Below are 112,081 nucleotides of genomic sequence, written 5' to 3'. Positions count from 1 at the left end.
CCGCTACGCGATCGTCTATCCGGCACTCATGCGACACCTCGAACGAACCTGGTCGCAACAGCACTGACGAGCGAGGACAACAGCGGCTCGGGCTCGGGCAAGTCCACCGAAGACAGTTCCGGCATCGCTGACTACTTGCCAGCTTGGGCGTCACCGGTCGTACTGTCGAATGGGTAGGCGTTCTCGCTGGGAGGGGTCGGGCGATGGTCGAGTCAGTGGCGCCGCACGGGCTGCATCATGTGACCGCGATTGCGGAGGATCCGCAGCGGAACGTGGACTTCTACACCAAGGTGCTGGGGTTGCGCCTGGTGAAGCGGACGGTCAACTTCGACGCCCCGGACACGTACCACCTGTACTACGGCGACTCCTCGGGGCAACCCTCGACCTTGCTGACGTTCTTCCCCTGGCCGGGAGCGCCGTACGGCCGGCAAGGCGTCGGCCTGACGACGGCCACTGCGTTCAGCGTCCCGCCGGAGTCGCTCGGTTGGTGGCAGAAGCGGCTGCGGGCGCTCGACGTCGACGCGGACGAGCCGATTGCCCGCTCCGACGAAGAGGTACTGCGACTCCGTGATCCCGACGGCCTGGTGATCGAGTTGGTCGCGTCCGAGGGGGACAGCCGGTCCGGGTGGGACGGTGTCGCCTCGATCCCGTTCGACAGCGCGATCCGCGGCCTGTTCTCGGTCACGATGACGGAGCGGCTGCTCGACCCGACGGCGGACATGCTGGCCGGCATGCTCGGGATGCAGCACGGCCAGGACACCGCCGACGGATCACGCTTCGTGATGTCGGGAGGAACGGAGGGTACGGCGGTCGACGTACAGCCGCGTAACATCTCGCGCGGACTCCAGGCAGCCGGGACCGTCCACCACATCGCCTTCCGGGCGCCCGACAGCGAGACCCAGGCGAAGTGGCGCCTGGAGCTGCTCGAGGCCGGCGTCCAGGTCACCGAGATCATCGATCGGCGCTACTTCACCTCGATCTACTTCCGCGAACCGGGCGGAGTCCTGCTCGAGATCGCCACCGACCAGCCCGGATTCACCGTCGACGAGCCGCTGCTCGAGCTCGGCCAGCACCTGAAACTCCCGCCGTGGCTCGAACCGAACCGCGAGCAGATCCAGGCCTCGCTGCCGCCGCTGCGGGTGCCGCCCGCCCCGCGGCCGGACGAAGTCGACGGATGAGCGAGGACCTGCTCCGGCGCCCGCACGTCTGGCAACCCGGCACCTCCATGCCGCCGCTCCTGCTGCTGCACGGGACGGGTGGCGACGAGCATGACCTCCTCGTTCTGCGGCAGCACCTGGCGCCGGACGCCCCGGTTCTGTCGCCTCGGGGAATGGTGTCGGAGCAAGGCATGTCCCGCTTCTTCCGCAGGATCCGGGAAGGCGTGTTCGACGAGGACGACCTCCGATTTCGTGCCGACGAGCTCGCCGCCTTCCTGACCGCCGCCGAGCAGAAGTACGACGTCCCCGCCGGCTCCTGGCTGGCCGTCGGCTTCTCCAACGGCGCCAACATGGCCTCTGCGCTCCTGCTCCGCCACCCGGAGTCGCTCGCGGGCGCCGTACTGCTCGCCGCGATGGTCCCCTTCGCCGCCGACGAACCCGAGGACCACGCCCTGGCCGGCAAACGCGTCCTCATCGTCAACGGCGACCGCGACCCGATGGCCACCCCCGACCAAACCCGCCGCCTCACCGAACAACTCCGCCGCCACTCCGCCGATGTCCAGCTCCAGCCGTTCCCAGGCGGACACACCATCGCCCCCGACCAGGTACCCGCCATCAGGGAGTGGATCAGGTAGGGCGGTGGTGGGTGGCGAGGGCGGCGCCTACCTGGTCGGCTAGGGCTACTGCTACTTGGCGTTGGGCGCGGGAGGGGCGGGCGAGGCGGGTGGAGGCGACCAGGACGAAGCGGCCGCGGGTGATGCCGTCGTGGTGGACGCGGAGCTCGATCTCGCAGTCGGTGGGGAGGCCGACGCGTTCGACGTCGAGTTCGCGGCCCCGCCGTACGACGGCGCCGTCGCGGACGACGGCGGTCGGGGCCTCGTCTCGGGTGTCGCTGTCGAAGTAGCAGTCGTCCACGCCGAGCAGGTCGACGAGCTGGTCGGCGACGTGCTCGATGACGCCCTCGGTGTGTGAGCTGCCGGCGGCGACGATGCCCGCCGTACGGAGGATGCCGTCGAGGTACGCCTGCTGCTGATCGGCGCGGACCTGTCGCCGTCGTCCCCAGAGGATCTCCGCGGCCGCGATGCCGACGACGGACAGCAGGACGGCGGTTGCGATGTCCGCCTGGTCCGTCATGGTGAACTGCTGGTACGGCTGAGCGAGGAAGAAGGCCCAGCACACCGTTCCGGACAGCGCGGCGATGATCCCGGCGCGCCGGAGGCCGGTCGCCGCGGCGGCGATCACGACCAGGACGAGCACCAGCGCCGCGTTGGTGTTCTCGATTCGGGCCCGGAACGGCACCGTCGCTGCACAGACCAGCGCGGGAACTGCTGCCGCTCCCGCGACCACGGCGGCATTGGCGCGCGTGGGGAGGTGGACTCGCATCCCCCAATGATGGCGAGTGGCGGGCCGTCCGGGTGGGCCGGGTCGGAGCGGCGGGTGGTTAGGGTGCGGGTATGGGCAGCAGCGTGTACGTCGCGTCGGTCGAGGGGTTCACCGGTAAGTCCACGGTGGCGCTCGGGGTGCTCGAGCAGTTCTCGCGACGGGTCGGGCGGGTGGCCGTGTTCCGGCCGATCGTCCGCGCGGACACCGCCGGGCACGGCGGTCGCGACTATGTGCTCGACCTGCTCACGTCCCACGACGCCGTCGCCGTGCCGTACGACGACAGCGTCGGCGTCACGTACGACGAGGTGCACGCCGACCCGGATGCCGCGCTGGACACGATCGTGCGCCGCTTCCACGCGGTGGCCGAGCGCGCCGACGCGGTCGTGGTGGTGGGCAGCGACTACACCGATGTGGGCAATCCGACCGAGTTCTCGTACAACGCGAAGATCGCGGCGAACCTCGGCGTACCGGTGCTGCTGGTGCTGAACGGGTACGACCGGACGCCACGGGATGTGCGAACCATCGCCGACATCGCGCTCGCGGAACTGCACGCGAACCACGGCTCGCTGTTCGCTGTGATCGCGAACCGGGTAGGCAAGGAGCTGCTGACTCCGGTGGTCGACGCATTGGCCGGCGCCGGCGCTCCGGCGTTCGCGATCCCGGAGGAGCCGGTGCTGAATCAGCCCTCGGTCGCGGACCTGCTGACTCCGATCGACGGCCGCCTGCTCAGCGGTGATCCGCAGCTGCTGTCGCGCGAGGTGACCGGGCTGGTGGTCGCCGCGATGACGATGCCGAACGTGCTGGACCGGCTGGCCGAGGGCGCCGCCGTGGTGACGGCCGGGGACCGTCCCGAGGTCGTCCTCGGGGTCCTCATGGCGCACGCGTCCCGGAACTTCCCGCAGATCTCGGCCATCGTCCTGAACGGCGGATTCGAGCTGCCGGACCAGGTCCAGCGTCTGATCGGCGGACTCGGCGTGACCTTGCCGATCCTCGAGACCCGGCTCGGCACTCAGGCGACCTCGGCGGCGCTGACCGCCGTACGGGGTCGGTTGACCAAGGATTCGCCACGGAAGGTGGACGTGGCGCTCGCGCTGTTCGCGCAGTACGTCGACGGCCGGGCGCTCCTGGATCAGCTTGCGGTCGCGCGCACAAGCGTGGTGACGCCGCTGATGTTCGAGCACCGGTTGCTCGACCGGGCAGTTGCCGACCGCAAGCACATCGTCCTGCCGGAGGGCTCGGAAGAGCGGATCTTGCGGGCCGCCGACGTACTCCTGCGGCGCGGGGTCGCGGACCTGACCCTGCTCGGTGACCCGATCGCGATCAGCGCGAAGGCCGCCGCGATCGGCGTGGACGTGGCGTCGGCCCGAGTCGTCAACCCCGAGGACGACCCGCTGGCCGAACGGTTCGCCGCGGAGTACCACCGGCTCCGGCAGCACCGCGGGATCGACCTCGAGCGGGCGCGTGAACTGGTGAAGGACGTGTCGTACTTCGGCACGATGATGGTCCAGCTCGGACTGGCGGACGGGATGGTGTCGGGCGCCGTACACACCACCGCGCACACGATCCGGCCGGCGCTCGAGGTCGTCAAGACGGTGCCGGACGTGTCCGCCGTCTCGTCGGTGTTCTTCATGTGCCTGCAACACCAGGTGCTGGTGTACGGCGACTGCGCGATCATCCCGGATCCGACGGCCGAGCAGCTCGCCGACATCGCGACCTCCTCCGCGGCGACCGCGGCAGCCTTCGGCATCGAACCGCGCGTCGCGATGCTGTCGTACTCGACCGGCATGTCAGGCGCCGGGACAGACGTGGAGAAGGTGTCAAAGGCAACCACCATCGTCCGGGAACGGGCACCGGGCCTGCTGGTCGAGGGCCCGATCCAGTACGACGCGGCCATCGACGCCGCTGTCGCCCGGACGAAGCTGCCGGACTCGCCGGTCGCCGGGAAGGCCACGGTCTTCGTGTTCCCCGACCTGAACACCGGCAACAACACGTACAAGGCGGTGCAGCGCTCGGCGAATGCGGTCGCGGTCGGACCGGTTCTGCAAGGTCTGCGGAAACCGGTGAACGACCTGTCGCGTGGGGCGACGGTACGGGACATCGTCAACACGGTCGCGATCACCGCGATCCAGGCGCAGCAGGGCGGCGAGTAGATGAGCGACCACGTCCTGGTGATCAACGCGGGGTCGTCCTCGCTCAAGTACAGCCTCGTCGACGGGTCGTCGGGGGAGAGCGTGGCCGGTGGCATCGTCGAGCGGATCGGGGAGGCGGGCGGCAGTCAGACCCATCGCGGGCCTGGCGGCGAGTCGGCCGGCGATGAGTCGATCGGGTCGCATGAGGAGGCGCTGCGTTGGGTGGTCGATGCGTTCTCGTCGTACGGACCGTCGCTCGATGAGTCGGATCTGGCGGCCGTTGGGCATCGCGTCGTACACGGTGGGTCCCGGTTCGCGGCGCCGGCGTTGATCGACGACGAGCTGATCGCCGAGGTGAAGGATCTGGTTCCGCTGGCGCCGTTGCACAATCCGGCGAACCTCGAGGGGATCTCGGTCGCGCGGCGATTGCTGCCGGACGTGCCTCATGTGGCGGTGTTTGACACGGCGTTCCATCAGACGTTGCCGGCGTACGCGTACACGTACGCGGTGCCGCACGAGTGGGCGGAGTCGCACGGGATCCGGCGTTACGGGTTTCATGGCACTTCGCATTCGTTCGTTTCGTCGGAGGCGGCGCGGTTGCTTGGTCGCGAGCCGGCTGACGTGAATGTGATCGTGCTGCATCTGGGGAACGGGTGCTCGGCCACCGCCGTACGGGGTGGTGAGTCGGTGGACACGTCCATGGGGCTGACGCCGTTGGAGGGGCTCGTGATGGGGACGCGCTCGGGGGATGTGGACCCGGCGATCCTGGGGCACTTGGCGCGGGAGCTGGGGTGGTCGGTCGACGAGATCGACCGGGCGCTGAATTCGGAGTCGGGGCTGAAGGGGTTGAGTGGAGAGAACGACTTCCGCGAGTTGTCGCGGCGGCGGGCTGGTGGTGATGCGCGGGCTGAGTTGGCGTTCGACGTGTATTGCTACCGGATCAAGAAGTACGTCGGCGCGTACTACGCCGTACTCGGGACCGTCGACGCGATCGTCTTCACCGCCGGGGTAGGCCAACACTCCGCCGAGGCCCGCGCCGCCTCACTCGCGAACCTCGAGTCCCTAGGCATCCACCTCGACCCCGCCCGCAACACGTCCGAGTCGTCGACCGCCCGCTTCATCTCTCCCGACAACAGCCCCGTCGCAGTCCTCGTCATCCCCACCAACGAGGAATGGGAAATAGCCCGCCAAACCCTCACCACAACGCGCACCACCTAACCTCCCCACGCCCCCGGCCCGCGCGCTCCTGCGTCGCGTGCTCGGCCGCCGGCTCCCACCCACTCGTCGGGCGCGTGCTGCCGCCCGCTTGTCGACTGCCCCGGAGTGATACGTGCGCGTGGGCGAGTGGTGCGACTCGCGGGTGTCGGTGCGTTGTCGCGTTCGGCTTCGAACTGCTCGGGGTCAGGTTGCGGTGATGCCGTGCTTCGCGAAGAGGTGGAGCAGGAGGTCGTGGCCTTGGGTGAGGTCCCATTGTTCGGCGGGCATTGCAGCTGCCCGGGCGCCTGCGATGTTCCGTTCGGTGTCGTCGATGAACAGGATCGTTTCGGGATCGGCGCCGATTCGGTGTGCTGCCTGGGTGAAGAAGGCCGGATCGGGCTTGGCGACGCCGAGGTCGTAGGAGTAGCAGCTCACGTCGAACAGGTCGTCGTACCCGAGGACTGTTCGCATGTGGGCGCCTCGGTAGCGTTCCTGGTTGGTTCCCAGGTGGACGCCGTACCCGTTGCTCCTGAGCGCTCGCACGATTGCGATCGATTCCTCGATGACCACGATGTTCTTCCAGACCGCGGCGTACACCTCGGCTACCGGGGTGACCACGCCGTAGTTCTTGAGTGTCGCCTCGAGGACCGGCATGTAGTCGCCAGAGCCGGCGAGCATCGGGAGCTCGTCCTTCCATGTCTGGTGGAGGAACTGACGGACCTTGTCGCCGAGGTACGGCTCCATGGCCGCATACCAGCCGCCGGGCAGATCTTGGAGGACGCCGTCAGCATCCAGGAGCACGTGCCGAATCCTGGACTCGCCGACCACGTGCTTGAAGCCCTCCACTCGACGGATCCCATCAATCGACATCTAGGCATTCTCTCCAAGTCCTGCACCGATGGCACTCCTTCGAGGCGTTGCGGTGGCCGGATCGTCCAGGAGGCGCGTGAAGGGGAGGGTGGCCAGGGCACCGACCAGTGAGCCGTAGGCGGCGCCCAGTCTGCCCACGCGTCCCAGGAGGTTCTGCGGTGTGCGGCGATGGTGCCGGCGCTTGCCGCGCTGCCCGTGCGGGTCAGGACGAGCCACGGTACGACGAGCGCGATCACCTGGTTGGCATATGTGGACGTGGACTGCGCCGACAGCACGGTCAGCAACTGCCTGGCGCGAAAGAGTCGGTTCATGGCCCCAGTTCCGTTCGGGTCGGTGGACTGCCCTGGCAGGCGGTCGCTCACCTCTTCCACGAACACCGCTGCCCCGATCCGACAACCCGACGGAAACTCTCCGAAATGGCGACCACCCGGTTGCGGTTCGCCAGGCCATCACGAATGCCGGACCAGAGCACGGCCGAGCGGTCACACCGGCGAGCGCGAGTCAGAAGGTGGCTATCGGGTTGACCGGGCTGCCGGATGTGCCGGCGAAGCGGACCGGTGCGACTGCGAGGTGGAAGTCCCACTGGCCGAGCTCGGCAGCCGTCGTCGCGCACTCCTCCAGGTCGCAGTTGTCGAGCATCCACAGACCCATCGCAACGAGGCTCACGGCGTGCACCGGCATCAGCACGTCGTCGTACCCCGACGGTTGAACGTCCTGAGGGGTGTCGGCGCCGATCAGCGCGACCTCCCGTTCCTGCAACCACGGCAAGCAGGACGCGTGCCAGCCGGCCTGTGTGAAACCGCCGGCCGCACCGGCCTCGTGGCGGGCGCGGCCGTAGCCGGTCCGCAGGAGTACCGCATCGCCGGATTGAACCCGCACACCCTGGCGACGCTCGGCCTCCTCGAGGTCATCGGGAAACACACCCTGCCCCGGTTCCAACCACGGCACGTCGCGGACCCCAGCAATGTCCAGCAGGACACCACGCGTGATGATCCCGTTTGCCGCCGCCGTGACGGCCGCCCACGCCGATCCCGTGGCGGCGTCGACCATCGAGTGCGACCGCCCGTTGTACATCTTGCCGTCCCAGAAGAGGTGGCACGGCGAGTCGAGGTGGGTGATGGTGTTGCCGTGGAACATGATGCCGAGCCGCTCGTTCGAGAAGCCCCAGCGGCGGTCGGCGTGGAATGCGGCCGGCATGTTCTCGGCACCCGGCATGTCGACGGCGCGCGGGCACGTCGTCGTCGACCGCTCCATGTCTTCCGGTACGGCGACCTCCCACGCGCACGACACGCTTTTGCCATGGCGCACGGCCCGCGCCGCTGCCAGCCGGACGCCGTCGGTGATGTGGTTCAGAGTGCCGAGCTCGTCGTCGTCGCCCCACCGCCCCCAGTTGGACAGCGTGTCGAAGTACCCGAGTACTTCGTCTTGAGTGGGCATCGTCATCTCAGCATCGACTCCTCTAGTCAGGAGACAGGGTAGGGCTTAGGGGCCTACACCCACGCGTCGCGCGACGACTGTCGCCTCCAGTCGCTTCGCGCCCTGGCGGCTTTCCGTTGCTTCGACCTCAAAACCCGCTTCCCCGAGCCGCTTGGACATCTCCTCGAACGACCAGTAGTACGCAGTCGTCACGGCATGGTCGAACGGCTCGAGAGCCGGGCCCTCGAACATCCCGAGGACCAGACCACCACCGTCGCACAGACAGCGAGCGAACTCGGCGAGAATGCGCGGCACGTCGTCCGGATGGGTGTGGATGATCGAGTACCACGACAGGATCCCCGCCAGCGAGCGATCTGGTACGCCGAGGTCGTCCAGCTCACCCACGCGGTACGAGACGCCGGGAAACCGCGCTCGGGCGATGTCCACGAACCCCGGGACAAGGTCCACCCCCTCGACGTCACAGCCCTGGCGCTGCAGGAAGTCGGTCCACTGACCTGGCCCGCACCCCGCGTCGATGATGCGGCCGGTGAGCTCGCCGGCCCACTGAGACACCAGTTTGCGGTCCCGTTCGTCCATGGCCTCCGTCGAGGCGAACAGGTCGGCGTACTCCTCTGCCCGTCGGCCGTACGCGTCCCGCACATCATCCACTGACACAGGCAAACCCCTAGCGATGTCGATCGTCGGCACGCCATGCTCTCACCCCGGTGTCGGATTGCGGTCGAGGTGTTCGTAGAGGGATGAGAGGCTGCCCAGCCAGGGCGCCGTACCGGACTCGAGGAGAGCACCATGACCGCGATCTACACCTTCGACATCTTCGCCACCCTTGACGGCTTCGGCTCGTACGACGGCGGCGACTGGGGCGGCTACTGGGGCAAAGCAGGCAAGGAGTTCCTCGACCGTCTCCTGGAGATGTACGGCGAGGAGCAGCGGATGGTACTCGGGGCCAACACCTACCGGCAGTTCGTGCAGGCGCTCGGGCCGAGCGTCGAGGAGTCCACGGTGGACGACCCGGTCAACCGGCGGATGATGACCATGCCGACAACCGTGGTGTCGAGCACGCTCGAAGGGCCTCTCGAGTGGGCCAACGCGACCCTCGCGAGCGGCGACGCGGTCGACATCGTCACCCGGCTCAAGCAGGAGTCCGACGTGCCGTTGCGCTCCCATGGCAGCCTGACGCTGAACCGCGCACTGATGGCCGCCGGCCTGGTCGACCGCGTCCAGCTAACCATCTTCCCGGTCATCAGCGGCCAAACCGGAGTCGATCCAATCTTCCAGCACGCCGCCGACTTCGACCTCGAACTACTCGAAAGCCGAGTCCTCGACACCCACACCCAGGAACTCATCTACCACCCGACACTGCACGCTTGAGCCGACACGCTGAGCGTGTGGAGGTGGGTACTGGGGTGTCACAGCGGACGGACTCTGGAGGCGTGATGAGTATCGGGGCCGGGATCTTCTTGATGACGGCGGGCGCGATTCTCGCGTTCGGGATTCGTGATGACAGCGGGACGGTGGATCTCAACGTCGTCGGAGTGGTCATCATGCTCGGCGGGGCGGTCGGCATCTGGCTGTCGTACGCCATCACGAACCGCCGCCGCCGAGTCGAGACCGACGCCATCGACCCGGTCGTCGAAGAGGAGTACCGCACCGTCCAGAACAGCCTGGCCGAGCCGGATGCCGACCGGTCCACCAGCCCGGCCACCGTGCGGCACATCGACCTGGATCCCGCCGCGAGCGATCTCCACACACCCACCGCTGACCGCGCCGCACCTGAGCATGTGCCCGCCGCATCACCTGACCTCGATCAGCCGCGCCGAGCGTCCTGGCGCAAACAGCTCCGCGGCCGCTAAGAGTCGTTGGGGAAAGTTTGGGAAGAGGCTGACAGGGGGTGGGGTGGGGCCTAGGGTTGCGGGCGTGGCCGATGGGGAACGTGCTGAGTTGCCTGCTGATGTGGGGGATGTGCGGGCGGTTGGGTATGGGCCGGGGGATGTTGTGCAGGTGCCGGAGCGGTATGCCGGGCTGGCGGTGCACAAGGAGCGGTCGGGGCGGACGGAGCGGTGGAACGACCGGCTGATGGCGCCGGAGCCGTCGGCGGTGTACGTGGTCGACGATCGGTACCTGTACGCCACCGACAAGGCCGGCCGCGTCACGCATGCGGAGGGGTGGCTGGGATGGCTGCCCTCGAAGGAGAACGACGAGCGGCGGAATCTGAGCGCTCAGCGTGCGGCGGGGGAGCCGGATCGGCAGCGGAGTGACGACGGTGGGCATCTGTTCGGTACGGCGTTCGACGGCCCAGGCGAGGCGGTCAACCTCACGGCGCAGTCGCGCAACCAGAACCAAGCGGTGCAGGGGAGCGACAACTGGCGGCGGATGGAGGAGAGCTGGCAGGCGCTGCGGGCGGCCGGGATCCAGGTGCATGCCAGCATCGACGTGCGCTACCCGGACGGGACCACGCGCCGGCCGTCGTCCCGGGCGGTGGTCGACCGCCATGACGGCCGCCGATCGCCGCGGCGTATCTTCAAGGAGACCAAGCCCCAGTCGAACCGGGATCGTTGATGTCCGAGATGCCGAACGAGATGGCCACGATCGAGGCGATCGCGCGTGCGCTGACGTCCGAGTTGCCCGCCGGCTGGCACGAGGTCCGGGCGACCTATCGCGCGACGGCGCCGTACGCCGAGCTCGACGCGGATGTGGTCGACGCCTCGGGGACCGCGGCGCAGGTCGACCCGCTGGCCGAAGGGCTGGAGAGTTACTTCGAGACGCTGCGGCTGCAGATGTACCAGCCGGGCAAGGGCACGTGGCTGACGGCAAGTATCGCGATCACCTCCGACGGGCACTTTGCCACGGACTTCGACTACGAGAACGAACCCGCGTGGTCGATGCCGGTCGACGCCGAGATCTACGCGTCGGACCTGGCCGAGTTCCCGCGAGAGGACCAGTACATCCCCGACTGGCTCCGCGAGAAGACTCGGTGACGAACCTCGCCGGACGCGTCGCCCTGGGCGTCGCGGGCCTGTCATTCGCGCCCCGCGACCGATCAGGTGACCTGGCAACGATCCGGGCCGGTATCGCCGCGGGCGCGACCATCCTCGACACCGCGCGCGCGTACGCCCACGTCGACCAGCCCTTGTACGGCGAGCAGCTGGCCGCCGAAGCCGCACATGGTACGAGCGTCATCGTCGGCACGAAGGGCGGTCACTCGAGAACGAGCGAGACCACCTGGGACGCCGACATCAGCGCACCCCGCATCCGCGCGGACGTGGACACCAGCCTGCGCGTCTTCGGGGCCGAGCGCCTCGACCTGTACTACCTGCACCGCGTGGACCTTGCCGAACAGCCCGTGGAGGAAGGCGTCTCCACCCTCGCGGCTTTACGTGACGAGGGAAAGGTGGCGCGGATCGGCTTGTCCAACGTCAGCGTCGCGGAGCTCGAGCGGGCCACGGCCATCGCGCGCGTGGACGCCGTACAGAACAAGCACAGCGCCATGGGTCGCGAGTCGGCCGACGTACTCGCCTGGTGCGAAGTCAACCAGGTCCCGTTCTTCGCGTACTCACCGTTGCGATCCTCTACCGCACCCAACCTCGCCGCGGCGGGGAAGGAACGCGGCATCTCGGTCCAGCGCCTACAACTCCGGGCGCTCCTAGCCTCGTCGCCAGTCCTCTCGGTCATCTCAGGCGCAACCCGCCTGGAAACCGTCCTCGACTCGCTGGCCGCAGCAACCGAGCCCTGGGACGACACCCTCCAGACTGCGTACGCCGCCGATCTCGCTCTCGCCTAGGCGTCAGCGGACGCGTTTCACCGGGAGGATACGCCTGGTAGGTGGTCAGGAAGGCGTAGGCCAGCAGCAGCATGAACCGGCTTTCAGCGTGAGCACGAACAGCACGACGAAGAACCCACCGATCGCGCAGGGCACCAGGAACATCGCGAGCCGGTTGCCGGTGAACAGTTGGACCAGGTAGGTGGCGGCCACCGATGCCACCGGGAGACCGATCCCGAGGACACCGGCGACCACCCCGCGTTGAGCGACTGGGACCTGGTCCGGGAGCACCGCGACCTGCGCGGCGAGCAGAGCGTTCAGAGACAGCTGAGCGACGCACCATCCGATCAGGACGACCAGGACGCTCGGCGCCAGCGCGACGATCAGGATGCCGACACACCCACCTGCCAGTCCGGCGATCATCCAGGGCCGCCGCATGCCGTACGGCGACGACGTACGGTCGCTCAGCTTCCCGAAGAACGGGTTGCCGATCATCGCCACGACGGAGCCGACTCCGGCGACGAGGGCGAGGCTGTTCGGAGCCTGCTCGATCCCGACGAGCGAATTGACCTTCAGCGCCAGGGAGACGAGCAGGGGAGCCAGGAAGACCAGCGAGGTGCCCATCGACGCCAGCGCGTACAAGGTGATGAAGCGCCGGCCGACCCGGTCCATCTGGCTCTCCTTACGGTGGGCGACCCGGGTTGCCTCACGATAGCTGGCGCCTGAAGCCCTTGAACGTCATCCAGATGCCGAGCGAGAGCTCCCAGCACGCGACCGGCAGGGTGGCCAGCATGGTCACGCCAGAGGTCTGCTCGTTGTGGCCGAACAGGGTCGCGACGTTCGCGGCGATGAGCAGCGGGGCACCGATGAGCCCGAGCGTGGGGATGATCCGCGGGACCAGCCGCGACTGGTACATCAAGGTGCCGAGCAGTACGGCGTTGAAGCTGGCCATGAATCCAGGACCGAACAGGAACGTCCAGTCGCGGACCGCGACCAGCGCCTGAGTGCTGCCGGTCACGCCGGTGACCTCCTGGTTGAGTGTGACCACCGCGAGGAGGCTGACCACGCCGGTCATGATGATCGAGGCCTCGACGAGCCTCGACGTGACCAGGCCGAGAGCGAGCGACTGGTTCTGGCGCTTGAGGACCGGGTACAGCGCCACGGCGCTGCCGACGGCGGCGAGGGCGTTGACGAAGTCCAGCAGACCGGCCGTCAGGAGCTGGTTGTCGTGCCCGGCGGCGACGGTCAGGTCCGGGTTCACAGCCGCTTGGATCAGAGCGTAGGCGGGCAGGGAGGCTGCGAAGGTGATCAGGTAGAAGATGCCGGCGGCGCGGGCGTTGTTGCGCGTGGGATCGCCGGAACTGCGGGTGGTTGTGGTGGGTCGAGCTGTGGTGGTCATGGCTTGTCTCCAGTGTTCGGTTCGATCTGGGCGATCGAGATGAGTGGCAGACCGAGGTCGCGGAGTCGTTGCAGCACGCCGTACAAGGCGGCCTGGTCCGCGACGGGACCTCGGAGTGTGGTGGAGCCGTCGGCTCCGGCGGTGAGCGTGAGTCCGTCGAACCAGTCCGACCAGCGCGAGTCGAGGCGTCCGTGAAGGCGGATCTCGTACCAGGTGCTGCCGGATGCGGTGCTCATGCAACGCAAGCTAGGAGCCGATGTGGTGAGACGGCCTCACATCATCTGGTGAACTCGGTGATGATCACCGGGCACGGCTTCGGGACAGCAGGTTCAGCTGATGTGCCCGGCGGACCGCGGCGCGGCGGTTGTTGACGCCGAGCTTGGCGTAGATGTTCTTGGTGTGGGTTCGCACTGTGTTGAGTGACACGACCAACTGGCGAGCGATGGACGGGCCGTCCAACTCACTGGCCAGCAGTCGCAGCACGTCCAGTTCGCGCTCGGTCAGCGGATCGATGAGGTCAGCTTGAGCAGGTTTGGCCGCCGGTGCGCCGGGCGTGGCCAGGAGCTCGCGCAGATACGCCCAGCCAGGTCGGCGTCGGTCGAGGGACTCGAGCAGCGGCTGGACTTCGCGGGAGAAGACTCGGGCGTAGCCCTCGGGTTCGGCCAGCGTCAGTGCGCGCTCCAGCATCGCGTCGTCGCCTGTCGCGAGCGCCAGGAGCACCAGCACCTCGATGACGGTGCCCTGCCGGCCTCCCGCCTCCGCTGCCCGGAGAAGTCGCTCCAGCAAGCCGATGGCATCGTGCGAGCCATCAGCGAGAAGGACCCGGCCAAGAGTCACGTGCTCGTACTCGCGGAGGTAAAACAGTTCGTCCTGCGCGCTCACGCCGTACCGTCGCGCCCACTCCACTGCAGATCCCACGTCCCCGTGCGCTGCCTGCAGTCGCGCGCGCAGGGCCGGGATCGGTCGCACGTTCGGTGCGAAGTCGCCCACGTACACGCGTTCCGCCTCGGCGAGCAGCCCGAGTGCCGCGTCGAGATCGCCCTCGGCCTCCCGGAGCAGCGCCATCGCCACCCGCCACCGGTAGGGGTTCTGAGGCAGCCCGAACTGCTCCCCGAGTTCGTCGCTGCGCCGCAGGTACTCCGTGGCCGCCGCCAGATCGTTGCGCTCCAACGCGATCTGGCTCAGACCGACGTACATGTCCCGAGTGCCCCGCAATCCCTGGCCTGCTGAGAGTTCGAGGGCGCGCTCGTAGGTGCGCTGTGCTTGGCGCAGGCGGCCCTGCGTCAGCTCGAGGTCGGCGAGGGTGATGGAACACCCGAGTACGTCGGACACGTAGCCGAGCCGGTGCAATCCGTCGGTGGCCTCGGTGTAGCTGCGGTGCGCGGCATCGAGGTCGCCAGTCGTCCATGCGGCGAGCCCAGCCAAGGCCTCGGCCGAGGCCCGGGTCAGGTCGTCGTCTTCGCGAGCCTGGGCGACCGCGAGCCGGGAGTGCTCCAGAGTGCCGGCGGGGTCGCCCTCGATGAGGGCCAGGCCGGCCCGGTACAGCTCGATGCCACCAGGCAGCCTGGCCAGCTCACGCTCATCCACGACCACGATCTGGTCAGGATCCTGGTCGAGTAGCTGCTCGACGTTGCCCAACCGGCGCTCGACGTCGTCGAACTCGTTGCTGGCCATCAGCGCGCCGACGAACTCCATCGCGAGGACCGGCCGGCGATCGACCACGTCGTCGGGAAGCTCGTCGATCCACCGGCGCAAGGTGTGCTCCTGACGATTCCTGCGCAGCTCCGGAACGGCCCGCTCGACCAGGTCAGCAGCCCGTCCGATGTCGTGGGCCGCAAGTGCGTGCTGTACGGCGGGAACCGGCTCGCCGGCCTCGTCGTACCAGGTGCTGGCGCGTCGATGCAGATCCGCTTCGTCAGTGCGCTCGTCGCGTAGATGCGAGCGGAGGACGTCGCCGAAGAGGTGGTGATAGCGGTACCAGCGCCGTTGGTCGTCGAGCGGGACCAGGAAGAGGTTCGCGCGGTCGAGCCGCTCCAGCATCGCCTTGCCGTCGTGGCCGCCGGTCACGGCGTCGCACAGCGGTCCGGTGAGCCGGTCGAGGATCGATGTCTCGAGCAAGAACCGCCGGACCGGGTCGGGCTGGCGGTCCAGGACCTCTTCCACGAGGTAGTCGACGACGAATCGGTCGTCGCCGGCGAACCCGGCGATGAAGCCGCCCGGATCGCTACGACCGCGCAGCGACAACGCTGCGAGCTGCAGGGCCGCGACCCAGCCCTCGGTGCGTTCCTCCAGCGACGTGAGGTCCGCACTCGTCAGCTGCAGGCCGGTCAGCTTGTTGAGGTAGGTCTCTGTTTCGGCGAGGGTGAACCGGAGGTCGGCGGCGCGGAGCTCGACGAGCTCGCCGCGGGCGCGAAGGCGGGCCACCGGCAGGCCGGGGTCGGCTCGGGTGCTGATGATCAGCCGCACCTGCGGGGGCAGATGGTCGAGGAAGAAGGCCATCCCGGGCTGTACGCCGGGGCCGTCGACGAGGTGGTAATCGTCGAGGACCAAAGTGACCTCGCCTGGCAGCACGCTCAGCTCATTGAGGAGCACGGTCAGCACGGTCTCGATCGGTGTCCGCCCTGCCTGCAGCAGGGGAAGGGCACCGGCTCCGACGCCCGGGACGGCCCGGTCCAGCGCGGTGGCGACGTACGTCCAGAAGGTCGCGGCCTCACGGTCCCCGGCGTCGAGGGCGACCCACGCGACCGCGCCTCCGGCGTGCTCCAGCCACTGCACCAGCAGGGTGGTCTTTCCGAACCCGGCCGGCGCCGAGACCAGGACCAGGCGGCTGCCCTGCGAGAGGCGATCGTCGAAGCGCGGTCGCGCGACAATTCCGGCCCGTGGTGCGGGGACGAAGAGCTTGGTCTCGACGAGAGCGTCCGTCATGGCAGCCCCTGGGAATTGACGCTATGGGGACGAGCGTAGGTCACGCTTTGCCGCGGCACGGTGATTCGCTCTTTTCGAGCGGGCGGAGGCGCGGTGAAATAGGAGGAGGTGCGGAGGGGGCGGCATGATTGTTGTAGGGGTTGACGGATCGTCGGGTGGGCGGCGGGCGTTGCGGTTTGCGGTGGGGGAGGCTCAGCGGCGGGGTGCGCCGATGCGGGTGGTGCATGTCGTGCTGTCCGAGGCCGAGGTGGAGCAGGCCAGGAAGAACATTCGCGCCGAGGTTGACAGTGCGGGTGGCATGCCACTGCCGCCGACGGAGGTCGAGATCAGCGTCGGCGATCCGGTGCAGGTGCTGATCGAGGCGTCCGCACGCGCTGAACTGCTGGTCGTCGGCAGCCACGCCACGACGTCACTCATCCACTCGGCGCTGGGCAGCGTCAGTACGGCGTGTGCCCAGCTCGCACGCTGTCCGGTGGTGGTCGTCCCCGTGGGCGCCGAACCACGCGGCCGAAGCTGACCCTCGTCCTGACGAGGGGCGGCATCGACAGGCTCCGCCGAGGGCGCAACCGGTGGGGCCGAGGGCCCGTTCCCCCCAGGGCCCGGCTCCCACCCGGCGGTCCCCGCCGCCGGGTGGGACGCTCTCACGCGAGCGCCGACGCGTGGTCCGGAACCTGGGTCTGCATCTCCCGGGGTGTGCGTTCGTAGCCGCCGGACGGTGGCCGGGGTGGGAGCGCCAGCGGCGGGCGCTGAACCTCGTGATACGGGATGGTCGACAGCAGGTGCGCGATCATGTTGATCCGGGCGGCGCGTTTGTCCTCGCTCTCGACGACGTACCAGGGCGCCTCCGGGATGTCGGTGTGCACGAACATCTCGTCCTTGGCGCGCGAGTACTCCTCCCAGCGGGTGATCGACTCCAGGTCCATCGGCGACAGCTTCCAGCGCCGCATCGGGTCCTCGAGCCGGCTGCGGAAGCGGTTCTCCTGCTCGGTGTCGCTGACCGAGAACCAGTACTTGAGCAGCAGTACGCCGTCCTCGATGAGGAGGCGCTCGAAGATCGGGCACTGGTGCAGGAAGCGGGCGTACTCCTGGTTGGTGCAGAAGCCCATCACCCGCTCGACCCCGGCCCGGTTGTACCAGCTGCGGTCGAACAGGGCGATCTCACCGGCCGCCGGCAGGTGTTCGACGTACCGCTGGAAGTACCACTGGGTCCGCTCCCGTTCGGTCGGCGCGGGGAGCGCGACGATCCGGGCCATCCGGGGATTCAGGTATTGCGTCACCCGTTTGATCGTGCTGCCCTTGCCGGCCGCGTCCCGGCCCTCGAAGACGATCACGACCCGTTGGCCCTCGACCCGGACCCACTCCTGCACCTTGACCAGTTCCGCCTGCAACCGCAGTAGCTCGCGCTCGTAGACCTTCTTCGGCAACCGCGCGTTCTTCGCCATCTGACTGCCTCCCCTGATCTCGCCCTTGAAGAGACAGTACGAGATGTTCAGCAGCCGGCGCGGATGACCAGCTGCGGCCAGCCGGTCCGGCAGACGAGGTCGCGCAGCCGGGCGCGGTCGGTGCGGGCGGGCTCGAGGTACGACGCGGTGAGACCGTACGACGCTGCCGTCAGCAGCACACGCTGGAGCGCGAGGCCGGACCGGGTCCAGGCTCGTTCGTCCTCCTCACGGGTGGTGAGGATCGAGATCGCCGGCGCCGGCTCGAACGCGACGCGGTCCGGGACCAGGTCGAGCAGTAAGTCTCGCTGGTGCTGGTTGATCCAGTACAGGTCGGCGCACTCCGCCCGGGCCGCCTTGCCGAGCCGGTCGAGGACGAGGGGCGACATCGGTTGGTCGATCACGGGGCCGCGATACGTGTCCCTGCGGGTCAGGTCGCCGTACAGCGAGCTCAGTACGTGCACCGGCGCGCGGCGGTCGGCGAGGAAGATCCGGGCGACCACCTCGGGCACCGCGGGATCGGGATCGAGCGCGATCGTGGTCTCGTGCCCCAGCATCGCCGCCGCGACGCGAACGTTGAAGGCCGCGGCTCCCGCGCCGACCCGGGCCAGCCGACCGGCCGGGTCGTTCTCCGCCGGCGACGAGTCGAGCAGGATGTCGACCACCGATCCGTCGATCTCGAGCCGGCACGGCCGGGTGCCGTTGATCGATCGCGCCCGCATCGCCGCGGTGAGCAGGATGCCGACTTCGTCATGCGTCGGTGCACTGATCGTCGTCATGTCAGCCTGCCCGATCACGAGGCGCCGCCGTAGGCGAACTCGGCGAGCGGGCGGCGTGGTGTGGTGACGCTTGGCCGGGCGTGCCCGAAGCGGATGATCATGTCGGCGTGGCCCGGTCGTCCGGTCGCGCGCTGGACGGCCCGGCGGAGGTCGTCGTACTCGAGGGGCTGGTTGAGGAACGAGGCGGCGACGCCCTCGCGGGTCGCGGTGAGCAGGACCCGCTCGAGCGCGAGGCCGGCCGTCACGTGGTCGGCGGGTTCGTCCTGCTCGGTGGACAGTACGGCGATCGCCGGGCGCGCCTCGAAGACGGCCTGTGCCCGGATTCGGTCGGCCGGCCGGGTCCCGAGGTCGCGGAACGCGGTCCGGTAGGCGCCGGCTCGCGGCCCGAGTGCTGCCGACGGGATGCCGTCGAAGGTGCGGTCGCCGCCGATCCAGCGGGTGCGTTCGGCGGTGCGCCTCCAGTCGCCGAGTTCGCGCAGATCGGTGTCCAGGAACATGTCGACGAGCGAGTCCACCTGCTCGTCGGTCAGCCACGTGAGGGTGGCGCCTTCGTCGAGGGCGGCGCGGACCAGCCGGATCCGCGTGTCCTGCGACATCCCGGCGCCGTACAGCGGCTCACGGCTGGTGTGCCGGCGCCGGATCGCCGGATACAGGTCCCGAAGCTTCCGATCCGGAACGCCCGCTTCGAGGACGACCCGGGCGAGGAGATCATCTGGATCCAGGGCGAGCCCCAGCCAGGACCAATAGCCCAGGCGGGCCGCCGCGCAGCGCAGGTTGAAGGTGGCCGCCCCGGCGGCGATCCGCATCGCCCGCCGGCTCGGATCCGCAGCCGGCAGCGCGCGCGAGCCGTCCAGATGCACGTCGATCGTGCTCCCGTCGACCGCGAACCGCCACGGCTGCGTGTTGTGCATACTCGGCGCCGCAACAGCGGCTGTGAGCAGCACATCCAGCTGCTCGACTGACAACTGATCACCGGACATCGGCCACCCACCTCGGAATCAAGCGGCCCCACCGGTCCGCCATTTCAGCGTGCGGTGCGCGAGGTCCCCCAGGGCAGCGGCAATGGTCCCGGATGCCCGGGCCCTTCGGCAGGTTCGGCCTGACTGCGGCCCGAAGTGGGTCAGTCGCCGGATTCGCGGGCGCGTTGGGTGTAGGTCCCGGCGGTCAGGGATTGGTAGGAGCTGCGGACGATCGTTTCGAGGATGTCGAGGTCGATGTCGGTGAGGTCCTTGATGTAGACGCAGCCGACGCCGGTGGTGTGCGGCCCCAGCTTGCCGAGCAGGTCGGCGTGAGCGGCCACGCCGTCGTTCAGGTACACCGTGGTCGCGGCCGCGCGGGCTGCGAAGCCGGCGGCGGGCGCGTCGCCCTCACGGCCGCTGGCGTACTTGTAGTGGTATTGACCGTAGCCGATCACCGTGGCCCACATCCGCGGCTCCTCGCCGGTGACGCGGTGCATCAGCCCGAGCATCGTCTCGGCATCCCTGCGCCGCTTGGCGGAGCGCACTTTCGCCAGGTGGTCCGCGACGTCCGAAGTGGTCATGACGGCATCTTCGCACTCACCCGCAGCGGATGAGCACACCGAACGGTCCGCAGGCAACACTCGGGTACGTCGACCGAGGAGACTGCGATGAACCAAGGCTTGCTGAACTCGCTGACGGATGCAGAGCGCTTGCTGGTGGCCGAGACGGACAGGGACACCTTGAAGGGCCTGGACGAGGACGAGCTGCTGGAGCTGCACCAGCGGATTCGCCGCGCTCGGACGAAGTACGTGAAGAACTACCGGCGCGCCGCGAGCGCCGCCGTGGCGCCGGCTGGTGGCCGGGGGATGTCCTACGCCCGGAACCAGCGGGACCGCGACAAGGCCGAGTTGTTCGAGGCGGCCCTGGCGAGAGTCAGCCGCGAAGTTGCGATCGCTGCCAGCCGGGCGTCCAAGCAGTTGCGTAGTGAGCGCATCGAAGCGGCACGCTCGGTCAAGCCGGTTGTCGACGCGCCAGTCATTCCTGCTGTGGACTCGCCGAAGCCGACGGAATCGACCAAGCGGCGCGCGACCAAGACCACCGGCGGACTGAAGAAGGACGCTTCGACCCGCGCGACCGGCGCCCGTCGCCAAGCCAAACGCGACGCCCGCTGAGTGGGGTGGGGCGTCAGAGCGCGGCTGCGTGGGCGATGTTGCGTTGCATGCCGCCGAAGACGATGCCGTGGAACGGTTTGATCGCCCACCAGTAGAGGTGGCCGGGCAGACCGTGCGGATGGAACAGCGCGCGCTGGCGGAAGACCGTGTTGCCGTCACTGTCCTTGTCGATGACGAGTTCGAGCCAGGCAAGCCCAGGCAGCCGCATCTCGGCGCGGAGACGGAGCAGTCTCTGGTCCTCGATCTCCTCGACCCGCCACCAGTCGAGTGGATCGCCCACGGACAGGTCGTGCGGGTTGCGCCGACCGCGCCGAAGACCGGGTCCACCGAAGAGCCGGTCCAGCAGCCCGCGCGCCCACCAGCCGAGCCGCCACGAGTACCAGCCGGTGCCGCCGCCGATGCCCTCGATGACTGTCCACAGCCGTTCGGGACTCGCAGGTACGGCGCTTTCACGCTCGTCGACGTACAAGGAACCACCGGACCAGTCCGGGTCACTCGGCAGCGGGTCGCTCGGGGCACCGGGTGTCGACGCCGACGCCCAGGTCGTCGTCACGTCCAGGTCCTGCACCCGCTTGAGTGCAAGCTCGACGGCCCGGTCGAAGCCGATCAGGCCCGGCGCTGGGTCGGGGACGTACTGCGCGATGTCATGCTCCTTGCAGACAACCTCGTGGACCAGGCTGTCGACCAGCGGTCTGGCGATCCCGCTCGGCACTGGGGTGACCAGGCCGACCCAGTGGCTGGACAGCGACGGGGTGAGGAGCGGCAGCAGCAGGATGCGCCGTTGGTTGAGGTGAGCAACCTTCGCGTAGCGCTGCATCATGTCGCGGTACGTGAGGACGTCAGGCCCTCCGATGTCGAAGCCTCGACTGACCTCGTCCGGCATTGATGCACTGCCGACCAGGTAGTGCAGTACGTCGCGGACTGCGATCGGCTGGATCCGGGTGCTGAGCCAGCGCGGGGTGACCATCACCGGGAGGCGGTCGGTGAGATGCCGCAGCATCTCGAACGACGCCGAGCCCGAGCCGATGATCACAGCCGCGCGCAGCACGGTGACCGGTACGCCGGAGGCCAGCAGGATCTCACCGACCTCGCGGCGGGAGTCCAAGTGCGGCGAGAGCTCTTCGCCCTCGGGATACAGGCCGCCGAGGTAGACGACCCGCCGTACCCCGGCTTCCCGCGCGGCCGTCGCGAAGGTGAGTGCGTTGTGCCGATCACGTGCCTCGAACCGCCGCCCGGTCCCGAGGGAGTGGATCAGGTAGTAGGCAACATCGACACCCTCCATCGCCGCCCGCAGTTGCCCAGGATCCCCGGCGTCCGCCTCGGCGACCTCGACATCGCCGTACCAAGGCCGATCACGCAGCCGCCCCGGATTACGTGCCATCGCCCGTACCCGGAACCCGCCCTCGAGCAACTCCGGCACCAGCCGCCCACCGATATACCCCGTCACACCGGTCACGAGAGCAAGACGCTGAGTCATAGCTTCACCAGCGCATTCCGCAGGCCGGCCTCGGCCTCGTCGCCGAGTTTGGCGAACCGGCCGCGAAAGAGCGGTTCGATGAGTCGCGCGACGCCTTTGCGCTCCAGCGGGGTGTCCACGACGACGGTGCGCTCGATGATGATCACGCTCGAACGGTATCCGCAGCGTCCGGATTCACACCCGGGTTCGGGGCGCGGGGGAAGCCAGGCTGCTGCAACAGCGGGTCGTCGTGTACGTCGAAAGGCTGGGGTCCTGTTCTCTGTACCTCGGACCTGCTTCCCCCGCTTACGTCCAGTGGAGCGCGGGTTCCGGCCGGACAGCAGGGCCGAAGGTCACCTTTTGGTGGTCCGTACGTCCCCGGCTACTCTGCGGGAGTGGGGTTGACGGCCGGCGCATGGGCTGAGCAGCAGGTTGTGGCGGTTCGCGACGATCCGGCGGGGCGCCTCGCGCTGATGCAGCGGTGCTACTACGGGCCCTACGGGCATGCCCCTCGGCATCTGCCGTACCGGCGGGCCGCGGCGTCGGCGATGCGGTGGCAGCTGAAACGGGGTGTGCTGCAGCCACCGTTCAACCACCGGCCAGGGAGTCCCTGGTGGCGGGCGGTCAACGAGCGCGTCCTCCGCGACGGTTGCGAGGCGGTAGCGCTCAGCGGAGACCTCCCGGGTCCGGCATCATCGCGCACCGCCGAGTACTGGTTGGCCTTCGCATTGGAGCCCACCGCCCGGGCGTGGTGGCGCGCACACAACGGCAGCATCGTCGCCGGGTACGTCGAGCATCGCGGGCTGGCCGAGTCGGAGACGGCGCCCGAGCGCTTCTTCATGAATGTCGTCCTGTGCCGCGTGCTCTACGCCCACGCCCTGGTTGCCGCACCACGCCTGTCCCTCGGCTGGTTACGTCCGCTCGCACCCATCCTCGGCGACCCGCGCCTCGGGATGACCGGCATCTTCTTCCAACTGTCTCGCGTACTCCCCGACGAGTACCCACTACGCGACACCGTCGAGTTCTACCTCGGCGCCGAACAAGGCTTGGGCCGCCTGCTGGACTACGGCGTGATCGTCCCGCGCCTCCAACATCTCTACGAATGGTCGGCCGGCGAGCTCGAAGCCCCGGACCTGCTCGCCTGCATCCACGAGGGAGCATTGACCTACGCCTGGTCGATCGACGACCGGGACGTGTGGCAGGCACCGCCGTCCCTTGCGCTCCAGGCCGCGCGCCGGCTCCTCCCACCCCAGCAGGACGCCTCCAGTTGGGGCTAGGCGGGCTTGGACAGCAGGTAGTAGGCGTAGCGGTGGTCGAGCTCGTTGTGCGGCTCGAGGTTGAGGCCGACGGGGGAGAAGCCGCAATAGGTGGCGAGCTTCCAGAAGTCGGAGATGCGGTACGTCGTCATGTCGGCGAGCCGGGAGTGGTAGTCGCGGCGCAGCGGGCGGGTGCTGAAGCGACCCTCGTCGTACTTGGTTTGAATGAGGGCCACCCCACCCGGCCGGAGTAGCTCGAAGGCGATCCGCAGCAGGCGTTCGCCGTACTCCGGAGTGGGGATCAGCTCGAAGACGTAGAAGCTGAGGAAGATGTCGCAAGGACCGTTGACGGTCCGCAGCGCTCGCTCGGGTCCGTCCACGTGGATGAGGATCGGCTGGTACGGCGTGTCGCAGACCCGGGCGACCTGACGCCCGCACTCGTCGAGGCTCGCGGTCGACACGTCCACGCCGACGAACTCGTCCGCCCGCGGTGCGAAATGGACGGCGTTCATGCCGCCGCCACAGCCCCACTCGATCACGCGTCCCCAGTGCGGAGGCGTGTCCAGCATCGCGGAGTAGCGGTCGAACAGGTCGAGATGCCGGCGCCCGATCTGCGACCACAGGTCACCGTCCCCGTCGGAGAAGACGTCGGCGTCGCGCCAGTGCGAGTTGCCCTTCCAGGTGCTGTCGCCGTCGTCCTCCCAGTACAGCTGGGCGTCGGAGGCCAGGTGCCGGTCCGAATGGGTCAGGCCGACCGTGCTCAGCGTCCGCTGGATCAGCGGTTTCCCCCTCGCGCCGAGCCTGCGTACCCGTGCCTGAACCCCATGATGCAGCGCCATCCCCGGACCCCCCTTGGATCACAGCTCAATCTACTATCCGGGATAGTAGCAACTATCGCGGATAGTAGTAGGGGGAATCGGCGACCGGCCTCAGTCCGGACGGTCGGCCTGGTTCAGCAACTGCTGCAGTTTCGTGGCCTCTTCCGGCGGGATCTGCTGGACGAAGCGCAGTAGGGCGGCCGTCGGGTCGCCGCTCTGGGCGAGCGCGTCGTTCATGAGCTCCGCGGCGTAGTCGGCGCGGCTGCGCGTCGGCCAGTACTCATGCGCGCGGCCGCGGAGCTCGCGGGCCAGGACACCCTTCCGATGCAGGTTGTCCATGACCGTCAGGATGGTCGTGTAGGCCACCTTGCGACTCTCTTGGATCTCCTCGAGCACGCTGCGCACTGTTGCCGGCGTGGACCGGTTCCACAGGCACTCCATGACGACCGACTCCAGGTCACCGAATGTGCGCATACTGCATTGTCACACCATCGACGCGAAGAGTGCGCTAGGGAAGCCCGACGTTCTGCGGTCCGATGATCAGCGCGGGCGGCACCAGGGTGACCACGAGCACGAGGGCGCCGACAGCCAGGAGCAGCGGGCGTCCGGTCGGCCGCGCAGGCTGGAGGAGCCGGCGGATCCGTTCAGCGGTGAACGACGCCGCGATGCCGAGGAACGGCGAGGGGCCCGGCGCCGGGAATCTGGCGGCGGCGCCGACCCGGAGCAGTGCGGCGGCGACGGTCTGCGGTCCGCATTGACGGGCCGCCTGGTCGTCGGCTGCCATCTCGACCAGCCGACGGGTTTGGGTGGCGTAGTTGCGGAGAAGTCCGATCGGTGCGAGCAGGCCCGTGATCGCGTCAGCGAGCAGGATCTCTGCGTGATGGCGCTGATCGAGATGCGCCCGCTCGTGCGCGACAGTCGCGGCCATCTCGGCGTCGGTGAGGAGCCGGCGGCCCGCGGAGGTGACGATCACCCGGCCCGACCGGCGCGGTCCGGGGACGCAGTACGCGGCGACCTCCGGCGTGTCGAGCAGGTAGACGTCGCGATCTGCGGTCGGCCGGCCACAGATCCTGACCAGGCGACGGTGCCGTTCCCGGATTCGCGCAGCCACGATCTTTCGCCGTACGACGTCGAGGCTGAAGCCCGTGATCGGTACGGCGACCAGCAGGACGGCCGTGTCCCACCACGGCGACGCCCGGCGGTCATGCGTGAGGACGAGCGCGGCGCCGATCAACGCCGACGGTGTGGCGATACCGCAGGCCTGCCACAGTCGAAGCGCCAGCCTCGGGTGGTCCCGGCTCCAGGTGGACCGGGTGAGCCACGTGTCCACGCCCCGGCCGAGCGTGACGCCGTACGTGACGAGCAGGATCGCGAGGAGGGCGCTCATGTCGGCACTGCACGTTCAGCCGGCAAACACGTGCGGTAGGCAACCAGTTCGGCTGCGAGTTCGCGCATCCGTTCCCCCCGGGGCGACGCATCGGCGGACGACCCCAGGCCCGACACCTGTCAGTCCTTACCCTCGCATCCCGGCCCTCGTTCGCCAAGCGATTCGCCTTACAGACTTGAAGAAATGCGGCGGCTGAACCCGCGGGCCGGGCTCAGCCGCCAGGTGGTCAGCGATGGTGGCTGACGAGTTCGTGGGCTGCTGTGGAGTCGTGGGGGAGAGGCTCGGCGTGGATGGTGGCCGAGGTGAGGCGGCGTACGCCGTGGACCAGTTCGTGCTCGACCTGGTGGCTCAGGTGATGCGCGTCGACCAGCGAGGTGTCCGAGTCGACGGCGATGCGGGCCTCGGCGCGCAGGCTGTGGCCGAGCCAGCGGAGCTGGATGCCGGTCACGTCGACGACACCGGGGGTCGAGCGGATGACCTGCTCGGCCTGGTCGACCAGCGCCGGGTCGACCGCGTCCATCAGCCGGCGGTACACCTCGCGGGCGGCGTCGCGGAGGACGAACAGGATCGCGACGGTGATCAGGAGACCGATGATCGGGTCCGCCAACGGGAAGCCGAGCCAGGCGCCCGCTGCGCTGAGGACCACGGCGAGGCTGGTGAAACCGTCGGTACGCGCGTGCAGCCCGTCAGCAACCAACGCGGCCGAACCGATCCGGCGGCCGGTGCGGATCCGGTACTGCGCCACGACCTCGTTGCCCAGGAAGCCGACCACACCCGCCAACGCGAGCACACCGACATGGCGGACGTCGCCGGGGGTGATGAATCGCATGATGGCTTCGTAGCCGGCGTACGCAGCGGAGGCCGCGATCAGGACGACCACGACGATCCCGGCCAGGTCCTCGGCGCGCCCGTACCCGTAGGTGTAGCTGCGGGTCGCGACCCGGCGGCCGACGATGAACGCGATCGCCAGCGGGATCGCGGTGAGCGCGTCGGCGTAGTTGTGCAGGGTGTCGCCGAGCAGCGCGACCGAGTTCGTGTAGATGACGATCAGGGTCTGGATCAGCGCGGTGATCATCAGGCCGGCGAAGCTGATCTTCAGGCAGCGCATGCCCTCCCTGCTCGCCTCCAGCGCGGAGTCGACCTTGTCGGCGCTGTCGTGCGAGTGCGGGACGAAGATCTCCTTCACCTTGCCCAGCAACCCGGAGTGATGTTCGTGCCCATGGCCGTGACCGTGCCCATGTCCATGGCCGTGACCATGTCCATGGCCGTGACCATGTCCGTGCCCGTGACCGGAGGCGCTTTCGTGTTCGTGCTGGTGGCCCGTCGCGCTCATATGCGTTCTCGTCTCTGCTCAGTTCAGGTGCCGGTTGCCGGGTCGTCGTGAGGTACGGCGTCCGCGGACCGGTGGTGCTCGGGAAAGCCCCCGCTGGAGTGTTCGGCGTGGTAGATCGCGTCCTCGACCAGCTGACTGACGTGCGAGCTCTCGATCCGGTAGAAGATCTGGTTGCCCTGCCGCCGGGTCCGCACCAGGTGCGCCATCCGCAGCTTGGCCAGGTGTTGCGAGACCCCGGCCGGCGACTTGCCGACCGCCGCGGCCAGTTCGTTGACCGGCATCTCGCCGTCCAGCAGCGCCCACAGCAGCCGAACCCGGGTCGCGTCCGACAACATCTGGAAGACCCGGACCGCCAGCTCCACCTGCTCGTCGCCGGGAATCGGCCTGCGTGACTGCGTATCTACGCGCATACGTAGATACTAAGGTAGTGGCGCACATACCTGCAACGTCCGATCGGGGGAGAGGAAGCTGACGGCGCGGGTGGTCGAGCCGGTGGTGGCGAACTCGGCGGCGAGGTCGCCCATGACCGGCGCGAACTTGAAGCCGGAACCCGAGAAGCCACAGGCGACGACGATTCGAGGGTCATCCGGTGCTGGGCCGACGAGCGGTGTCTCGTCCGGGCTGTAGCCCTCGATCCCGGTCTGCAGGTTGACCGGGTCGGGATGCAGACCGGGAAAGAACTCCCGGACCACACCGGCCAGCCGGATCGCCAGGCCCGCATCGACCGATCGCTGCACGTTGCCGAGGTCCGCGATGACCGGATGCGGCTCCAGCTTGATCCCGATCTTCACCGTCGCGCCGTCGAGCGAAGGGAATCCATAGGCCAGTACGTCGCCAACGCGCTCGAAGACCCCGAACACGTCCGGCGCGAAGTCCGCCGGCCGCCGAGCCAGATACCAAGCCTGCACCAGCCTCCGCGGTACGACGTCGGCCGAAACCAGCTCGTGAGCCCAAGCTCCCGGCGCCAGCACCACCCGCTCGTACAGCTGCTCGCCATCCGCCGTGACAACAGCGACCCCATCCGCACGTGACTCCACGCGGAGCACCTCGGTATGCGGACGGACCATCGCACCCAGCCCAGCCGCTCGAGCGACCGCGGCAGCAACGCTCGCCTCCGGTCGCAGGTATCCCGCCAACGGATCGGTGACCCCGACATCGCCAGGCCGTACGACGTGTTGCGGAAACCGCGACCGCAGCGCGTCCTCGGTCAGGACCTCGTGCGGGAGCTCGTTGTCCTGCGCCGAAGCGATCGCCGACACGATGGCCGGCGTACCTTCGGGACCGAGAATCACGCCGCCGGTCTGACCGAACAGCTCGCGTCCGGACAGTTCCGCGAGTTCCCGCCACAAGTCGAGAGCCTCGACAGCGAGTGGTGTGAAGCGCGGCTCGCGCTGACTCTGGACCGAGAACCGCCGGGTCTGACCGGCTGACGCTCCGCGATCGTGTGCGATGCCGAACTGCTCGTACCCGTGGACGGCGATCCCGCGTTCGGCGAGCCGCCACAGGGCCATGGACCCGATCGCGCCCAGGCCGACGACGGCCACCCCGGCCCGGCTCATCGTGCGACTCCCGTCAGTTGCGCTGTGACGAATGCGGTGACGTCATTCGTCGACGCCGTACCGCCGAGGTCGGCTGTGCGGGTCCGCGGATCCTTGAGTGCTGCCTCGATAGCGGTCATCAAGTCAGTAGCGGGTTCGGGAAGTTGGAGGTGCTCGAGCATCAAGGCGACCGACCAGAGCATCCCGATCGGGTTGGCGAGTCCGCGGCCGGCGATGTCGGGTGCCGATCCGTGCACTGGCTCGAACATCGAGGGTCCCGGCCCGTCGGGGGCGAGGTTCGCCGACGGTGCGATCCCGATGCTGCCGCAGACCGCGGCGGCCAGGTCCGACAGGATGTCGCCGAACAGGTTCGACGCGACCACCACGTCGAAGTCGGTCGGCCGCATCACCATCCGCGCCGCCATCGCGTCGACGTGCTCGCGCAGCACTGTCACCGCGGGATGTCGTACGGCGACCTCGTCGACGACCTGATCCCAGAAGGTCATCGTGTGGATGATCCCGTTGGACTTCGTCGCCGAGTGGACGCGTCCCCGCCGGCTCTCCGCCACCGTCATCGCGTACTCGGCGATGCGCTCGATCCCGATCCGCGAGAACGTGCTCTCCTGCAGCGCGACCTCCGACGGACCCTGGCCGATCCGCCCGCCGACCTGGCTGTACTCGCCTTCGGAGTTCTCCCGGACGACCACGAAATCGGTGCCCTCGGCCACTTCCGGGCGGACCGGCGCCGGCACGCCCTCGAAGATCCGCATCGGGCGCAGGTTGACGTACTGGCCGAAGGCCCGCCGGATCGGGATCAGCAGTCCCCACAGCGAGACATGGTCGGGCACACCGGGCCAGCCGACCGCGCCGAGCAGGATCGCGTCGTGCTGCGCCAGTACGTCGAGGCCGTCGTCGGGCATCATCGCGCCGTCGCGGTGGTACCGCTCGCACGACCAGTCCAGCTCGGTGGTGGTGAACGAGACGCCGTACGTCCTACTCACGGTGTCGAGCACCCGCTTGGCGGAGTCCATCACCTCGAAGCCGATGCCGTCGCCGGGGATGAGCGCTAGCCGGATCACGTGAAAGGACCTCCTCGGTCGGTCAGAAAGCGGGGGACGACAGGTACTTGAACTGCAGGTACTCGTGCAGTCCCTCGGGACCGCCTTCGCGGCCGAGCCCGGACTGCTTCACGCCGCCGAACGGCGCCGCCACGTCCGAGACGAGACCGCGGTTGATGCCGACCATGCCGCTCTGCAGGCCGGCGGCAACCCGGCGGACGCGCTCGGCGTCCCGGCTGATCACGTACGCCGCCAGCCCGTGCTCGCTGTCGTTGCCAGCAGCAACCGCCTCGGCCTCGGTGCCGAACCGCCGGATCGCGGCGACCGGGCCGAACACCTCCTCGCGCAGGATGTCCGCGTCCGCGGGCACATGGTCGATCACGGTCGGGGCGACGTAGTGGCCGGGACCATCCGGGATTGGTGCTTGCGCAACCACGACGGCGCCCTTCGCGACGGCGTCGTCGACCAGGCGGTGTACCTTCTCGACCGCGCGGTGGTCCACCAGTGGCCCGAGTTCGGTGTCCTCGTGGCCGGGCGGACCCACGACGATGGCGGCCATCCGCTCGGCGAAGGCGCCGACGAACGCGTCCGCGATGCCGTCGGCAACCAGGAAGCGGTTGGCCGCGACGCACGACTGGCCGCCCAGCCGCATCTTGGCGATCATCGCCTCCCGGACCGCGACCTCGGCATCGGCGTCGTCGAAGACGAGGAATGGCGCGTTGCCGCCCAGCTCCATCGACGTCCTCAGGACCCGGCGGCCACTCTGCTCCAGCAGCATCCGGCCGACGTCGGTCGACCCGGTGAAGGAGACCTTGCGCAACCGTGGATCGGCCAGCAGCGGACCGCTCACCTCCGCGGGCCTGCTCGTGGTCACCACCGACAGCACGCCCGGGGGCGCGCCCGCACGCAGCAGCAACTCGCCGAACACCAATGAGGTCAGCGGCGTCAGCTCAGCCGGCTTGAGTACGGCGGTGCACCCGGCGGCTACCGCAGGAGCAACCTTCCGGGCTGCCATCGCCAGTGGGACGTTCCACGGTGTGATGAGCAGACACGGGCCGACGGGTTCCGCCACCGTCACGATGTGATGCTGGCCGTTCGGCGCGACAGTACTGCGACCGTGCGGGCGGACTGCTTCCTCGGCGTACCACCGGACGTAGTCGGCGGCGTAGAGGACCTCGCCGCGCGCCTCGGTGATCGTCTTGCCGACCTCGAGTGTGAGGAGCTGGGCCAGCCGTTCCTTGTCGGCCAGCATTGCGTCGTAGAGCCGATGCAACACATCAGCTCGTTCGCGCAGCGTCGTACGAGCCCAAACGGGCGCTGCCTCGGCGGCGGCGTCGAGCGCGGCGAGGGCGTCGGCGGGTCCGCAGTCGGGGACCGAGGCGATGGGTTCTTCGGTGGCGGGGTCGAAGACCTCGAAGGTCGCGCCGGTCGACGCCGGACGCCAGTCGGTGGTCAGGAAGCCGGCGGGGACGGACTGCAGCGCATCGGTGCCCCAGGCGATCGTGGTCACGGATACCACCTTCAGCGCGCGCCGGCTGGAGCCGGCTCGGTGCTGAACTCGTCCGCCACGCCGGCGTGGATGTGCAGCATCCGCGCGAGCAAGCCGTTCCCGCGAGTGAACTTCAGCGGACTGCCGGCGCCGTCGAAGAACGCGGTGCCCTGGTCGGGCGACTTGTCGCTCTTGTCGTCCGGGTAGAGCGGGTTGATCGTGTTCTCGATCTTCGGCCACAGGGCTCGCGCCGCCTCGGTCGATTCGAACTCCAGCAGCATCACGAGGGTGTCCGGGAGCAGCTCGCCGGCCACCTCCTCGAGGACGGAACCGCCCAGGTAGCCGGGGTGTCCGCCCAGGGAGCGCAGCCAGTCGGCCAGGTACTCCTTGGCTTCGGCGGCCTTGCCGGGCTGGGGAACGAAGATGAAGATGTCACGTCGTTTCACAGCGAAGTCCTTTCGGATAAGGGGAGTTCGAAGAACGCGGCTCTGGTCACGCCGTCGACGTCGTCCTCGACGAGCTCGCAGCCGAGGGACAGCCAGAACGGCAGTGCGCCGGGGGAGTGCGGGTAGGTGTGCAGGGCGATGGTGTCGTAGTGGCCTTCGGCCCGAGCCCGGGCGAGAGTGGCCTCGACGAGTGCTCGGGCGATGTGCCGCCGCCGGTGCTCTTTGAGCACGTACACCCGGACCAGCTGACCGGTCCGGCCGTCGCGGTAGCGCTCGACCAGGTGCTGCGGGCTCAGGCCCTCTTTGAGCGCACCGCCGCGGATGCCGCAAGTGGCGATGACCTCGCCGGTGGCGGCGTCCTCCGCGACCAGCATGAAGGGGCCTTCCGGCCCGAGGTACCAGCCGGCCAGGTCGTCGATGTCGGCGTGGATCACCGGGTGGTAGGGCTCGCCGAAGTCCTCGGTGACCGAGCGCATCATGACCGCGCGAGCGGCGGGGATGTCGGACTCGGTCAGCTCCCGGACGACTGTGCCGTGGGCGGTTTCGGGGTTGGTCGTCATGTCCGGTCCTCTCGTGGACGGACCTTCATCATGACCCCGCGATCAGATTGTTGACAACCCTTCATTGCGTCATTTTGCCGTCATCAGGACGACATGTGCGCTCCGTAACCGGCGACGGACCGGAAGCTCGAAAGGCCTGTAAAACAAGGCGCTAGCAGCGTCACCGCGCACGGTTTCGGTTGTTACACAGACGCTGCGTTTTGGTCGACAGGCGATTCATCAGCGTCGAGTTGTTGACAATCTGAAGCGGGCGCTCCTACCGTCCTGGACAACGCACCGAGCCGATCCGACGGCTCTCCTACCGATCAGGTGGTGACATGCGACCGATACGTCCCCTGTCAGGCGCTGCGCTCTGCATCGCCGCACTACTCCCGGTCACGGCCTGCGGAAGCTTCACGAGCTCCGGAACGTCCGCGAGCGCCGCGGACCGCAGCCTGACCATCGCCCTCCAGTTCACGCCGAAGGCCGGCTACGCGCTCGAGACCGACGACGCCTTCGTGCTCTCCCAGGTCGGCTGCCTGGAGACCCTGCTCAAGTACGACTTCACCTCTGGCGAGCTGCAGCCGCTGCTCGCGACCAAGTGGACGCACACGAGCCCGACCACGTGGGACTTCACCCTCCGCCAGGGCGTGAAGTTCCAGGACGGCACGGCGCTCGACGCCGAAGGTGTCGCCTTCGCCCTGAACAAGCTGCTCAAGTCCGCCACGCCGCCGCGCGCCTTCACCCCGAAGGTGGTCAGCGGCGTGCAGGCGGTCGACCCGACGACCGTGCGGATCACGACGCCGAAGCCGAGCGCGTTGCTGCCGTACCGTGTCGCCAGCGTGAACACCGGCGTCCTAGCGAAGGCGGCGTACGGCGGTCGCGGCACGGACGTGGTCAAGCACTGCACCGGACCGTTCACCATCACCGCCCAGAAGCCACAGCAGTCGATCTCGCTCGAGCGCAACGACGCCTACTGGGGCACGAAAGCGACGCTGGCCAAGGCCGAGGCGAAGTTCCTGCCCGACGGCAACGCGAGGGCCACCCAGGTCCGCACCGGTGAGTCGCAAGTCGGGCTCGGTGTGCCGTCGGCGAGTATCAAGGAGCTGTCCGGCGACAAGAGCGTCGTGGTGTCCGAGGCCGCGACACCGCGGACGACGGGCCTCTACCTGAACTACAGCAAAGCGCCGTTCGACAACGCCGATGTCCGCAAGGCCATCCAGCAGACCGTCGATCTGGACGCGATCGCGAAGACGATCTACTCCGGCACAGTCGAGCCCGCGTTCGGCCCGTTCGCGGCCAACGAGCCCTGGGCGCCGAAGGGTGTCCAGCCGGCCGCCAAGAACCTCGAGGAAGCGAAAGCCCTGCTGCAGAAGGCCGGCTACGGCCCGGGCAAGCTGACGGTCTCGCTGCGGGCGTACACCGAGCGGCCGGAGTTCGCCGACCTCGCCGCGGTGGTGCAGGAGCAGCTGAAGCAGATCGGCATCACCGTGAAGATCTCGATGTCCGACTACGCGGGCCTGGAGCCGTCGCTGCTGGGCGGCACCTACGACCTGACGCTGTTGTCGCGCAACCACCTCACCGACATCGCCGACCCGATCGGGTTCCTCGAAGCCGACTACACCTGCAAGGGCACGTTCAACATCAGCCACTACTGCGATCCGGCCTTCGACGCGAAGCTCGCCGAAGCCAACGGCGAGAAGGATCCGGCCGCGCGCTACGTGATCTACGCCGAGCTGGCCAAACAGCTGCAGGAACAGGCGATCACCGTGTTCCTGGTCAGCGACAAGACCATCGCCGCCCGCCGCGCCGGGGTCCAGAACTTCGTCGACGACCCGTTGGCGCGGTACGCGCTGACTCCGCAGCTCTCACTGACCGACTGATCTCAGCAGAAGGAGAACGACGCGATGGAACTGCTCGGGTTCAAACCGAAGTACATCACCTTCGACTGCTACGGAACGCTGACGAACTTCCGGATGAACGACACGGTGCGGCCCCTGATCGAGGGGGTCGTGCCGCCGGAGCGGACCGAGGAGTTCCTGAAGGACTTCCGCGCGTACCGGATCGACGAGGTGCTCGGGGAGTTCAAGCTCTACCCGGTGCTGCTGCGCGACGCCTGGCAGCGGGTCTGCAACCGGTGGCGGATCCAGTTCAGGCCCTCGGACGTGGACGCGATCGTCGCCGACCTCGGGACCTGGGGCCCGCATCCCGACGTCCCCGAGCCGCTGGCGAAGCTGGCGGCGCACTACCCGCTGGTGATCCTGTCGAACGCGGTCGACGACATCCTGGCCGGCAACGTCGCCAAGCTCGGGGTCGACTTCCACCGGGTGTTCACCGCCGAGCAGGCGCGGGCCTACAAGCCGCGGTTCCAGGCGTTCGAGTACATGCTCGACCAGCTCGACGTGGCCCGGGACCAGATCCTGCACGTGTCGTCGCACGTCTGGTACGACCTGATCCCGGCCCACGAGCTGCGGATCAAGCACAAGGTCTACGTCAACCGCGGCTACGACCCGTCGACGCCGTTCTACGAGTACGCCGAGACGAGTGATCTGACCGGCGTCCCCGGGCTGCTGGGGCTGTGATTTCGTGAAGCTGACCTCTTACTGGCTCGACACCGCCAAGCCGGCGGGCGACTTCCGGCACCAGGAGCTGCCGGCGTCGGTCGACGTGGCCGTCGTCGGCGGTGGACTGACCGGCCTGTCGACCGCGCTGCACCTGGCCAAGCAGGGCGCGAGCGTCGCCGTACTCGAGGCCCGCACCCTGGGCTGGGGCGCGTCGGGTCGCAACGGTGGGATGGCGACGACCGGGCTGGCGATCTCGTTCCCGAAGGCAGTCAAGCGGTACGGGCTGGACGCCGCGACCCGGATGTTCACCGTCTACAACGACGCGATCGACACCATCGAGGACGTGGTCGCGACCGAAGGCATCGACTGCGACTTCGAGCGGGTCGGCAAGCTGAACCTGGCCAGCAAACCGGCCCACTACGACGACTTCCAGCGCGCGGCCGAGTTGCTCGAACGGCACGCGGGTCACCAGACCACGCTGCTGCCGAGCCACCGGATGCGGGAGGAGATCGGCAGCGACTTCTTCCACGGCGCGATGGTCGACCCACTCGCCGCGGGCGTGCACGTCGGCAAACTGTGCAGCGGCCTCGCGATGGCGGCCTCGCACTACGGCGCTTCGCTGCACGAGGACTGTGAGGTCGTGTCCTTCGAGCGGCTCGGTGAGCGCCGGCAGCGGGTCGTGACCTCGCAGGGATCGCTCGTCGCCGAGGATGTGGTGGTCGGCACCAGCGGCTACTCCGGCAAGCTGCTGCCCTGGCTGCGCCGCCGGATCGTGCCGATCGGCAGCTTCATCGTGGTCACGAAGCCGCTGGACAAGGCGGTGCTCGACGAGTTGCTGCCGCTGCGCCGCGTCGCGTCGGACAGCAAGAACTTGATCTACTACTTCCGGATCACGCCCGACGACCGGCTGCTGTTCGGAGGCCGGGCCCGGTTCGCGATGTCCAACCCGGGCTCCGACCTGCGGTCCGGGGACATCCTGCGGCGGGCGATGACGAAGGTCTTCCCGCAGCTACGCGGTGTCGGCATCGACTATTGCTGGGGCGGTCTGGTCGACATGTCCCTCGACCAGATGGTGCACGCCGGCCGCCGGGACGGCGTGTTCTACTCGGTCGGCTACAGCGGTCACGGCGTCCAGATGGCCACCCACATGGGCAAGGTCGTCGCCCAGGTGCTGGGCGGCGACGACCGCGCCAACCCGTGGCGCGACCTGTCCTTCCGCGCGGTTCCCGGCCATGTCGGGCCGCCGTGGTTCCTGCCGCCGGTGGGGGCCTACTACCGCTTCCTGGATCTCGTGAAGTAGGTCTGCGGAGAGGATCGGAGGTACGGCATGCGATTCCTGCTCAGGCGACTGTCGGTACTGGCCGCCGCGTTGCTGGTGGTCTCGTTCCTGGTGTTCCTGATTCCCTACCTGACGCCGGGGGACCCGACCCGCAAGATCCTGCGCGGCCGGGTGAACGCGATGGAGATCGACCCGGCGCAGTTGGCGTCGCTGAGTGCGCAGTACGGCCTCGACCGGCCGGTGCTCGTGCAGTACGCCGACTGGCTCGGCGCAGTGTTCCGGGGCGACTTCGGCTACTCGTACACGAGTCAGGCGGCGGTCATGCCGCAGATCGGTGCGGCCGCGATGGTGACGCTGGTGCTGGCCATCGGGGCGCTCGGTCTCGCGGTTCTCGTGGCGCTGCCGTCGGGCATCCTGGCGGCGATGCGGCGCGGTGGTCCGATCGACACCGCGATTACCACGGTGACACAGGCGTTCGTCGCCGTACCGGAGTACTGGCTGGCGCCGCTGCTGATCCTGGTGTTCGCGGTCAAGCTGGGCACGCTGCCGTCCGCGGGGTGGGCCGGACCGGCCTGGATGATCCTTCCCTGCGTGACGCTCGCGCTGCGGCCGATCAGCTACTTCACCCAGATCACCCGGGCGTCGATGACCGAGGTGCTGGAGTCGCCGTACATCGTGGGTGCCCGGGCGCGGGGCCTGAGCTACTACCGGACGATCCTGCGGCACGGGATCCGGAACGCGCTGATTCCGGTGCTGACCCTGTTCTCCGTCTGGCTCGGTGGACTGCTCGGTGGATCCGTGGTGGTCGAGGTGATCTTCGGCATTCCGGGGATGGGCCGGCTGGTCTACAACGCCGTCCACAACGGGGACATCCCGATGATCCAGGCATCGATGGTCACCATCGTCACGATCACCGTGCTGCTGGCGACCCTGACCGACGTTCTCTACACCGTGATCAACCCGACCGTGAGGGGAAGCCATGTCGGTTCTTGACGGTCCCAAGACGGTGGCAATCGCCCCCGCCGCAGCCACGGCTGTGAAGCGGGCGAAGCGACCGGCCCGCCGGCCGTGGCCGCTCGTCGCAGGCAGCGTGATCCTCGGTCTCATCGTGGTCGTGCTACTGCTGACGCCGTGGATCGCACCAGCGGATCCAACGCAGCAGGACCTCACCCAACGGCTGGCGGGTCCCAGCGCGGAGCACTGGCTGGGGACCGACCAGCTCGGACGGGACCTGCTGAGCCGGCTGATGTACGGCGGCCGGTTCTCGGTGACGATCGCGGGGATCACCGTCGCGATCTGCGCCGTACTGGGGACGCTGGTCGGGATCCTGTGCGCTCGGGTCCGGGGTGCTTTCGACGAACTGGTCATGCGGGTCTGCGACGTACTGCTGGCCTTCCCTGAGATGATCGTGGCGATGTTCGTCGTGTCGATCCTGGGCGCGAGCAAGACGACGCTGATCCTCGCGCTGGTCGTCGGCGGCTGGACGCCGTTCGCGAAGCTGGCGCGCGGGGTCGCGATCGAGGTCGACGCGCGCGGGTTCATCGAGGCCGCGCGGGCGCTCGGCTGTTCGCGGCAGTTCATCGTGCTGCGGCACCTGCTGCCGAACTCGCTGAACCCGCTGATGGCTCATGCCGCGCTGCGTTTCGGGCACAAGCTGATCACGGTCGGGGCGTTGTCCTACCTCGGGCTCGGCGTGCAGCCACCGGCGGCCGACTGGGGCTCGATGCTGGCCGCGGCGCAGCCGTTCCTGAGCCAGGCGCCGCATCTGGTCGTCTACCCGGGCCTGGCGATCTTCGTGACCGCACTGAGTGTGACGATGATCGGCCAGGGCATCAACGCGCGGCGGGGGAGCAGGTCATGACCGAGCGAAGCGAGGGCATCATCCAGCACAGCGCGACTTGTGCCTCATCCGCGCCCGGAGCGAAGCGAGGACGTGGATGAGCCCGCCGGCCGCAGTTCGGAGAGAGGAACGAATGGCCAACAACTCAGAGGTGCGCAAGCGTCCGACCCGGGTGCCCAAGCCGACGCTGGCGGCGGTCGTCACCGCGGAGCTCCGCGAGGCGATCATCAGCGGCCGGATCCCACCGGGCGCACAGATGAACGAGGTCGAGCTGGCGGCCCGGTTCTCGACCAGCCGCGGGCCGATCCGGGAGGGGATGCAGCGGCTGGTGCAGGAGGGCTTGCTGATCAGCAGTCCACACCGCGGTGTCTTCGTACCGGTGCTGTCCGCGGACGACGTACTCGATCTCTACTTCGCGCGTGCGTCACTCGAGCGGGGTGCGATGTTGCGGATCGCCGAGCGCGGTCTGCCCGCGGCGACGATCGCCACGCTCGAGCAGGTCCTGGGGGAGATGGAGCTCGCGCTCGCGGACAACGACACCGCGGCTGCCGCGGCGGCTGACCTGCGCTTCCACGAGGCGGTGGTTGCGGCGGCGGGGAGTCCGCGGCTGCAGCAGATGTACGAAGCGCTCCTCGGGCAGATGCGACTCGGCCTGAACCTGGTGATCGGGACCTACGCCCAGCGCTCCGATCTGGTCGCGCAGCACGCGGACCTGCTCCGGCACCTGAAGACCGGTGACCGGGACGCGCTGATGCGGACCATCGACTTCCATTTCGACATCGCCATCGAAGACCTGGCCACCGAGTGAGGAACGAGCCATGGAACCCCTTCTCGAGATCGACGGCTTGACCGTCAGCACCCGGGAGGCGTCGCCCAAGCGCCTGCTGGACGGGATCAGCCTGCGGGTCTGTCCCGGCGAGGTGCTCGCAGTTGTGGGTGAGTCCGGCTCGGGCAAGAGCCTGACCGCACTCTCGATCATGCAGATGCTGCCCGCCGCGCTGAGCATGCAGGCAGAGCGGATGACGCTGGACGGTGACGATCTGCTGTCGCTGCGCCGTAAGGAGATCGACGGTCTGCACGGCGGGCGGATCGGCATGCTGTTCCAGCAGCCGCGGCGGATGCTCGACCCGACCGCGACTGTCGGGAGCCAGGTGGCCGAGCCGCTGGTGAAGCATCTGCGGATGAGCCATCGGGACGCGCGCCGTCGCGTCCTCGAGCTGCTCGCCGACGTGGGTATCGACGAGCCCGCGCGTCGGGCACAGGCGTACCCGCATCAGCTGTCGGGCGGGTTGGCCCAGCGGGTGATGATCGCGATCGCTCTCGCGGCCTCGCCACCGCTGCTGATCGCCGACGAACCGACCACCGCGCTGGACGTGACAGTCGAGGCGCAGATCCTGCACCTGCTGAAGCAGAAGAAGCACGCACTCGGCATGAGCATGCTGTTCATCTCGCATGACCTCAACGTGGTCGCGTCGATCGCGGACCGGATCGCGGTGATGTACGCCGGCCGGGTCGTCGAGAGCGGGACCGCGGACGAGATCCTGACCCAGCCCGAGCATCCGTACACGCGAGCGCTGATCGAATGTGCCTCGCTGCAACCGGATGCGAGCGGGCAGCTCTACGTGATTCCAGGTGGCAGCGACACCGCTCGCGACCTGGACCGCGGCTGCCGGTTCCGCCCGCGCTGCGGACTCACCCAGGAGGCCCACCTGGAACAGAAGTGCGACTCCAACGAGCCCGTCCTGCTGTCGCTCGGCCGGACGCCGGCAGAGCACGAGTGCCGCTGCTGGGGTACGGCGGAACACCAGGAGGGAGCATGAGCGCCTTGGTCCACCTGGAGAACGTGGTGAAGCATTTCCCGCTTCGTCGGCGTGGTTTCGGCCGGCGCGAGTACGTGCACTCCGTCGACGACGTGACGATCACGCTGGACAGCGGCCGGTCGCTCGGGATCGTCGGCGAGTCGGGCTCCGGGAAGAGCACGCTGGCGCGGATCATGCTCGGGCTGCAGGCGCCGGACTCGGGCCGGGTGGACGTGGCCGGCGTCCGTGTCACCGGTCTGAAACGCAAGGACGACAAGGCGTTCCGGCGCAAGGCGCAGATCGTTTTCCAGGACCCGCACTCGGTGATGGATCCGCGGATGACGGTTCGGCAGAGTCTGGTCACCGTACTGGCGCAGCATCGGATCGGCGACGGACCGGACCGGGAGGCGCGGGTGATCCAGGCACTACGGGAGGTCGGCCTGGAGGCGTCGTACCTCGACCGGTATCCGGCTGACTGCTCGGGTGGTCAGCTGCAGCGCATCGTGATCGCTCGGGCGTTGCTGTTGGAGCCGGCGGTGCTGGTGTGTGATGAGCCGACGTCCGCCTTGGACGCGTCTGTTCAGGCCAAGGTGCTCAACTTGATCGGGCAGCTTCGGCGGGACCGTGAGCTGACCATGGTGCTGATCTCACACGACCTGCGCGTTGTCCGGCTGACCAGCGACCGGGTCGCGGTGATGTACCTCGGGCAGATCGTCGAGACCGCCGATCGCGAGGAGCTCTTCACCGGCGCCCGGCATCCCTACACCCTCGCGCTGCTCGCGGCCGCGACTCACGCCACAGGCGAGGAGCGGATCGTCGCCCAGGGCGAGCCCCCGTCGCCGGTGCATCCGCCGGCCGGCTGCCGCTTCAACACCCGCTGCCCGCTGGCAACCGACCGCTGCCGCGACGAGGCCCCGCCCCTGACCGAGGTAGCCCCCGGCCACGAAACCCGCTGCCACCGCTCAACCGAATCCCGTCAACTGCTCGCCTCATGACCTCCGCAGGGCTTTGAGGGCTGCGACGTAGATTTCGGAGAACGTCGGGAACGGCTGGATGGTGTCGCGGAGGACGGTGAGCGGGATGCGGGCGCGGATCGCGAGCGTGGCCTGCTGCAGCCATTCGCCTGCCTCCGGACCCAGGGCGTAGGCGCCGGTGAGCCGCTCGCCGTCGCTGAGCAGGGTGAGGAATCCGGGGCTGTTGGCGTACTCGTGCGTGTAGGTCGCAGTCTTCGCCACGTCCCGCAGCGCGATGGTTGCGCTGTACGGCGCTTCCGTCGCGCCAACCGCCGCAGCCTGCTGATCGGTGAAGACGACCCTAGGTACGGCGTCGTAGTTGGCTTCCCGTGGTTCGCCGAGGATGTTGGCCGCGACGACGCGAGCTTGGTACTTGCCGACGTGAGTCAGCTTCCAGAGGCCCGTCACGTCGCCCACCGCCCAGACCCGGTCCGCCACCCGCAGGCGAGCGTCGACCGGCACGCCGCGGGCGTCAGCCGTGACACCGATCGTGTCCAGCCCGATACCGTCGACCCGCGGCCGGCGACCCGTAGCTACCAACAGCCGGTCGCCACGAACCTCACGACCGTCATCCAGCACGAGCACGTAGTCGTCACCGTCGCGTCGGGCTGCGGTCGCCCGCGCGCTGAGGATCAGTTCGACGCCGTCCCGGCGCAGCACCTCGCCGAGTGCCTCACCGAGCGGTGCCGCCTCGCGTGACAGCAGGTGCGTGTCGGACTCGACCAGGACGACCTCGCCGCCGAAGCGCCGTACCGCTTGCGCCAACTCGACGCCGACCGGGCCGCCGCCGAGCACCACGAGTCGGCGGGGGACCGCCTTCATGCTCGTTGCCTCGCGGCTGGTCCAGACGCCGTCGAGCTCAGTGAGGCCCGGGATGGGCGGCACGACCGCGTCCGATCCGTTCGCGAGTACGATGTGCTCCGCTGTGTATTGGCGTCCGTCAACCTCGACGACGCCCGTGCCGGCCAGCCGGCCGCTGCCGCGGATCAGGTCGATGTTGTTGTCGGCGAGCCACTTCTCCTGACCGGCGTCGGTGTGGTCGGACACCATGTAATCGCGGTAGGCGAGCGCTGCCTCGACGTCGACCGTCGCCGGAGCGGCAGCCTCGTTCGCGGCCTGCGCGGCCTCGCCCGGACGGAGCAGGGTCTTCGACGGGATGCAGGCCCAGTAGGAGCACTCGCCGCCGACCAGCTCGCGCTCCACGACTGCGACCCGCAGGCCGCCCTCGGCGAGTGCCCCGGCGGCGTGCTCACCGGGGGAGCCGCCGCCGATCACGATGACGTCGTAGTCGCTCATTGCGGGAGCTCCTGACCGGTCCGCTCGGCGACCATGTAGGTGGCATACCACTCGGGCCAAGCCTCGTCGTACTTGCCGCCGTTGCGCTTCTCGTGCTCACCGTGGGCCATCGCTGCGCGCTGGAGGGCCTGCCGCAGGTCGTCGACCGAGGTGTACGTCGTTTCCGCCGGGTCGATGCGCCCCGGGAGCCGCTTGGTGACCTCCTGCAGCAGCCACGCGTTGCCGTCGGGGTCGGTGAACGTGGCGAACGAGCCGTAGCTGGCGCGCTCGTCCGCGGGCCCGGCGACCCGGCCGCTTCCGTCGTCCTGGAACTGCGCGCCCGGGGTCGTGGGGTGGAACGCTTCGCTGACCTCGACACCGCGAGCCGCGAGGTCACTGCGCGCGGCCTCGATGTCGGCGACGATCAAGTAGAGGCCCTGGGCCGAGCCCGGCTCGGCGGTGGTGATGTTCGAGCCGAACTGCACCGAGGCCGGCGAACCCGGCGGCGTGAACTGGACGACCCGGAAACCGTTGTCGAATGCGAAGTCGGCGTCCAGCCGCCAGTCCAGCAGCTGGTAGAACGCCTTCGCCTTGTCCACGTCGGTGACCGGGATGACGACGGCCTCGAACTTGTAGTCGGTGCTCACTGCTTCCTCCTGTGGGGTTCGTCCTGACACCACCGACTATCGCTCCCCGGGACCGGGTTCGCCCCAGTGGTGATCCCTGGTGTCAGCCCCTGGGACGGGATCGGCCCGGTGGTTGCGCCGGACGGTCCGGGCGTGGGACACCTGATCGGGTCAGGGAAAGATCCCGGCCAGGGGGAGCTGACCATGAGTGACCAGGACCAGCGCCAGGGCGAGCAGCAAGCGGCCGAACGCGACGAGCGGGCGGACGGCGGCCCGCGTCGGCGCTCCGACCAGCCATGGCGGACCGAGGGCCTGCCGACCGGGAAGGGCGACCGGCCCCGCCGTCCGCGCTGGCTCCGGCTGGTGGCATGGATCGCCGGCGGCTACCTGGTGCTGTTCCTGCTCACCACGATGCAGGACCAGATGTCCGGCGGAGCGGAGACGGTCGCCTACACCGAGTTCACCACCCAGGTGGAGAAGGGCAACGTCGCCGAGATCTTCGCCCGGGGTGACACGATCGAGGGCCGGCTCAAGGAAGCGGCGTCGGTCCCGGGCAAGACGGACACGTCGTACACGAAGTTCACGACCGAGCGGCCGACGTTCGCCAACGACGACCTGTACGGCGCTCTGGAGACGAGCGGCACCACGGTCAAGGCCACCCCGGTCGTCCAGTCCCGCGGCGCGCTGTGGAACCTGCTGATCTCGTTCGCGCCGATCCTGCTGCTGGTCGGGTTCTACCTGTGGCTGTTCCGGCGCCAGCAACGTACCGCCGCGGGCGGTCTGGGCGGTCTGCTCGGCGGTGGGCAGAAGAAGCCGGTCGATCCGGAGAGCGTGCGGACGACGTTCGCCGACGTCGCGGGCATCGACGAGGTCAAGGGCGAGATCACCGAGATCGTCGACTACCTGATGGATCCGGACAAGTACCGCCGGTTGGGGGCCCGGGCACCCAAGGGTGTGCTGCTCGCGGGTGCGCCGGGCACGGGCAAGACGCTGCTCGCCCGCGCGACTGCGGGCGAGGCGGGCGTCCCGTTCTTCTCGGCGAGCGCGTCCGAGTTCATCGAGGCGATCGTCGGCGTCGGCGCGAGCCGGGTCCGGCAGCTGTTCGGGGAGGCGCGGAAGGTGGCGCCGGCGATCATCTTCATCGACGAGATCGACACCATCGGCCGCGCCCGCGGCGGTGGCCGGGCGATCGGCGGTCACGACGAAGGCGAGCAGACGCTGAACCAGATCCTCACCGAGATGGACGGGTTCTCCGGCACCGAGGGCGTCGTCGTACTCGCGGCGACCAACCGGCCCGACGTCCTGGATCCGGCGCTGCTGCGACCCGGGCGGTTCGACCGCACGATCACTGTGCACGCCCCGGACCAGCAGGGGCGCGAGGCGATCCTGCGCGTGCACGCCCGCGGCAAGCCGCTCGCAGCGGACGTCGATCTCGCCGCAATGTCGCGATCTACGCCGGGCATGACCGGCGCGGACCTGGCCAACCTGCTGAACGAGGCCGCGCTGGCCGCGGCCCGTCTCGGCCGGTCCGAGATCCACCAGCACGACCTGACGGACGCGCTGGAGAAGATCCAGCTCGGGACCGCCCGCAACGTGGTGATGCCCGAGGAGGAGAGGCGCCGTACGGCGTACCACGAAGGCGGACATGCGCTCCTCGGCATGATCCAGCTGGGCGCCGACCCGGTGCGCAAGGTGTCGATCATCCCGCGTGGACGCGCGCTCGGTGTCACGTTGTCGACGCCGGAGATGGACCGCTACGGGTACGACGCCGACTACCTGCGCGGCCGGATCATCGGAGCGCTCGGCGGGATGGCGGCCGAGCAGGAGGTGCTGGGCGTGGTCACCACCGGCGCGGAGAGCGATCTGGAGACCGCGACCCGGATCGCCCGCGCGATGGTCGGCCGGTGGGGCATGTCCGCAGCGGTCGGCCCGGTGTCGGTCCTCCCGTCGGACGGCGATCCCCGGGCCGTCGCCTCCGACTCCCTGCTGAACACGGTCGACGAGGAGGTACGGCGGCTCATCGACGAGTGCTACCAGGAGGCGCGGCGACTGCTGCGCGAGAACCGTGATCGGCTCGACGGGATCGCGGCACAGCTACTCCTGCACGAGACCCTCGACGAGGCCGACGCGTATGCCGCCGCCGGCATCCCGCGCGACGCCCGGACCTGACTCGCCGGGGTCAGCTCTGGTGCTGCGGGTCGAGCGCCCTGCGGAGCTGACGGCGGGAGGTGATGCCGAGCTTGGAGAAGGTGTTGCGCAGATGCCACTCCACGGTGCGCGGACTGATGTACAGCTGCGCTCCGATCTCGACGTTGGTGAGCCCGTCGCGAGCCAGTCCGGCGATCTGTGCCTCTTGCGCGGTGAGGTCGTTGAGCGTGTCCGGCGTACGTCTGCGGGCTGTCTCGCCGGTGGCGAGGAGTTCGTGCCGGGCGCGTTCGGCGAAGGCTTCGAGTCCCATCGCGGCTAGCTGTTCGTGGGCGATCCGGAGGTGGTCGCGGGCGTCCATGCGGCGGCCTTCACGGCGCAGCCACTCGCCGTACAAGAGTTGGCTGCGGGCCACCTCGACGCGGAGGTCGGTGCGTTCGAGGTGCTCGATCGACTGGCGGTAGGCGGCTTCGTCACCGTTGAGGACGGCGCGGACGCGTGCCTCGATGCCGCGTCCCCAGTTCGTCGGGGTGATGGCGACGCGGCCGGTCAGCCAGGCGAGTGCGGACTCGACGAGTTTGCGGTCGCCGGTCCTGGACGCTGCCTCGGCCAACTCGGCGACGACGAGGACGCCGTACCCGAAGACGTCCTGCTCGAAGACCTGGACGGCGGCGTCGCGGGCGACGTCGTACTGGCCGAGACCGTTGTTCAGGACCGCGTTCGCGTACGTCGCGAACGCCGCCATCCGGCCCTGGTTGTGTTCGGTCGCCTCTTGGATGGTCGCCTCGATGAGTTGCCGGGCGTTGGCCTCGTTGCCGCGGAAGGCTTCGAGCAGCAGGGCGCCGTACGGGACTGGGGGATTGCCGGTCGACGCCGCGATCTGGCGGTCCTCGTCGACAAGCCCGGCCACCGTACTCAAATCACCGGTCAGACACTGCAGATTGGCCCGCGAGCCAAGCGCAAACTGGAGCCTGACGAGCGCCCCGGTCTCCCGAGCCACCCGCTCCTCCCGAACCGCGAACTCGACCGCCGCCTCGAAGTTCCAGACCTCGATCGCGACCATCGATGTGACCCGCCCGTCAACCTCGTGCGTGGTGCCTTCCGCCTGGCGGGCGAGGAACTCTGCCAGGTACGGCGCGGCGTCGGCATAGCCGCGGGTGATGCGTAGGCCGAGCGCGTGGAGGAGCAGATCGGCCGGCTGGTGTGACTCGGCCACTGCGGCTGCCGCGTACGCGAGAATGCCCGGCGCATCCGGACCGCTCGCCCAGATGGCCGCCGACATCGCTTCGAGGTACGCCATCCGCGCCCGATCGGCGTCACGTGGCTCGAGTTGCTTGGCAGCACCGAGCAGAGTGTGAGCGGCCTCGCGGGCTCGGCCTTGATCGAACGCGATCTGTCCGCGCAACTGCTCGGCCTCGGCTGCGCGGAGCGCATTTGGTGGCCCGGTCACCGCGTCGCCGAGCAGGCCGAGTGCCGCCTCGAGCGCGCCCGCGCGGCGCTTGGCCGACGCTGCGGAGAGCAACCGCTGCGCTCGGCGGTCCGGGTCAAGTGTGAGCGTCGCCGACCGCTCCAGGAACGCGCCGGCCGCGAAGTAGCCACCTCGCGCCTGAGCCCGGTCGGCGGACCGTTCGAGCTCAGCCGCGACCTCCTCGTCGGGGAGCGGCGTCGCATTGGCTCGATGCCACGCTCGGCGGTCCGGATCGAGGTCGGGATCGGTCACCTCGGCCAGCGCCTGGTGCACCGCTTGCCGCTCCTGCGGTGTCGCGAGACGGTACGCCGCCGAGCGCACCAGCGGGTGCCGGAACTGGATGTGCCGGCCGAAGGTGATCAGCCCGGAGGCAGTCGCCGCGGCCGCGGGATCGGCGCCGAGATCGAGCTTCTCGGCCGCCCGCCAGAGCAGGGTCGGGTCGCCGAGTGGCTCTGCTGCGGCCGTGGTCAGGAGCAGCCGGGTGTCTGGCGGGAGCGCCTCAAGTCGCCGTACGAAGCCCTCCTCGATCCGGCTGGCAATCGTGCCGGGGCTGACGCCGTCCGCCAGTTCGGTGAGGCTCCACGCGTGCGGTAGCTCGAGCAGGGCGAGCGGGTTGCCGCGGGTCTCGGCCACGATCCGGTCCCGGACACGCGGATCGACCGGCCCGGGCAGGACGGAGTCGAGGAGGGCTCGCGCGTCCGCATCGTCGAGGCCGCGGATCTCGAGCTCTGCCAGTCCGGTGAGCTCGTGGTCGGCACCGTCGCGGACGGCGAAGACCATCACCACCGACTCAGCCGCGAGCCTTCGCGCGACGAACGCGAGAATCCGGGCGGACATCAGGTCGAGCCACTGGGCGTCGTCGATGACACACAGGACCGGCTGCTTGCTGGCCGCGTCCGACAGCAGATTCAGTACGGCGAGGCCGACGAGGAACTTGTCCGGAGCGGGGCCGCTCCGCTCGCCGAACGCCGTACCGAGCGCATCGTGCTGCGGTTCCGGAAGGCGGTCCTTGTTGGCCAGGAAGGGCTGGCAGAGCTGATACAGACCGGAGTAGGCGAGCTCCATCTCGGACTCGACCCCGACGGCCCGCGCAATCCGGCACGCCCCACTTCTGGCAACCAGCGCGTCGAGCAACGCCGACTTTCCAACCCCAGCCTCGCCACGAAGCACCAGCACCTCGCTCCGCCCACCCCGGGCAGCCCCGACCAACCCGTCCAGCACGGCAACCTCTCGCCGCCGCCCCCGAAGTCCGCCCACCCCGACAACCTATCCCGACCGGCCCCGCCCGACTCCGCACAGGTCGCTGCTTGGCAGGGGTTTCGGTGACGTTGGCGCGGGTTTCACTCGAGCTTGGTCCGGCGTCGTTAGACCGGAGGCGGTGTCCTTTCCCCTGCCCCTGGGAGTGTCAATGTCAGAACCGTCGCAGTCCCTCCACCGTCCAGGTCGTCGTACGTTGCTGCTGGGTGGTGCGGCCGCTGGAGCGTCCCTGCTACTGCCCTCATCGTCGGCTTTCGGCGCCCCTGCGTTTGTGCGGTCGGGTCGTCCGGCCATCACGCATGGCATTCAGTCCGGTGACGTCTCGGCCTCGAGAGCCGTCGTCTGGGCGCGGGCGGACCGCCCGGCGCGGATGTGGGTCGAGGTGAGTCCGACCGAGACGTTTCGACAGGTACGGCGGCTGAGCGGCCCGATCCTGGACTCGAACAGCGACTTCACCGGCAAGACGATCCTCCGAGGTCTGCCCGCGGGCGAGGACCTCTTCTACCGGGTCGTCGTCGCGGATCCTGACGACGACCGGCGCAGCAGCGCGCCGGAGTACGGCCGGCTGCGGACCGCACCGCGCGGGGCGGCCGACATCCGGTTCCTGTGGTCGGCCGACCTCGCCGGTCAGGGGTGGGGGATCGACCCTGCTCGGGGCGGGTACTGGATCTTCGAGGCGATGCGCAGGCTGGAGCCGGACTTCTTCATCTGCTCCGGCGACCTGATCTACGCCGACGGCGTGCTGCCGGCGGAGAAGCCGCTGCCGGACGGCACCGTGTGGCGCAACATCGTGACCCCGGAGAAGTCGAAGGTGGCCGAGACGCTGGCCGAGTACCGCGGCAACTACCGGTACAACCTGCTCGACGAGAACCTCCGCCGGTTCAACGCCGAGGTGCCGCAGATCAACTCGTGGGACGACCACGAGGTCACCAACAACTGGTACCCCGGCGAGATCCTGGACGACAGCCGGTACACCGAGAAGCGCGTCGACGTACTCGCCGCGCGGGCACGTCGAGCGTTCCACGAGTACCTGCCGACCAGCACCCGGACCGACGACGAAGGCCGCGTGTACCGGGTGAACCGGTACGGCGACCTGCTCGACGTCTTCGTGATCGACATGCGCTCGTACAAGGACGCGAACACCACCGGACTCGAGACCGCCGGCGACGGAGGTGTATTCGGCCGTCGTCAGCTCGACTGGTTGAAGCGCGAGCTCAAGGCATCGCGTGCCACCTGGAAGGTACTCGCGGCCGACCTCCCGATCAGCCTCGTCGTACCAGACGGCGCCGCCATCGAAGCGATCGCGCAAGGCGACCCCGGCGCACCACTCGGCCGCGAGCTCGAGATCGCCGAGTTGCTCTCCTACGCCAAACGCAACGACATCACCGGCATGGTCTGGGTCACCGGCGACGTGCACTACACCGCGGCGCACCACTATGACCCGTCACGGGCCAAGTTCACCGACTTCACCCCGTTCTGGGAGTTCGTCTCCGGCCCCCTCAACGCCGCCGTCGGAGTCGAGCCTCGCCCCAACCCGGTCGACCCCACCTTCGGCCCCCAGGTCGTCTTCGCCAAGGGCGCCCCCTCCGCCGACGTCGGCAACCCGGCCTACGGCTACCAGTACTTCGGCGAAGTAACCATCAACGCCACCACCCGCGCCCTAACCGTAAACCTCCGAGACCAATCCGGCACCACCCTCCACACCACCACCCTCCCACCCACGTAGACCCTTCCCACGCCTGCCTCCCGCCGGTCAGGTGTTGGGGGTGCCGAACCACTTGGTGAGGTGGGTGTTGAGGGCTTGTTGGGATTCGCCGAGCCAGGCGACGTGGCCGTCGGGGCGGAGGAGGATGGCTGGGTGGGGGAGGTCTCCGGTGAGGTGGTCGACGCGGTCTTTCCAGCCGGTGATGGACAAGGTGCCGGTTTGGTCCAGGAGGAGGCCGCGGGCGGTGTGAAGGTGGTCGTAGAGGCGGCCTTGTTCGAGGGGTACGTCGGGGAGGCGGCGGCCGACGAGGTCGTCTGATTCGCCGAAGTCGTAGCGGATGGCGGTCGCGGTGATCTTCTCGATCAGGTGGCGGTGGACGTCTTCGAAGTCCATGAGCTCGGCGACCAACCGCCGTACGGCTTGCGCTCCGGGCTCGGTGGACATGAGTTCCATTTGGGCGCGCGTGTTGTCCAGGACGTCGGCGGCGACCGGGTGCCGTTCGGAGTGGTAGGTGTCGAGGAGATCGTCGGGTGCCCAGCCGTTGACCTCGGCGGCGAGCTTCCAGCCGAGGTTGACGGCGTCCTGGATCCCCAGGTTGAGGCCCTGGCCACCGGCCGGCGGGTGGATGTGGGCGGCATCGCCGGCCAGGAACACGCGACCGGTGCGGTACTGGTCGGCCAAACGAGTGGCGTCGCCGAAGCGGGAGAGCCATCGTGGCGAGTGCACTCCGAAGTCCGTCCCGGCGTACTCCTGCAACTGCTCCTTGAACTCCTCGAAGGTCGGCGGCGCGGTGCGGTCCCCGGTCAATCCATCAGCGGGTACGACGACACGGTAGGTGCCGTCCTGGAGCGGCATGGCGCCGAACCGCAACTCTGTCTTGCGAATCTCGGCGACGGCAGCCATCAGTGTCTCCGGCGACGCGGTCAGCTCCATCTCACCGAGCAACGTCTCGACCTGGCTGGCCTCGCCCGGGAAGCCCACGTCGAGCAACCGGCGCACCGTACTGCGGCCGCCGTCGCAGCCCACGAGATAGCGCGAACGCAGCTCGGAGCCGTCGGCCAGTACGACGGTCGCCCCGTCGTCGTCCTGGCTCAGGCCGACCACCTCGGACTCCCGCCGGATCTCGGTGCCGACCTCGGCAGCGTGCTCGGCCAGCAGCCGGTCGGTGATGTTCTGCGGGATGCCCAGAACGTACGGGTGGGAGCTGTCCAGCCGGACCGGGTTCGGCTTGAGGATCCCGGCGAAGAAGCCGCCGACCGGGAACTGCTTGCCGTGCTCCTGGAACCGCTCGAGCAGACCGCGCTGGTCCAGCACCTCGATACTGCGCACGTGCAGCCCGAGCGCCCGCACGACCTTGGTCGGCTGGGCCTCCTTCTCGAGCACCACCACATGTACGCCGTGCAGCCGCAGCTCACTGGCCAGCATCATCCCGGTCGGCCCGCCACCGGCAACGATCACGTCAATCATGAATCCCCCTGTGATTGTTCGGCTCAGGCCCGAGATTCTGCAGTACCAGCAGGGGCTTGCGGCAAGTCCCCCAATCCGCTGTAGGTTGATAGTGGCAGGGAGATCCGTTCTCCTTGCCCCTTCTTTTGCCTACCCGTAGGTCACGTGCAGCGTGGCCTGGGAGCCTGAGGCCAGGAAGCGGTAGGCGGTGGTTGTGGGCGTCTGGGCAAAGCGGAGTTTGAGTTGCGTGAAGCCGCTTCGGTCGACGGTGGCGGGGGAGAAGTCGGTGGAGGTGGCTGGGCCGGTGGTGAAGGGCGGGAGTGTGGCCACGGCTGGGGTGGTTGGGGCGCTTGCCCAGTCGGCGGGCTCGGTCGTGCAGGCGTTGAAGCAGCCGGCCTGAAGGTCGATCAGGAGCTGGTTGGATCCGGACCAGGGATCGCCGGCACCTGACGGAGAGGTGACGGTCAGCCAGGCTCGGCTGATGGTCGCATCGTCCGGGAGGGTCGAGGTGTCGAAGGACAGTACGGCGCGGTTCTGCTTGCCGTCGGTGCCTTGGCCGACAGCCAGGTTGGGCAGAGTGCCGACGACGGGGGCGGAGCCGTCGGCCTGAGCTTTGACGTAGCCGTCCTGGCTGTCGATGCTCGGGAACGTCCGCGTCCCGGGCGAAGTCGGGCCATCGTCGAGCCCCCAGAAGCGTGCAATGTGCTCCGCCGCGCAGATGTTGACGTCGAGAATGTACGGCGCTGCCGTGCCGCACGTACCGGGATCGATCGGCTGACCGTGGTTCATCCCGGTGATCGAGTAGGTCTCGACGACGGACTGACCGGCGCTGTTGCGATAGGCCTTGTGCGGATAGCCGTTCACGGTGTCCGACACATCGGCTGTCTGGTCGGTGCCGTGGACGTTGGTCCACTGCTCGACCAACTCGTTGAGATTGCTATAGGCAACAGTCGAGTCGGCGGTCCCGTGCCAGATCGAGACGCTCGGCCACGGGCCGGTGTGAGTCGAGGCCGCCCGGACCTTGTCGCCCCACTGCTGCGGCGTGAGGTTCGTGCCAGGCGACATGCAGGAGTACGCCTGGGCAACGGTCGTGGCGCAACGGTACGGCAGTCCCGCGACCACGGCTCCGGCCGCGAACACCTCCGGGTACGTCGCCAGCAGCACCGACGTCATCGCACCACCGGCGGACAACCCGGTGACGAAGCTGCTCGCGGACCCGAAGTCCGACCGCATCCGATCCACCATCTGCTTGATCGACAACGCCTCGCCGGACCCCCGCGTCGTGTCACCCGTCTCGAACCAGTTGAAGCAGGAGTTGAAGTTGTTCGCGCTCTGTTGCTGAGGCAGCAGCAACGCGAACCGCATCCGCTCGGCGACCTCGACCCAGCCCGGCTCCACGTCGTACGCGGCCGCCGACTGCGTACACCCGTGCAACGCAACCACCAACGGCCGACCTGGTTCGAGCCCGTCAGGGACGTACCGGAACATCCTCAGGTTGCCCGGATTCGACCCGAACCCGGTCACCTCCTGAAGTGCTGCGGCCTGCGCGACGGGCGCTGGTACGACGACAAAGCCGGCGACGACCGCGAGTACCACTGCCAACCGCCGTACGATCTGCAGCCTCATAAGACACCTCACCTCGAGTCGGGGCGAACTCTCCCCACCGATGGTTCTCGCCAGCACGCCCCGGCGCCATGTGCTGGTCGCACACACCTGTTGCTGACGTTGTGTCGCGGACGCCATGCAGTCAGGAAGGCCCCGCCTGGTTTGCCCTGAGCAACTAGTCGCCTACCCGACCGAAGGCGGCGGCGAGGACGTCGTCAAGGAGCCGATGGTCGTCGAAGGGGCCTGCTCGGGGTTCCACCCGGCGGTCGGCACGAAGCTGATCTCGATCGGCTTCCCGGCCGCAGTCGGCCGCGTGATCGACGAGAACCAGCGCGCCAGTTTCAAGACCGGTACGGCGAGCTCGCAGCAGACCTCGCCGAAGGGCGTACCGCAGACCGAGGTCAACGCCGACCTGAGCGGCGGCATGTCCGGTGGTCCGACCGTGGACGAGGCCGGCAACGTACTCGGCGTGAACAGCTTCCTGCTGCGCGACCAGCAGAACTTCAACTTCATCACCGACACGACCGATCTCGGCGCCTTCTTGCGGCAGCACGGCGTGAACCCGGTCGCGGCCAGGCCGGGCACCTCTGACACCGGAACTACCGGCGGCCCGTTGGCCGCACCGGCCGCGGAATCCGACAGTAGCTTCCCGTGGTGGTTGCCCGGCGCGGTCGCGCTCCTGCTCGTCCTGGTGGGCGGCGTCCTCGTCTGGTACCAGCGCAACCGCACGAAGCCTGTCCCCGTGGAACAACCACCCTTCATCGGTACGGCGATCCGGCAGTACGGACCGCCGAAGCCACCCGGCTGCGATCACCGCAACAACCCACCGGGAGCCCGCTTCTGCAACTTCTGCGGAGCCCCACTGTCCCAGTAGCGAAAGTACCGCTTGCCCGCACCCGCGAGAGGGCGGAAGAGTGGCCACCATGAGTCGCGCTCGCACCCTCCCCGCGGCCGCCGAGGTGGTTGTCATCGGCGGCGGGATCATGGGCGTCAGTACGGCGTACCACCTCGCGTCGGCCGGGAAGCGGGTCGTCCTGCTCGAGAAGGGCGCGCTCGGCCAGGGATCGACCTGTCACGCGGCCGGCGGGGTCCGCGGGTTCTTCTCCGACGAGGTCAACATCCGCATCGGGCTGCGCAGCCTCGACGCCTTCGAACGGTTCGGCGACCTGTTCGGCACCGAGATCGACCTGCACCAGACCGGGTACCTGTTCCTCGTCGACAACACCGAGGACCTGGCCGTGTTCGAACGCAACGTCGCGCTGCACAACGCCGCCGGAGGTGACAGCCGGATGGTCTCGGCGGCCGAGGCGAAGCGGCTCTCGCCGCTGATCGACAGCACCGGCATCCTCGGCGCGGCCTGGTCGCCGCGCGACGGGCACTGCACGCCGGAGTCGGTCGTCCAGGGATACGCGAAGGCGGCTCGGGCAGCCGGGGCGACACTCCTCACCAACTGCCCGGCCACCGGGATCGAGACGGACGGCAGCCGGATCGTGAAGGTCCTGACCGCTGCCGGAGCGATCCGGACGGACCAGGTGGTCTGTGCGGCCGGCGCTTGGTCGGCGCAGGTCGGCGGTTGGGTCGGCGTGGACCTGCCGGTGGTCCCGCTCCGCCGTCAGATCGCGGTCACCGAGCCGATCCCCGGTCTCGACCCGAAGACGCCGTTCACGATCGAATTCAGCACCTCGCTGTACTTCCATCGGGAAGGCGAGGGACTTCTGGTGGGCTGCCCCGAGGCCGTCGACTCGTGGAGTTTCGACACCTCCCGGGATCCGGCATGGCTGACTACGCTGGCCGAGGCCATCGAGCGCCGCGTGCCCGCGCTGGGGGAGGTGGGGATCGGCCGCGGCTGGGCCGGGCTCTACGAGATGACCCCGGACCACAACGCCGTCATCGGCCGCTCGCGAACCGTGCCGGGGTTCGTGTACGCCTGCGGCTTCTCCGGCCACGGCTTCCTGATGGGGCCGGCGATCGGGGAGGTGCTGCGCGATCTCTGCCTCGATCGCGAGCCCGTCGTCGACGTCACCTCGCTCGACGCCGAGCGGTTCAGTGAAGCCGGCGCCCGCCCGGAGCTGAACGTTGTCTGACCACCCGATACACAAGGAGCGACCATGTCCCGTACCGAGATTCCCGGTCCCGAGATCCTCGGCGCCCAGGCGCTGGCCGCTGCGCAGGCGTGTGGCGTCGACGCCGCCACGATCGCCGGTGAGCGTGCCCATCGGTCGCCGATCAACGGGGGAGATCTCGGTGGTGTGCGCTGGGACGAGGCAGCCACTGTCGACGATGTGGTCACTCGCGCCAACACCGCCTTCCGGGAGTGGCGGAAGGTCCCGGCTCCAGCCCGCGGCGCGGTCGTCAAGCGCTTCGGCGAGCTCCTCACCGAGCACAAGGCGGACCTGGCGACGCTGGTCAGCGCCGAGGTCGGCAAGATCACCTCCGAGGCCCTCGGCGAGGTGCAGGAGATGATCGACATCTGCGACCTCGCGGTCGGCCTGTCGCGTCAGCTCTACGGCCGGACGACGGTCTCCGAGCGCCCCGGGCACCGGCTGATGGAGACCTGGCACCCGCTCGGCGTCGTCGGCGTCATCAGCGCGTTCAACTTCCCGGTCGCGGTCTGGTCGTGGAACACCGCCATCGCGCTGGTGTGTGGCGACACCGTGGTCTGGAAGCCGTCCGAGCAGGCGCCGCTGTGCGCCTGGGCCTCCGCCGCGCTGCTCGACCGCGCGTTGGCGGAGTCCGGTGCGCCCGGAGACGTGTCCCAGGTCGTCGTCGGCGGGCCGGAGGTCGGCGAGGCGCTGGTGGACCACTCGGGTGTGGCCCTGGTCAGCGCCACCGGCTCCAGCCGGATGGGCAAGGCGGTCGGCCCTCGGGTCGCGAACCGGTTCGGCCGGTCGCTGCTGGAGCTCGGTGGGAACAACGCAGCCATCGTCACGCCCTCGGCTGATCTGGATCTCGCGCTGCGCGGCATCGTCTTCTCGGCCGCCGGGACGGCAGGGCAGCGCTGTACGACGATGCGCCGCGTCATCGCCCACACCTCGGTGGCCCAGCAGCTCACGGAACGCCTCGTCGAAACGTACGCTCGGCTCCCGATCGGCAACCCGATGGCCGCGGGCACCCTGGTCGGTCCGCTGATCCACGGGAAGGCGTACGACGGGATGACTGCCGCGATCGCCCAGGCTGGAGCCGAAGGCGGCAAGATGGTTGCCGGTGGCGGCCGGGTGCTCGCCGAGGCCGCGCCGGACGCCTTCTACGTCGAGCCTGCGATCGTCACGATGCCAGGCCAGAGCGACATCGTCCGGACCGAGACGTTCGCGCCGTTGCTCTACGTGCTGACGTACGACGACCTGGCCGAGGCGATTGCCCTCAACAACGATGTGCCGCAGGGCCTGTCCTCGTCGATCTTCACCCGCGACCAGGCCGAGGCCGAGCTCTTCGTCTCCGCCGAGGGATCCGACTGCGGCATCGTCAACGTGAACATCGGCACCTCCGGCGCCGAGATCGGCGGCGCGTTCGGCGGCGAGAAGGAGACCGGCGGCGGCCGCGAGTCGGGCTCGGACGCCTGGCGTGGGTACATGCGTCGTGCGACCAACACGATCAACTACTCCGGCGAGCTCCCACTCGCCCAGGGGGTGGACTTCTCGGTGTGATGCGGATGAGCCAGGACGCCACAGAGCTCGCCGCTGAGTTGCGGTCTCGGGGTATCAGCGAGGCCGACGACTCGGCGCTGGCTCGTGCGATGTACGCCGGCGACGCGAGCCTGTACCGCGTGGTCCCGTTGGTCGTGGTGCGGCCGCGCCGTACGGAAGAACTCCTTGCCGTTCACGCGGCCGCGCGGGAGCTGCGCGTCCCGGTGACCATGCGCGGTGCCGGTACGTCGATCGCCGGCAACGCGGTCGGTCCCGGAATCGTCGTCGACACGCGGCGGCTCCAGCGGATCGTTGCCATCGACCCCGAAGCACGGACGGCGACCGTCGAGCCCGGCGTCGTCCACGCCGACCTCCAGCGGGCGGCAGCGCCGTACGGACTGCGGTTCGGGCCGGATCCGTCCACCCACACCCGGTGCACGATCGGCGGGATGATCGGCAACAACGCCTGCGGCTCGCGAGCACTCGGCTACGGGCGCACCGTCGACAACGTCGAGGGGCTGGAGGTCTTGTTCGGCAACGGCCAGACCATGTCCTACGACGCCAACGGGTCTACGCCCGAGCGGTTGCTGGGGTTGGTGGCGGACAACCTGGGGCAGGTGCGGACGTCGTTCGGGCGGTTCGGGCGGCAGGTGAGCGGGTACAGCCTGGAGCATCTGCTGCCGGAGAACGGTGGGCGGGTGGATCGCTTCCTGGTGGGTAGCGAGGGCACGCTCGGGACGGTGCTCGAGGCAACAATGCGGCTCGTGCCGGACGAGCCGGGTCGGCTGCTCCTCGTGCTCGGCTACCCGACGATGGCCGACGCGGCTGACGCCGTACCGGCGCTTCTTGCAGCCGTGCCGGGTCGCCTGATCGCTTGTGAGGGCATGGATGCGCGGATCGTGGATCTCGTGCGCAGCCAGGGAAAGCCGGTGCCGGAGCTGCCGAAGGGCGCCGGCTGGCTGTTCGCGGAAGTCGCCGGTGATGACGGGCCCGGCCTGATCGCTCGGCTTGCGGCCGCGTCCGGAGCCCTCGACACGAAACTGGTCACCGACGCCGGCGAAGCGGCTGCGTTGTGGCGGATCCGTGAGGACGGCGCGGGGCTTGCGGGTGTGAGCCTGCCGACGCCCGCGCATTCCGGCTGGGAGGACGCGGCGGTCCCGCCTGAGTACCTCGGCGCCTGGTTGCGTGACTTCGAGGAGCTTCTGGGATCGCACGGCTTCCACGGATACCCGTACGGTCACTTCGGCGACGGCTGTGTCCACTGCCGCATCGACTTCCCCTTCGAGGCCGGTCGGCCGGGGAGTGCGGCCGGCTTCCGGGAGTTCATGATCGAGTGCGCGACCACGCTCAAGAAGTACGGCGGTTCGTTGTCCGGCGAGCACGGGGACGGGCGGGTCCGGTCCGAGCTGCTACCGATGATGTACGACGAGACCTCGATCGGGCTGTTCGCGCAGGCGAAGGCGATCTGCGACCCGGACAACTTGCTCAACCCCGGCATCATCGTGGAGCCGGCATCGATCACCGACAACCTGCGCCCGGTGCGCCCGCGCGCCGCGGTCGAGCGTCCGGGCCTGCGGCTGATCCACGACGGCGGCGACTTCGGAGCGGCCGTCCACCGCTGCACCGGCGTCGGCCGCTGCGTCGCCCCGAAGACGACCGGCGTCATGTGCCCGTCGTACTTGGCGACCCGCGACGAGAAGGACTCCACCCGCGGTCGCGCCCGCGTCCTCCAAGAGGCCCTGGACGGCTCGCTCGTAAACGGCCTCGCCGACCCGGCCGTCGACGAGGCGCTCGACTTGTGCCTGTCCTGCAAGGGGTGTTCCTCGGACTGCCCCGCTACCGTCGACATGGCGACGTACAAGTCCGAAACCCTCTTCCAGAAGTACGACGGCAAGCGCCGTCCCCGCTCGCACTACACCCTGGGCAGACTCCCACGCTGGGCCCGCCTCCTGGCCCGAGTCGCACCCCTCGCCAACCTCTCCCTGCGCCTGGCCCCCGACCTGGCCAAACGAACCACCGGAATCGACCCCCGCCGCACCATCCCACCCTTCGCCCCCAAGTCCCTCAAGAGTTCAGCCCGCGATGTGGAGAGGCGTGGGGCGCCTGATGTTTGGGTTTGGGCGGATTCCTTTACGGACTACTTCTTTCCGCAATCCGGGATGGCGGCGATCCGATTCCTCGAAGCCACTGGGCTGACGGTGCGGGTGATCCCGGAGAACGCCTGCTGCGGCCTGACCTGGATCACCACCGGCCAGCTCGGGCAAGCACGCCGGATGATGGACCGGACCGTCCAGAGACTCGCGCCGTACGTCGCCTCAGGTGTGCCTGTGATCGGCTTGGAGCCGTCCTGCCTCGCGACTCTGCGCAGTGACGCGCTCGAGCTCACCGATGCACCCGAGGCACAGCAGGTCGCCGACGGAATCCTCACCTTCGCCGAACTCGTGACGAAGCTGGACCTGGACCTGCCTGACCTCACAGGCGTCGAGGTCGTCGCCCAGCCGCACTGCCACCAAAGCTCCGTCCTCGGCTGGACAGCAGACCAGAAGCTCCTGGAACGCGCCGGCGCCACCGTCACCAAGGTCCCCGGCTGCTGTGGCCTGGCCGGCAACTTCGGTGTCGAGAAGGGCCACTACGAGGTCTCGGTAGCCATCGCCGAGACCCACCTCCTCCCCGCCGTCCGCACCCACCCGAACGCCGTCGTCCTCGCGGACGGCATGTCCTGCCGAGTCCAACTCAACGACCTGACCCAAACCCCAACCATGCACCTGGCCGAACTCTTCGCCGCCCACCTCAACCAATAGCAGTTGCAGTCAGCTGGGGGTCTCGGTCAGGGCTTTGGTGAGGAGGGCGGTGAGGGCTTCGAGTTGGAAGTCGGCGGAGGAGGTGAGTTCTTCGTCGGAGCCGTCGAGGGCTCGGGCGGCCAGGCCCGCCTTGCTGTCGATCAGGTCGGCGATTCTCGTGTCGATCGTCTGGGCGGCGATGATGCGCCACGCGGTCACCGGGTCGGACTGGCCGATCCGGTGCACCCGGTCGATGGCCTGTTCCTGCTCGGCGTTGGTCCAGGACAGCTCGGCCAGGACGACGTTCGACGCGACCTGCAGGTTGAGGCCGACACCGGCGGTCAGCAGCGAGCAGACGGCGATGGAGACCTCAGGGTCGTTGACGAACGCGTCGATGTTCTTCTGCCGGGTGGTCCGGGACTGGTCGCCGCGGATCGACGAGAACTGGATGCCGCGCTCGGCGAACAGGTTCTCGGCCGCGTCCAGCACCTCGATGTGCCGGGCGAAGAAGACCACCTTGCCGACGTTGTGCGCCAACTGGGCGGCGTAGTCGGCGGCCATCCCGGCCTTCGCGGCGCCGATCCGGCGGACCAGGTTGAAGATGTTGTCACCGGACTTCGACTTGGCCGACTCGGCGCGCTCCCACTCGGCGACCCGGCGGACCAGGTCGTGGTCGATGCCGTCGGTCTCGTCGGCGTTGTCGCGAGCCGCGAGTACGGCGTGGTAGCGAGCGACCAGGCGGTCGGCGAGCTCACGCTCGGCGGCCCGGATCGAGCGGCCGGCGGCGTCGTCGAGCTCGACCGGCAGGTCGGCGACCCGGCGGGCCGGGATGTCGGCGGCCACGTCGACCTTGCGGCGCCGGACGATGCCCAGGTCGATCACGCTCGCCCGGGCGGCCGCGTAGAACCCGGGGTCGGCCGGGGTCAGGCCGGACTGCTCCAGCTTCTCGGTCAGCTCGGCGCGCGGGCTCTTGTCGTCGATCCAGCCGAGGAACTGCCAGATCGCCGCGAAGTCCTCGATGTCGTTGATCAGCGGTGTGCCGGTGAGGGCCATCAGCAGCGGCCGGTTGGTCCGGGACCGGATCCGGTCGGACAGGTGCAGCACGTTCTGCGAGCGCTGTGACTTCTTGTTCTTGATGAAGTGCGCCTCGTCGACCACCATGCCGCGGAAGCCGAGGTCGCCGAGCCAGCCGACGTGCCGGTCGAGCACCTCGTAGTTGACGATGACGATGTCGGCGAACCCGTCGATGGTGTCACCGTCGCCCTGGATCACGGTCGGCTTGCGCCGTGGCGTCCAGAGGCCGGCCTCGCGGGCCCAGTTGGTCTTGACCACGTTCGGTACGACGGCGAGCAGCGGGTAAGCGTTCGCAGCCTGCGCGGCCAGCAGCGCCTGAGCGGTCTTGCCGAGACCCGGCTCGTCGGCCAGCAGGAAGGTCCGGTGGCCGCCCGTGACCGCGGCGATCAGCCGGGCCTGGTGACGCATGAGCTCCTGGCTGTTCGCCGTACGCAGGGAGGTCGGCTCGGGCAGGGACTTGCTGGCCGAGGCGGTGGCGTACTCGAACGATTTGAACAGCGGGCCGAGCAGCTCCCACCCGGCCAGCCGCTGCGGACGGACCTGCTTGGGCGCGGGGGAGGAGAAGTCGGGCGCGAGGAACGGGTTGGCGAGCTGCCGCTGAACGACGGACTGCGGGACGACCTGGCGAGCCGTCGAGTTGGTCGTCGGCGCCGGCGCGGGGCGCTTCGGCTCTTCGGCAGGCGCCTCGAGGCCGGCGTCCAGCATCATCTCGCGCTTGAGCGCGGCGGCCGCGGGGGAGACGGTGGCGTCCTCTGCGAGCAGCGCCAGCAGCGAGGTGTCGCGGGCGGCGGTCTTGGCCAGGATCGTCGCGATCCCGTCGAGCCGCCGGAGCTGCTTGGTGCGGTCGGCCTCGGCGGCCGACTGGTCGGCGTTCACCCGGGCCCGCTCCTCGCGCACCAGCAGCGCGATGACCTGGAACTTCGTCCGCACCGACGGCTGGACGGTGCCCCGCTGGACCGCGCCCTCGACCTCCCGCACGGCGCGGGCGAGCACGGGCATGATCCCCTCGGCGTCGCGGACACGACGCCGGCGTGGGGTGGCGCTGCGCGTAGCGCCGGACTGGCGCTGGCCTCGTCGGGCCAAAGAATCCTCCTCGGTCTGCTGCGGCACCGGTGCCGCAGCCGAACACACCACCGCACGGCGACCCACCACGCGACGCGATGCCGAGTGGCCGGGGTGCTCACCGGCACTCGATGCTCAGGCCGGCGCTTCGACCGCGCTGGCTTCCGACGGGGCTCGCGGCCGCTGGACAGGCGGTCGTGAACTGCGTCGCAGGAGCACCCTCGCGGGGCAATCGGCGTCGTGAAGGGGGTTGCCGACGTTCGGTGCTATCTCAATCGTAGCCCCAGCCCGCTGTCGCGCCAGCCCGTGGGTGCGCAAATCGGCTGAGTACGGCGCAGGTAGGACCGCGCACTGATCGCCAAGGCTGCTCCCAGGCCACCGAACGCGAGTCCGCCGAAGACCACCATCCAGGCCAGTCCGCTCGCGGTGAACGGTCCCGGATCGCCGTCAGCCGGCGCTACGCCCGCCAGCGTAAGCGAGCCCCAGATGACAAGCGGTACGCCGTACAACGTGAGGCTGGCCGCCCCGGTGATGGCGGGCAGGAGCAGGAGCCAGCGGGGGAGACGGTAGGTGTGGTGGAGGGCCACGACCAGACCGGCGCCGGCCAGCGCGGCCAGGACGGTGATGTCGATGCCGGCGGTCTCCAGCAGGCGAGTCAGCCCCGATTGGTCGCTCTCGTCCATCGTCGCCCGCCACTCACCGCTCGTCACGCCCAGTGCGGACCCGCCGAGGATCCAGACCGTCTTCACGGTTGCCCACGGCAAGAGGCCGAGCAGCAGCAGGTACGACGTACGGCGGTTGCGCGCGGACGACGCCCGCCGGACGGGCCGGACCAGGGCTGAGGTGGGCCTGAGGGGCAGCGGGTGGTGGCCACCGCAGCGCGGGCACCGCTCCCGGCGGCGGCGCGATTGGGCCCGAGTGGTCGCGAACAGCAGCACCGCCCCGACCAGGGCCGCCAACTGGGTCACCAGGGCGACCGGGTGCTCGACAGTCCCGGACGCGACGATGCCGACGGCGCTCAGAGCCAGTCCGAACGTGCCGACCCCGGCCGTGATGGTCGCGAAGACCAGACCGAGTACTGCGCCCTTCGACGTCGACCGAGCCGAGATCACTGCAGCGACACACCCAGTCACCAGCAGCAGTGCGATCGCCGTCCCACCGGTCGCTCCGCCGGGCGGCTGGCCCTGCAGGTTCGCGACTGGGAAGCCGGTCCGGCCGCCACCGGTCCAGTGGACGGCGAGAGCGCCGTACACGACCGCCCAGAGTTGCGCGGCTCGGCCCACCCACTCCGGCCACCGGCGACAGGCTTTCAGCATGTCTGGAGCATGCTCCTGCCGCCGGCGTCCGGGATCCCCCACACGAGGGAACTGGGTCCCCCGTGCGGGTCAGGCCTCCGGCATCGGCGCGTCGAGGAAGGTGAGGACGACGTCGCGGGCCAGGTCCGTGCGGGCCAGGCCGGTGAAGTGCGTGGTCCCGGGGAACACCGCGAGCTGGGACGCCGGCACACCGACGAAGTCGCCGTTGACGTCACCGCCGCGCAACTGGAGGAACCGTACGGCGTGCTCCAGCTTCACCGCGTCGCAGTCGCCGACCGTGATCAGGGTCGGCGCGGCGATCCCGCGGATGTCGTCGTCGGACCAGCCGGTGACGCCCTTGTCGTACCCGCCGAGCTTGGTCAGCAGCGCCTGCAGGTGCTCCAGGTCCGGGTGTGGCGACTTCCGAAGGTACTCCGCCTCCATCGGCGTACCGGCGATCATCTCCACCTTCATGTCGCCGACCGCCTCGGCGTTCTCGGCCCGGTCGCCGTCCGGGTGGAACGACACCGACGAGATGATCGCCTTGCGGACCAGCTCGGGGTGCTTGATGGTCAGGTACAGCGCCACCGCGCCGCCGACGCTGAAGCCGAACACGTCGACCTTGGGTACGCCGAGGTGCTGCAGCAGCCCCACCACGTCCGAGGCCAGGGCGACGGTACCGAGCGGGCGGTCGATGTCGTTCGTGCGGCCGTGCCCCTGGAAGTCGGCGGCGATGACCTGCCGATCCTTGGCCAGGCTCGGCAGCAGCTCCCCGAACTGCTGCTCGATGTCGAACAGCCCACCGTGCAGCAACAGCAACGGCGTCCCGCCCGACCCGTGGATCTCGTAGTACATCTGCAGCCCGTTGACGGGCGCATATCCGGTCGTTTGCGCTGACACAGAAACCCCTCCCTCGTTGACGGTCCCCTCCCTATCAGCCCCGAGGGGTCATGTCACAGCGGGCCCAGGTGGGCGGTCATAGCTGGGGTACGAAGGCCCGATCGTCCTGGAGGTAGCGGTGACCACTGAGCAGACACCCCGTTCGAACGCCTGGCAGACGGCGCTGACCGTGCTGCAGGAGGCGCAGCCGCCGTTCATCCCCGCCGGAGCGCACGCGATGACCGTGGTCGTCGAGTACCCGCCGGGCGACCCGGGTGCGCCGCCGCACCGGCACCCCGGCGGACCGGCGTTCGGCTACGTGCTCGAGGGCGAGATGAGGTTCGAGCTCGAGGGTGAGCCGGAGCGGATCCTGCGCGCCGGGGAAACGTTCTGGGAGCCCGGTGGCGACGTCATCCACTACCAGGACGGCAACGCGCGCGACGACGTACCTGTTCGCTTCCTGGCGACCATGCTGTGCGACCCGAACCAGCCGATGCTCGTCCTGGTGGACGAGGACGAGCTGGAGGCGCGCAAGGACCGTCGCGCTCCGCGACCGTCCTGACCCGGTCGGAGCGACCTGCGTCACAACCTCGGGGTCGTACCTGTCTTAGTTGCAGGCACCGAGAGAACGGAGACCGCAGGTGGTCGACCCTGGGTACGGCGGGGATGCTGCCGCGTCGCTGGCGGAGATGCTCGACGAGCGCCAGCACCTGCTCGAGATCGCGCTGTGGATCTTCGGCTCGGCTGCGACGGCTGACTGGATCGTCCAGGAGACCTACCGGCGCTGGTACGACCTCGACGACGAGCAGCGGGTCGCGATCGCCGTGCCGCGTGCCTGGCTGACCAGGGTGGCCGGCGGCATCTCGCTCGAGCTGCTGGCGGCAGCGGCCACGGTCCCCGCGACCACAGCACCCCTCCGGGTCGCGGTACCGGGTCCGCCGCCGTCCAGCCCTGCGCCGGCGCTGCAGCAGCGGTCAGGCCAGTGGATGCTCGACCTTCACATGGCGGTCGTACGGCGGTTCGTCGCGGCCTGCCGGTCCGGAGATGCTGCCGCCTTGGAGGCGGTCCTTGCCGCTGACGCTGTGGTCGTGAGCGACGGCGGCGGCAAGGTGCGGGCGACGATTCGCCCTGTACACGGTGCACGCGCTGTGGCCCGGTTCGTGGCGGTGCTGCTGGGCGGTCTGCTCGGCGCAGAGCTGGCAGTGGAGCCGGTGAATGGCAGTCCGGGCGTCGTACTGCGGAGAGCGGGACAAGCTGTGGCCGTGATCAGTCTGAGTGTCGCCGGGGCCGAGGCGACCGGGGTGTGGGTCGTGCTGAACCCGGACAAGCTGCGGACGTGGCACCGGCGCACTGCGGAAGGACCGGAACTCGGTGAGTGAGCCAGCTCAGCCCGGCGCTTTGGCTCTGTTCGCGCAGTAGTCGCGGATCAGCTCGATCGCGGTGTCGGCCGTGCGCTCGAGGTGCGTGCGGCCGTCGGGTAGCTGCGCTGTCGGGCTGATGTAGCTGCGCGGCCCGACATGCGTCGCCGGGTCGAGCCGATGCACGGTGACCTTCCCGTCCCGGATCGCCCGGTTCCACGCGCTCCGGCGAACCACCCGCCACCGCTCAGGGAAGATCCAGGTGCCGATCCGCTCGATGCGGTCGCTCGCACTGGTGAGCTGATGCAAGTGCTCGGCGTGGGTGAGGTCGTTGGCGCCGTTGAGGAAGCCGCCGAGCATGATGAGCAGCAGCGGCGCGCGTAGTTGGGTGTGCAGCTCTTCGACCGCGCCAGTGGCGACCTGTGCACCGCCGCTGTAGCTGAGCAGCACCACCGGAATGCCGCTGTCCGGCTGGTAGCCCGCCAACTGGAGCTGCGTGACGATCTGGTTGCCGACCGCCCGGTTGTAGATCGGGCGGTACCTGTGGTCGGCGGCGACGAACGTCTGCATGACGTTGTGCAGGAACAGCAGTAGCCCGGCACGCCGCCGCAGCCAAGCCCACACGGGACGTTGAGCGAGCGGCGCCGCAAGTGGCGAGTACGGCTGCACCTGCCCGAGCACGCGCAGCTCAGGCGCCCGGGCGATCAGCGCCTGGACCAGCTTGCCCCCGTCGCGAGTGTCGCGGAACTGCCGCTTTCCAATGCCGTCGAGGTACACCAGGTAGGCGTCCGGCGGACGATCAGCCGCAGCGCCCCGCGCGTACGGGAGGTCCGGGGGTAGCTCGGTGATCAGACCGCGCCAGCCGACGCTGTACGCCAGTACTTCGTAGCGTGCCAGCAGCCCTTCGACGATGAGGGTCAGGCCGATCAGACCGCCCCACAGCAGGAGGCCGTTCATGCGACCGGCTCCGGGATGCGGATCGCGATCAGTGCCGCGACCAGACGCCGTACGAGGTCGACAACGAGGGCTAGGCCGAAGCCTGCCGCGGCCACGCAGAGGGCGCTGGCTCCCCAGCTGAGTCCGGACGCGTCTGCGAGGTGGCCGGTCAGGCCGGCGCCGACTCCGATGAGGAGCAGGAGGTGGAGCGCCGGCCCGAGCATGGGGAAGGCGAGGATCGCAGCGAGTACCAGCGGAGCGACCAGGGCGGCAGTCCACGCCAACTCCACAGTGCCGTCCGTTGCCAGCTCAGCGAGCGCTGCCGCAGTCAGTGGCCAGAGTGTGATCACGGTGGCCTCGACCAGCGCGCCGGTGAGCAGCAAACCGACGACATGCAGGTGCGACATGGACGGGCGGCGGGCTACCAGCGGCAGCACGCGTCCGGCGGCTTCCGACAGCCCGCCGATGAGGATCAGTACGACGACAGCCGACATCGTCAGCCTCGCCGCGACGTGGCCGGCTCGGCGGCCTGCAGGTAGCGCTCCAACTCGTCCACGGCCCGGTGGTAGCCACCGGCCTTGCGCTGTGCGCTCTGCAAAGCACTAGCGGCCATGCTGAAGCTGGAATCGTCAAGCAAGTGCCGGGCGAGGTCGCGCACCGTTCGCTCGACGACGTCCTGGCTGCGGATCGACAGACCGGCTCCGAGTTTCTCGACGCGAGCGGCGACCAGCGGCTGGTCGGCGCCCTGTGGGACCACCAGCATCGGCACACCGGCGTACATGGCCTCGTTGACGCTGTTCATGCCGCCGTGCGTGACGAAGAGCGATGCTCGGGCCAAGAGATCGAGTTGTGGCACCGAGCGCCGTACGAGCACGTTGAAGGGCAATGGCTCCAGCGCGGCGGGGTCGGTCTGACCGGTCGCGACGACCACGGTGCCGCCCAGTGGCGCGAGTGCGGTGGCGAAGGAGCGCAGTAGCTGTGGGTCGGCCTTGAAGACCGTGCCCAGCGAGACGTAGAGCACCGGGTCCTTCAGTTCGTGGGTGAGGAAGGTCGGGTCCGTCGGGCGAGCACCGATACTCGGGCCGACGAACCGGAAGGTCTGGTCGAACTCTTCGAACCCCGGCTGGAACGCCTGCGAGGTGTAGACCAGGTTGAGCGGCTGCTGGATGTTGCCCAGGTCGAGCAGTGGCACGCCGCGGACGTCGTACTTGCGGCGCAGCGTCGAGCGTGCCCGCACGTACCCGGTCAAGTTGCTGAGCCGGGCCGCGGACAGCAACTCCCACGACGCGCGCGTTGGACTGGGCACCTGGCGGTTGAAGGCGAAGGTGGTGAACGACGACACCGCCGGTACGCCGAGCTCGCGGGCGGCGATCGCGCCCCACGGACACGCCGAGTCGTGGACGATCAGGTCAGGCTGGATGGCACGCAGGTCGGTCAGAACCGTCGGCAGCACGTGTACGGCGGTGCGCGCGAGGCCCTCGAGCAGTGAGATCGGTGTGGGCGGGTCGGGAAGTGGCTGGTCGCCACCTGGATAGAGGCAGACCTTCGCCCCGGCGGCCTCGATCTCCGCGCCGAACGCGGGGGAGGTGTGGTAGCTGACCGAGTGGCCGCGCCGGACAAGCTCGGCGACGATCGGCAGGGTCGGATTGACCCGCCCGTGCATGGCGATGTTGAGGAACGCGATTGTGCTCACTTGCCCACCTCTCAGCTGTGCCCTCACCAGTAGGACCGGGCAGCTTCGCGTTCTGTGACGGGTGGTCGGCGGAAACTCGAATGCTTTTGTCGGTGGGGGTCGTTACGGTCAGTCGGGTGGTGACTCTGCTTCGGTACGCGCTGCGGGTTTCACCTGGTAGTACTGCGTTGACGATGAGCCTTGCCGTGCTCGGTTCGGTGCTGGGGATGGCGGTCACGCTGCTGACCGGTCAGGTCGTCGGGGCGGTGCCAGGTGTGATCGACGCTGCCCCGGGCGAGCCCACGCCCGGCGGGTTCGGCTGGTTGCTCGCGGCGCTGTTGGCCGTGTTCGTGATCGACAGCCTGACGCCGTCGATCCACCAAGTGGCGTCGCAGACCATGGACGCGGCACTGGTGCGTGCGATCGGCACCGGCATCACCGAGCCCTTGCTGCGCCCGCGCAGAGTCACGCACCTCGAGGACGCCGACGTGCTCGACCTGCAGGACCGAGCGAAGGGCAAAGGCGGCTTCCACCTCGCAGAGGGTCTGGGCAACCTGCCCTGGCTGCTCGCCAGCCGGGTCACGCTGATCGGCTCGGGCGTGATCGTCGGGGTGATGTTCTCCTGGCTCGTCGCCGCGATGCTGGTCGTGGTGGCGTTGCTGCTGGAGTGGCACTTCGGCCGCCTCATCGCGCGCGAGATCGACGTGTGGTGGGGCAACACCGAGGAGCAGCGGCGAGCGGAGTACCTGTTCAACCTGGGCATGCGCGACGCGCCGAAAGAGCTGCGTGTGTTCGGGCTGCACGGCTGGCTCGTCGACCGGTACGTGCGGGAGTGGACGCTGGGTTTCCAGGCAGTCTGGGCGCGGCGCGGGCGGAACGTGAAGTGGTCGATCCTGGCCGGCGGAGTGAACCTGGTCGCGACCGGCGCTGCGATCCTGCTGGTCGGTCGGGCTGCACTGGCCGGCGACCTGCCGCTGACCGAGGTCGCGACGACGATCCCGGCGATCCTGTCGATCAGCGTCGCGGCGAACGGGTACGGCGTCGTTCAGGTGAAGCGGGGGTTGTCGGCGTACCGGGCGATGGCGGAGCTGCCCGAGGCGATCACCGAGCGGCATCCGGAGCCGGCCGCGACCACTCGGCACCGGGTGGAGACGATGCCGGCCCGGGAGGTGCGCTTCGAGAACGTGAGCTTCCGGTACCCGGGCTCCGACGTGGACGTGCTCCGCGGCCTCGACCTGACCATCCACGCGCACGAGGCGCTCGCGCTCGTCGGCGTCAACGGCGCCGGCAAGTCCACGCTGGTGAAGCTGCTCGGCGGTGTCTATCGGCCGACCGAGGGCCGGATCACGGTCGACGGCGTGGATCTCGCCGAACTCGACCTGGCTGCTTGGCAGCGGCGGATCGCGGCGATCGTGCAGGACTTCCTGCGGTTCCCGCTGTCGGTGACCGACAACGTCGTGTTCGGTGCAGTCGAGCGCGCTGACGACGAGGTCGCGCTGGCCAAGGTCGCGCGGGAGTCCGGGATCGATCACGTGGTCCGCGGTCTCCCGGACGGCTGGGACACCGTGCTCGACAAGTCGTTCGACGGCGGCGTCGACCTGTCCGGTGGCGAGTGGCAACGAATCGCGCTGGCCCGGGCGCTGTTCGCCGTACATGCCGGAGCCGGGGTGCTGGTGCTCGACGAGCCGGCGGCAGCGCTGGACGTGCGGGCCGAGGCCGAGCTGGTCGAGCGTTATCTCGAGCTGACGTCCGGCGTCGCGTCGCTGATCATCTCCCACCGGTTCTCGGTGGTTCGCAACGCCGACCGGATCTGTGTGCTCGCCGACGGGCGCATCATGGAGGACGGCACGCACGACCAACTCCTGGGCGCGGACGGGATGTACGCCGGCATGTTCCGGCTGCAGGCCGAGCGGTACGTGACCTCACCGGACGCTCCGGAGGCCCTCGATGCGTAGCCTGCGGATCGCCTGGTTGTGGCTGTCCACCTCGTTCCGCGCCGCGCCCGGATTGATGGCGATCTCGACGGTCCTCGTCGCCGCGCGGGCGGTCGCGGCACCGACTCAGACGTACGGCGTCAGCCAACTGGTCGAGGGGATCGCGGGGGACCAGTCGAGCACGATCGCGCTCGGCATCGGCATCATCGTCGGCGGTCTGGCGATCTCGTTCATCGCCGACGTGATCGGCTGGCCGCTGCAGGACACCGCGCAGGAGCGGATGGCCGGTCGGGTGCACCGCGACCTGCTCGACGTGACGACCGGGATCCCGGGGCTGACACATCACGAGCGACCCGACATCGCGGACCGGCTGGAGTTGGTCCGCGAGCGCGCTTGGCGGATGGGCGTCGGGTCCGAGGTCCTGCTGTGGGCGTTCGCGACCGTGGCCAACACGGTGACCGTGCTCGGGCTGCTCGGGTCCGTGCATCCGCTGCTGTTGTTGCTGCCGTTGCTCGGTGCGGCTCGGATCTGGTCGGCGTACTTGAGCAGCACGCGGTCGCACAAGGCGTATGAGGACTCGCTGCCGCAGGAGCGACTGGTCGACCGGCTGATCGACGTCGCAAAGGATCCCCGGAGCGGGCTGGAGCTGCGTGTCTTCGGGCTCGGGCGGGTGCTGCTGGACCGGATCTACGCGTTGCAGACCGAGCGGTTCCGTCGCCGGGTCGCGGCGGCTCGCTGGGGCGGCAAGGTCGACGGGTCGGTGCGGCTGGTCTTCGGCCTCGCGTACGCCGTGGCCGTCGTCTGGGTGATCGCGCGGGCGCGCAACGGGCAGCAGACGGCCGGTGACGTCGTGCTCGTGCTGCTCCTTGCGCCGCAGGTGGATCAGATGACCGGTGGGATCGCGCGGAACGTCTACTGGGTCGGCGAGGTCGTGCGCAGCTTCAGCCGGTACGACTGGCTGCGTGGGTACGCGAAGGACAACTCGTGGCGGGCGAGCACCACTCCGGCGCCGGCTCGGCTCACGTCCGGGATCGAGCTGCGGAATGTCGGATTCGCCTACCCTGGCACGGATTCCGCCGTACTCGCCGATGTGAACCTGGTGCTGCCCGCGGGCTCGGCGGTCGCGCTGGTGGGGGAGAATGGCGCCGGGAAGACCACGCTGGTGAAGCTGCTCGCCCGGATGTACGACCCGACCACCGGGCGTGTGCTGGTCGACGGCGTGGACCTGGCCGAGATCTCACCGGACTCCTGGCGGTCCCAGCTGTCGGCCGGGTTCCAGGACTTCGTCAAGTTCGAGTGGACGGCTCGCGAGGTGGTCGCGGTCGGCGACGTACGGCGGGAGTCCGACGAGGAAGCCGTGCTCGCGGCGATCGGGCGCGGTGACGCGGAGAGCGTGGTCGCCGGACTGCCGCGCGGGCTGGACACACAGCTGGGCAAGAAGTTCACCGACGGCGTCGAGTTGTCCGGCGGGCAATGGCAGCGGCTCGCGCTGGCGCGGGCGTTCATGCGGGAACGGCCCTTGCTGCTGCTCCTGGACGAGCCGACGGCGGCGCTGGATCCGGAGGCCGAGCACCGGTTGTACGAGCAGTACGCCGCAGCCGCCAAAGTCGCCGCCGCCGAGACCGGTGGTGTCACAGTCTTGGTGTCGCACCGCTTCTCGACCGTGCGGATGGCCGACCTGATCGTCGTGATGCACAACGGGCGGGTGGAGGAGGTCGGCAGCCACGAGGAGCTCCTCACGGCGGGCGGTCGGTATGCAGAGCTCTTCGAGTTGCAGGCCCGGGCCTACCGCTGATGCTCTAGGTTGGGGACGTGGCGAAGCAGTGGGTCTGGATCGCGGTCGGCGCCGTCGCCGTGGGAGCGGTGGCTGCGCAGTGCGGCGAGACACCGGAGGCTGCGCAGGCGCCCAAGTCATCGGCCACCACCAGTCAGGCGCCTTCGCCGGCTCCGGCGACCAAGACGACTCCCAAGCCCTGGTACGTGGACTACGATCCGGCACAGTTCGCCGTCCAGGTTCGGAAGTACGCCACTCAGGCGGGGATCCGGCCGCAGTTGCTGATGGCAATCTTGTACAACGAGGCGTACAAGCCGCACGACCCGGAGCTCGAGCGGTCCTGGGCGCAGATCGACTCCGATCCCGCGTTCGGTATCGCGAACATGCACCGGCCGGCCTTCGACGAGACCAAGCGCGGCCGCGCGTTCGCCAAGCGGAAGTGGGAGGAGCTGCCCGACGACCCGGCGCTGGCCATTCAGGCCGCGGCCTGGCACCTGCACGACCTGGCCAGGCGGCTGCCGTCGAAGCCGACCGGTCAGTTGACCAAGGACGAGTTGCTTGCCTTGGGCTACAACGCAGGCGGCGGCAACATGCGGAAGTTCGCCCGGGGCGTGAAACCCGGCCCGCAGGCGCAGTCCTACCTTGACCGACTGCGCTCGAACTGGGACAAGTCAGGAGCGGCGGTCGGCACATGAGCCAGCACCAGCACGTCGAGAACGCGCGGTTCTACGAGATCTCCGCGGCGATCGGGTTCGCCGGTCAGCGCCGGCGGGTGTACGACGGCCTGGTGCGGCTGAGCGACGTACGTCCGGGGGATCGGGTGCTCGACGTCGGGTGTGGCACCGGGTACCTGAGCGGCCGGGTCGCGCGGGCGATCGGGCCGGACGGACAGGTCGAAGGGATCGATCCGTCACCGACGGTTGTTGTCTACGCCAACGAGCGGGCGACGTCGAACGCGTCCTTCCGGGTGGCGGGCGCGGAGCAGCTCCCGTACGACGACGGGTCCTTCGACGCAGTGGTGTCGTGTTTGGCCGTGCATCACATCGGCGCGTCCGATCGCGGTCGGGCGTTCGCCGAGATGTACCGGGTGCTGCAGCCGGGTGGCCGGTTGGTAGTCGCCGATTTTCGGCCGCCGACCAGCAGGCTGTCGCGACTGGCGGTCGGTGCGTTGAGCGGTCATGCGGCCGAGCAGGTGCCGCTGCTCGACCTCGCGCTCGACGCGGGCTTCGACATCGTCGAGACCGGCCACCGGCGGCCGGTTCTCGCCTACGTTCGGGCGGTCCGGCCCCGATAGGGTCTGACGGATGCAGCCCTTGCGGATCGGAATTGCCGGGATCGCGATCGAGTCGAGTACGTTCTCGCCGCATCGCAGTACGTTGGACGACTTCCGGGTGACGCGCGGGGCTGAGTTGCTCGCCCGCTACGCGTTTCTCGCGCCTGGGTCGGAGCTGACCGAAGGCGTCGAGTGGGTGCCGCTGCTGCACGCGGTTGCGGTGCCGGGCGGGCCGGTCACCGAGGAGACGTACGAGCAGCTGGCGGGCGAGATCTTCGAGCGCCTGCGTACGGCGGGACCGCTGGACGGAGTGTTCATCGACTTCCACGGTGCGATGACCGTGCTCGGCCGGACGGATATCGAGGCCGAGTTCGTCGCGGGGATCCGGGAGCTCGTCGGGCCGTCGACGTTGCTGTCGGCGTCGATGGATCTGCACGGCAACGTGTCGCGCTCGCTGGCGGAGACGCTGGATCTGATCACCTGCTACCGCAAGTCGCCGCACACGGATGCCTGGGACACGCGGGAGCGGGCGGCACGCAATCTGGTCGCCCGGCTGCGGTCCGGCGGGCGTCCGCAGAAGGCCTGGGTGCAGGTGCCGGTGCTGCTGCCGGGGGAGAAGACGAGCACGCGGATCGACCCGGCGAAGCGGATCTACGCGATGGTCGACGACGTCGAGGCGATGGACGGCGTACTGGATGCGGCGATCTGGGTCGGGTACGCGTGGGCGGACGAGCCGCGGTGTCAGGCTTCGGTCGTGGTGACCGGCGACGACGCCGGGGTCATCACACAGCAGGCGAAGCGGCTCGCCGACGCCTACTGGGATGCGCATGACGAGTTCGAGTTCGTCGCGCCGACTGGGACCTTGGAGGAATGTGTCGAGCGCGCGGTGGCGAGCACCGCGCGGCCGTTCTTCATCAGCGACTCCGGCGACAACCCGACGGCTGGCGGTGCCGGTGACACGTCGTGGACCTTGGACGCGCTACTCCGGATGCCCGCGATCACCTCTTCGGACCTGACCACCATCTACGCCGCCATCGTCGACCCCGAGGTCACCGCCGCCGCGACGAAGGCCGGCGTCGGCGCCACGATCGCCGTACACCTGGGCGGCAAGATCGACTCCGCCCCCTGCGGCCCGGTCTCCCTGACCGCTCAGGTAACCGCCCTTGACCCCGCAGCCGTCACCCTCACCACCGGCGGCCTCCACATCATCGTCACCACCCACCGCAAGCCCTACCACCTGGAATCAGACTTCACCGCCCTCAACCTGTCCCCCCGCACCGCCGACCTCGTCATAGTCAAAATCGGCTACCTGGAACCCGAGCTCTACTCCCTGTCCGCCGACTGGCTCCTGGCCCTGACCCCCGGCGGCGTAAACCAAGACCTCCCCTCCCTAGGCCACCAGAACCTCACCCACCCCATCTACCCCTTCGACCCATACATGGCGGCCCCGGAGTTGAACCCCGTCCTGCTCTAGGAGTCGAGGAGGAAGGTGGGGGGTTGGCCGGTTAGGGCGGTGGGGGAGGTTAGCCAGGTGGCGGTTTGGGTGGGGTGGCGGCGTTCTATTTCGGTGAGGAGGAGGTCGCGGGCTCGGGCGGCGGTGGCGGCGTCGTCGGAGTGGGTGGCGCGGCGGAGTTCGTCGGCGGTGGCGCTCCAGACGGCGTACAGCTGGGCGTCGCTCCAGGTGGTGAGCTCGATGCCGATCACCTGGACCGCGGGCGCGGGGCGGCGGCGTCGCTTGAGGACCCAGGGCAGGGCGATCAAGGCAACGACGATGAGGAGCAGGACGACCCAGGCGACGGGTGTCATGTCTGCCGGGTTGTCTGGTGCGTGGGCGGCCGCTCGGTCACGATCCTCCTTCGAAAGGTGACGTGCGGACCTGTGTAGCGGTCATCGTGGGTCCGCGCCCAGGTGCCCCGGACGACGACACAGAATCTCAAAGATCCCTCAGCGTCCTCGTCAACTCAGGGCACGCGCAGCGCCTCGTAGTCCTCCGCGGTGAGCGGCTGGGTGGTGACGGCGCCGTCGGCGAGCAGCGCCTCGACCGGCTTGCCGGCGCGGGAGAACGTGACCTCGTCGACGGACTGCAGAGCGGTGACGGACAGCACGATCTGGCCGACCGCCAGCACGTTCTGGGTCGCGGACCGGCCGTCGGTCTCGCCGGAGAGTTCCAGCACGACCCGGGTTCCTTGGATGGCGACGACCGTCAGCGCGAGGCCCGGCGGGAGTGCGGTGGTGATGCCATCGGCCTGCTCGGGCCCGGTCGGGCCGGTCCTCAACGCCTGGATCACTCCGTCGAGAACGCGACTCCCGGACACCTCACGGGCGACTTTGATCAGTCGGTCGTTTCGGACGTAGACCACCTGCACCGCCGTCCGCGCCGCGGTCGCGACGGATGTCGGTGTGTCAGGAGTCTGCAAACGCGAGGGAATCGACTCAGCCTCGATCGGCACCGGCTCGCTCTGCAGCGGTACCCCGCAACCGACAAGCAACAGCGCCACGGCGACCACTCCGGCGAGCCGTCTCACGGCGTCGCCTCCGGAAGCCGTACGACGAACTGCGCCCCACCCGACGGCGACGCCGTACACCACACCGCCCCGTCATGGACGGCTGCGGTCTCCGCGGCCAAGGCGAGCCCCAGCCCTGTCCCGGAAGACGATCCGCGCTTGGTCGCACCGGTGGCGAACCGCTCGAAGACCCGCTCCCGGTCGTGCGGCGGAATGCCAGGTCCCGAGTCGTTCACGAGCACCAGTATGTCGGAGCCGACCCGGCTGACCTCGACTGCGGTGAGCCCGCCGCCATGCGTCTCGGCGTTCTCGAAGAGGTTGCGGAACATCCGGCCGAGTCGCGGCTTGTCGGCCAGTACGACGACGTCGTCGGCGCCGGTCAACAGCGACGGATCGCGACCGACCTCCCCAAGTACCTGACGAAGAAGCGAACTCAGCTCGACCTGCGCACTCGGCCGGCGGTCGAGCCCGCCGTCGGCTCGGGCGAGCTCGAGCAGGTCGTCGAGCAACCGCCGGAAGCGCTGCAGGTCGGCGGTGACGAGGTCGAGCGCGCGCTGGGAGCGCTCAGGCAGCTCATCGCGCCGTGCATTGAGCAGGTCGACACTGCCGACCAGTGTGGTCAACGGCGACCGAAGCTCGTGGCTGACGTCCGCGGCCAGCCGCGCATCGCGATTGATGCGCTGCTGAAGCGTGTCGACCATGCTGTTGAAGGAGCCGACGATGGTCGCGAGCTCTGGGTCCTCGGTCGCGGGCAGCCGGGTGTCGAGGTCGCCACCGGCGATGGTCGCCGCCGCAACGGCGACCCGGTTGAGCGGCGTGACGACAGATCTGCTCGCCCAGAGACCGAGGGCCGCACCGGCCGCGGTCGCGAGCAGCGCGCCGCCGATCAGGATCCCGCTGAGCAACCGGAGGTTCCCTTCGAGCTCGGTCAGCGGCGCGATCTCGTAGAACTCGGCCTGCACCGCGGGCACCGGCACACCGACCACCAACGAGGGTCCGTCCGCCGACTGGAACCGCTGACCGGTCGCGCGCCCGTCCGCAACCTGTTCCCGCACACCAGCCGGTACGGCGTCGCGCCCTTCGTCGAGCGCGGACGCGTACCACCGCCCACGCCACTTCAGAATGATCGTGTTCCCAGCCGGCGTCCCGGTGGCGGTCAGTACGGCGGAGACGTCCGCATCGGTGTTGCGCAGCCGGCGCTGCACGAACGCGGCATCCTCGAAGGCCTGATGCTGGACGACGCGCTCGCGTTGACCCAGCAAGTACCCGCGGGCCAGCAGGTAGGTGCTGACGGCAAACACCGCCGACACCAGCAGCGCGACCAGACCGAGCGCGAGCACCAGCCGGTGCCGCAGTCCGGGAGTGCGCCCGCCGACTTTCATCGTGGGTCCAGCCGGTAGCCCATCCCGCGCACCGTCATCACGAGCTGCGGGCGTCCGGGATCCCGCTCGATCTTGGTGCGCAGCCGTCGGATGTGGACGTCGACGATCCGCTCGTCGCCGTAGTAGCCGTGTTCCCAGACCGACGCGAGCAATGCGGACCGGCTGAGCACCCGGCCCGGCGGCTTGGCGAGCTCGGCCAGCAGCCGGTACTCCGTAACCGTCAGGTTGACGTCCTGCCCGTCGAGCATCACCGTGCCACGCGAGGCGGACAGCACCAGGCTCCGCTTGGGGTCGGAGTCCAGCACGATGTCGGGCTCGGCGGCCTCCGCACTGGTCCGCAGCCGCCGGCGCAGGGCGCGCAGCCGGGCCGTGATCTCCTTGATCTGAAAGGGCTTGGTGACGTAGTCGTCCGCACCCGCCTCCAGTCCGGCGACGATGTCGTGGGTGTCGGACCGGGCGCTGACGACCACGATCGGGATGTCGCTCAGTCGCCGTACCTCACGGATGCAGGTGTAGCCGTCGATCTCGCCGAGCATCAGGTCGACCATCATCAGGTCCGGCATCGCGGTCCGGACCTGCTCGAGAGCGGACGGGGTGTCCGCCGCCTCGGCGACCCGGTACCCTTCGTCCTCCAGCGCCAGGCGCAGCACCTCCCGGATTCGATCGTCGTCCTCCACGACCAAGACCTGCATCGGCATCGTCACATCCTGGCAATCCGGCCGCGCGTTCTGACGGCCTGGGGCGGCATGTCATCGGATCGTAAAGTTCGGCTCGCCCGGCGTACGGACCCCGGACGGGTCGTCATCGGATCGTCAAGAAGGGGTACCCCGAATCTCAATGTCCAACGCGGAGAGTGGTCTCGATGCCCGCACTGCCCAGGGGATGGACCGCCATGAGCGATACCGCCCACAGCCCGCTTCCGCAGAAGGCGGTCGTGACGCTGTCCGACGCCGATCTCGACGGTGAGCTGTCCGCACTGCGCTGGCGGCTGCACGGGCTGGTCTTGGACGGCGCCTGCCTGGTCGTCGTCGACGTGTCCGACCTCGGGCAGATCTCGTCGACGCTGCTGACCGCCCTGCTCGACACACACCGGATGTGCCGTCGCCGCGGAGGTGGTGTGGTGATCCGGCGCGCCAGCCGGCAGCTGAGTGACGTGCTGCACCGGACCGGTCTCGACCGGGTCTTCGAGGTGGAGGCGGCATGACGGGTGAGCGGCGGTGAACCGGGCCGAGCAGGAGCCGAGAGGGCCGGAGTACGTCGATGTGACGATCGTCGAGTTCGCGTCGCACACGGCGTACCTGGACCCGCAGACTGGGACCGGCTACCTGGTCACACCCGACCCCGAGCGGGACATCCCGGCGCCGGACGAGCCGTTCGTCGGCGGCCTGTCGCTGCACACGGCCGACTGGCGTCGGGCCGTGAGCCACCTGGAGGAAGAGGGCTGGGAGCTCCTGTACGACGACGAAGGCAAGGTGGAGCGAGCGGGCCTGACCGGTGACGGCCGGACGGTGGTCTGCCTGTTCGGGCCGCCGGAGGGCAAGCAGCCGAGCCTGGAGACCCTCCGCCGCGCCCTGATCGCCCTGGACATGGCAGCCGATGTCGACCCCAGCACGCGGCACGACGACTGACGGTCTGTGGTTACACCTGCTGGGGCTGAGGCGCTTCCTGTGCCGCCTGCGACCACACCGGTGAGCGGGTACCGAACCAGGCGTCCAGTACGGCGTCGTCCCCGAGCGCACCGAACGGCGCCGGGTCGCTCTCCAGGATGCGGAGCAGCGCGAGCAGTCGTTGCGTGGTCTCGCACGTCATCGCGTCCTCCGAGGCGGTAGTCGTGGCACTGTCGTCAAACGATCACGGCAGGGGCGACCGTCTCGGCGCTGCTGCTCGGAACACCGATGTCTACCCACCACATCGGACAACGACCGGCTGCCGTTACAAGCAGTCAACTGGACACGCCGAGTAACCGGGCGGCGGCGTACTGGTCGTTCCTGGACTTCCGCTGCGGCTGGAGTCGGGTGCCTCGACCAGGAACTAGCGCGTCCAGGGCCGCAGCTTCTCCGGGTTGCGGACGGCCCAGATGTGCTTGATCTGGTCGTCGGCGATGTCGAACGCGATGACCGTGACGGTGACGCCGTCCTCCTGGGCGACCAGGCCCGGCTGGCCGTTGACGGTGCGTTCGAGCAGCGTGATGCCGGGTCGGCGCCCGGCCAGCGCGGCGAAGTAGCGGGCGACCTCCTCGCCGCCGGCGACCGGGTGGAGCTCCGCGCTGACCAGGCCGCCACCATCGCCGACCGCGACCGCGTCGGGGTCCAGCAGGGTGATCAGCGCCTGGATGTCCTGCGCCTGCCACGCCTCCTTGAAGTCCCGGACCAGGCTGGCGCTCTGCGCGGTGGGAGTCGGCGGCGTCTGGGCGTTGGCAATCCGGCGACGGGCCGAGGTGGCGAGCTGGCGGCAGGCCGCGGGGGAGCGGCCGACGATCTCGGCGACCTCCGGGAACGGATACCGGAACACGTCGTGCAGGATGAAGGCGACCCGCTCGGCCGGCGTCATCGACTCCAGGACGACGAGGAATGCCATGTTCACCGACTCGTCCAGGGTGACCCGGTCGGCGGGGTCGACGGACACGCCGGCCGACCGCCACTCGGTGCCGTCCGGCAGCGGTTCCGGGATCCACTCGCCGACGTACCGCTCCCGGCGGGCCCGGGCCGAGCCGAGCAGGTCCAGGCAGATCCGGCTGGCGACCGTGGTGAGCCAGCCGCCGGGCGACTCGATCGCCTCCTGCTCGGCGGCCGACATCGCGTACCAGCGGGTGTAGGTCTCCTGGACCACGTCCTCCGCGTCGGCGAGCGACCCGAGCAGCCGGTAGGCGAGGTTGATCAGCTGGCGCCGTTCGCTCATGATCGCGCTCAGGGCGGGGTCTCCTGATCCGGTCCCTGTGTCGGACATGCTGGCCACGATTCCCTTCCTCGGATCCGCCGTACACCCCTACGACGAAACGCCGTACCCGAGTGTGAGGTCCTCACACTTTCCAGGGCTGTCTCGTCGGAAGGGCATGAGCACCGAACAAGCAGTTGACGAAGTCGACATCCGGGAGCGGATCGACGCTTTGGTCGATGCGGTGCGGGCCAAGGACCTCGCTGCGGTCAGGACGATGTTCGCACCGAACCTGGTCTCGTTCGACATCGAACCGCCGCTGCGCCACCTGGGCGCGGGGGCGAAGTTGCAGAACTGGACCAAGGTCTTCACGGTCTACGCCGAGCTCGACTACGAGGTCCGCGACCTGACCGTCCTGGTGAACGGCGACCTGGCGGTGGCGTACGCCGTCAACCGCCTCAGCGGCACCCTGCAGTCGGGGGACCGCACCGGTTACTGGGTCAGGTGGACGGCTTGTTTCCGCAAGCTCGACGGCGCCTGGCTGATCGCGCACGACCAGATCTCCGTACCGACCGACTTCGCCACCGGGCGGTCGGTCCTCGACCTCGAACCCTGAAAGTGAAGGTATCTGTGGAACCCGTCAACGTCGCTGTCATCTATTACAGCGCCACCGGCACCGTGCACGCCCTCGCCCGAGCCGCAGCCGAAGGCGCCGAGAAGGCCGGTGCCAACGTGCGACTCCGGAAGGTCGCCGAGACCGCTCCGGACACCGCGATCGCGGCGAACCCCGCCTGGGGAGAGCACCTGCGCGACACCGCCGACGTCGCCGAGGTCGGTCATGACGACCTGGCCTGGGCTGATGCGGTGCTGTTCGGCACACCGACCCGTTTCGGTACGCCGTCCGCGCAGATCAAGGCGTTCATCGACGCGACCGGCCCCCTGTGGATGCAAGGGCAGCTGGCCGGGAAGGTGTACTCGGCGCTGACCGCCAGCAACACGCTGCACGGCGGCCAGGAGTCGACCATCCTTGCGCTGAGCAACGTCTTCTACCACTGGGGCGGCATCATCGTGCCTCCCGGCTACGCCGACCCCATCCAGTACCAGTCCGGCAATCCGTACGGCGCCTCCCACGTCACGTCCACCGGTCCGGTCAGCGACGTCGCCCTGGAAGCCGCCCGCTTCCAGGCCCGCCGAGTCGTCGACACCGCGACCGCGCTCAAGATCGGTCGGGCTGCCTGACCTCAGCCGGCTGCTTCAGCAGCAGCAAGGCAACGGCAGGGAACAGCAGGACGGACAGCAGTCCCGCGCAGACCAGAGCGGCGCCGGTGACCGGTGCCATCAGCCCGGTCTCCACGCCGATCTGGGTCGCGGTGACGATGAACGGCAGCGAGGTCGCCTGCAGCAACGCCACGGCGACGCTCGACCGAGTGCCGAGGGTCCGGATCGACAGTAGAGCGGGCACCCCGCGAACGACGAGCAGCGCGGCCAGGAACAGCGGTACCCGGGCGAGCGCCGCCGGATCGTCGACGAGACCGCCGAGATCGAGCCGCAGTCCGCTGGTCACGAAGAAGACCGGGATCAGGAAGCCGTATCCCAGGGCCTCCAGCTTGATCCGGAACCGCGGGTGCGAGGTCGTGTCGCGGTCGACCAGGCCGACGACCGCGCCGGCCAGGAAGGCGCCGAGGATTGTCTCGAGGCCGAACTGCTCGGCCAGCGCGACGAACGCGACCAGCAGGACGACGGCCGCTCGGATCCGGATCTCGGCCGTGGTGTCCTGCAACCGCACCAGCACCCCGCCGATCCGCTGCGAACGGCCGGCGGTGGCGACCACGATCCCGGTGACGACCACGAGCAGGGCGAACAGGCAGACCATGACGATCCGCTCGCCCGGACTCCCGCCTTCGGTGGAGAACACCAGCGAAAGCAGCAGTACGGCGGCGAAGTCGGCGACCGATGCCGCTGCGATGGTGAACTGCCCGACCGCGCCCTCGGCTTGGCGGGCGTCCTTGAGGACCGGCACGACCAGGCCGAGGGACGTCGCGGACAAGGTGACGGCGAGCAGCAGCGGGCTCTGCACCCAGCCGATCGCGTTGAACCCGGCGCCGGCCGCCGTACCCAACGCCAGAGTGACGAGGTAGCCGAGGACGGCGAGTCTGAGGATCTGACCGCGGAGCCGATGGACGTCGATCTCGAGCCCGGCCAGGAACAGCAGGAACGCGAGCCCGAGCAACGACACGATCTGCAGCGGCAGGTCCACCTCGACCAGACCGAGGCCGTGCGGTCCGACCACGATGCCGGCCACGATCTCGAGGACGACGGCCGGAATGCGCAGCCGTGGGGCCAGTCCGAGCAGGAGTGGTGCGAGCAGCGCGATCAACGCGACCACGAACAGGTTGGTGAATTCGACGTCCGGCATGATCCCTCCCTTGGGTGCTCAGTGCCGTCGGGAGGGGCCGGCGTTACAGGTCAGTCGCGGGGGAAGTTGCGGAAGGCGTCGAGGAGGCGGTCGCGGGTCTCGCCGGACAGGCTCTCCGGTTCCACCTGGCCCACTTCGGCGATGGTACGGCGGAACTGTTCGACGTAGGTCGCGCATCCGTCGCACAGCGTCAGGTGCTCCAGGAAGCGCTGCTCGGTCTCGGGGTCCAAGGCGCCGTCCAGGAACGCGGTGACGAGCTCGACGAGCTCTGCACAGGTCATGTCCCGACTCCACTCGTGCTGAAGTAGCGCTCGAGGCGGCCACGGACCGCCGCGCGGGCGCGATGCAGCAGGACCCGCTGGTTGGCCATCGAGATGTCGAGCAAGGTGCACACGTCCTCAGCGTCGTGTCCGTCGATGTCGCGCAAGGTCAGCACCACCTGTTGCCGGATCGGCAGGCTGTCGATCGCGGCGGCGACCGTCGCCCGGACCTCGTGAGCGAGCACCTCGCCCTCGGTGCTCGGCCAGCCGGCCGGGAACGCGCGCCAGCCGCCCGGGTACAGGTCGTCGGGGCCGCGGAACCTGCTCGGGTCGACGGTTGGCCCACCGCCCGGGTCGAGGCTGGTCCACGGCACCGTTCGCTGCTCGCGGGTGCCACGTTTGCGGGCGATGTTGACCAGGATCCGGTAGATCCAGGTCTGCAGCGAGGACCTGCCCTCGAACCGCTCGATGCCCTGGAACACCGCCAGCCAGGTGTCCTGGACGACCTCCTCGGCGCTCGCCGCGGTGGACACGAACGACCGGGCCAGCCGCAGCATCGACCCGGACCAGCCGTTGAGCAGGCAGGCGAACGTCTCCTCGTCCCCGGCCCGCAGACCGGCCACCAGGACGTCGTCCGTCGGCAGCACCGCCCCCACGATGCCGACGGTACCGGACGACGCTCAGCGGTACTCCGGGTTCTCGAAGTCGAACCGGCAGCCGGCGTCCCACTCGGAGCGCTGGTTGCCGTGCGCCGGCACGCCGCCGGCGTCCTTCAGCATCCGGGCCAGGTGCAACAGGTTCCAGGTCATGAAGGTGGTGTTGCGGTTGGTGAAGTCGTTGTCCGGCCCGCCCGATCCCTCGTCCAGGTACGACGGACCCGGCCCGGCCGCGCCGATCCAGCCGGCATCGGCCTGCGGCGGGATCGTGTAGCCGAGGTGCTGCAGGGAGTAGAGCACGTTCATCGCGCAGTGCTTGACGCCGTCCTCGTTCCCGGTGATCAGGCAGCCGCCGACGCGTCCGTAGTACGCGTACTGCCCGTGCTCGTTGAGGATCGACGAGTTGCCGTAGAGGCGCTCGATCACCTGCTTGGTCACCGAACTGTTGTCACCCAGCCAGATCGGCCCGGCGATCACCAGGATGTCGGCGGCCATCACCTGCTGCTGGATCGCCGGCCACGCGTCGGTCTCCCAGCCGTGCTCGGTCATGTCCGGCCAGACACCGGTCGCGATGTCGTGGTCGATGGCCCGGATCACGTCGACCTCGACGCCCTGCTTCTCCATGATCCGGCGGCTCACCTCGATCAGCCCTTCGGTGTGGCTGACCGCCGGTGACCGTTTCAACGTGCAGTTCACGAACAACGCCCGCAGATCGCCGTACTCGGTCATCTCAGCTCCTCCTGACGAATGCCTCCCTGCACTGTCAGTGCCGGCAGGGCGTCAGGCGTTACAACTGGATCTGGGTGCCGCTGGTGCCGGTGATGACTGCGGTTGTGTCGTCGAGGGAACCGATGGCGGCGCGGCCGTGGGTGGTCTCCACGAAGTGCCGGGCGGCGCTGAACTTCGGGCCCATCGACCCAGGCGGGAAGGTCAGCCCGGCCAGTGTTTCCGCGTCGATCTTGTGGAGCGGGCGCTGGGCCGGGGTGCCGTAGTCGAGGTACACGGCCGGGACGTCGGTGAGCATGACGAGGAGGTCGGCGCGGAGCTCGATGGCGATGAGCGCGGCGGTCGCGTCCTTGTCCACGACCGCCTCCACACCGTGGAGGCCGGTCGGCCCTTCGACGACCGGTACGCCGCCACCGCCCGCCAGGATCACCGTGACGCCGTTCTGGAGGAGGAGCTCGGCCGCATCGAGCTCCAGGACCCGCTGCGGTGCGGGGGACGGCACGACCCGGCGCCACTCGGTGCCGTCCTGGCGTACCGACCACCCGGAGGACAAGGCGAGCTCGCGGGCCCGCTCCTCCGGGTAGCTGGTGCCGACGTACTTCGTCGGCACGTTGAAGGCCGGGTCGTACGCGTCGACCACGGTCTGGGTGACCAGGGTGACGGCGCGCCGGCTCAGGCCCGCGTTGGTCAGGGCCTGCTGGACCCAGTACCCGATCACCCCTTGCGTCTCGGCGACGAGGTCGCTCAGCGGGTACGGCTTGGACAGGCTGGTGTCGGCGAAGCTCTCCAGCGCGAGCAGACCCACCTGTGGGCCGTTGCCGTGCACGATGACGACCTCGTTGTCCTCGGCGACCTTGGCCAACGCCGGCGCGGCCGCGGTCAGGTGCGCGACCTGTACGTCGGCATCCGGGCGCTCACCACGCCGAAGCAGTGCGTTCCCCCCGAGCGCGATTACTATCCGCATGCTTCAGAGTGCCACGAGATCCCTCAGTTCAGCCTGAACGGCTGGATGACCTCGGTCCGCCGGCGGTGGGTGCGGTTCGGCAGGTCGTGGAAGACCTCCCAGGCGTCGCCCGCGCGGGCTCCATGCTCTGCGGCCAGCCAGTCGTCGAGCGCCCGGTAGGCGTCGCCCAGCTGCTCGTAGGTCCCGACGTGCCACGCGACGACGACATGCCCGCCGGGCAGCGTGGACGGCACGATCTGCCGGTCCCCGCTGATTCGCACGGCCACCGGGAACCCGGCCTCCACCTCGAAGCACCCGTCGGCGCGGACGTGATACCGGGCGAACGGGAACCCGCACGGCGCGATCCCGTGCCGGCGCAGGTACTCGGCCACCACGTCGAACGCCGTACGGAACCAGCCCCGCACCTCGTCTCGGTGCAGGGTCGCCCGCAGGACGGCCGTCGGCTGTTCGTGGACAACACGCGATTCGGGGTGATCGGTGCGCACGTCTCTCAGCCTAAGACCGCGACCGGGCCCTTGCGCAGTCCCTGGAGCTCGGGACCTTCGGCCCTGTCGGAGGGCGCGCCGCCAGGAGCACTCTGATGGCAGAGGGGGACCTTGCCGGACCGCCGGGACGCACGACAGATGGCATGTGGGGGAGCTGCCATCGACAACGCGCCCCGGCGGTCCGCGGGATTCAGGGACCGAGCGGGGCGCGCAGCTCGAGCACGGTGCCCTGCGACTGACTGGAGTCCACCCGGACCGTGCCGCCCAGGGTCTCGGCGCGCTCGCGGAGGTTCCGCAGCCCGCTTTGCTGCTGCTCGGCCGCGAGCCCGATGCCGTTGTCGGCCACCCGGGCCACGACCTCGCCATGCGCGGCAGTCACCTCGACCGAGACCTCGGTCGCCTCGGCATGCCGTACGACGTTCGACAGCGCCTCCCGGATCGCGGCCAGGATCTGCGGCCGCACGGTCACCGGTACGGCGGTGTCCAGCGGGCCGGCGCAGGTCAGTCGAGGCCGGAAGCCGAGCGGTTCGGCGTACTCGGCGACCAGCTCCTGGATGTCGGCCCGGAGCGAGCGGCGTCCGGGCTGGTGGTGCAGCTCGAAGATCGCGGCTCGCAGGTCGCGGATGGTCGCGTCGATGTCGCTGACGGCCCGGCCGATGCGCTCCTGGACGTCGGGGGAGACCATGCGGTGCATGCCCTGGAGCTGCAGCCCGGTCGCGAACAGCCGCTGGATCACCAGGTCGTGCAGGTCGCGAGCGATCCGGTCGCGATCCTCCAGGACGGCGATCATCGACTGATCCCGCTGGGCCTGCGCGCGGTCGAGCGCGAGCGTGGCCTGGTCGGCGAACAACTGGACCAGGTCCGTGCCCTCCTCGAGGACGGCGCCGCGCTCGGCCGCGACCAGCAGCAGCCCACCGGTGGCGTGGGCCCCGGCCGGCAGTGGCGCCACGATCGTCCGCCCCAGCGACCGCAGCTCGGGCGCCTCGGTCAGCCGGCCGCTCTCCTTCACCAGTTGGGCGAGGTCCTCGATCTCCAGCAGCCGGTCGCCGCGCAGCACCTTGCCGAGCCAAGGCACATCGGCGGGCAGGTGCCGGCCGGCGTACCGCACGAACTCCGCGGGCCCGTCGAACGCTTCGACCACGAGGTCGTCGCCGCGGGCCAGCAGGATCACGCCCAGTCGGGAGCCGGACACCTCACGGGCGCGGCGGGCGATCAGCCGGAGCGCGTCCGGCAGGTCGAAGTCACCGAGCATCATCTGGGTGATCTCTGCGGTGACCTGGTGCCATCGCCGCTTGCGTTCGGTGTCGGCGTGCAGCCGGGCGTTGTCGATCACCACACCGGCCGCGGCAGCGAGCGCGGTCACCGTGCGCTCGTCGTCCTCGGTGAAGTCGGCGCCGTCCGCCTTCTCGGTCAGGTAGAGGTTGCCGAAGACGTGGTCCCGGGTGCGGATCGGGACGCCGAGGAAGCTCCTCATCGGCGGGTGGTTCGGCGGGAATCCGAACGACTGCGGATGCTCGGCCAGGTCGTGCAGCCGCAGCGGGCCGGGGTGCTCGGTGGACAGCCGGAGCAGGCCGTGCCCCTCGGGGTACGCGCCGATCGCGGCGATCTCCTCGGCGGTGACGCCGTGCGGGATGAACCGGACCAGCCGCTTGCGGCCCGGGCCGACCACGCCGAGTGCGCCGTACCGGGCGCCGACGAGCTCGCAGGCCGCGGTGACGATCCGGTCCAGCGTGCTGCTGAGGTCCAGATCGGCGCCGATCCCGACGACGGCGTTCAGCAGCGCCTCGTCGTACCATGTGCCTTTTGACGTCACCTTGACCACGGTACAAATGCGGCCGCGGTCAGGGAAAGAGAGTTGCCGGAGGCACCGATCAGCCGGCGCGCGGGCGCTGACCCCAGGGGAGCAGGCGGCGGCCGCTGAGCTCCTCGGCGCGGAGGCGGACCATGCGCCGCTCGTGCAGCGGTGCCCACGGTCGCAGCGGCGTCACCCGCCGCAGCCGCGCCGCCTCGTCCGCGGGGACGACGGACAGATGGCCGATGCAGGTGACGGTCCAGCCGACGTGCCGGTCGAGGTCGACGTCGTCCACCTCGAACGCGACCACGTCACCACGCACGGCGGCCCGGAACTTCTCTCCGTCGTCGGAGGCGAACACGATCGTGTCGCCGTCGACCGAGAAGTTGACCAGCCGGATCGCGGGCAGGCCGCGCTGGGTGAAGACGAGCCGGCCGACGGGCATCGACTGGAGCAGCCGCAGGCACTCGGCCGGGTCGAGGATCTCGAGTCCGGTCCGATCGAACTGCCGGGTCGTGTGCATCAGCGCCACCCCAGATCGAACGTTTGCCCAAGCACCGTGATCACCACAGCCGTACGCGACGCCCGCTGAGGTGCTCCGGCTCGATCACCACCAGCACCTCGTCGACCGCGCCGTCCCACGCGTGCACAGTGCAGCGTCCCGAGATGAGCACACTCCAGCCTTCGCGATCGGCCGCGTCCAGCCGCTCCACCTCGACGGCGACCGGGCCGTCGCCGTACCGGACGATCGGGTTGGTCGCCTCGCTCCGGGAGACCAGCTTCCGTTCGTGCAGCGAGAACTGCATCGGCTGCACCGCGAGCCGCCCCGTCAGCACGAACGCGATCCGCGCGGCGCCACCCTGCGTGAGCAGGTCGAGACACTCGTCCTCCCGCAGATGGTCGAGCACGGGGTGCAGGGCCGACGATCCGCGGACTGGGACTCGCCGGATCCGGTTGGCCACGGTCGTGTCGAGCGCGCCGGCGAGCCGGATCAACGCTCCGGCGGTCAGTCCGCCCGGCTCGACCGCGCCGGACCGCACAGCCCCCTCAGACTGCACGATTCCGACACGACCGGCCCGCAGCGACTGATCACCACCGTTCGTCGATCGAGACTGCTCGGACGCGGTCATCGGACCTCCCTTCGAACGACAGGTCCTATCCAACGCGCCCCGCCGTACCCGGGAGCAGTGCCAGAAGTCCCTACCCGCCAGGACCTGCGTCATGCACTGCTTTTCGATCAGTTGCAGCAACCGTCTGTGCAGCCCGGGCCGTTGGCCGGGGCGCAGCAGCCCTCGCCGCGCCAGGCTTGGACGCCTTCGCGGACCGCGACGGCGGCGATGACCAGGCCGGCGATCGGGTCGGCCCAGCCCCAGCCGAGGGTCGCGTTGAGGACCAGGCCGGCGAGCAGGACCGCGGACAGGTAGGTGCACAGCAGCGTTTGCGTGCCGTCGGCAACAACCGCGTTCGAGCCGAGTGCCTTGCCGGTACGGCGCTGGGCCCACGAGAGCACCGGCATCACGATGAGCGACGCGATCGCGAGGCTGATGCCGACCGGTGACGTCTCCGGGTCGCTGCCGCCGATCAACGCCCGGACCGACTCGAACGTGACGTACGCGGCGAGCCCGAAGAACGAGAACGCGAGCAGCCGGAGCGCCTGGCGTTCACGCGTCTCGGGCAGCCGGTGGCGGAACTGCCACAGGATGATCAGCCCACTGGACACCTCGACCACGGAGTCGAGTCCGAAGCCGACCAGCGCGACCGAGCCGGCAACGAGACCGGCGGTGATCGCGATGACGGCTTCGATCACGTTGTAGGTGACGGAGGCGCCGGCCAGCAGTTGCGCGCGGCGACTCAGCCGACGCCGCGCCTCGGGATCGGCTGTCCAACCGCGCGGGGTGAGCTGCAGCGGCTGATCGGTCATGACTCAGCCTCCTGCGCAGCCGTGCCGTAGACCGGGCACAGCGCGACGGCGTCCCCGGTCAGCCCAAGGAGCCGCTCGGCGGCTGACAACAACTCGAGCGTCGCCTCCGGGTGCGTCAGCCGGAACAGCGACGCCCGCCCTTGCGGTCGCGACTCGACCAGCCCACAGTCCCGCAAGCAGGCCAGGTGTTTCGACACGGTTGACTGCGCCAGCCCCAAGTGCTCGGTCAGGTCGACAACCCGATGCTCGCCGAGCGCGAGATGCCGCACGATCGCCAGCCGCGAAGCATCGCTGAACCCATGAAACAGACAGGCCGCCACGGTCAGCGCAGCGCCCTCGTCGACGTCAGGATCCTCGATCCGCGTTGTCATCGCCATTTGGCGATGTTAGCGCTGAACCATGGACTCTGGGAAGTGGCCCGCCGAGGGGCCATTCTTGCCGCATGGGTGATGGGGTGGGGCGGCTGTCGTACCTGGACTGGTTGCGGGTGCTGGCGGTGTTCGGGGTGTTCGTGTTCCACACGCTCCGGCCGTTCGACGACGCCGACTGGCACGTGAAGAACGCCGAGACCAGCGAAGGGATCTCGATCGGGATCGCGTTCCTCGGTCTGTGGGGGCTGGCGTTCTTCTTCCTGCTGTCCGGCGCGGGCGCCTGGCTGGCGTTGCGCTGGCGGACCGCGGGCGGCTTCGTCCGGGAGCGGTTGCTCCGGCTGCTGCTGCCGTTTGCGATCGCATACGTGCTGCTGTCGCCGCCGCAGTACTACCTCGAGCAGCATCACAAGGGCGAGTCGGATGCGTCGTTCCTGAACGACGTGAAGACGTTCTTCAGCGACCTCGGTGGCGACCCGCCACTGTGGCTGCGGGACACGTACCACCTGTGGTTCCTCGTCTACCTGCTGCAGTTCGCGCTGCTCGGTCTGCCCATCTTCCTGTGGTTGCGCGGTCCGCACGGCCGGCGCTTGGTGGATTGGATCGCCGAGCGCTGCACCCGCCGCGGATCGATCCTGCTGCTGGCTGTCCCGCTGATCCCGGTGCACCTGCTGTTGCTGGCCGCGCCCGGTCCGGACCACGGCTGGGGCGAGTTCGTGTTCTTCTTCGACTTCTTCGTCGTCGGTGCGCTGGTGATGTCCGACAGCCGACTGATTGCCGCCGTACGACGGGACGCCATACCAGGTCTCGTGCTCGGGATCGGTGCCTTCGTCACGGGTGTGGTCACCGGGATCATCGACTTCCTCGAAGGCTGGTGGGAGGACCCGGGCTACTCGTGGCCGTACCTCTGGTACTCGCCGCTGATCACGCTCGCAGTCTGGGGCTGGCTTGTCGCCGTACTAGGTGGTGGCATGCGGCTGCGCGCGTTCCGGCGACCGCTCCCGACACCGCTGGCCCGCGCCGCGATGCCGTTCTTCCTGGTCCACCAGCCGATCATCCTGCTGATCGCCTTCTACGTCGTCGACTGGAACGCAGGCATCTGGTCCAAGTACGCCGTACTACTGCCGGCAGCCTTCGTGGCGTCAGCCGCGCTGGCCTGGTTGCTGTCGGCCCTACCAGGCGTCTCACTCCTCTTCGGCGTGAAGCGCCCAATCGAGCATCGGGCGAGCCGACCGGAGGCCTCAGACGCTGCGTAGGACTGAGACGACGATGCCGAGGATGGTTGCGTTGTCGCCGTCGATGACTTCGTAGGCGGGGTTGCGGGGCTCGAGGTACACGTGGCCGTTGCGGCGGCGGTAGACCTTGACCGTCGCCTCCTCGTCGATCATCGCGGCCACGATCTGGCCGGAGTGCGCCTCGGCCTGCTGGCGGACCACGACGATGTCGCCGTCGCAGATGGCTGCGTCGATCATCGACTCACCGCGGACCCGCAAACCGAAGACATTGCCGCGTCCGGTCAGCTCGCGCGGCAGCTGCATCACGTCGTCCACGTGCTCGATGGCGGCGATCGGCGTACCGGCTGCGATGTCGCCGACCACGGGCACCGGCACCGAGTGCTCGCCGGACTCCCGGGTCGCAGTTTCCCGCAGGAACATCCGGACGTCGATCGGCCGGGAGACCGACGGGCTGCGCCGCAGGAAGCCCTTGTCCTCGAGGTTGGCCAGATGCTTGGACACCGACGAGGACGACTTCAGCCCGACGGCGTCACCGATCTGCCGGCTACTGGGGGCGTACCCGTACCTGACCACCCAGTCGCGAATCACCACCAGCATCCGCTGCTGCCGCTCCGGCAGCGCCGCCGTGTCCAGGTCCCCGAACAGCTCCACATCAGTCACCCGCCGAATGTTAGGGCCCGGCACCGACAAGCCATCGGCCCGCCGCGCTGTGCTGAAACTTTTCCCACCCCACCGCCCCGGTCGATCGGCAACTTCCGCCGTCGCTGCCAACGCAACGAAGGCGCAAGTTTCCGGCAAACGGCCTTGACACCGGGGGAGAGGTAGGAAAAATTCTTCCCAAACAGGGCGGGAATGACGGAATCTTTCCGCCATTGGTCAACGGATGTTTCCTCGAAGGGCGGATCGATGACCACTCGTGACAACCTGTCGCGGCGGCTTTTCCTGCAGCGCGCGGCGGTCGGCACGCTGCTGGCCACTGGGGGCGGAACGCTGCTTTCGGCCTGCGCCAGCGGCGGCAGTGACTCCGGCAGTGACTCCGGCGGCGGAGGTGCGGAGAAGACGGCCGAGAACCCGTTCGGTGTGCAGGGTTCCGACCCGCTGGACGTGGTGATCTTCAAGGGCGGGTACGGCGACGACTACGCGAAAGCGCACGAGGACCTCTACAAGAAGAAGTTCTCCGAGACGTCGATCAAGCACGCCGGGATCACCGACATCACGCCGCAGCTGCAGCCGCGGTTCAACGGTGGCAACCCGCCGGACGTGATCGACAACTCCGGCGCCTCGCTGCTGCCGATGTCGACCTTGGCCAGCTCGGGCCAGCTGGCCGACCTGACCGAGCTGTTCGACGCGCCGTCGATCGACGACGCCAACAAGAAGGTCCGCGACACCCTGGAGCCGATCGCCCTCGAAGCAGCGATGCTGGACGGCAAGCCGCTCGTGCTCGAGTACGTGCTGACCGTCTACGCCATCTGGTACAACAAGCCGTTGTTCGCCAAGCACGGCTGGACGCCGGCGAAGTCCTGGGCCGAGTTCCTGACGCTGTGCGAGGAGATCAAGAAGGCCGGCATCGCGCCGATCGCGCACCAGGGCAAGCACGGCAACTACATCGGCGGCGTCGTGATGGACATGGCCGTCAAGCACGGCGGCCACGAGGTGATCAAGGCGATCGACTCGCTGGAGCCGAACGCCTGGAAGCACGCGTCGATCAAGATGGCGGCCGAAGCCCTGCTCGAGCTGAAGGGCAAGGGCTACATCATGCAGGGCACCGAGGGCCTGGACCACATCCAGTCCCAGACGGCCTGGAACCAGGGCAAGGCGGCGTTCATCCCGTCCGGTTCCTGGCTGGAGAACGAGCAGAAGACCGTGGCGCCGAAGGACTTCGAGACGACGGCGACGTACACGCCGCTGCTCGACGGCGCCAAGCTGCCGGTCGACTGCGCGCGGACCGCCGCCGGTGAGAACTTCATCGTCCCGGCCAAGGCGAAGAACAAGGCCGGTGGTCTGGAGTACCTGCGGATCATGCTGTCGAAGAAGGCGGCCGGCAAGTTCACCGAGCTGACCGGTTCGCCGACCATCGTGAAGGGTGCGACCGAGGGCCTCAAATTGAGCCCGGGCGCCGCGTCGTCCGACGCGCTGCTGAAGTCCGGTGCCACGAACAACTGGTCGACGTACTTCGCCGGCTGGTACTCGACGATGGACAAGCCGTCCCGCAGCATCTTCGCCGAGCTCGCCGCCGCCCGCATCAGCGCCGACGAGTTCTGCAACCGGATGCAGAAGCTCGCCGACGACACCGCGAAGGATCCGGCGACGAAGAAGCAGACCCGGAGCTAGTCCCGCAGGATCTTCGGTAGCCACAGGCCGTCGGTAGTGGGTAGTGGCGTACGGCGTAGGTGGTCGATGAGCGTGGTCAGACCGGGGTGCCGGTTCGAGGTGTGCCAGACCAGCGACCACGGGTAGATGGGTGTGGGGTCCTGGATCCGGAGCCGCAACAGGCTCCGGGGAAAGGGCCCTGCCTCCCGGGTCCGCTCGCCGAAGAAGCTGATCAGCGTCCGGGACTCCGCGATCGTCTGCACCAGATCCTCGAACCCGAAGTTCGGCCCGGTGGAGTCGATCGTGAGCGCGAAGTCCGCGGACAGCTCGCGGTAGAACTCGCCCCACTCACTGCCCTCGACGATCCCCGGGATCCAGATCGTGTACGGGCGCAGGTCGTCCATGCCAACCGTCGTCCGCGTAGCCAGCGGATGCCGGTCACCGACGATGATCTCGTGCGCCTCGAAGTACACCGGCAGGCTCTCGAGCCCCGCCGACAACGGCTCCGGCAGATACGCGAACGTCGCGTCGATCTCACCCGCCACGAGCGCAGGCAGCGCCGCCTCCAGCCCACGCAACACCAGAGTCTTGAGCGCCAGGTCGGGATGCGTGTGGTGAAACTCCAGCATCAGCACCGCAGGTAGTAGCCGGCTGCCGAGAATGTCGACCCGCAGCGGCCGAACCTCACGCTGCACCGACTCGACCGCATGCCGCGCAGCGATCAGTACGGCGTGCGCGTGCGGCAAGAACGTCCGTCCCTCGGGCGTCAGTGTCGCCCCCGTCGGCACGCGCTGGAAGAGCGTCACCCCCAACGACGACTCCAGCGCCGCGACCCGCTTCGACACCGCCTGCTGACTCAGTCGCAGCCGATCGGCTGCGTACTGGAACTGCCCTTCCTCGGCGACGGCCACGAACGCCCGCAGGCTGTCCAGATTCACGGGACCAGACAGTACAACCAATGGTGGTTCAGCCGCTCCGAAGGTTGTTTGATCGCACCCACACGACCCGCATTTGATGAGGGCTCCCGACAACCGATCGTTGTGGAGCTCTGGTGCCTGACTCCTTCACCCATCTGCATGTCCACACGCAGTACTCGTTGCTCGACGGCGCTGCCCGGCTGAAGGATCTGTTCAAGGCCTGCGACGAGCTCGGCATGACCCATCTCGCGATCTCGGACCACGGCAACCTGCACGGCGCCTACGACTTCTTCCACCAGGCGCAGAAGGCGGGCATCACGCCGATCATCGGCATCGAGGCGTACGTCGCGCCGGAGTCCCGCCGTACCAAGCAGCGAGTGTTCTGGGGTCAGCCGCACCAGAAGCGCGACGACGTCGCCGGCTCCGGCGCCTACACGCACAAGACGATCTGGGCCCGGAACGCGACGGGACTACACAACCTGTTCCGGCTGTCCTCCGACGCCTACCAGGAGGGCTGGCTGCAGAAGTGGCCGCGGATGGACAAGGAGAGCCTAGCCCAGTGGTCCGACGGTCTGATCGCCTCCACCGGCTGCCCGTCGGGCGAGGTCCAGACCCGGCTCCGCCTCGGCCAGTACGACGAGGCGTTCGAGGCGGCCGCGTCGTACCAGGACATCTTCGGCAAGGACAGCTACTTCCTCGAGTTGATGGACCACGCGATCGAGATCGAACGCCGGGTCCGCGACGGACTGCTTGCAATCGGCCGCGCGCTCGGCATCCCGCCACTCGTCACGAACGACTCCCACTACACCTACGCCCACGAGGCGGCCGCGCACGACGCCCTGCTGTGCATCCAGACCGGCAAGAACCTCGCAGACCCGGACCGCTTCCGGTTCGACGGCACCGGCTATCACGTGAAGTCCGCGGCCGAGATGTACGCGATCGACACGTCCGAGGCGTGGCAGCAGGGTTGCCGCAACACTCTCGCGATCGCGGAGCGGATCGAGACCACCGGGATGTTCGCCAAGCGTGATCTGATGCCGCGGTTCGCCGTACCCGAGGGCTACACCGAGGTGACCTGGTTCCAGGACGAGGTACGGCGGGGGATGCGGCGACGGTACCAGGACGGGTGGGGCGAGGAGTACCAGAAGCTGGTCGAGTACGAGACCGGCGTCATCATCCAGATGGGCTTCCCGGGCTACTTCCTGGTCGTCGCCGACTTCATCATGTGGGCGAAGAGCAACGGCATCGCGGTCGGCCCGGGCCGTGGCTCGGCCGCCGGGTCGCTGGTCTCGTACGCGCTCGGCATCACCGACCTCGACCCGCTCGAGCACGGCCTGATCTTCGAACGCTTCCTGAATCCCGAACGGGTCTCGATGCCGGACGTCGACATCGACTTCGACGAACGCCGCCGGGTCGAGGTGATCCGGTACGTGACGGAGAAGTACGGCGCCGACAAGGTCGCGATGATCGGCACCTACGGAACCATCAAGGCGAAGAACGCGATCAAGGACGCCGCCCGGGTTCTCGGGTACCCCTACGCCACCGGCGACCGGATCACCAAGGCGATGCCGGCCGAGGTCGGCGGCGCCGGCATCGACCTGACCGGCATCACCGACCCGAAACATCCCAGATACGACGAAGCCGCGGCAGTCCGGGCGATGTACGAGAACGAGCCGGACGCGAAGACCGTGATCGACACCGCCAAGGGGGTCGAGGGCTTGGTCCGGCAGATGGGTGTGCATGCGGCCGGCGTGATCATGTCGAGTGAGCCGATCGTCGACCACGTCCCGGTGTGGGTCCGGCACAGCGACGGCGTGACCATCACCCAGTGGGACTACCCGAGCTGCGAGTCGCTCGGCCTGCTGAAGATGGACTTCCTCGGCCTGCGCAACCTCACCATCATCGACGACGCGGTGAAGATGGTGGCCGAGAGCAAGGGGCTCGCGATCGACCTGCTCGGGTTGCCGCTGGACGACCGCCGTACCTTCGAGCTGCTCGGGCGCGGCGACACGCTCGGGGTGTTCCAGTTCGACGGCAACGCGATGCGGTTGTTGCTGCGGCTGATGCGGCCGGACCAGTTCGAGGACATCACCGCGGTCACGGCGCTGTACCGGCCCGGGCCGATGGCGATGAACTCGCACATCAACTACGCGCTGCGCAAGAACGGCCAGCAGGACATCACGCCGATCCACCCGGAGGTCGAAGAAGCGCTGCGGGAGGTGCTCGGGATCACTTACGGCTTGGTCGTCTACCAGGAGCAAGTGCAGAAGGCGGCCCAGGTGCTGGCCGGCTACAGCCTCGGCCAGGCCGATCTGTTGCGCCGGGCCATGGGCAAGAAGAAGAAGGAAGTGCTCGATCAGGAGTTCGTCCCATTTCGCGACGGTTGCCGTCGGCATGGGTTCTCTGACCAGGCGACACAGGCCGTGTGGGACGTGCTGGTCCCGTTCGCCGGGTACGCGTACAACAAGGCGCATGCGGCCGCTTACGCGCTCGTTTCCTACTGGACGGCGTACCTGAAGGCGAATCATCCGGCCGAGTACATGGCGGCGTTGCTGACCTCGGTGAAGGACGACAAGGACAAGTCCGCGGTCTATCTCAACGAGTGCCGCCGGATGGGTCTGCGGGTGCTGCTGCCGGACGTGAACGAGTCGGTCGCGAACTTCGCCGCGCAGGGTGACGAGGTGATCCTGTTCGGGTTGTCCGCCGTACGCAACGTCGGCAGTGGTGTCGTGGACGCGGTCATCCGCTCTCGGGAGGCGCGCGGGAAGTATGGGTCCTTCCCGGACTTCCTGGACAAGGTCGAGTCGGTTGCCTGCAGCAAACGGGCGGTCGAGTCGCTGATCCTGGCCGGCGCGTTCGACGCGCTCGGCCACACCCGCAAGGGCCTGGTCGCCCGGCACGAGGAGCTCGTCGAGACCGCGATCGCGGTGAAGCGGAAGGAGGCCGAGGGCCAGTTCGACCTCTTCGGTACGACGGCTGCACCCGCCTTCGGCCTGGAAGTGTCGTTCTCTGACGAGGAGTGGGACAAAGCGGCGCTGCTCGCCCGGGAGCGCGAGATGCTCGGCCTCTACGTCTCCGACCACCCGCTCTTCGGCCTCGAACACGTGCTGGCCGATCGCGCCGACGCCGCGATCGTTCAGCTCGGCGACCACCCGGACGGCGCGGTCGTCACGATCGGCGGCATCATCTCCGCGCTCCAGCGCCGGATGACCAAGCGTGGCGACACCTGGGCGACGGCCACGGTCGAGGATCTGGCCGGGTCGATCGAGTGCCTGTTCTTTCCCGCGACGTACCAGGTGCTGTCCGGTCAGCTGATCCAGGATGCGATCGTGTTCGTGACCGGGCGGCTGGACAAGCGGGAGGACGTGCCACGGCTGATCGCCGCCGAAATCGCCATACCGGACTTGAGCGAGGCGCCGGTCGTGAAACTGGAGCTGGCTCAGGCGAACGTGGTCCCGCGGACCGTGAACCAGCTGCGGTACGTGCTCGCCGCGCATCCCGGGCCGTCCGAGGTGCACCTCCGCGTCCGCGGGCCCGAGAAGACCACCGTGTACCGGCTGGCCTTCCGGGTCACGGCGGGACGCGAGTTCTGGGCCGACCTGAAGGCGGAAGTCGCGGCGATCCGCTACACGCGCTGAGGCTCGCGCTCCGGGGTTCTGGTCCTGCTCGCCACCAGCACGGTGGCCAAGGCGAGCAGTCCGAGGGCCACGCCGATCCAGCCCATCGCTCCGTAGCCGGTGCCGGCGTCGATCGCCAGCCCGCCGAGCCACGGGCCGACAGTGATGCCGACGTTGAACGCCGAGACATTGAAGGCAGCCGCCAGGGTCGGCGCCGACTCGGCCTCCGCGAACACCCGCGCGTTCACCGCCGGATTGTTGGCGAACCCGAACCCACCAAGCACGACCACGGCCGGTACGGCGACCCACGCCGTCCCGGTCCACACTGCGAGGAGGGCGCACGCCGCGATCACCCCGATCAGGCCGATGCGCAGGGTCGTGAACGGACGGGCGTCGGCAGTCCGTCCACCGATCGTGATGCCGGCCAGCGCGCCCACGCCGTACAGGGCGAGGACGATCGGGACCCAGCCCGCGGACAGGCCGGTCGCGTCGGTCAGCAGGGGAGCGAGGTAGGCGAAGACGACCAGGATAGCGCCGGTCGACAGCGCGGTCGTGGAGTAGGCGAGCCACAGGGCCGGGTTTGTCATCGCGCGCAGTTCCTGGCGGATCTCCGGCGTACGGCCTGATCGTCCACGCGGGATGGTTGCGATGACGCCGGCCATGGCGATTGCCGACAATCCTGCGACCGCCCAGAACGCGGCCCGCCAACCCAGGTGCTGGCCGATGACGGTGCCGGCCGGGAGACCGACGATGCCGGCGATGGTGAGACCACCGGCAACGATGCTGATCGCTTTGGCCCGAGCGTCCGGACCAGCGAGCCCGATGGCGGTGGCCGCGGCGACGGCCCAGAACCCGGCGTAGACGAACGCTGCGACGATCCGGGTCGCGAGGAGTACGCCGTACCCAGGGGTGAGAGCGCCCGCGACGTGGGCGAGGGCGAAGACAGTGAGGAAGACCAGCATGGTGGCGTGCCGGGACCAGCGCAGCGTCGCGACGGCGAGGATCGGGGCGCCGACGAGCATGCCGACCGCGAAGGCGGAGATCAGCAGCCCGGCGGCCGGGATCGACACCTTCAAGTCGGCCGCGATCTCGGGGAGCAGGCCGGTGAGCATCAGCTCGGACGTCCCCTGGGCGAAGATCGCCAGGCCGAGAACGTAGACAGCGAGCGGCATCGGGTTCCTCTCATAATGGATCGATCAGTGCAAAACGCGGGCGTGCAGCACTGAGGAAGTTGGTTCAGGTCAGAAGGTTCGGAGGGCCGCTCTGACGACGGTCTCTTGACCGGCGCGCGTCGCTCCGGCCCGGGCCGAGACGCGCAAGCCGCTCAGGACGACGAAGACATACTCTGCGAGACCGGCCGGGTCGTGGCCGGCATCGATCTCGCCGGCGGTCTGGGCGGCGTTGAAGGCTGTGGTGAGTGCCTCGACCCGGAAGGTGTGGTCGCGCTCGAGCAGCTCGGCGATCTCGGGCTCGTGCGGGGCGAGCTCGACGAGGGTGTTGACCACGAAGCAGCCGAGTGGGTCGGTCGCCGCCGGCTCGACGGCGTCCCAGAGGAGTTGACGGACGCGTTCCCGGATCGGCAGGTCGGCGCGCTGGATCAGCGCGACCTGGGCCGCGTTCCGGGTCTCCATATAGTGGCGCAGCGCTCGGTCGAACAAATCGCGCTTGCTGGTGAAGGTGTTGTAGATGCTGCTCCGCCCCAGCCCGGTGGCGTCGCACAGGTCCTGCGTCGACGTGCCTTCGTAGCCGAACGACCAGAACACCTTCATCGCGGCATCGACGGCGCGATCCTCGTCGAACGTCCTCGGCCTCGGCATGAGCCCACCGTAACAGTTATAGATCGAGCAGTCCAAAACCCCAGTTCAGCCCTCTGATCTGCATCGATAGCATCTGTGCATCAAGGCGAGTGCCGGAAGCTCTTCGACAGAGCCGCCGGCACTCGCCTTGACTTGGGGATCCGGGGTCGGGACTGGGGGGCTCTGCGCTTTCGGGACCGGCCGTCCGCCGAATGTGAGGAGCTTGCTTCAGTGAGGCTGAAGAAACCCGGGGTGGTGGCGCTTGCCTTCGCCCTGGTTGCCGGTGTTGCTGCCGGGGTGATTATCAGTCGCCCAGCGGCCGCCGATGAGACGAAGACCGTGTCCTACCGCGGTTACGAGGTGAAGGTGCCGGCCAGTTGGCCGGTCGTCGACCTGGCCGCCGAGCCGACGACATGCGTCCGGTTCGACCGCGCGGCGGTCTACCTCGGCCGCAGCGCTGCCCAGGCCGACTGCCCTGCCCACCAGGTCGGTCGGAGCGAGGGCATCGTGCTAGAGCCGCTGACCACCGCCGAGCCGTCCACGCCGGGTCTCGAGCGCCGCGTCGTCAAGGATGCCGGCGTACTGGCGACCGCGTACTACGCACCTGGTGACGAGCAGGCGGCGAACGACGTACTGGCCACCGGGCGGGTCGTGACGAAGAGCAAGTCCGCCCAGACCGTCCAGGAGCCGGCGGCGGTCGCCCAGTCGATCGTTGCTTCGGGCACCTACAAGGGGAACGCCTTCGACACCTGCGCGGCGCCGAGCCAGGCCACCATGGACGCCTGGCTGCCGACGTACAAGATGGTCGGCATCTACATCAGTGGTGGTCTGCGGGCCTGCCAGCAGCCGAACCTGACCGCCAACTGGGTCTCCACGAACGCCGGCAAGGGCTGGCAGTTCCTGCTGATCGACGTCGGCATGCAGGCCCCCTGCACGAACTACAGCAGCAAGATGTCGACCGTCCCGGCGACCGCGCTGGCTCAGGGCAAGGCGGCCGCCGCCAACGCCGTCGCGTCCGCGCAGGCGCTCGGCTTCGCGCAGCGCAGTGCGATCTACAGCGACATCGAGGGCTACCCGTCCACGGCTGAATGCAAGGCCTCGGTGCTGTCCTACCTGAGTGGCTGGACCCAGGAGCTCAACGCCCGTGGCTACGTCGGCGGCGCATACGTCGCAGCCGGCTCGGGCGGCGCCGACCTGGTCAGCGCTTACACGAGTACGGCGTACACGAAGCCGGACAACCTGTGGTTCGCGCACTGGGGTTCGTCGCCGGTCGGGACCAGCCGGTTCATCCCGTCGACGTACTGGCCCAACCACCAGAAGGTGCACCAGTACCAGGGCAACGTCAGCGAGACCAACGGCGGAGTGACCGTCAACATCGACAAGAACTGGGTCGATCTCACTGCGCCGCCGCCGCCCGTGAGCAGCTTCAGCGTGACCGGCGGCGTGGGCACGGCGACGCTGCGGTGGACGCAGCCGGCCAACACCGCGATCGGCCAGATCATCGTTCGGGCAGCCTCGGGCAACACCCCGCCGGCGCTGCCGACCTCGGGTGCGGCGATCTACAACGGTCTGGCGAGTTCCTTCTCCGTGACCGGCCTGCCGAACTCGGCCAGCTACGCATACCGGGTGTTCGTGAAGGACAGCACCGGCAAGATCGGTCCGGGCGTCGACACCCGGCTGGTCGGGACCAAGGCCACGATCACCGCCAGTGCGGCGTCGATCATGTACACCCGCACGTCCACGCTGAGCACCACGGTGACGCGGATCAACGACGGCGCCAAGCTGGCCGGCGTACCGGTCGTCCTGTACGCGAAGGCCAAGACGGCGTCCAAGTGGTCGGTGGCCGGCACGTTCACCTCGGACGCGAACGGTGTCGTGAGTACGGCGCAGAAGCCGTCGGTGTCGACGTACTACATGTGGGGCTACAACGGCTCGACCGGACTACTGGGGACGCGCAGTACCGCGCTGCTCGTCCAGGTGCAGCCGGCGATGTCGGCGTACCTGGTGCCGGGTGCGGTGACGCTGGGTCAGGCGGCGGCGTTGTACGGGTACCTGAACCCGCCGCACGCCGGGATGACCGTCTACCTGCAGCGGCGGTCCGGGACGAGCTGGGTCGCGGTGACCACGGGCAAGCTGGCCACGAACGGGAAGTACGCGTTCAGCATCAAGCCGACGGCGCGTGGCACCTACACCTACCGCGTGGTGTGGCTGGCTGACGCCGACCACCAGGGGACGCAGACGGCGTCCAAGGTCCTGACGGTCAGCTGAGGCTGCACGATGGCCGGCCTGCCGCGGCAGGCCGGCCATCTCGTTTCACGATCGTCTTGATCGATAACAATCGCTTTTCGTGATGAGCCTGGCCGCTTAGCGTCGTCGGTATGGAGAACGTTTATGCGGTGAACGGCGTGGAGTTGTGCGCGGAGACCTTCGGTGATCCGGCCGATCCGGCGGTGCTGCTGATCCACGGTGCGTCGGCGTCGATGCTGTGGTGGCCGGAGGAGCTGTGTCGCGCGTTGGCGGCGCGGGGGCGATACGTGGTCCGGTACGACCAGCGGGACACCGGGCGATCGACGTCGTACCCGGTGGGGAAGCCCGGGTACTCGATGCGGGACCTGGCAGCCGATGCAGTCGGGCTGATGGATGCCCTGGGCATCGAACGGGCGCATGTCGTCGCGGTCTCGATGTCGGGCGGGGTCGGGCTGGTGCTCGGGGTCGACCACCCGGAGCGGGTCGCGTCGGTGACGTTCGTGTCGACGACGACGGGCGCGGACGACCTGCCGGCGCCTTCCGCCGACATGCCCCGATTCAGCCGACCCGACTTCGCCGCTGTGGAGGAGTACGTCGCGCAGATGGCAGTCGCCGAGATGGGTCCGCTCGCCGACCTGGAGACGATGCGAGACCTGGTACGGCGGGACGTGGCGCGGGCCCGTGATTTCGAGGCGTCGCTCACGAACCACTACGCGATGGACTTCGACGGGCCGGAGCACGGCGGATTCGCCGATCTCGCGATGCCGGTGCTGGTGATCCACGGTGAGCTGGATCCGCTGCTGCCGTTGGCGCATGGGGAGGCCGTGCGGGACGCCGTACCCGGTGCGTCGCTGGTGGTGTTGAAGGGCGCGGGACACGGGGTACCCGAACCGTTGTGGGACACGTTCGTCGATGAGGTCGTCCAGCACACAGGGGAGCGATGATGCGGCACGCAGTGTGGATTCCGTTGTTCGACGAGTTGGCCGATCCGCGGGCGGTCGCGCGGTTGGCGGCGTCGGCGGAGGAAGCGGGATGGGAAGGGTTCTTCGTCTGGGACCAGCTGTGGTGGCAGCCGCCGGTGTCCGCGGTGGCGGACCCGTGGATCACGCTGACCGCGGTCGCCGTGGCCACCGAGCGGCTGCGGTTCGGGCCGATGGTCACGCCGGTCCCTCGCCGGCGGCCGGTGAAGCTGTTGCGTGAAACAACGACTTTGGACGTGCTGAGCCACGGGCGGCTGACGCTCGGGGTCGGGCTGGGCAGCGACCGGTTCGCGGGGGAGTTCTCGCGGTCCGGTGAGGAGCTGGACGACCGGATCCGCGCCGAGCAGCTGGACGAGTGCCTGCAGATCCTCACCGCCGGGTGGTCGGAGGAGACCGTCGTACACCGTGGCAAGCACTACGTCGTCGACTCGGTCCGCTTCGAGCCGCGGCCGGTTTCGGGGCGGATCCCGATCTGGTGCGCCGGCTTCCCCGGCAAGCCCAAGCCGATCCGCCGGGCAGCCCGGTACGACGGCTACTTCCCGGTCAACCTGACGTCGCCGGACCAGGTTGCTTCGGCTGTCGAAGCGGTCTCCGCCGAACGCGGCTCCCTCGACGGGTTCGACGTCGTCATCGCGCTGTCGCCGACGACCGACGTCCGCCCGTACGCCGAGGCGGGCGCGACCTGGTGCCTGACCGACTTCGACCCCGAGTCGCGGCTGGCCGACGTACAAGCCGTCGTGAAGGCCGGCCCACCGCGCTAGTGGAGGTGTGGGTGCCGTCACGGGGAGTGACGTCTGTTGCCTGGGCGCGGACGGGTGTCTAATCGGAACAAGTGTGGGTACTCCGGGCGCGGAGTGGGGGACGGGAGGTCGCATGGCGAGCGTCAGCGAACGGACCGGGATCACCGAACGCACCGGCCCGCCGATCGCACCGGGGACGGTGCGGCGGCCGGTCGGGCAGGTGATCGGCAAACTGCTGTCGACCACCGACCACAAGGTCATCGGCCAGCTGTACCTGGTCACGTCGTTCGCGTTCTTCCTGGTCGGCGGTGTGATGGCGCTGGTCATCCGCGCCGAGCTCGCCGAACCGGGCCTGCAGATCGTGAACGAGGAGGTCTACAACCAGCTCTTCACGATGCACGGCACGATCATGCTGCTGCTGTTCGCGACGCCCCTGTTCGTCGGATTCGCGAACGTGATCATGCCGGTCCAGATCGGTGCCCCCGACGTCGCGTTCCCGCGGCTCAACATGTTCAGCTACTGGTTGTTCCTGTTCGGCGGGCTGATCGCGTCGGGTGCGTTCTTCACCCCTGAAGGCGCGGCCGACTTCGGCTGGACGGCGTACGCACCGCTCTCAACGTCCGAACGGTCACCGGGCGTCGGCGGCGACCTGTGGGTGATGGGGCTGTGGATGGCCGGTCTGGGCACCATCCTCGGCGGCGTCAACTTCGTCACCACGATCATCACCATGCGCGCGCCCGGCATGACGATGTTCCGGATGCCGATCTTCTGCTGGAACGTGCTGATCACGTCGATCCTGGTACTGATCGCGTTCCCGATCCTGGCCGCCGCCCTGCTGATGCTGGAGGCGGATCGATTGCTCGGAGCCCAGGTCTACAACGCGGCCAACGGCGGCGCACTGCTGTGGCAGCACCTGTTCTGGTTCTTCGGGCATCCCGAGGTGTACATCATCGCGCTGCCGTTCTTCGGCATCATCACCGAGATCCTGCCGGTCTTCAGCCGCAAACCGATCTTCGGGTACTACGGTCTTGTCGCCGCGACGCTCGCGATCGGCCTGCTGTCGATCGCGGTGTGGGCCCACCACATGTTCACCACCGGGGGAGTGAGCCTGCCGTTCTTCTCGTTCATGACGTTCTTGATAGCGGTGCCGACGGGGGTGAAGTTCTTCAACTGGATCGGCACGATGTGGGGCGGGTCTTTGTCATTCGACACGCCGATGCTCTGGTCGGTGGGCTTCCTGGTGACGTTCCTGTTCGGCGGCCTGACCGGCATCATCCTGGCTTCACCCGCGCTGGACTACCAGTTGAACGACTCGTACTTCGTGGTCGCGCACTTCCACTACGTCGTGTTCGGCACGGTGGTGTTCGCGATGTTCGCCGGGTTCTACTTCTGGTGGCCGAAGATGACCGGCCGGATGCTGGACGAGCGGCTCGGCAAGCTGCACTTCTGGCTGCTGTTCATCGGCTTCCACACCACGTTCCTGGTGCAGCACTGGCTCGGTGTCGAGGGCATGCCGCGGCGCTACGCGACGTACGGCGCCAACGAAGGATTCACGGCCTTGCAGCAGGTGTCGAGTGTCGGCGCGTTCATCCTCGGCGCCTCGACGCTGCCGTTCCTCTACAACGTCTGGAAGTCCCGCCGCTCGCCCCTTGTCACCGTGGACGACCCGTGGGGCTGGGGCCGATCGCTGGAGTGGGCGACCAGTTGCCCGCCCCCACGGCACAACTTCGACCAACTCCCCAGAATCCGGTCCGAGAGCCCGGCCTTCGACTACCACCACGCTGATATCGCCTTGGCCGAGTACCCGGACAACCGGGCTCCGGCCGACAACCTTCTGGACGCCCCCGAAGACCAAGGCCGAGTCGACCACCTCAAGTCGCAGTCGCGGAACCAGCCTGACGAGTCCTGAACCTGCCGCCCGGGCAGCTCAGGCGGGCAGCTGGTTCAGCAGAGAGGTCAGGCGGTCGGCGGTCTGCTGGGGTGGGGGACCGGTGGAGGCCAGCAGATTGAGGGTCTGCGTGTAGGTGTCGACGTCTTCGCGTTTGTCCAGGTAGAGGGCGCTGGTGAGGTGCTCCAGGTAGACGACGTCGGGGAGGTCGCGCCGGGGGAAGCGCAGGATGGTGAAGGCGCCGCCGCCGGCGGGGTGGCCGGGGGTGTCGATCGGGATGATCTGGACGGTGATGTTCGGGCGCTCGACCGCGGTTCGGAGCGCGTCGAGCTGGTCGCGGAGCACCTGCCGGCCGCCGATCGGGCGGAGCAGGACAGCTTCCTCGATGACCGCCCACAGCTTCAACGGTGGTTCACGATCGAGCACCCGCTGCCGCCGGGTCCGCAAGTCGACGACGCGTTCCACCTCGTCCTCCGAGCGGGCGCCCTGCGGGGTCAGCCGCGCGACCGCACGCGCGTAGTCGGCGGTCTGCAGCAGCCCTGGCACGAACTGGATCTCATACGTCCGGATCAGCTCGGCGGCCGCCTCGAGCCCGAGGTAGGCGTCGAACCAGTCCGGCGTGACGTCGCCGTACCGATGCCACCAGCCGCGGTTGTTCGCCTCGTGGGCCAGTTGCAGGAGCCGATCACGCTCGCGCGGCTCGGTGACGCCGTACAAGGTGAGCAGGTCCTCCACGTCGCGCTGCTTGAACCCGACCCGGCCGAGCTCCAGCCGGCTGATCTTCGACTCCGACGCCCGGATCGCCCAGCCGGCATCCGACCGGCTCACCCCCGCTCGCTCCCGCAGGCGCCGCAGATGTGTCCCGAGCATCATCCGCAGCGCTGTCGGCCCAACCTCACCGTGCCCCGCCATGACCACACTCTACACGATTCTCGAACATATGTTCTACTCGGTTCGAACTGCCGGCCGCTCCAGCAGCAGGTGCGAAAGTGGTGCTGTCGTGTGGTGCCGCTGCGCGTGGAGCGGTAGCGTTTGTCACCTATCGAGGCATGCCCCAGACCCCGGCGGCCGAAGCTACTTCGGCTTGGGGAGGAGTTTGGTGCTGCTCGGACCTGGTCGTCCGGACTCTGGAACCGGAGGACCACCGCGGTCTCGGACCCGGTGAAGCAGGTCCCGAATCCATTGGTTCTGCCTTGTTCTGCGCCGGGTCGTCGCCAGGCACCCCTGACCGGGGCTGGTGGCGGACCAAGACAGCTGTACGCGACTGGGGGAGGCGAATGTGTCAGGCGTCGACTGGTAACGATGGCTGCCGCCGGTAGCACGGCGGCATGCAGGGCGCCGGATTGCCGGACGTGGCTCCTCTCCACTTCCGGCAGCGGAGGGTATCCGGCGAGTCGGGCTTCCGCCTGCCGCAAAGACATGTGGCGCACACGGCAGGTGGGAGCTCCGCCAGTCGACGAGGCGTGGCCCTAGTCCGTTCGGGACTCCGCGAGTTCCACCCAGTGGTCGACGGCAGCCGGCGTGAAGTGCCGGATCGCCCAGTCGACCATCCGCAGACTCATATGCGCCCACAACGGCCGCAGCGCGTCATCCCCGAAGGTGTCGAGTACGGCGTCCAGTCGCGCGACAACCGCGGGATCCGGAGCGTTAGCGTGGATGCCGAATCGGAGCGTGACCAGGTCCAGCCGGCAGTCACCACGACCGGCGCCGTCCCAGTCGATGATCCCGGTGATCTTGCCGTCGACGGCCAGCAGATTGCCGGGATGGAAGTCGACGTGCACCGCGTCGGGACCGTCCAACGGGCCGAGATGCGCGGCACCGACCGCGGTGATCCAGTCGTCGAGGCGCGCCGTACGGCGACCATGTGCGCGCAGGGGACCGTGCAGACAGAAGCCCGGCCCGTCGCTGCGCAGGAACAGCTCGAGCGGCGCGATGTCCGGGCGACTCTGCAAGAGCCCGGCCTGAAGCTCGTTGAACGCCAGCGCCTGGTCCAAGCCGGCCTCGTCGAGCCGGGCGATCGGTGCTCCGGGCAACAGTTCCTGGACGGTGGCGATCGCAGGCCCCAGCTGCACTGCCAGCTGAGTCTCCGGGACCGGAGCGCCCGCGGCTCGAACGGCTTCGGAGACCGCGATCGGTCCCGCCTGCAGATCTTCGAGTCGGGTACCCGGCCGCCACTTGAGCACTGCCCGCCGTCCGTCCGGCCACCGCACGAACGCGGCGCCGACCTCACCGCCGGCACACAGCCCGTCCACGCGCAGCCGGATGCCGGTCGCCTCAGCCACCTGATCGGCGACCCGATCAGCATCCAGTCGCTCGACCCGACCCCACGGCGAACTCATTCAGCTCCTCATCCCAAAGACTGCAAGTCTGCTGGCGAGCGGCTGAGCGTGTCGAACGGTTTGTCTAGTCGCGGAGGTACTCGGCCCGCCAGCGCAGGATCGTGGGATCCGTGGGGCTGGGAGCCTGGGCGAGCTGGATGAGGTGCAGATCGGAAGTGGCGAACGACTCGATCGTGGTGCGCGTGAGCGGCCACGGCGGGCCCTCGACGTCTTCATCGGGTTGGTCGTCCGGGCGGGCGGCCGCGATGACGAGCAGAGCGCCGCCAGGGGCGACTTGTTCACCGACCTGCTTGATCGCTGCCGGCTGGAGCTCGATCGGCAGTGCCTGGACGGTATAGATCTCGACCACGAGGTCGAAGGCGCGGTTCCACTCGGGTGGCGGCGCCAGCAGATCGGCGGTGAGGTAGTGCACGGCCGAGTCCGGGTGGTTGCGCTGTGCGGCCGCGACCGCGCTGGGGGAGATGTCGAAGGCGGTCGTGTCGTACCCGAGGTCGGCGACCAGCTCCGCGTCCCACCCGGTCCCGGCTCCGACGACCAGCGCCGACTTGCCGGCGCCGGACGGCTGCGACTCCTCGGCCCACTCCGTCAGCTGCGCGTGCGCCGTTCCGCGATCCCACGGCACGACTGCCGCGCCCTCCGATGCGGCCGAGTAGAGCCGCTCGAACCAGCCGGTCGGGTCGTCCCGGTCCAGCGACTCGCGGGCGATCCGCCGCGACACGATATCTGGATCCTCCACCGGCTCACTCATCCGCACCGCCTTCGTGAATTGCTCGCACGGTCTGCACTGTATCCACCTGATCCGGCGTCTTGTCGTCGCGGTAACGCACGACCCGTGCGAACCGCAACGCCATCCCCGCCGGATACCGCGGCGAGGTCTGCACCCCGTCGAAGGCGATCTCCACGACGATCTGCGGACGGAGGTAGACGGCGTAGTCGTCCCGCCGTACCGCAAGCTCCTGGAAGCGCTCGGTCTGCCAGCGCAGCAGCTCGTCCGTCAGGCCCTTGAACGTCTTCCCGAGCATCACGAACTCGCCGGTCTCCGAGTCCCGGGCGCCCAGATGAAGGTTCGACAGCCAGCCGGTCCGACGCCCATGACCCCACTCGGCCGCCAGCACGAGCAGGTCGAGCGTGTGCGTCTGCTTCACCTTCACCCAGCCCGACCCGCGCCGACCGGCTTCGTACGGCACTGTCAGGGACTTCACCATCACGCCCTCGTGCCCGCGCTTCACCGCGTCCACGAAGAAGTCGTGACCCGCGTCCGCGTCGTCGGTCACGAGCCGGGGGATCCGTTGCTCCTCCGGGATCAGCTTGCTCAGCCACTCGTGTCGCGCGGCGCCGTCGAGCCCGAGCAGGTCCTGCCCGTCCTGGTGCAGGATGTCGAAGAAGTACGGCGTCAGCGGCACCGACTCGGGACCGGTCGCCGATCGCGTCGCCGTCCGGGAGCCGGTCACCTGGAACGGCTCCGGTCGCCTGTCCGCCCGCAGCGCGATCAGCTCGCCGTCGAGGACCACCTGCTCGGCGTCCAGGGCCAGTACGGCGTCCACGACCTCAGGCACTCGCGTGGTGATGTCGTCGAGCGTCCGCGTGTAGACGACGACGTTCGACCCATCGCGGTGCGCCTGGATCCGGATCCCGTCCAGCTTCCACTCGAGGGCGGCCGGCGTACCTGTCTTGGCGAGCGCTTCGGCGACGCTGGTCGCGGACTGCGCCAGCATCGGCTGCACCCCACGCCCGACCTCCAGCCCGAACTGCGCGAGCCCTGCCTCGCCCTCGGTCAGCACGGCGACGGCCACCGGAGCGGCCGCACCGCGCAGCATGGTCGCCGCCCGGATCTTCTCCAGCGGGATCCCGGTCGCACGCGCAACCGCGTCGGCCATCACGCCGTCCAGCGCGCCTTGCCGCAGCTCACCGCCGACCAGCAACCGGAGGAACCGCTGCTCCGCCTCGGTCGCCCGCCCGAACAGCGCGTCCACTGCCTCCCGCCGCCGTGCCTGCGAGCCGGCGCCGGCCATCTCGGAGAGCTCAGCGAACGCGCGATCGACCTCCTCGACACTCAGCGACGGCGTCTCGGCCGGATCCGGCGCGTTCATGAGGGTCCGCCAGCCGACCCCGGTCCGGCGCTGGCGCAGCTCGCCGGACAGGTAAGTCACCGCGATCTCGGTCTCCAGAGGGTCGGTCGCGGACGTCAGCAACCCGGCGATGAACTCCGCCTTCTTCAGCCGCGACCGGGTCCCGGTCAGCGCGGCCGACGTCTCGACCACCTCGGTGAGCAACATGACCACAGTCTCACCCTTCGCACCGACACTTCCGGCCCTGCAACTTTCCCGGCCGCCCGCGCATCGCTGGTAACAACGGCTTGTTCTGGGAAGGGACCTCATGCGACGTACGCTCGCCGCGGCCACCGGTCTGGCAGTCACCGGGGCGCTGATGACCACACCGGCCTCAGCAGCACCCACTGCGACGGTCCCGTGCACCGTCACGGCCGCGTCAGCGACGGCTGGCGACCACTTCAGCAGCTACCTGGAGGCGACCAAGCCGATCAGGCGCACCGACAACCTCAGTGGCCGCGGCGTGCTCAACCTGCCGGTCCGCTTCTACTCCGACTGGTTCGTGAACCCGGACGCCGACTTCGACACCCGTGGCTTCGGCGGCTACTTGGTCGCCGGTGACGTGCTCTACGACTTCAGCTACTGGGTGGACAGCCGGTCGGAGGTGCCCAACGACAGCCGGCTGATCCGGATCGGCGGTGGCTGGACCGGGTTCCGCGCACTGGTGACGTCGCAGCCGCTGGGGTCGGATGCGGAGCCTGGCGAACGGCACTACGGGCTGCACTCCGACGGCACGCTGTACCGCTGGGTGGTGCGGTACGTGAACGACAAGCCGGTCTGGACGCGCAACGGGCTCTTCAGCGGTTTCGCCGCGGTCAAGACCATGGCCCTGTTCAGCCGTACGGCGACCTACGACACGCTGCTCGTGACCACGCGTGGGGGAGCGCTGTACACGGTGCGGATCCCGCACAGCCAGCCGGCGACTCCGGTCGTCAAGAAGGTCCGGGCCGCGACCTGGCAGGGCTTCGAGACGCTGATGGCCGGCCGGTGCGGCCGCAACGGGACGCTGCTGCTCGGCATCGACAAGGACACCAAATCCGGTTACCTGTACGCCGTTGGGCACGCCAACGGCATCGCCACCGTCATCCAGAGCCTCGGCAAGGTGCCGGGCACCTTCGAGCGCCCCATGGACTTCCGGCTGGTCAACAACGCCGTCGACGAGCCGCTGTTCGGGGAGTGAGTCTTCCCCCGGCTCCCTGCCCCTTCTGGGTGGGTCAGGGAGCCGGCGGGAGGTCGTCGAGGAAGGCTGCCGACGGGGTGAAGAACAACGTGCCGGTGACCGCGGTGGAGAAGTCGAGGATGCGGTCGTGGTTGCCCTCGGGCTCGCCGATGAACATCCGCCGCAGCATCAGCTCGGTGACCGCGGGCGACTTCGCGTAGCCGATGAAGTAGGTGCCGAACTCCCGCGTGCCGATCGTCCCGAACGGCATGTTGTCGCGCAGGATCTGCAGCTCGTTGCCGTCCGCGTCCTCGATCACGTTCAGCGCGATGTGCGCGTTGGACGGCTTCACGTCGTCGTCGAGCTCGATGTCGTCCAGCTTGGTCCGGCCGACCACGTGCTCCTGCTGCTCGACGGACAGCGAGTTCCACGCCTTCATGTCGTGCAGGTACTTCTGCACAATCACGTAGCTGCCGCCGGCGAAGTCCGGGTCCTCGGCCCCGACCAGGACGGCGTCCTCGGCCTCGGAGCCGGTCGGGTTCTCGGTGCCGTCGACGAACCCGAGCAGGTCGCGCATCTCGAAGTACTTGAACCCGTGCACTTCGTCGACGACCGTCGCGGCGCCGTCGAGCACGGACATGATCTGGTTCGCGAGCTCGAAGCACTGGTCGGTGTGCGCGGCGCGGATGTGGAACAGCAGATCGCCGGGGGTGGCGACTGCGTGGTGGTTGGCGCCCCGCAGCTCGACGAACGGGTGCAGCTCGGCCGGTCGCGGGCCGCTGAACAGCCGGTCCCAGACATCCGAGCCGATGCTGGTCACACAGGACAGGTTCCCGGCCGGCACCCGGAAGCCGACCGATCGGGTCAGGCCGCTGACCCGCTCGAGCAGGTCGCGGGCTTTCTCCTCGCCGCCGGGCTCGATCCGGACCACCAGGAAGATCGCCGAGCCGGTGAGGGGCATCAGCACGGACTGCGGCAGTACTCGCGTGGACGCGGTCGGTCCTGGAGTCGGATCAGTCACCACTGGGCTCTCCTCCACCTGCTACTTGTCCCGATCTTCTAGAGTCCAGTCATGGACCCGCAACAACCCGGGCAATCCTCGCAGCCGGGGCAGTACCCGCCACCGCCGCCCCACCCGCAGCAGGGGCCGTATCCGCCTGCCGGTCCATATCAGCAACCACCCCCGGGGGCCTACCCACCACCGGGCGCTTACCCACCACCGGGGGCCTACCCGCCGCCGTACCCGCAACCCGGCCAGTATCCGCCGCCCTACCCCCAGCAGTGGGGCGCACCGCAGCCGTACCCAGGCCAGTTCGGCTACCGCGAGCCCCGCGTCATCCCGGCGCCGTCCGGTACGCCGTACCACCGGCTGGCCCGTACTCCGAAGCACGCGTGGTGGCGGCCGATCGTCGGCACGCTGTTCCTCGGCGCCGGCGCGGTCATACTCACAGCGGCAGTGTTCCTCGGATGGACGATCATCCACGGTCTGCTCGCCGGCGAGCTCCCCGATCCGCAGGGCAACAACCTCTTCCCGAGCGACATCGAGAACCTGGCAGCCACCCTGATCTCGCTCGCGATCCTGACTCCCGTGGTGCTGCTGAGTGCCTGGCTCGTGCAGCGGCGGCCATGGTTCAGCGTGGCTTCGGTGCTGAACCGGATCCGCTGGCGCTGGCTGCTGCTGTCCTGCCTGCCCGGCCTCGGGTACATCGTGGTCTCCTACGCGCTCGGCCTCCTCGTCGACCAGCTCTTCCCGAGTCAGGACCCGGTCGCGGTGGACGAAGGCTCGTGGGTGGGTTGGGGCGCGTTCATCGTGCCGGCGCTGGTGATCGTCTTCCTGGTGCCGTTCCAGTCCGCGGCGGAGGAGTTCGTGTTCCGCGGCTGGCTGATCCAGGCGGTCGGCGCCTACGGACCGGACCAGGTGGCGGGCCGCGCGGAGCGGGTCAAGGCCTTGCTGCGCACGCCGTGGCCGGGGATCGTGATCAGCAGCCTGGCGTTCGTGTCGGCGCACGGGTACACCGGCTGGGCGATGGCCGACATCTTCGTGTTCGCGATGACGATCGGCTGGCTGACCGTCCGGACCGGTGGTCTGGAGGCGGCCATCACGGTGCACGCGCTGAACAACCTGTTCGCCTTCTTGTTGCCTGCGGCAATGGGTCAGCTGGACGGCTGGGACGAGCAGGGCGGGGCGCCGTGGACGCTGCTGGTCGTGGACGTGCCCGCGCTCGCGCTGTACGCCGCCGCCGTCGTCTGGCTGGCCAAGCGGCACGAGATCGCCCGGTTCAGCTGAAACCGGAGGAGACTGTCGGCGCGGTCTGGCAGGGTGTCGGCTGTGACGAACACGAAGATCGAAGCCGTCCTGTTCGACTGGGGCGGCACGCTGGCCACCTGGCACGACATCGATCTGTACGCCGTCTGGCGGTCGGTGACGGAGCTGATCGACGACGCCCGGGCGGACGAGTTGGCGGCGCGGCTGGTCGAGGCGGAGCGGTCGATCTGGTTGCGGTCCCGCGACGAGCACCTGAGCAGCACGCTCGAGGAGGTCTGCCTCCTGGCCGAGGTGGTGATGACCCCGGCAGCGCTGGCGGAGTACGAGCGGCAGTGGCACCCACACACCGAGCTCGAGCCGGACGCCGTCCAGACGCTGCGGGACCTGCGGGCGCGCGGGCTGAAGATCGGCGTGCTGTCGAACACGATCTGGCCGCGCCGGCACCACGAGGAGATCTTCGCGCGCGACGCCGTACTGGAGCTGCTGGACGGTGCCGTCTACACCAGCGAGATCGCGTACACCAAGC

The 112,081-nt window shown here is 69.0% G+C and carries 109 protein-coding genes (2 of these 109 only partly in view); 48 read left to right on the top strand and 61 right to left on the bottom strand.

Annotated features, from left to right (window positions below; translation table 11 throughout):
- The 3 genes from ACIBL3_RS32835 to ACIBL3_RS32825 form a co-directional block, all read left to right on the top strand.
- A protein-coding gene (locus ACIBL3_RS32835; protein ID WP_396357672.1) for a DUF2867 domain-containing protein crosses the window boundary here: on the top strand, nt 1-67 show its 3' end. 524 nt of this gene lie to the left of the window's left edge; 67 of the gene's 591 nt are visible here — the last part of the coding sequence; its start codon lies off the left edge, out of view; its stop codon occupies nt 65-67.
- Nucleotides 68-203: 136 nt separating this feature from the next.
- Nucleotides 204-1,178 carry a ring-cleaving dioxygenase gene (locus ACIBL3_RS32830; protein ID WP_396357671.1) on the top strand — a complete coding sequence of 325 codons (975 nt, stop codon included), beginning with the start codon at nt 204-206 and terminating at the stop codon, nt 1,176-1,178.
- Nucleotides 1,175-1,792: an alpha/beta hydrolase gene (locus tag ACIBL3_RS32825; RefSeq protein WP_396357670.1), complete on the top strand. Its 618-nt coding sequence runs from the start codon at nt 1,175-1,177 to the stop codon at nt 1,790-1,792. Before ACIBL3_RS32830 ends, ACIBL3_RS32825 begins: the two co-directional genes overlap by 4 nt.
- Here ACIBL3_RS32825 and ACIBL3_RS32820 read toward each other — a convergent pair.
- The gene (locus tag ACIBL3_RS32820; protein WP_396357669.1) at nt 1,785-2,540 is read right to left on the bottom strand and encodes a DUF4118 domain-containing protein; all 756 of its coding nucleotides are present in this window, start codon (nt 2,538-2,540) and stop codon (nt 1,785-1,787) included. The two genes, ACIBL3_RS32825 and ACIBL3_RS32820, sit on opposite strands and share 8 nt — an antisense overlap.
- Before the next feature lie 71 nt (nt 2,541-2,611).
- Here ACIBL3_RS32820 and pta point away from each other — a divergent pair, with 71 nt between their 5' ends.
- Both pta and ACIBL3_RS32810 read left to right on the top strand, forming a co-directional pair.
- Nucleotides 2,612-4,690: a phosphate acetyltransferase gene (gene pta, locus ACIBL3_RS32815; RefSeq protein WP_396357668.1), complete on the top strand. Its 2,079-nt coding sequence runs from the start codon at nt 2,612-2,614 to the stop codon at nt 4,688-4,690.
- Complete coding sequence (locus ACIBL3_RS32810) at nt 4,691-5,887, top strand: acetate/propionate family kinase (protein WP_396357667.1); 1,197 nt, start codon at nt 4,691-4,693, stop codon at nt 5,885-5,887.
- 183 nt (nt 5,888-6,070) lie between these two features.
- Here ACIBL3_RS32810 and ACIBL3_RS32805 read toward each other — a convergent pair whose 3' ends face one another.
- The 3 genes from ACIBL3_RS32805 to ACIBL3_RS32795 form a co-directional block, all read right to left on the bottom strand.
- The gene (locus ACIBL3_RS32805) at nt 6,071-6,736 is read right to left on the bottom strand and encodes an HAD family hydrolase (RefSeq protein WP_396357666.1); all 666 of its coding nucleotides are present in this window, start codon (nt 6,734-6,736) and stop codon (nt 6,071-6,073) included.
- Between the two features lie 501 nt (nt 6,737-7,237).
- Nucleotides 7,238-8,179, bottom strand: coding sequence for a cyclase family protein (locus ACIBL3_RS32800; RefSeq protein ID WP_396357665.1), 942 nt, complete (start codon nt 8,177-8,179; stop codon nt 7,238-7,240).
- 39 nt (nt 8,180-8,218) lie between these two features.
- Nucleotides 8,219-8,827 carry a class I SAM-dependent DNA methyltransferase gene (locus ACIBL3_RS32795; protein WP_396357664.1) on the bottom strand — a complete coding sequence of 203 codons (609 nt, stop codon included), beginning with the start codon at nt 8,825-8,827 and terminating at the stop codon, nt 8,219-8,221.
- A 132-nt stretch (nt 8,828-8,959) separates the two neighbouring features.
- Here ACIBL3_RS32795 and ACIBL3_RS32790 point away from each other — a divergent pair, with 132 nt between their 5' ends.
- The 5 genes from ACIBL3_RS32790 (at nt 8,960) to ACIBL3_RS32770 (ending at nt 11,951) form a co-directional block, all read left to right on the top strand.
- Complete coding sequence (locus ACIBL3_RS32790) at nt 8,960-9,541, top strand: dihydrofolate reductase family protein (RefSeq protein ID WP_396357662.1); 582 nt, start codon at nt 8,960-8,962, stop codon at nt 9,539-9,541.
- Nucleotides 9,542-9,606: 65 nt separating this feature from the next.
- Nucleotides 9,607-10,023: a DUF6458 family protein gene (locus ACIBL3_RS32785; RefSeq protein ID WP_396357661.1), complete on the top strand. Its 417-nt coding sequence runs from the start codon at nt 9,607-9,609 to the stop codon at nt 10,021-10,023.
- 64 nt (nt 10,024-10,087) lie between these two features.
- Entirely contained in the window at nt 10,088-10,729 is a 642-nt protein-coding gene (locus tag ACIBL3_RS32780) for a DNA/RNA non-specific endonuclease (RefSeq protein WP_396357660.1), read from the top strand.
- On the top strand, nt 10,729-11,148 hold the full coding sequence (locus tag ACIBL3_RS32775) for a hypothetical protein (protein WP_396357659.1): 420 nt from the start codon (nt 10,729-10,731) through the stop codon (nt 11,146-11,148). Before ACIBL3_RS32780 ends, ACIBL3_RS32775 begins: the two co-directional genes overlap by 1 nt.
- Nucleotides 11,145-11,951 (top strand): aldo/keto reductase, encoded by an 807-nt coding sequence (locus ACIBL3_RS32770; protein ID WP_396357658.1) that lies wholly within the window; start codon nt 11,145-11,147, stop codon nt 11,949-11,951. The genes ACIBL3_RS32775 and ACIBL3_RS32770 overlap by 4 nt, the downstream gene beginning before the upstream one ends.
- A gap of 45 nt (nt 11,952-11,996) precedes the next feature.
- Here ACIBL3_RS32770 and ACIBL3_RS32765 read toward each other — a convergent pair whose 3' ends face one another.
- The 4 genes from ACIBL3_RS32765 to ACIBL3_RS32750 all read right to left on the bottom strand — a co-directional run bounded on the left by ACIBL3_RS32765 (nt 11,997) and on the right by ACIBL3_RS32750 (nt 16,254).
- Entirely contained in the window at nt 11,997-12,602 is a 606-nt protein-coding gene (locus tag ACIBL3_RS32765; protein ID WP_396357657.1) for an MFS transporter, read from the bottom strand.
- A 34-nt stretch (nt 12,603-12,636) separates the two neighbouring features.
- Nucleotides 12,637-13,329, bottom strand: a complete 693-nt coding sequence (locus ACIBL3_RS32760; protein WP_396357655.1) for a DUF4386 domain-containing protein — start codon at nt 13,327-13,329, stop codon at nt 12,637-12,639.
- On the bottom strand, nt 13,326-13,565 hold the full coding sequence (locus ACIBL3_RS32755) for a hypothetical protein (RefSeq protein WP_396357654.1): 240 nt from the start codon (nt 13,563-13,565) through the stop codon (nt 13,326-13,328). The genes ACIBL3_RS32760 and ACIBL3_RS32755 overlap by 4 nt, the downstream gene beginning before the upstream one ends.
- A 64-nt stretch (nt 13,566-13,629) precedes the next feature.
- The gene (locus ACIBL3_RS32750; RefSeq protein WP_396357653.1) at nt 13,630-16,254 is read right to left on the bottom strand and encodes a LuxR C-terminal-related transcriptional regulator; all 2,625 of its coding nucleotides are present in this window, start codon (nt 16,252-16,254) and stop codon (nt 13,630-13,632) included.
- Nucleotides 16,255-16,378: 124 nt separating this feature from the next.
- Here ACIBL3_RS32750 and ACIBL3_RS32745 point away from each other — a divergent pair, with 124 nt between their 5' ends.
- Complete coding sequence (locus ACIBL3_RS32745; RefSeq protein WP_396357652.1) at nt 16,379-16,771, top strand: universal stress protein; 393 nt, start codon at nt 16,379-16,381, stop codon at nt 16,769-16,771.
- 124 nt (nt 16,772-16,895) lie between these two features.
- Here the strand turns inward: ACIBL3_RS32745 and ppk2 are convergent, their stop codons facing one another.
- From ppk2 to ACIBL3_RS32725, 4 genes are all read right to left on the bottom strand, one after another.
- Nucleotides 16,896-17,696, bottom strand: coding sequence for a polyphosphate kinase 2 (gene ppk2 / locus ACIBL3_RS32740; RefSeq protein ID WP_396357650.1), 801 nt, complete (start codon nt 17,694-17,696; stop codon nt 16,896-16,898).
- 47 nt (nt 17,697-17,743) lie between these two features.
- Nucleotides 17,744-18,472, bottom strand: a complete 729-nt coding sequence (locus tag ACIBL3_RS32735; RefSeq protein ID WP_396357649.1) for a hypothetical protein — start codon at nt 18,470-18,472, stop codon at nt 17,744-17,746.
- 14 nt (nt 18,473-18,486) lie between these two features.
- Nucleotides 18,487-19,452 (bottom strand): Acg family FMN-binding oxidoreductase, encoded by a 966-nt coding sequence (locus tag ACIBL3_RS32730; protein ID WP_396357648.1) that lies wholly within the window; start codon nt 19,450-19,452, stop codon nt 18,487-18,489.
- Nucleotides 19,453-19,592: 140 nt separating this feature from the next.
- The gene (locus tag ACIBL3_RS32725; protein ID WP_396357647.1) at nt 19,593-20,012 is read right to left on the bottom strand and encodes a DUF1801 domain-containing protein; all 420 of its coding nucleotides are present in this window, start codon (nt 20,010-20,012) and stop codon (nt 19,593-19,595) included.
- Nucleotides 20,013-20,099: 87 nt separating this feature from the next.
- On the opposite strand from ACIBL3_RS32725, the gene ACIBL3_RS32720 reads away from it, so the two are divergent.
- Complete coding sequence (locus ACIBL3_RS32720; protein WP_396357646.1) at nt 20,100-20,603, top strand: hypothetical protein; 504 nt, start codon at nt 20,100-20,102, stop codon at nt 20,601-20,603.
- Nucleotides 20,604-20,616: 13 nt separating this feature from the next.
- Here the strand turns inward: ACIBL3_RS32720 and ACIBL3_RS32715 are convergent, their stop codons facing one another.
- Complete coding sequence (locus tag ACIBL3_RS32715; protein WP_396357645.1) at nt 20,617-22,080, bottom strand: SDR family oxidoreductase; 1,464 nt, start codon at nt 22,078-22,080, stop codon at nt 20,617-20,619.
- Nucleotides 22,077-22,226, bottom strand: coding sequence for a hypothetical protein (locus ACIBL3_RS32710; RefSeq protein WP_396357644.1), 150 nt, complete (start codon nt 22,224-22,226; stop codon nt 22,077-22,079). Before ACIBL3_RS32710 ends, ACIBL3_RS32715 begins: the two co-directional genes overlap by 4 nt.
- A 228-nt stretch (nt 22,227-22,454) precedes the next feature.
- Here ACIBL3_RS32710 and ACIBL3_RS32705 point away from each other — a divergent pair, with 228 nt between their 5' ends.
- Nucleotides 22,455-23,336, top strand: a complete 882-nt coding sequence (locus ACIBL3_RS32705) for a hypothetical protein (protein WP_396357643.1) — start codon at nt 22,455-22,457, stop codon at nt 23,334-23,336.
- Here the strand turns inward: ACIBL3_RS32705 and ACIBL3_RS32700 are convergent.
- The 10 genes from ACIBL3_RS32700 to ACIBL3_RS32655 form a co-directional block, all read right to left on the bottom strand.
- Nucleotides 23,333-24,154 (bottom strand): methyltransferase domain-containing protein, encoded by an 822-nt coding sequence (locus ACIBL3_RS32700; protein WP_396357642.1) that lies wholly within the window; start codon nt 24,152-24,154, stop codon nt 23,333-23,335. The genes ACIBL3_RS32705 and ACIBL3_RS32700 overlap by 4 nt on opposite strands.
- A 90-nt stretch (nt 24,155-24,244) precedes the next feature.
- Nucleotides 24,245-24,607 carry a BlaI/MecI/CopY family transcriptional regulator gene (locus tag ACIBL3_RS32695; protein ID WP_396357641.1) on the bottom strand — a complete coding sequence of 121 codons (363 nt, stop codon included), beginning with the start codon at nt 24,605-24,607 and terminating at the stop codon, nt 24,245-24,247.
- Between the two features lie 34 nt (nt 24,608-24,641).
- Nucleotides 24,642-25,520, bottom strand: a complete 879-nt coding sequence (locus ACIBL3_RS32690) for a M56 family metallopeptidase (RefSeq protein ID WP_396357640.1) — start codon at nt 25,518-25,520, stop codon at nt 24,642-24,644.
- A 226-nt stretch (nt 25,521-25,746) separates the two neighbouring features.
- Nucleotides 25,747-26,718: a cation diffusion facilitator family transporter gene (locus ACIBL3_RS32685; RefSeq protein WP_396357639.1), complete on the bottom strand. Its 972-nt coding sequence runs from the start codon at nt 26,716-26,718 to the stop codon at nt 25,747-25,749.
- Between the two features lie 158 nt (nt 26,719-26,876).
- Entirely contained in the window at nt 26,877-27,263 is a 387-nt protein-coding gene (locus ACIBL3_RS32680) for an ArsR/SmtB family transcription factor (protein WP_396357638.1), read from the bottom strand.
- Nucleotides 27,264-27,272: 9 nt separating this feature from the next.
- Nucleotides 27,273-28,412 (bottom strand): N-methyl-L-tryptophan oxidase, encoded by a 1,140-nt coding sequence (gene solA, locus ACIBL3_RS32675; RefSeq protein WP_396357637.1) that lies wholly within the window; start codon nt 28,410-28,412, stop codon nt 27,273-27,275.
- Nucleotides 28,409-29,470: a tartrate dehydrogenase gene (locus tag ACIBL3_RS32670; RefSeq protein WP_396357636.1), complete on the bottom strand. Its 1,062-nt coding sequence runs from the start codon at nt 29,468-29,470 to the stop codon at nt 28,409-28,411. The genes solA and ACIBL3_RS32670 overlap by 4 nt, the downstream gene beginning before the upstream one ends.
- A gap of 22 nt (nt 29,471-29,492) precedes the next feature.
- Nucleotides 29,493-30,959 (bottom strand): NAD-dependent succinate-semialdehyde dehydrogenase, encoded by a 1,467-nt coding sequence (locus ACIBL3_RS32665; protein WP_396357635.1) that lies wholly within the window; start codon nt 30,957-30,959, stop codon nt 29,493-29,495.
- Nucleotides 30,960-30,970: 11 nt separating this feature from the next.
- Nucleotides 30,971-31,384 carry a hypothetical protein gene (locus tag ACIBL3_RS32660; RefSeq protein WP_396357634.1) on the bottom strand — a complete coding sequence of 138 codons (414 nt, stop codon included), beginning with the start codon at nt 31,382-31,384 and terminating at the stop codon, nt 30,971-30,973.
- The gene (locus ACIBL3_RS32655; protein WP_396357633.1) at nt 31,381-31,944 is read right to left on the bottom strand and encodes a GNAT family N-acetyltransferase; all 564 of its coding nucleotides are present in this window, start codon (nt 31,942-31,944) and stop codon (nt 31,381-31,383) included. The genes ACIBL3_RS32660 and ACIBL3_RS32655 overlap by 4 nt, the downstream gene beginning before the upstream one ends.
- Before the next feature lie 317 nt (nt 31,945-32,261).
- Here ACIBL3_RS32655 and ACIBL3_RS32650 point away from each other — a divergent pair, with 317 nt between their 5' ends.
- From ACIBL3_RS32650 to ACIBL3_RS32615, 8 genes are all read left to right on the top strand, one after another.
- Entirely contained in the window at nt 32,262-33,806 is a 1,545-nt protein-coding gene (locus ACIBL3_RS32650) for an ABC transporter substrate-binding protein (RefSeq protein ID WP_396357631.1), read from the top strand.
- Between the two features lie 24 nt (nt 33,807-33,830).
- Complete coding sequence (locus tag ACIBL3_RS32645) at nt 33,831-34,505, top strand: haloacid dehalogenase type II (protein WP_396357629.1); 675 nt, start codon at nt 33,831-33,833, stop codon at nt 34,503-34,505.
- Nucleotides 34,506-34,509: 4 nt separating this feature from the next.
- Nucleotides 34,510-35,787, top strand: coding sequence for an NAD(P)/FAD-dependent oxidoreductase (locus ACIBL3_RS32640; RefSeq protein WP_396357628.1), 1,278 nt, complete (start codon nt 34,510-34,512; stop codon nt 35,785-35,787).
- Between the two features lie 27 nt (nt 35,788-35,814).
- On the top strand, nt 35,815-36,759 hold the full coding sequence (locus tag ACIBL3_RS32635) for an ABC transporter permease (protein WP_396357627.1): 945 nt from the start codon (nt 35,815-35,817) through the stop codon (nt 36,757-36,759).
- Nucleotides 36,746-37,627 (top strand): ABC transporter permease, encoded by an 882-nt coding sequence (locus ACIBL3_RS32630; RefSeq protein WP_396357626.1) that lies wholly within the window; start codon nt 36,746-36,748, stop codon nt 37,625-37,627. The genes ACIBL3_RS32635 and ACIBL3_RS32630 overlap by 14 nt, the downstream gene beginning before the upstream one ends.
- Nucleotides 37,628-37,739: 112 nt before the next feature.
- Entirely contained in the window at nt 37,740-38,414 is a 675-nt protein-coding gene (locus ACIBL3_RS32625) for a GntR family transcriptional regulator (protein WP_396357625.1), read from the top strand.
- Nucleotides 38,415-38,424: 10 nt separating this feature from the next.
- Nucleotides 38,425-39,426, top strand: a complete 1,002-nt coding sequence (locus tag ACIBL3_RS32620; protein WP_396357624.1) for an ABC transporter ATP-binding protein — start codon at nt 38,425-38,427, stop codon at nt 39,424-39,426.
- On the top strand, nt 39,423-40,400 hold the full coding sequence (locus tag ACIBL3_RS32615; protein WP_396357623.1) for an oligopeptide/dipeptide ABC transporter ATP-binding protein: 978 nt from the start codon (nt 39,423-39,425) through the stop codon (nt 40,398-40,400). Before ACIBL3_RS32620 ends, ACIBL3_RS32615 begins: the two co-directional genes overlap by 4 nt.
- Here ACIBL3_RS32615 and ACIBL3_RS32610 read toward each other — a convergent pair.
- Nucleotides 40,395-41,714 carry a dihydrolipoyl dehydrogenase family protein gene (locus ACIBL3_RS32610; protein WP_396357622.1) on the bottom strand — a complete coding sequence of 440 codons (1,320 nt, stop codon included), beginning with the start codon at nt 41,712-41,714 and terminating at the stop codon, nt 40,395-40,397. The genes ACIBL3_RS32615 and ACIBL3_RS32610 overlap by 6 nt on opposite strands.
- Nucleotides 41,711-42,340: a VOC family protein gene (locus ACIBL3_RS32605; RefSeq protein WP_396357621.1), complete on the bottom strand. Its 630-nt coding sequence runs from the start codon at nt 42,338-42,340 to the stop codon at nt 41,711-41,713. The genes ACIBL3_RS32610 and ACIBL3_RS32605 overlap by 4 nt, the downstream gene beginning before the upstream one ends.
- 183 nt (nt 42,341-42,523) lie before the next feature.
- Between ACIBL3_RS32605 and ftsH the strand changes: the two genes are divergently transcribed.
- On the top strand, nt 42,524-44,488 hold the full coding sequence (gene ftsH, locus ACIBL3_RS32600) for an ATP-dependent zinc metalloprotease FtsH (protein WP_396357620.1): 1,965 nt from the start codon (nt 42,524-42,526) through the stop codon (nt 44,486-44,488).
- Nucleotides 44,489-44,498: 10 nt separating this feature from the next.
- Here ftsH and ACIBL3_RS32595 read toward each other — a convergent pair whose 3' ends face one another.
- A complete protein-coding gene (locus tag ACIBL3_RS32595) occupies nt 44,499-47,189 on the bottom strand; it encodes an ATP-binding protein (protein ID WP_396357618.1) in 2,691 nt (896 codons plus the stop codon).
- Nucleotides 47,190-47,340: 151 nt separating this feature from the next.
- Between ACIBL3_RS32595 and ACIBL3_RS32590 the strand changes: the two genes are divergently transcribed.
- Nucleotides 47,341-48,915 (top strand): alkaline phosphatase D family protein, encoded by a 1,575-nt coding sequence (locus tag ACIBL3_RS32590; RefSeq protein ID WP_396357617.1) that lies wholly within the window; start codon nt 47,341-47,343, stop codon nt 48,913-48,915.
- Between the two features lie 27 nt (nt 48,916-48,942).
- On the opposite strand, the gene rox is transcribed toward ACIBL3_RS32590, so the two are convergent.
- Complete coding sequence (gene rox / locus ACIBL3_RS32585; RefSeq protein WP_396357616.1) at nt 48,943-50,361, bottom strand: rifampin monooxygenase; 1,419 nt, start codon at nt 50,359-50,361, stop codon at nt 48,943-48,945.
- A gap of 129 nt (nt 50,362-50,490) precedes the next feature.
- A complete protein-coding gene (locus tag ACIBL3_RS32580) occupies nt 50,491-51,966 on the bottom strand; it encodes a PHB depolymerase family esterase (protein WP_396357615.1) in 1,476 nt (491 codons plus the stop codon).
- A gap of 115 nt (nt 51,967-52,081) precedes the next feature.
- On the opposite strand from ACIBL3_RS32580, the gene ACIBL3_RS32575 reads away from it, so the two are divergent.
- Genes ACIBL3_RS32575 through ACIBL3_RS32560 form a run of 4 tightly spaced genes read left to right on the top strand, consistent with a single transcriptional unit; the run spans nt 52,082 to nt 58,369 of the window.
- Nucleotides 52,082-52,819: a trypsin-like peptidase domain-containing protein gene (locus ACIBL3_RS32575; protein ID WP_396357614.1), complete on the top strand. Its 738-nt coding sequence runs from the start codon at nt 52,082-52,084 to the stop codon at nt 52,817-52,819.
- A gap of 49 nt (nt 52,820-52,868) precedes the next feature.
- Entirely contained in the window at nt 52,869-54,029 is a 1,161-nt protein-coding gene (locus tag ACIBL3_RS32570) for an NAD(P)/FAD-dependent oxidoreductase (RefSeq protein WP_396357613.1), read from the top strand.
- A gap of 24 nt (nt 54,030-54,053) precedes the next feature.
- The gene (locus ACIBL3_RS32565; protein ID WP_396357612.1) at nt 54,054-55,589 is read left to right on the top strand and encodes an aldehyde dehydrogenase family protein; all 1,536 of its coding nucleotides are present in this window, start codon (nt 54,054-54,056) and stop codon (nt 55,587-55,589) included.
- 5 nt (nt 55,590-55,594) lie between these two features.
- Nucleotides 55,595-58,369, top strand: a complete 2,775-nt coding sequence (locus ACIBL3_RS32560; RefSeq protein ID WP_396357611.1) for an FAD-binding and (Fe-S)-binding domain-containing protein — start codon at nt 55,595-55,597, stop codon at nt 58,367-58,369.
- Nucleotides 58,370-58,378: 9 nt separating this feature from the next.
- Here the strand turns inward: ACIBL3_RS32560 and ACIBL3_RS32555 are convergent, their stop codons facing one another.
- From ACIBL3_RS32555 to ACIBL3_RS32545, 3 genes are all read right to left on the bottom strand, one after another.
- Nucleotides 58,379-60,505 carry a DEAD/DEAH box helicase gene (locus ACIBL3_RS32555; protein ID WP_396357610.1) on the bottom strand — a complete coding sequence of 709 codons (2,127 nt, stop codon included), beginning with the start codon at nt 60,503-60,505 and terminating at the stop codon, nt 58,379-58,381.
- 245 nt (nt 60,506-60,750) lie between these two features.
- Complete coding sequence (locus tag ACIBL3_RS32550; protein ID WP_396357609.1) at nt 60,751-61,800, bottom strand: hypothetical protein; 1,050 nt, start codon at nt 61,798-61,800, stop codon at nt 60,751-60,753.
- A gap of 69 nt (nt 61,801-61,869) precedes the next feature.
- Entirely contained in the window at nt 61,870-62,679 is an 810-nt protein-coding gene (locus ACIBL3_RS32545) for an alpha/beta fold hydrolase (protein ID WP_396357608.1), read from the bottom strand.
- A gap of 118 nt (nt 62,680-62,797) precedes the next feature.
- On the opposite strand from ACIBL3_RS32545, the gene ACIBL3_RS32540 reads away from it, so the two are divergent.
- Both ACIBL3_RS32540 and ACIBL3_RS32535 read left to right on the top strand, forming a co-directional pair.
- On the top strand, nt 62,798-63,220 hold the full coding sequence (locus ACIBL3_RS32540) for a cupin domain-containing protein (RefSeq protein ID WP_396357607.1): 423 nt from the start codon (nt 62,798-62,800) through the stop codon (nt 63,218-63,220).
- A 79-nt stretch (nt 63,221-63,299) separates the two neighbouring features.
- Nucleotides 63,300-64,037, top strand: coding sequence for a hypothetical protein (locus ACIBL3_RS32535; RefSeq protein ID WP_396357606.1), 738 nt, complete (start codon nt 63,300-63,302; stop codon nt 64,035-64,037).
- A gap of 6 nt (nt 64,038-64,043) precedes the next feature.
- On the opposite strand, the gene ACIBL3_RS32530 is transcribed toward ACIBL3_RS32535, so the two are convergent.
- The 3 genes from ACIBL3_RS32530 to ACIBL3_RS32520 are packed head-to-tail and all read right to left on the bottom strand — an operon-like array spanning nt 64,044 to nt 66,645.
- The gene (locus ACIBL3_RS32530) at nt 64,044-64,973 is read right to left on the bottom strand and encodes a hypothetical protein (RefSeq protein WP_396357605.1); all 930 of its coding nucleotides are present in this window, start codon (nt 64,971-64,973) and stop codon (nt 64,044-64,046) included.
- Nucleotides 64,970-65,446 carry a hypothetical protein gene (locus ACIBL3_RS32525; protein ID WP_396357604.1) on the bottom strand — a complete coding sequence of 159 codons (477 nt, stop codon included), beginning with the start codon at nt 65,444-65,446 and terminating at the stop codon, nt 64,970-64,972. The genes ACIBL3_RS32530 and ACIBL3_RS32525 overlap by 4 nt, the downstream gene beginning before the upstream one ends.
- 2 nt (nt 65,447-65,448) lie before the next feature.
- Nucleotides 65,449-66,645 (bottom strand): macrolide family glycosyltransferase, encoded by a 1,197-nt coding sequence (locus ACIBL3_RS32520; RefSeq protein WP_396357603.1) that lies wholly within the window; start codon nt 66,643-66,645, stop codon nt 65,449-65,451.
- Between the two features lie 116 nt (nt 66,646-66,761).
- Between ACIBL3_RS32520 and ACIBL3_RS32515 the strand changes: the two genes are divergently transcribed.
- The 5 genes from ACIBL3_RS32515 to ACIBL3_RS32495 are packed head-to-tail and all read left to right on the top strand — an operon-like array spanning nt 66,762 to nt 73,079.
- On the top strand, nt 66,762-68,579 hold the full coding sequence (locus tag ACIBL3_RS32515; RefSeq protein WP_396357602.1) for an ABC transporter ATP-binding protein: 1,818 nt from the start codon (nt 66,762-66,764) through the stop codon (nt 68,577-68,579).
- The gene (locus tag ACIBL3_RS32510) at nt 68,572-70,353 is read left to right on the top strand and encodes an ABC transporter ATP-binding protein (protein WP_396357601.1); all 1,782 of its coding nucleotides are present in this window, start codon (nt 68,572-68,574) and stop codon (nt 70,351-70,353) included. The genes ACIBL3_RS32515 and ACIBL3_RS32510 overlap by 8 nt, the downstream gene beginning before the upstream one ends.
- A gap of 17 nt (nt 70,354-70,370) precedes the next feature.
- Nucleotides 70,371-71,027 (top strand): transglycosylase SLT domain-containing protein, encoded by a 657-nt coding sequence (locus tag ACIBL3_RS32505; protein WP_396357600.1) that lies wholly within the window; start codon nt 70,371-70,373, stop codon nt 71,025-71,027.
- Entirely contained in the window at nt 71,024-71,626 is a 603-nt protein-coding gene (locus tag ACIBL3_RS32500; protein WP_396357599.1) for a class I SAM-dependent methyltransferase, read from the top strand. Before ACIBL3_RS32505 ends, ACIBL3_RS32500 begins: the two co-directional genes overlap by 4 nt.
- Nucleotides 71,627-71,636: 10 nt before the next feature.
- Nucleotides 71,637-73,079 carry a M81 family metallopeptidase gene (locus ACIBL3_RS32495; protein ID WP_396357598.1) on the top strand — a complete coding sequence of 481 codons (1,443 nt, stop codon included), beginning with the start codon at nt 71,637-71,639 and terminating at the stop codon, nt 73,077-73,079.
- Here the strand turns inward: ACIBL3_RS32495 and ACIBL3_RS32490 are convergent.
- The 4 genes from ACIBL3_RS32490 to ACIBL3_RS32475 form a co-directional block, all read right to left on the bottom strand.
- Entirely contained in the window at nt 73,076-73,411 is a 336-nt protein-coding gene (locus ACIBL3_RS32490) for a hypothetical protein (RefSeq protein ID WP_396357597.1), read from the bottom strand. The genes ACIBL3_RS32495 and ACIBL3_RS32490 overlap by 4 nt on opposite strands.
- Before the next feature lie 155 nt (nt 73,412-73,566).
- Nucleotides 73,567-74,130 carry a GerMN domain-containing protein gene (locus ACIBL3_RS32485; protein WP_396357596.1) on the bottom strand — a complete coding sequence of 188 codons (564 nt, stop codon included), beginning with the start codon at nt 74,128-74,130 and terminating at the stop codon, nt 73,567-73,569.
- Nucleotides 74,127-75,491 (bottom strand): ATP-binding protein, encoded by a 1,365-nt coding sequence (locus tag ACIBL3_RS32480; protein WP_396357595.1) that lies wholly within the window; start codon nt 75,489-75,491, stop codon nt 74,127-74,129. The genes ACIBL3_RS32485 and ACIBL3_RS32480 overlap by 4 nt, the downstream gene beginning before the upstream one ends.
- Nucleotides 75,488-76,189: a response regulator gene (locus tag ACIBL3_RS32475; protein ID WP_396357594.1), complete on the bottom strand. Its 702-nt coding sequence runs from the start codon at nt 76,187-76,189 to the stop codon at nt 75,488-75,490. Before ACIBL3_RS32475 ends, ACIBL3_RS32480 begins: the two co-directional genes overlap by 4 nt.
- A gap of 194 nt (nt 76,190-76,383) precedes the next feature.
- Here ACIBL3_RS32475 and ACIBL3_RS32470 point away from each other — a divergent pair, with 194 nt between their 5' ends.
- A complete protein-coding gene (locus ACIBL3_RS32470; protein WP_396357593.1) occupies nt 76,384-76,695 on the top strand; it encodes an STAS domain-containing protein in 312 nt (103 codons plus the stop codon).
- 13 nt (nt 76,696-76,708) lie between these two features.
- Entirely contained in the window at nt 76,709-77,119 is a 411-nt protein-coding gene (locus ACIBL3_RS32465; protein ID WP_396357592.1) for a hypothetical protein, read from the top strand.
- A gap of 10 nt (nt 77,120-77,129) precedes the next feature.
- On the opposite strand, the gene ACIBL3_RS32460 is transcribed toward ACIBL3_RS32465, so the two are convergent.
- The gene (locus ACIBL3_RS32460) at nt 77,130-77,300 is read right to left on the bottom strand and encodes a hypothetical protein (protein ID WP_396357591.1); all 171 of its coding nucleotides are present in this window, start codon (nt 77,298-77,300) and stop codon (nt 77,130-77,132) included.
- A 222-nt stretch (nt 77,301-77,522) separates the two neighbouring features.
- Nucleotides 77,523-78,437, bottom strand: coding sequence for an RNA polymerase sigma factor SigJ (gene sigJ / locus ACIBL3_RS32455; protein WP_396357590.1), 915 nt, complete (start codon nt 78,435-78,437; stop codon nt 77,523-77,525).
- 106 nt (nt 78,438-78,543) lie between these two features.
- Here sigJ and ACIBL3_RS32450 point away from each other — a divergent pair, with 106 nt between their 5' ends.
- Entirely contained in the window at nt 78,544-78,981 is a 438-nt protein-coding gene (locus ACIBL3_RS32450) for a YybH family protein (RefSeq protein ID WP_396357589.1), read from the top strand.
- Nucleotides 78,982-78,995: 14 nt separating this feature from the next.
- Nucleotides 78,996-79,604 carry an NAD(P)H:quinone oxidoreductase gene (wrbA, locus tag ACIBL3_RS32445; RefSeq protein ID WP_396357588.1) on the top strand — a complete coding sequence of 203 codons (609 nt, stop codon included), beginning with the start codon at nt 78,996-78,998 and terminating at the stop codon, nt 79,602-79,604.
- Here the strand turns inward: wrbA and ACIBL3_RS32440 are convergent.
- The 11 genes from ACIBL3_RS32440 to ACIBL3_RS32390 form a co-directional block, all read right to left on the bottom strand.
- A complete protein-coding gene (locus tag ACIBL3_RS32440) occupies nt 79,582-80,781 on the bottom strand; it encodes a cation:proton antiporter (RefSeq protein ID WP_396357587.1) in 1,200 nt (399 codons plus the stop codon). The two genes, wrbA and ACIBL3_RS32440, sit on opposite strands and share 23 nt — an antisense overlap.
- Before the next feature lie 50 nt (nt 80,782-80,831).
- Nucleotides 80,832-81,062, bottom strand: a complete 231-nt coding sequence (locus tag ACIBL3_RS32435) for an anti-sigma factor family protein (RefSeq protein ID WP_396357586.1) — start codon at nt 81,060-81,062, stop codon at nt 80,832-80,834.
- Entirely contained in the window at nt 81,059-81,697 is a 639-nt protein-coding gene (locus ACIBL3_RS32430; RefSeq protein ID WP_396357585.1) for an RNA polymerase sigma factor, read from the bottom strand. The genes ACIBL3_RS32435 and ACIBL3_RS32430 overlap by 4 nt, the downstream gene beginning before the upstream one ends.
- A 24-nt stretch (nt 81,698-81,721) precedes the next feature.
- Nucleotides 81,722-82,426 carry a flavodoxin family protein gene (locus ACIBL3_RS32425; RefSeq protein WP_396357584.1) on the bottom strand — a complete coding sequence of 235 codons (705 nt, stop codon included), beginning with the start codon at nt 82,424-82,426 and terminating at the stop codon, nt 81,722-81,724.
- 58 nt (nt 82,427-82,484) lie between these two features.
- Entirely contained in the window at nt 82,485-83,387 is a 903-nt protein-coding gene (locus tag ACIBL3_RS32420; protein WP_396357583.1) for a carbamate kinase, read from the bottom strand.
- Between the two features lie 23 nt (nt 83,388-83,410).
- The gene (locus ACIBL3_RS32415; RefSeq protein ID WP_396357582.1) at nt 83,411-83,872 is read right to left on the bottom strand and encodes a GyrI-like domain-containing protein; all 462 of its coding nucleotides are present in this window, start codon (nt 83,870-83,872) and stop codon (nt 83,411-83,413) included.
- A gap of 190 nt (nt 83,873-84,062) precedes the next feature.
- Nucleotides 84,063-85,685, bottom strand: a complete 1,623-nt coding sequence (locus ACIBL3_RS32410; RefSeq protein WP_396357581.1) for a GAF domain-containing protein — start codon at nt 85,683-85,685, stop codon at nt 84,063-84,065.
- Between the two features lie 58 nt (nt 85,686-85,743).
- On the bottom strand, nt 85,744-86,187 hold the full coding sequence (locus ACIBL3_RS32405; RefSeq protein ID WP_396357580.1) for a pyridoxamine 5'-phosphate oxidase family protein: 444 nt from the start codon (nt 86,185-86,187) through the stop codon (nt 85,744-85,746).
- A 40-nt stretch (nt 86,188-86,227) separates the two neighbouring features.
- On the bottom strand, nt 86,228-86,794 hold the full coding sequence (locus tag ACIBL3_RS32400; RefSeq protein WP_396357579.1) for a pyridoxamine 5'-phosphate oxidase family protein: 567 nt from the start codon (nt 86,792-86,794) through the stop codon (nt 86,228-86,230).
- A 107-nt stretch (nt 86,795-86,901) separates the two neighbouring features.
- Complete coding sequence (locus tag ACIBL3_RS32395; protein WP_396357578.1) at nt 86,902-87,585, bottom strand: cation diffusion facilitator family transporter; 684 nt, start codon at nt 87,583-87,585, stop codon at nt 86,902-86,904.
- A complete protein-coding gene (locus tag ACIBL3_RS32390) occupies nt 87,582-87,962 on the bottom strand; it encodes an ArsR/SmtB family transcription factor (RefSeq protein ID WP_396357577.1) in 381 nt (126 codons plus the stop codon). Before ACIBL3_RS32390 ends, ACIBL3_RS32395 begins: the two co-directional genes overlap by 4 nt.
- Nucleotides 87,963-88,027: 65 nt before the next feature.
- Between ACIBL3_RS32390 and ACIBL3_RS32385 the strand changes: the two genes are divergently transcribed.
- Nucleotides 88,028-89,209 carry an acyltransferase gene (locus ACIBL3_RS32385; protein WP_396357576.1) on the top strand — a complete coding sequence of 394 codons (1,182 nt, stop codon included), beginning with the start codon at nt 88,028-88,030 and terminating at the stop codon, nt 89,207-89,209.
- On the opposite strand, the gene lexA is transcribed toward ACIBL3_RS32385, so the two are convergent.
- The gene (lexA, locus tag ACIBL3_RS32380) at nt 89,195-89,848 is read right to left on the bottom strand and encodes a transcriptional repressor LexA (RefSeq protein ID WP_396357575.1); all 654 of its coding nucleotides are present in this window, start codon (nt 89,846-89,848) and stop codon (nt 89,195-89,197) included. The two genes, ACIBL3_RS32385 and lexA, sit on opposite strands and share 15 nt — an antisense overlap.
- A gap of 246 nt (nt 89,849-90,094) precedes the next feature.
- Here lexA and ngcE point away from each other — a divergent pair, with 246 nt between their 5' ends.
- Nucleotides 90,095-91,519, top strand: coding sequence for an N-acetylglucosamine/diacetylchitobiose ABC transporter substrate-binding protein (gene ngcE, locus ACIBL3_RS32375; protein WP_396357574.1), 1,425 nt, complete (start codon nt 90,095-90,097; stop codon nt 91,517-91,519).
- On the opposite strand, the gene ACIBL3_RS32370 is transcribed toward ngcE, so the two are convergent.
- Entirely contained in the window at nt 91,516-92,436 is a 921-nt protein-coding gene (locus tag ACIBL3_RS32370) for a LysR family transcriptional regulator (protein WP_396357573.1), read from the bottom strand. The genes ngcE and ACIBL3_RS32370 overlap by 4 nt on opposite strands.
- Nucleotides 92,437-92,549: 113 nt before the next feature.
- Between ACIBL3_RS32370 and dnaE the strand changes: the two genes are divergently transcribed.
- A complete protein-coding gene (gene dnaE, locus ACIBL3_RS32365; protein WP_396357572.1) occupies nt 92,550-96,053 on the top strand; it encodes a DNA polymerase III subunit alpha in 3,504 nt (1,167 codons plus the stop codon).
- On the opposite strand, the gene ACIBL3_RS32360 is transcribed toward dnaE, so the two are convergent.
- Nucleotides 96,041-97,204: a Cmx/CmrA family chloramphenicol efflux MFS transporter gene (locus ACIBL3_RS32360; RefSeq protein WP_396357570.1), complete on the bottom strand. Its 1,164-nt coding sequence runs from the start codon at nt 97,202-97,204 to the stop codon at nt 96,041-96,043. The genes dnaE and ACIBL3_RS32360 overlap by 13 nt on opposite strands.
- Nucleotides 97,205-97,273: 69 nt before the next feature.
- On the bottom strand, nt 97,274-97,849 hold the full coding sequence (locus ACIBL3_RS32355; protein ID WP_396357569.1) for a TetR/AcrR family transcriptional regulator: 576 nt from the start codon (nt 97,847-97,849) through the stop codon (nt 97,274-97,276).
- 210 nt (nt 97,850-98,059) lie between these two features.
- On the opposite strand from ACIBL3_RS32355, the gene ACIBL3_RS32350 reads away from it, so the two are divergent.
- The 4 genes from ACIBL3_RS32350 (at nt 98,060) to ctaD (ending at nt 103,704) form a co-directional block, all read left to right on the top strand.
- Nucleotides 98,060-100,096: a glycoside hydrolase domain-containing protein gene (locus ACIBL3_RS32350; RefSeq protein ID WP_396357568.1), complete on the top strand. Its 2,037-nt coding sequence runs from the start codon at nt 98,060-98,062 to the stop codon at nt 100,094-100,096.
- Nucleotides 100,097-100,206: 110 nt separating this feature from the next.
- On the top strand, nt 100,207-101,019 hold the full coding sequence (locus ACIBL3_RS32345; protein ID WP_396357567.1) for an alpha/beta fold hydrolase: 813 nt from the start codon (nt 100,207-100,209) through the stop codon (nt 101,017-101,019).
- On the top strand, nt 101,019-101,816 hold the full coding sequence (locus ACIBL3_RS32340) for an LLM class flavin-dependent oxidoreductase (protein ID WP_396357566.1): 798 nt from the start codon (nt 101,019-101,021) through the stop codon (nt 101,814-101,816). Before ACIBL3_RS32345 ends, ACIBL3_RS32340 begins: the two co-directional genes overlap by 1 nt.
- 112 nt (nt 101,817-101,928) lie before the next feature.
- Complete coding sequence (gene ctaD / locus ACIBL3_RS32335; RefSeq protein ID WP_396357565.1) at nt 101,929-103,704, top strand: cytochrome c oxidase subunit I; 1,776 nt, start codon at nt 101,929-101,931, stop codon at nt 103,702-103,704.
- 18 nt (nt 103,705-103,722) lie between these two features.
- Here the strand turns inward: ctaD and ACIBL3_RS32330 are convergent, their stop codons facing one another.
- The 4 genes from ACIBL3_RS32330 to ACIBL3_RS32315 all read right to left on the bottom strand — a co-directional run bounded on the left by ACIBL3_RS32330 (nt 103,723) and on the right by ACIBL3_RS32315 (nt 108,298).
- Nucleotides 103,723-104,595 (bottom strand): helix-turn-helix domain-containing protein, encoded by an 873-nt coding sequence (locus ACIBL3_RS32330; RefSeq protein WP_396357564.1) that lies wholly within the window; start codon nt 104,593-104,595, stop codon nt 103,723-103,725.
- Nucleotides 104,596-105,152: 557 nt separating this feature from the next.
- Nucleotides 105,153-106,022, bottom strand: a complete 870-nt coding sequence (locus tag ACIBL3_RS32325; protein ID WP_396357563.1) for an aminoglycoside phosphotransferase family protein — start codon at nt 106,020-106,022, stop codon at nt 105,153-105,155.
- A gap of 64 nt (nt 106,023-106,086) precedes the next feature.
- On the bottom strand, nt 106,087-106,770 hold the full coding sequence (locus ACIBL3_RS32320) for a class I SAM-dependent methyltransferase (RefSeq protein WP_396357562.1): 684 nt from the start codon (nt 106,768-106,770) through the stop codon (nt 106,087-106,089).
- Entirely contained in the window at nt 106,763-108,298 is a 1,536-nt protein-coding gene (locus ACIBL3_RS32315) for an ATP-dependent DNA ligase (RefSeq protein WP_396357561.1), read from the bottom strand. The genes ACIBL3_RS32320 and ACIBL3_RS32315 overlap by 8 nt, the downstream gene beginning before the upstream one ends.
- Before the next feature lie 100 nt (nt 108,299-108,398).
- On the opposite strand from ACIBL3_RS32315, the gene ACIBL3_RS32310 reads away from it, so the two are divergent.
- Entirely contained in the window at nt 108,399-109,310 is a 912-nt protein-coding gene (locus tag ACIBL3_RS32310; protein WP_396357560.1) for a hypothetical protein, read from the top strand.
- Nucleotides 109,311-109,344: 34 nt separating this feature from the next.
- Here ACIBL3_RS32310 and ACIBL3_RS32305 read toward each other — a convergent pair whose 3' ends face one another.
- Nucleotides 109,345-110,310, bottom strand: a complete 966-nt coding sequence (locus tag ACIBL3_RS32305) for a Dyp-type peroxidase (protein ID WP_396357559.1) — start codon at nt 110,308-110,310, stop codon at nt 109,345-109,347.
- Nucleotides 110,311-110,361: 51 nt separating this feature from the next.
- Between ACIBL3_RS32305 and ACIBL3_RS32300 the strand changes: the two genes are divergently transcribed.
- Nucleotides 110,362-111,576 carry a lysostaphin resistance A-like protein gene (locus ACIBL3_RS32300; RefSeq protein ID WP_396357558.1) on the top strand — a complete coding sequence of 405 codons (1,215 nt, stop codon included), beginning with the start codon at nt 110,362-110,364 and terminating at the stop codon, nt 111,574-111,576.
- A gap of 42 nt (nt 111,577-111,618) precedes the next feature.
- On the top strand, nt 111,619-112,081 hold the 5' portion of the coding sequence (locus ACIBL3_RS32295; RefSeq protein WP_396357557.1) for an HAD family hydrolase. 254 nt of this gene lie beyond the right edge of the window; the window shows 463 of its 717 coding nt (coding positions 1-463); it begins with the start codon at nt 111,619-111,621; its stop codon lies beyond the right edge, outside the window.

Source organism: Kribbella sp. NPDC050124, from assembly GCF_044460355.1.
Classification (GTDB): Bacteria; Actinomycetota; Actinomycetes; order Propionibacteriales; family Kribbellaceae; genus Kribbella.
This window is presented reverse-complemented; position numbering and strand designations above follow the sequence as displayed.

Excerpts from the sequence above, each read along its gene's own strand:
- ACIBL3_RS32830 (WP_396357671.1), top strand. The coding sequence starts at position 204 with ATGGTCGAGTCAGTGGCGCCGCACGGGCTGCATCATGTGACCGCGATT.
- ACIBL3_RS32825 (WP_396357670.1), top strand. The coding sequence starts at position 1,175 with ATGAGCGAGGACCTGCTCCGGCGCCCGCACGTCTGGCAACCCGGCACC.
- ACIBL3_RS32820 (WP_396357669.1), bottom strand. The coding sequence starts at position 2,540 with ATGCGAGTCCACCTCCCCACGCGCGCCAATGCCGCCGTGGTCGCGGGA.
- pta (WP_396357668.1), top strand. The coding sequence starts at position 2,612 with ATGGGCAGCAGCGTGTACGTCGCGTCGGTCGAGGGGTTCACCGGTAAG.
- ACIBL3_RS32810 (WP_396357667.1), top strand. The coding sequence starts at position 4,691 with ATGAGCGACCACGTCCTGGTGATCAACGCGGGGTCGTCCTCGCTCAAG.
- ACIBL3_RS32805 (WP_396357666.1), bottom strand. The coding sequence starts at position 6,736 with ATGTCGATTGATGGGATCCGTCGAGTGGAGGGCTTCAAGCACGTGGTC.
- ACIBL3_RS32800 (WP_396357665.1), bottom strand. The coding sequence starts at position 8,179 with ATGACGATGCCCACTCAAGACGAAGTACTCGGGTACTTCGACACGCTG.
- ACIBL3_RS32790 (WP_396357662.1), top strand. The coding sequence starts at position 8,960 with ATGACCGCGATCTACACCTTCGACATCTTCGCCACCCTTGACGGCTTC.
- ACIBL3_RS32785 (WP_396357661.1), top strand. The coding sequence starts at position 9,607 with ATGAGTATCGGGGCCGGGATCTTCTTGATGACGGCGGGCGCGATTCTC.
- ACIBL3_RS32775 (WP_396357659.1), top strand. The coding sequence starts at position 10,729 with ATGTCCGAGATGCCGAACGAGATGGCCACGATCGAGGCGATCGCGCGT.
- ACIBL3_RS32765 (WP_396357657.1), bottom strand. The coding sequence starts at position 12,602 with ATGGACCGGGTCGGCCGGCGCTTCATCACCTTGTACGCGCTGGCGTCG.
- ACIBL3_RS32760 (WP_396357655.1), bottom strand. The coding sequence starts at position 13,329 with ATGACCACCACAGCTCGACCCACCACAACCACCCGCAGTTCCGGCGAT.
- ACIBL3_RS32755 (WP_396357654.1), bottom strand. The coding sequence starts at position 13,565 with ATGAGCACCGCATCCGGCAGCACCTGGTACGAGATCCGCCTTCACGGA.
- ACIBL3_RS32750 (WP_396357653.1), bottom strand. The coding sequence starts at position 16,254 with ATGACGGACGCTCTCGTCGAGACCAAGCTCTTCGTCCCCGCACCACGG.
- ACIBL3_RS32745 (WP_396357652.1), top strand. The coding sequence starts at position 16,379 with ATGATTGTTGTAGGGGTTGACGGATCGTCGGGTGGGCGGCGGGCGTTG.
- ppk2 (WP_396357650.1), bottom strand. The coding sequence starts at position 17,696 with ATGGCGAAGAACGCGCGGTTGCCGAAGAAGGTCTACGAGCGCGAGCTA.
- ACIBL3_RS32735 (WP_396357649.1), bottom strand. The coding sequence starts at position 18,472 with ATGACGACGATCAGTGCACCGACGCATGACGAAGTCGGCATCCTGCTC.
- ACIBL3_RS32730 (WP_396357648.1), bottom strand. The coding sequence starts at position 19,452 with ATGTCCGGTGATCAGTTGTCAGTCGAGCAGCTGGATGTGCTGCTCACA.
- ACIBL3_RS32725 (WP_396357647.1), bottom strand. The coding sequence starts at position 20,012 with ATGACCACTTCGGACGTCGCGGACCACCTGGCGAAAGTGCGCTCCGCC.
- ACIBL3_RS32720 (WP_396357646.1), top strand. The coding sequence starts at position 20,100 with ATGAACCAAGGCTTGCTGAACTCGCTGACGGATGCAGAGCGCTTGCTG.
- ACIBL3_RS32715 (WP_396357645.1), bottom strand. The coding sequence starts at position 22,080 with ATGACTCAGCGTCTTGCTCTCGTGACCGGTGTGACGGGGTATATCGGT.
- ACIBL3_RS32700 (WP_396357642.1), bottom strand. The coding sequence starts at position 24,154 with ATGGCGCTGCATCATGGGGTTCAGGCACGGGTACGCAGGCTCGGCGCG.
- ACIBL3_RS32695 (WP_396357641.1), bottom strand. The coding sequence starts at position 24,607 with ATGCGCACATTCGGTGACCTGGAGTCGGTCGTCATGGAGTGCCTGTGG.
- ACIBL3_RS32690 (WP_396357640.1), bottom strand. The coding sequence starts at position 25,520 with ATGAGCGCCCTCCTCGCGATCCTGCTCGTCACGTACGGCGTCACGCTC.
- ACIBL3_RS32680 (WP_396357638.1), bottom strand. The coding sequence starts at position 27,263 with ATGCGCGTAGATACGCAGTCACGCAGGCCGATTCCCGGCGACGAGCAG.
- solA (WP_396357637.1), bottom strand. The coding sequence starts at position 28,412 with ATGAGCCGGGCCGGGGTGGCCGTCGTCGGCCTGGGCGCGATCGGGTCC.
- ACIBL3_RS32655 (WP_396357633.1), bottom strand. The coding sequence starts at position 31,944 with ATGACGACCAACCCCGAAACCGCCCACGGCACAGTCGTCCGGGAGCTG.
- ACIBL3_RS32650 (WP_396357631.1), top strand. The coding sequence starts at position 32,262 with ATGCGACCGATACGTCCCCTGTCAGGCGCTGCGCTCTGCATCGCCGCA.
- ACIBL3_RS32645 (WP_396357629.1), top strand. The coding sequence starts at position 33,831 with ATGGAACTGCTCGGGTTCAAACCGAAGTACATCACCTTCGACTGCTAC.
- ACIBL3_RS32635 (WP_396357627.1), top strand. The coding sequence starts at position 35,815 with ATGCGATTCCTGCTCAGGCGACTGTCGGTACTGGCCGCCGCGTTGCTG.
- ACIBL3_RS32630 (WP_396357626.1), top strand. The coding sequence starts at position 36,746 with ATGTCGGTTCTTGACGGTCCCAAGACGGTGGCAATCGCCCCCGCCGCA.
- ACIBL3_RS32625 (WP_396357625.1), top strand. The coding sequence starts at position 37,740 with ATGGCCAACAACTCAGAGGTGCGCAAGCGTCCGACCCGGGTGCCCAAG.
- ACIBL3_RS32620 (WP_396357624.1), top strand. The coding sequence starts at position 38,425 with ATGGAACCCCTTCTCGAGATCGACGGCTTGACCGTCAGCACCCGGGAG.
- ACIBL3_RS32615 (WP_396357623.1), top strand. The coding sequence starts at position 39,423 with ATGAGCGCCTTGGTCCACCTGGAGAACGTGGTGAAGCATTTCCCGCTT.
- ACIBL3_RS32610 (WP_396357622.1), bottom strand. The coding sequence starts at position 41,714 with ATGAGCGACTACGACGTCATCGTGATCGGCGGCGGCTCCCCCGGTGAG.
- ftsH (WP_396357620.1), top strand. The coding sequence starts at position 42,524 with ATGAGTGACCAGGACCAGCGCCAGGGCGAGCAGCAAGCGGCCGAACGC.
- ACIBL3_RS32590 (WP_396357617.1), top strand. The coding sequence starts at position 47,341 with ATGTCAGAACCGTCGCAGTCCCTCCACCGTCCAGGTCGTCGTACGTTG.
- rox (WP_396357616.1), bottom strand. The coding sequence starts at position 50,361 with ATGATTGACGTGATCGTTGCCGGTGGCGGGCCGACCGGGATGATGCTG.
- ACIBL3_RS32580 (WP_396357615.1), bottom strand. The coding sequence starts at position 51,966 with ATGAGGCTGCAGATCGTACGGCGGTTGGCAGTGGTACTCGCGGTCGTC.
- ACIBL3_RS32575 (WP_396357614.1), top strand. The coding sequence starts at position 52,082 with ATGCAGTCAGGAAGGCCCCGCCTGGTTTGCCCTGAGCAACTAGTCGCC.
- ACIBL3_RS32570 (WP_396357613.1), top strand. The coding sequence starts at position 52,869 with ATGAGTCGCGCTCGCACCCTCCCCGCGGCCGCCGAGGTGGTTGTCATC.
- ACIBL3_RS32565 (WP_396357612.1), top strand. The coding sequence starts at position 54,054 with ATGTCCCGTACCGAGATTCCCGGTCCCGAGATCCTCGGCGCCCAGGCG.
- ACIBL3_RS32560 (WP_396357611.1), top strand. The coding sequence starts at position 55,595 with ATGAGCCAGGACGCCACAGAGCTCGCCGCTGAGTTGCGGTCTCGGGGT.
- ACIBL3_RS32550 (WP_396357609.1), bottom strand. The coding sequence starts at position 61,800 with ATGCTGAAAGCCTGTCGCCGGTGGCCGGAGTGGGTGGGCCGAGCCGCG.
- ACIBL3_RS32530 (WP_396357605.1), bottom strand. The coding sequence starts at position 64,973 with ATGAACGGCCTCCTGCTGTGGGGCGGTCTGATCGGCCTGACCCTCATC.
- ACIBL3_RS32525 (WP_396357604.1), bottom strand. The coding sequence starts at position 65,446 with ATGTCGGCTGTCGTCGTACTGATCCTCATCGGCGGGCTGTCGGAAGCC.
- ACIBL3_RS32510 (WP_396357601.1), top strand. The coding sequence starts at position 68,572 with ATGCGTAGCCTGCGGATCGCCTGGTTGTGGCTGTCCACCTCGTTCCGC.
- ACIBL3_RS32500 (WP_396357599.1), top strand. The coding sequence starts at position 71,024 with ATGAGCCAGCACCAGCACGTCGAGAACGCGCGGTTCTACGAGATCTCC.
- ACIBL3_RS32495 (WP_396357598.1), top strand. The coding sequence starts at position 71,637 with ATGCAGCCCTTGCGGATCGGAATTGCCGGGATCGCGATCGAGTCGAGT.
- ACIBL3_RS32490 (WP_396357597.1), bottom strand. The coding sequence starts at position 73,411 with ATGACACCCGTCGCCTGGGTCGTCCTGCTCCTCATCGTCGTTGCCTTG.
- ACIBL3_RS32480 (WP_396357595.1), bottom strand. The coding sequence starts at position 75,491 with ATGAAAGTCGGCGGGCGCACTCCCGGACTGCGGCACCGGCTGGTGCTC.
- ACIBL3_RS32475 (WP_396357594.1), bottom strand. The coding sequence starts at position 76,189 with ATGCCGATGCAGGTCTTGGTCGTGGAGGACGACGATCGAATCCGGGAG.
- ACIBL3_RS32470 (WP_396357593.1), top strand. The coding sequence starts at position 76,384 with ATGAGCGATACCGCCCACAGCCCGCTTCCGCAGAAGGCGGTCGTGACG.
- ACIBL3_RS32460 (WP_396357591.1), bottom strand. The coding sequence starts at position 77,300 with ATGACGTGCGAGACCACGCAACGACTGCTCGCGCTGCTCCGCATCCTG.
- sigJ (WP_396357590.1), bottom strand. The coding sequence starts at position 78,437 with ATGTCCGACACAGGGACCGGATCAGGAGACCCCGCCCTGAGCGCGATC.
- ACIBL3_RS32450 (WP_396357589.1), top strand. The coding sequence starts at position 78,544 with ATGAGCACCGAACAAGCAGTTGACGAAGTCGACATCCGGGAGCGGATC.
- ACIBL3_RS32440 (WP_396357587.1), bottom strand. The coding sequence starts at position 80,781 with ATGCCGGACGTCGAATTCACCAACCTGTTCGTGGTCGCGTTGATCGCG.
- ACIBL3_RS32435 (WP_396357586.1), bottom strand. The coding sequence starts at position 81,062 with ATGACCTGTGCAGAGCTCGTCGAGCTCGTCACCGCGTTCCTGGACGGC.
- ACIBL3_RS32425 (WP_396357584.1), bottom strand. The coding sequence starts at position 82,426 with ATGACCGAGTACGGCGATCTGCGGGCGTTGTTCGTGAACTGCACGTTG.
- ACIBL3_RS32420 (WP_396357583.1), bottom strand. The coding sequence starts at position 83,387 with ATGCGGATAGTAATCGCGCTCGGGGGGAACGCACTGCTTCGGCGTGGT.
- ACIBL3_RS32405 (WP_396357580.1), bottom strand. The coding sequence starts at position 86,187 with ATGCACACGACCCGGCAGTTCGATCGGACCGGACTCGAGATCCTCGAC.
- ACIBL3_RS32400 (WP_396357579.1), bottom strand. The coding sequence starts at position 86,794 with ATGACCGCGTCCGAGCAGTCTCGATCGACGAACGGTGGTGATCAGTCG.
- ACIBL3_RS32395 (WP_396357578.1), bottom strand. The coding sequence starts at position 87,585 with ATGACCGATCAGCCGCTGCAGCTCACCCCGCGCGGTTGGACAGCCGAT.
- ACIBL3_RS32390 (WP_396357577.1), bottom strand. The coding sequence starts at position 87,962 with ATGGCGATGACAACGCGGATCGAGGATCCTGACGTCGACGAGGGCGCT.
- ACIBL3_RS32385 (WP_396357576.1), top strand. The coding sequence starts at position 88,028 with ATGGGTGATGGGGTGGGGCGGCTGTCGTACCTGGACTGGTTGCGGGTG.
- ngcE (WP_396357574.1), top strand. The coding sequence starts at position 90,095 with ATGACCACTCGTGACAACCTGTCGCGGCGGCTTTTCCTGCAGCGCGCG.
- ACIBL3_RS32360 (WP_396357570.1), bottom strand. The coding sequence starts at position 97,204 with ATGCCGCTCGCTGTCTACGTTCTCGGCCTGGCGATCTTCGCCCAGGGG.
- ACIBL3_RS32355 (WP_396357569.1), bottom strand. The coding sequence starts at position 97,849 with ATGCCGAGGCCGAGGACGTTCGACGAGGATCGCGCCGTCGATGCCGCG.
- ACIBL3_RS32345 (WP_396357567.1), top strand. The coding sequence starts at position 100,207 with ATGGAGAACGTTTATGCGGTGAACGGCGTGGAGTTGTGCGCGGAGACC.
- ACIBL3_RS32340 (WP_396357566.1), top strand. The coding sequence starts at position 101,019 with ATGCGGCACGCAGTGTGGATTCCGTTGTTCGACGAGTTGGCCGATCCG.
- ctaD (WP_396357565.1), top strand. The coding sequence starts at position 101,929 with ATGGCGAGCGTCAGCGAACGGACCGGGATCACCGAACGCACCGGCCCG.
- ACIBL3_RS32330 (WP_396357564.1), bottom strand. The coding sequence starts at position 104,595 with ATGGCGGGGCACGGTGAGGTTGGGCCGACAGCGCTGCGGATGATGCTC.
- ACIBL3_RS32325 (WP_396357563.1), bottom strand. The coding sequence starts at position 106,022 with ATGAGTTCGCCGTGGGGTCGGGTCGAGCGACTGGATGCTGATCGGGTC.
- ACIBL3_RS32320 (WP_396357562.1), bottom strand. The coding sequence starts at position 106,770 with ATGAGTGAGCCGGTGGAGGATCCAGATATCGTGTCGCGGCGGATCGCC.
- ACIBL3_RS32315 (WP_396357561.1), bottom strand. The coding sequence starts at position 108,298 with ATGTTGCTCACCGAGGTGGTCGAGACGTCGGCCGCGCTGACCGGGACC.
- ACIBL3_RS32310 (WP_396357560.1), top strand. The coding sequence starts at position 108,399 with ATGCGACGTACGCTCGCCGCGGCCACCGGTCTGGCAGTCACCGGGGCG.
- ACIBL3_RS32300 (WP_396357558.1), top strand. The coding sequence starts at position 110,362 with ATGGACCCGCAACAACCCGGGCAATCCTCGCAGCCGGGGCAGTACCCG.